The 115,343-nt window shown below is 70.1% G+C and carries 105 protein-coding genes, 1 tRNA gene and 1 riboswitch (1 of these 107 cut by a window edge); of the genes, 30 read left to right on the top strand and 76 right to left on the bottom strand.

Translation table 11 applies throughout. From position 1 onward, the window contains the following. From E1161_RS08050 to E1161_RS08025, 6 genes are all read right to left on the bottom strand, one after another. A protein-coding gene (locus E1161_RS08050) for a carboxymuconolactone decarboxylase family protein (protein WP_132621167.1) crosses the window boundary here: on the bottom strand, positions 1-383 show its 5' portion. Its footprint begins 184 nt before the window's first position; 383 of the gene's 567 nt are visible here — the first part of the coding sequence; it begins with the start codon at positions 381-383; the stop codon falls past the left edge of the window. A 79-nt stretch (positions 384-462) separates the two neighbouring features. Beyond that, positions 463-1,554: a serpin family protein gene (locus E1161_RS08045; RefSeq protein WP_132621165.1), complete on the bottom strand. Its 1,092-nt coding sequence runs from the start codon at positions 1,552-1,554 to the stop codon at positions 463-465. Between the two features lie 295 nt (positions 1,555-1,849). Beyond that, positions 1,850-2,035 (bottom strand): hypothetical protein, encoded by a 186-nt coding sequence (locus tag E1161_RS08040; RefSeq protein WP_093420954.1) that lies wholly within the window; start codon positions 2,033-2,035, stop codon positions 1,850-1,852. A gap of 181 nt (positions 2,036-2,216) precedes the next feature. Beyond that, a complete protein-coding gene (locus E1161_RS08035; protein WP_132621163.1) occupies positions 2,217-3,485 on the bottom strand; it encodes a deoxyguanosinetriphosphate triphosphohydrolase in 1,269 nt (422 codons plus the stop codon). 209 nt (positions 3,486-3,694) lie between these two features. Further along, complete coding sequence (locus E1161_RS08030) at positions 3,695-4,348, bottom strand: YdcF family protein (RefSeq protein ID WP_235874869.1); 654 nt, start codon at positions 4,346-4,348, stop codon at positions 3,695-3,697. Between the two features lie 88 nt (positions 4,349-4,436). Then, a complete protein-coding gene (locus E1161_RS08025) occupies positions 4,437-5,822 on the bottom strand; it encodes a glycine--tRNA ligase (protein WP_132621255.1) in 1,386 nt (461 codons plus the stop codon). A gap of 279 nt (positions 5,823-6,101) precedes the next feature. On the opposite strand from E1161_RS08025, the gene E1161_RS08020 reads away from it, so the two are divergent. Together E1161_RS08020 and E1161_RS08015 are read left to right on the top strand one after the other, a co-directional pair. Further along, positions 6,102-6,461: an ArsR/SmtB family transcription factor gene (locus tag E1161_RS08020; RefSeq protein WP_235874877.1), complete on the top strand. Its 360-nt coding sequence runs from the start codon at positions 6,102-6,104 to the stop codon at positions 6,459-6,461. Further along, positions 6,458-6,883, top strand: a complete 426-nt coding sequence (locus tag E1161_RS08015; RefSeq protein ID WP_132621159.1) for a Fur family transcriptional regulator — start codon at positions 6,458-6,460, stop codon at positions 6,881-6,883. Before E1161_RS08020 ends, E1161_RS08015 begins: the two co-directional genes overlap by 4 nt. 180 nt (positions 6,884-7,063) lie before the next feature. Here E1161_RS08015 and E1161_RS08010 read toward each other — a convergent pair whose 3' ends face one another. The 17 genes from E1161_RS08010 to hemW form a co-directional block, all read right to left on the bottom strand. Beyond that, complete coding sequence (locus E1161_RS08010) at positions 7,064-7,765, bottom strand: TIGR03943 family putative permease subunit (protein WP_132621157.1); 702 nt, start codon at positions 7,763-7,765, stop codon at positions 7,064-7,066. Further along, on the bottom strand, positions 7,765-8,709 hold the full coding sequence (locus E1161_RS08005) for a permease (RefSeq protein ID WP_132621253.1): 945 nt from the start codon (positions 8,707-8,709) through the stop codon (positions 7,765-7,767). Before E1161_RS08005 ends, E1161_RS08010 begins: the two co-directional genes overlap by 1 nt. Positions 8,710-8,917: 208 nt before the next feature. After that, complete coding sequence (locus tag E1161_RS08000) at positions 8,918-9,343, bottom strand: hypothetical protein (RefSeq protein ID WP_132621155.1); 426 nt, start codon at positions 9,341-9,343, stop codon at positions 8,918-8,920. A 4-nt stretch (positions 9,344-9,347) separates the two neighbouring features. Then, a complete protein-coding gene (locus E1161_RS07995) occupies positions 9,348-10,178 on the bottom strand; it encodes an isoprenyl transferase (protein WP_132621153.1) in 831 nt (276 codons plus the stop codon). A 58-nt stretch (positions 10,179-10,236) separates the two neighbouring features. Further along, positions 10,237-11,052 carry a DNA repair protein RecO gene (recO, locus tag E1161_RS07990; RefSeq protein WP_132621151.1) on the bottom strand — a complete coding sequence of 272 codons (816 nt, stop codon included), beginning with the start codon at positions 11,050-11,052 and terminating at the stop codon, positions 10,237-10,239. A 44-nt stretch (positions 11,053-11,096) separates the two neighbouring features. After that, entirely contained in the window at positions 11,097-11,537 is a 441-nt protein-coding gene (locus tag E1161_RS07985; RefSeq protein ID WP_235874868.1) for a DUF2752 domain-containing protein, read from the bottom strand. Between the two features lie 3 nt (positions 11,538-11,540). Beyond that, positions 11,541-12,266 (bottom strand): RDD family protein, encoded by a 726-nt coding sequence (locus E1161_RS07980; RefSeq protein WP_132621149.1) that lies wholly within the window; start codon positions 12,264-12,266, stop codon positions 11,541-11,543. A gap of 120 nt (positions 12,267-12,386) precedes the next feature. Further along, a complete protein-coding gene (era, locus tag E1161_RS07975; protein ID WP_132621147.1) occupies positions 12,387-13,292 on the bottom strand; it encodes a GTPase Era in 906 nt (301 codons plus the stop codon). A 224-nt stretch (positions 13,293-13,516) separates the two neighbouring features. Further along, a complete protein-coding gene (locus E1161_RS07970) occupies positions 13,517-13,882 on the bottom strand; it encodes a cytidine deaminase (protein ID WP_132621145.1) in 366 nt (121 codons plus the stop codon). Beyond that, on the bottom strand, positions 13,875-15,197 hold the full coding sequence (locus tag E1161_RS07965; RefSeq protein ID WP_132621143.1) for a hemolysin family protein: 1,323 nt from the start codon (positions 15,195-15,197) through the stop codon (positions 13,875-13,877). Before E1161_RS07965 ends, E1161_RS07970 begins: the two co-directional genes overlap by 8 nt. A 10-nt stretch (positions 15,198-15,207) precedes the next feature. Continuing rightward, entirely contained in the window at positions 15,208-15,768 is a 561-nt protein-coding gene (gene ybeY / locus E1161_RS07960) for an rRNA maturation RNase YbeY (protein ID WP_132621141.1), read from the bottom strand. Next, the gene (locus E1161_RS07955) at positions 15,765-16,826 is read right to left on the bottom strand and encodes a PhoH family protein (RefSeq protein WP_132621249.1); all 1,062 of its coding nucleotides are present in this window, start codon (positions 16,824-16,826) and stop codon (positions 15,765-15,767) included. The genes ybeY and E1161_RS07955 overlap by 4 nt, the downstream gene beginning before the upstream one ends. 118 nt (positions 16,827-16,944) lie before the next feature. Further along, positions 16,945-17,310, bottom strand: coding sequence for a histidine triad nucleotide-binding protein (locus tag E1161_RS07950; protein WP_132621139.1), 366 nt, complete (start codon positions 17,308-17,310; stop codon positions 16,945-16,947). 287 nt (positions 17,311-17,597) lie between these two features. Next, positions 17,598-18,332: a 16S rRNA (uracil(1498)-N(3))-methyltransferase gene (locus E1161_RS07945; protein ID WP_132621137.1), complete on the bottom strand. Its 735-nt coding sequence runs from the start codon at positions 18,330-18,332 to the stop codon at positions 17,598-17,600. An 8-nt stretch (positions 18,333-18,340) separates the two neighbouring features. Next, a complete protein-coding gene (dnaJ, locus tag E1161_RS07940) occupies positions 18,341-19,516 on the bottom strand; it encodes a molecular chaperone DnaJ (protein ID WP_132621135.1) in 1,176 nt (391 codons plus the stop codon). 61 nt (positions 19,517-19,577) lie between these two features. Beyond that, positions 19,578-20,600 (bottom strand): heat-inducible transcriptional repressor HrcA, encoded by a 1,023-nt coding sequence (gene hrcA / locus E1161_RS07935; protein ID WP_132621133.1) that lies wholly within the window; start codon positions 20,598-20,600, stop codon positions 19,578-19,580. 252 nt (positions 20,601-20,852) lie between these two features. Next, positions 20,853-22,076, bottom strand: coding sequence for a radical SAM family heme chaperone HemW (gene hemW / locus E1161_RS07930; protein WP_132621132.1), 1,224 nt, complete (start codon positions 22,074-22,076; stop codon positions 20,853-20,855). Between hemW and E1161_RS28645 the strand changes: the two genes are divergently transcribed. The 11 genes from E1161_RS28645 (at position 21,972) to E1161_RS07880 (ending at position 36,590) form a co-directional block, all read left to right on the top strand. Continuing rightward, positions 21,972-22,235 carry a putative leader peptide gene (locus E1161_RS28645; protein ID WP_408011963.1) on the top strand — a complete coding sequence of 88 codons (264 nt, stop codon included), beginning with the start codon at positions 21,972-21,974 and terminating at the stop codon, positions 22,233-22,235. The two genes, hemW and E1161_RS28645, sit on opposite strands and share 105 nt — an antisense overlap. A gap of 119 nt (positions 22,236-22,354) precedes the next feature. Next, entirely contained in the window at positions 22,355-24,052 is a 1,698-nt protein-coding gene (locus tag E1161_RS07925; protein ID WP_132621130.1) for a nitrite/sulfite reductase, read from the top strand. Next, a complete protein-coding gene (locus tag E1161_RS07920; RefSeq protein WP_132621128.1) occupies positions 24,049-24,204 on the top strand; it encodes an Insertion element protein in 156 nt (51 codons plus the stop codon). The genes E1161_RS07925 and E1161_RS07920 overlap by 4 nt, the downstream gene beginning before the upstream one ends. Next, positions 24,204-24,932 (top strand): phosphoadenylyl-sulfate reductase, encoded by a 729-nt coding sequence (locus E1161_RS07915; RefSeq protein WP_132621126.1) that lies wholly within the window; start codon positions 24,204-24,206, stop codon positions 24,930-24,932. Before E1161_RS07920 ends, E1161_RS07915 begins: the two co-directional genes overlap by 1 nt. Before the next feature lie 65 nt (positions 24,933-24,997). Continuing rightward, positions 24,998-25,924, top strand: coding sequence for a sulfate adenylyltransferase subunit CysD (gene cysD, locus E1161_RS07910; protein ID WP_132621124.1), 927 nt, complete (start codon positions 24,998-25,000; stop codon positions 25,922-25,924). A 163-nt stretch (positions 25,925-26,087) separates the two neighbouring features. After that, the gene (locus E1161_RS07905; protein ID WP_235874867.1) at positions 26,088-27,431 is read left to right on the top strand and encodes a sulfate adenylyltransferase subunit 1; all 1,344 of its coding nucleotides are present in this window, start codon (positions 26,088-26,090) and stop codon (positions 27,429-27,431) included. Continuing rightward, complete coding sequence (locus E1161_RS07900) at positions 27,428-28,183, top strand: sirohydrochlorin chelatase (RefSeq protein WP_132621122.1); 756 nt, start codon at positions 27,428-27,430, stop codon at positions 28,181-28,183. The genes E1161_RS07905 and E1161_RS07900 overlap by 4 nt, the downstream gene beginning before the upstream one ends. A 129-nt stretch (positions 28,184-28,312) precedes the next feature. Further along, positions 28,313-28,537: a hypothetical protein gene (locus E1161_RS07895; RefSeq protein ID WP_132621120.1), complete on the top strand. Its 225-nt coding sequence runs from the start codon at positions 28,313-28,315 to the stop codon at positions 28,535-28,537. A 263-nt stretch (positions 28,538-28,800) separates the two neighbouring features. After that, positions 28,801-33,390 (top strand): type VII secretion system-associated protein, encoded by a 4,590-nt coding sequence (locus E1161_RS07890; protein WP_132621118.1) that lies wholly within the window; start codon positions 28,801-28,803, stop codon positions 33,388-33,390. Between the two features lie 6 nt (positions 33,391-33,396). Continuing rightward, complete coding sequence (locus tag E1161_RS07885) at positions 33,397-35,739, top strand: ADP-ribosylglycohydrolase family protein (protein WP_132621116.1); 2,343 nt, start codon at positions 33,397-33,399, stop codon at positions 35,737-35,739. Positions 35,740-35,813: 74 nt separating this feature from the next. Further along, positions 35,814-36,590 (top strand): enoyl-CoA hydratase family protein, encoded by a 777-nt coding sequence (locus E1161_RS07880; RefSeq protein WP_132621114.1) that lies wholly within the window; start codon positions 35,814-35,816, stop codon positions 36,588-36,590. Positions 36,591-36,653: 63 nt separating this feature from the next. On the opposite strand, the gene E1161_RS07875 is transcribed toward E1161_RS07880, so the two are convergent. Genes E1161_RS07875 through E1161_RS07865 form a run of 3 tightly spaced genes read right to left on the bottom strand, consistent with a single transcriptional unit; the run spans position 36,654 to position 37,710 of the window. Further along, positions 36,654-37,061 (bottom strand): barstar family protein, encoded by a 408-nt coding sequence (locus E1161_RS07875; RefSeq protein ID WP_132621112.1) that lies wholly within the window; start codon positions 37,059-37,061, stop codon positions 36,654-36,656. 5 nt (positions 37,062-37,066) lie between these two features. Further along, entirely contained in the window at positions 37,067-37,480 is a 414-nt protein-coding gene (locus E1161_RS07870; protein WP_132621110.1) for a ribonuclease domain-containing protein, read from the bottom strand. Beyond that, on the bottom strand, positions 37,477-37,710 hold the full coding sequence (locus E1161_RS07865) for a hypothetical protein (protein ID WP_132621108.1): 234 nt from the start codon (positions 37,708-37,710) through the stop codon (positions 37,477-37,479). The genes E1161_RS07870 and E1161_RS07865 overlap by 4 nt, the downstream gene beginning before the upstream one ends. A gap of 116 nt (positions 37,711-37,826) precedes the next feature. Between E1161_RS07865 and E1161_RS07860 the strand changes: the two genes are divergently transcribed. The 3 genes from E1161_RS07860 to E1161_RS07850 all read left to right on the top strand — a co-directional run bounded on the left by E1161_RS07860 (position 37,827) and on the right by E1161_RS07850 (position 39,510). Continuing rightward, positions 37,827-38,321, top strand: coding sequence for a toxin-antitoxin system HicB family antitoxin (locus tag E1161_RS07860; RefSeq protein WP_132621106.1), 495 nt, complete (start codon positions 37,827-37,829; stop codon positions 38,319-38,321). 74 nt (positions 38,322-38,395) lie between these two features. Next, entirely contained in the window at positions 38,396-39,247 is an 852-nt protein-coding gene (locus E1161_RS07855; RefSeq protein ID WP_132621104.1) for a DUF4097 family beta strand repeat-containing protein, read from the top strand. Further along, on the top strand, positions 39,244-39,510 hold the full coding sequence (locus E1161_RS07850; protein ID WP_132621102.1) for a hypothetical protein: 267 nt from the start codon (positions 39,244-39,246) through the stop codon (positions 39,508-39,510). Before E1161_RS07855 ends, E1161_RS07850 begins: the two co-directional genes overlap by 4 nt. Positions 39,511-39,531: 21 nt before the next feature. Here the strand turns inward: E1161_RS07850 and mmsB are convergent, their stop codons facing one another. The 9 genes from mmsB to E1161_RS27065 all read right to left on the bottom strand — a co-directional run bounded on the left by mmsB (position 39,532) and on the right by E1161_RS27065 (position 48,820). Continuing rightward, positions 39,532-40,419: a 3-hydroxyisobutyrate dehydrogenase gene (gene mmsB, locus E1161_RS07845; protein ID WP_132621100.1), complete on the bottom strand. Its 888-nt coding sequence runs from the start codon at positions 40,417-40,419 to the stop codon at positions 39,532-39,534. Positions 40,420-40,469: 50 nt separating this feature from the next. Further along, on the bottom strand, positions 40,470-41,504 hold the full coding sequence (locus tag E1161_RS07840; RefSeq protein ID WP_132621098.1) for an enoyl-CoA hydratase/isomerase family protein: 1,035 nt from the start codon (positions 41,502-41,504) through the stop codon (positions 40,470-40,472). Between the two features lie 47 nt (positions 41,505-41,551). After that, positions 41,552-42,715 carry an acyl-CoA dehydrogenase family protein gene (locus E1161_RS07835; protein WP_132621096.1) on the bottom strand — a complete coding sequence of 388 codons (1,164 nt, stop codon included), beginning with the start codon at positions 42,713-42,715 and terminating at the stop codon, positions 41,552-41,554. A gap of 58 nt (positions 42,716-42,773) precedes the next feature. Further along, positions 42,774-44,273, bottom strand: coding sequence for a CoA-acylating methylmalonate-semialdehyde dehydrogenase (locus E1161_RS07830; RefSeq protein WP_132621094.1), 1,500 nt, complete (start codon positions 44,271-44,273; stop codon positions 42,774-42,776). A 224-nt stretch (positions 44,274-44,497) separates the two neighbouring features. Then, positions 44,498-45,019 carry an EF-hand domain-containing protein gene (locus E1161_RS07825; RefSeq protein WP_132621092.1) on the bottom strand — a complete coding sequence of 174 codons (522 nt, stop codon included), beginning with the start codon at positions 45,017-45,019 and terminating at the stop codon, positions 44,498-44,500. A gap of 122 nt (positions 45,020-45,141) precedes the next feature. Beyond that, positions 45,142-45,792: an MOSC domain-containing protein gene (locus E1161_RS07820; RefSeq protein WP_132621090.1), complete on the bottom strand. Its 651-nt coding sequence runs from the start codon at positions 45,790-45,792 to the stop codon at positions 45,142-45,144. Between the two features lie 58 nt (positions 45,793-45,850). Beyond that, on the bottom strand, positions 45,851-46,897 hold the full coding sequence (locus E1161_RS07815) for a nitronate monooxygenase (protein ID WP_132621088.1): 1,047 nt from the start codon (positions 46,895-46,897) through the stop codon (positions 45,851-45,853). A 410-nt stretch (positions 46,898-47,307) separates the two neighbouring features. Next, positions 47,308-48,621: an isocitrate lyase gene (gene aceA / locus E1161_RS07810; RefSeq protein WP_132621086.1), complete on the bottom strand. Its 1,314-nt coding sequence runs from the start codon at positions 48,619-48,621 to the stop codon at positions 47,308-47,310. After that, positions 48,587-48,820, bottom strand: a complete 234-nt coding sequence (locus E1161_RS27065; RefSeq protein WP_165939716.1) for a CreA family protein — start codon at positions 48,818-48,820, stop codon at positions 48,587-48,589. The genes aceA and E1161_RS27065 overlap by 35 nt, the downstream gene beginning before the upstream one ends. Here E1161_RS27065 and E1161_RS07805 point away from each other — a divergent pair. Continuing rightward, entirely contained in the window at positions 48,740-50,206 is a 1,467-nt protein-coding gene (locus E1161_RS07805) for a helix-turn-helix transcriptional regulator (protein WP_132621084.1), read from the top strand. The genes E1161_RS27065 and E1161_RS07805 overlap by 81 nt on opposite strands. A 137-nt stretch (positions 50,207-50,343) precedes the next feature. Here E1161_RS07805 and E1161_RS07800 read toward each other — a convergent pair whose 3' ends face one another. The 5 genes from E1161_RS07800 to E1161_RS07775 form a co-directional block, all read right to left on the bottom strand. After that, positions 50,344-51,228, bottom strand: coding sequence for a LysR family transcriptional regulator (locus E1161_RS07800; RefSeq protein ID WP_132621082.1), 885 nt, complete (start codon positions 51,226-51,228; stop codon positions 50,344-50,346). A 75-nt stretch (positions 51,229-51,303) separates the two neighbouring features. Further along, positions 51,304-53,649, bottom strand: coding sequence for an arylsulfatase (locus tag E1161_RS07795; protein WP_132621080.1), 2,346 nt, complete (start codon positions 53,647-53,649; stop codon positions 51,304-51,306). 601 nt (positions 53,650-54,250) lie between these two features. Further along, positions 54,251-56,104 (bottom strand): translation elongation factor 4, encoded by a 1,854-nt coding sequence (lepA, locus tag E1161_RS07785; RefSeq protein WP_132621078.1) that lies wholly within the window; start codon positions 56,102-56,104, stop codon positions 54,251-54,253. Positions 56,105-56,438: 334 nt separating this feature from the next. Beyond that, complete coding sequence (locus tag E1161_RS07780) at positions 56,439-56,819, bottom strand: VOC family protein (protein WP_132621076.1); 381 nt, start codon at positions 56,817-56,819, stop codon at positions 56,439-56,441. A gap of 205 nt (positions 56,820-57,024) precedes the next feature. Beyond that, a complete protein-coding gene (locus E1161_RS07775) occupies positions 57,025-57,738 on the bottom strand; it encodes a GntR family transcriptional regulator (RefSeq protein WP_132621074.1) in 714 nt (237 codons plus the stop codon). 185 nt (positions 57,739-57,923) lie between these two features. Between E1161_RS07775 and manD the strand changes: the two genes are divergently transcribed. Continuing rightward, positions 57,924-59,135 carry a D-mannonate dehydratase ManD gene (gene manD / locus E1161_RS07770; RefSeq protein WP_132621072.1) on the top strand — a complete coding sequence of 404 codons (1,212 nt, stop codon included), beginning with the start codon at positions 57,924-57,926 and terminating at the stop codon, positions 59,133-59,135. 59 nt (positions 59,136-59,194) lie between these two features. On the opposite strand, the gene rpsT is transcribed toward manD, so the two are convergent. Next, positions 59,195-59,455 (bottom strand): 30S ribosomal protein S20, encoded by a 261-nt coding sequence (rpsT, locus tag E1161_RS07765; protein ID WP_132621070.1) that lies wholly within the window; start codon positions 59,453-59,455, stop codon positions 59,195-59,197. 209 nt (positions 59,456-59,664) lie between these two features. Between rpsT and E1161_RS07760 the strand changes: the two genes are divergently transcribed. After that, positions 59,665-60,471, top strand: a complete 807-nt coding sequence (locus tag E1161_RS07760) for a TSUP family transporter (protein WP_132621068.1) — start codon at positions 59,665-59,667, stop codon at positions 60,469-60,471. A gap of 438 nt (positions 60,472-60,909) precedes the next feature. Continuing rightward, positions 60,910-61,077: a hypothetical protein gene (locus tag E1161_RS27960; protein ID WP_235874866.1), complete on the top strand. Its 168-nt coding sequence runs from the start codon at positions 60,910-60,912 to the stop codon at positions 61,075-61,077. On the opposite strand, the gene holA is transcribed toward E1161_RS27960, so the two are convergent. After that, positions 61,078-62,064 (bottom strand): DNA polymerase III subunit delta, encoded by a 987-nt coding sequence (gene holA, locus E1161_RS07750; protein ID WP_132621066.1) that lies wholly within the window; start codon positions 62,062-62,064, stop codon positions 61,078-61,080. A gap of 96 nt (positions 62,065-62,160) precedes the next feature. Next, a riboswitch (SAM riboswitch) is annotated at positions 62,161-62,297 on the top strand. A 14-nt stretch (positions 62,298-62,311) separates the two neighbouring features. On the opposite strand from holA, the gene thrC reads away from it, so the two are divergent. Next, a complete protein-coding gene (gene thrC, locus E1161_RS07745; RefSeq protein WP_132621064.1) occupies positions 62,312-63,580 on the top strand; it encodes a threonine synthase in 1,269 nt (422 codons plus the stop codon). Between the two features lie 85 nt (positions 63,581-63,665). Here thrC and E1161_RS27955 read toward each other — a convergent pair whose 3' ends face one another. From E1161_RS27955 to E1161_RS07690, 11 genes are all read right to left on the bottom strand, one after another. Then, the gene (locus E1161_RS27955; RefSeq protein ID WP_235874865.1) at positions 63,666-64,073 is read right to left on the bottom strand and encodes a ComEC/Rec2 family competence protein; all 408 of its coding nucleotides are present in this window, start codon (positions 64,071-64,073) and stop codon (positions 63,666-63,668) included. Then, positions 64,070-66,010: a ComEC/Rec2 family competence protein gene (locus E1161_RS27950; protein WP_268951374.1), complete on the bottom strand. Its 1,941-nt coding sequence runs from the start codon at positions 66,008-66,010 to the stop codon at positions 64,070-64,072. The genes E1161_RS27955 and E1161_RS27950 overlap by 4 nt, the downstream gene beginning before the upstream one ends. Then, positions 66,007-66,813, bottom strand: a complete 807-nt coding sequence (locus tag E1161_RS07735) for a ComEA family DNA-binding protein (RefSeq protein WP_235874864.1) — start codon at positions 66,811-66,813, stop codon at positions 66,007-66,009. Before E1161_RS07735 ends, E1161_RS27950 begins: the two co-directional genes overlap by 4 nt. A 123-nt stretch (positions 66,814-66,936) precedes the next feature. Beyond that, a complete protein-coding gene (locus tag E1161_RS07730) occupies positions 66,937-67,797 on the bottom strand; it encodes a DegV family protein (RefSeq protein WP_132621062.1) in 861 nt (286 codons plus the stop codon). Between the two features lie 35 nt (positions 67,798-67,832). Then, positions 67,833-68,453: a histidine phosphatase family protein gene (locus E1161_RS07725; protein ID WP_132621061.1), complete on the bottom strand. Its 621-nt coding sequence runs from the start codon at positions 68,451-68,453 to the stop codon at positions 67,833-67,835. After that, positions 68,450-68,833, bottom strand: a complete 384-nt coding sequence (gene rsfS / locus E1161_RS07720; RefSeq protein WP_132621059.1) for a ribosome silencing factor — start codon at positions 68,831-68,833, stop codon at positions 68,450-68,452. Before rsfS ends, E1161_RS07725 begins: the two co-directional genes overlap by 4 nt. 777 nt (positions 68,834-69,610) lie before the next feature. Further along, positions 69,611-70,219 (bottom strand): nicotinate-nucleotide adenylyltransferase, encoded by a 609-nt coding sequence (gene nadD / locus E1161_RS07710; RefSeq protein WP_132621055.1) that lies wholly within the window; start codon positions 70,217-70,219, stop codon positions 69,611-69,613. Between the two features lie 278 nt (positions 70,220-70,497). Next, a complete protein-coding gene (locus E1161_RS07705) occupies positions 70,498-70,719 on the bottom strand; it encodes a ferredoxin (RefSeq protein ID WP_132621053.1) in 222 nt (73 codons plus the stop codon). 31 nt (positions 70,720-70,750) lie between these two features. Further along, positions 70,751-71,959 (bottom strand): cytochrome P450, encoded by a 1,209-nt coding sequence (locus tag E1161_RS07700; protein ID WP_132621051.1) that lies wholly within the window; start codon positions 71,957-71,959, stop codon positions 70,751-70,753. Between the two features lie 84 nt (positions 71,960-72,043). Further along, positions 72,044-72,625 carry a TetR/AcrR family transcriptional regulator gene (locus tag E1161_RS07695; RefSeq protein WP_132621049.1) on the bottom strand — a complete coding sequence of 194 codons (582 nt, stop codon included), beginning with the start codon at positions 72,623-72,625 and terminating at the stop codon, positions 72,044-72,046. Positions 72,626-72,627: 2 nt separating this feature from the next. Beyond that, complete coding sequence (locus tag E1161_RS07690) at positions 72,628-73,956, bottom strand: glutamate-5-semialdehyde dehydrogenase (RefSeq protein WP_132621047.1); 1,329 nt, start codon at positions 73,954-73,956, stop codon at positions 72,628-72,630. A 501-nt stretch (positions 73,957-74,457) separates the two neighbouring features. Between E1161_RS07690 and E1161_RS07685 the strand changes: the two genes are divergently transcribed. Beyond that, on the top strand, positions 74,458-76,578 hold the full coding sequence (locus E1161_RS07685; RefSeq protein ID WP_132621045.1) for a RecQ family ATP-dependent DNA helicase: 2,121 nt from the start codon (positions 74,458-74,460) through the stop codon (positions 76,576-76,578). Positions 76,579-76,702: 124 nt separating this feature from the next. On the opposite strand, the gene E1161_RS07680 is transcribed toward E1161_RS07685, so the two are convergent. Further along, positions 76,703-78,391: a DUF885 domain-containing protein gene (locus E1161_RS07680; RefSeq protein WP_328591227.1), complete on the bottom strand. Its 1,689-nt coding sequence runs from the start codon at positions 78,389-78,391 to the stop codon at positions 76,703-76,705. Positions 78,392-78,491: 100 nt separating this feature from the next. Between E1161_RS07680 and E1161_RS07675 the strand changes: the two genes are divergently transcribed. Then, the gene (locus tag E1161_RS07675) at positions 78,492-79,763 is read left to right on the top strand and encodes an MFS transporter (RefSeq protein ID WP_132621043.1); all 1,272 of its coding nucleotides are present in this window, start codon (positions 78,492-78,494) and stop codon (positions 79,761-79,763) included. Between the two features lies 1 nt (position 79,764). Here E1161_RS07675 and proB read toward each other — a convergent pair whose 3' ends face one another. From proB to rplU, 4 genes are all read right to left on the bottom strand, one after another. After that, positions 79,765-80,880 carry a glutamate 5-kinase gene (proB, locus tag E1161_RS07670; RefSeq protein WP_132621041.1) on the bottom strand — a complete coding sequence of 372 codons (1,116 nt, stop codon included), beginning with the start codon at positions 80,878-80,880 and terminating at the stop codon, positions 79,765-79,767. After that, positions 80,877-82,373, bottom strand: a complete 1,497-nt coding sequence (gene obgE / locus E1161_RS07665; protein WP_132621241.1) for a GTPase ObgE — start codon at positions 82,371-82,373, stop codon at positions 80,877-80,879. Before obgE ends, proB begins: the two co-directional genes overlap by 4 nt. A 182-nt stretch (positions 82,374-82,555) precedes the next feature. Then, entirely contained in the window at positions 82,556-82,813 is a 258-nt protein-coding gene (gene rpmA / locus E1161_RS07660; RefSeq protein ID WP_093421130.1) for a 50S ribosomal protein L27, read from the bottom strand. Between the two features lie 14 nt (positions 82,814-82,827). Further along, positions 82,828-83,136 (bottom strand): 50S ribosomal protein L21, encoded by a 309-nt coding sequence (gene rplU, locus E1161_RS07655; protein WP_132621039.1) that lies wholly within the window; start codon positions 83,134-83,136, stop codon positions 82,828-82,830. 437 nt (positions 83,137-83,573) lie between these two features. On the opposite strand from rplU, the gene E1161_RS07650 reads away from it, so the two are divergent. From E1161_RS07650 to E1161_RS07635, 4 genes are all read left to right on the top strand, one after another. Beyond that, positions 83,574-85,274, top strand: coding sequence for a hypothetical protein (locus tag E1161_RS07650; RefSeq protein WP_207920141.1), 1,701 nt, complete (start codon positions 83,574-83,576; stop codon positions 85,272-85,274). Then, positions 85,271-86,242: a glycosyltransferase family 2 protein gene (locus tag E1161_RS07645; RefSeq protein WP_132621037.1), complete on the top strand. Its 972-nt coding sequence runs from the start codon at positions 85,271-85,273 to the stop codon at positions 86,240-86,242. Before E1161_RS07650 ends, E1161_RS07645 begins: the two co-directional genes overlap by 4 nt. A 132-nt stretch (positions 86,243-86,374) precedes the next feature. Continuing rightward, positions 86,375-89,602, top strand: coding sequence for an arabinosyltransferase domain-containing protein (locus E1161_RS07640; RefSeq protein ID WP_235874863.1), 3,228 nt, complete (start codon positions 86,375-86,377; stop codon positions 89,600-89,602). Positions 89,603-89,695: 93 nt separating this feature from the next. After that, entirely contained in the window at positions 89,696-90,532 is an 837-nt protein-coding gene (locus tag E1161_RS07635; RefSeq protein WP_235874862.1) for a helix-turn-helix transcriptional regulator, read from the top strand. Here the strand turns inward: E1161_RS07635 and E1161_RS07630 are convergent. The 6 genes from E1161_RS07630 to E1161_RS07605 form a co-directional block, all read right to left on the bottom strand. Beyond that, positions 90,517-91,422: a hypothetical protein gene (locus tag E1161_RS07630; RefSeq protein WP_132621033.1), complete on the bottom strand. Its 906-nt coding sequence runs from the start codon at positions 91,420-91,422 to the stop codon at positions 90,517-90,519. The two genes, E1161_RS07635 and E1161_RS07630, sit on opposite strands and share 16 nt — an antisense overlap. Before the next feature lie 69 nt (positions 91,423-91,491). Then, positions 91,492-94,473, bottom strand: a complete 2,982-nt coding sequence (locus E1161_RS07625) for a translation initiation factor IF-2 N-terminal domain-containing protein (RefSeq protein ID WP_132621031.1) — start codon at positions 94,471-94,473, stop codon at positions 91,492-91,494. 164 nt (positions 94,474-94,637) lie between these two features. Further along, the gene (locus tag E1161_RS07620) at positions 94,638-95,432 is read right to left on the bottom strand and encodes a TIGR03936 family radical SAM-associated protein (protein WP_132621029.1); all 795 of its coding nucleotides are present in this window, start codon (positions 95,430-95,432) and stop codon (positions 94,638-94,640) included. Positions 95,433-95,651: 219 nt separating this feature from the next. Next, entirely contained in the window at positions 95,652-97,616 is a 1,965-nt protein-coding gene (locus E1161_RS07615) for a TIGR03960 family B12-binding radical SAM protein (protein WP_132621027.1), read from the bottom strand. 129 nt (positions 97,617-97,745) lie between these two features. Continuing rightward, the gene (ndk, locus tag E1161_RS07610) at positions 97,746-98,156 is read right to left on the bottom strand and encodes a nucleoside-diphosphate kinase (protein ID WP_132621025.1); all 411 of its coding nucleotides are present in this window, start codon (positions 98,154-98,156) and stop codon (positions 97,746-97,748) included. 185 nt (positions 98,157-98,341) lie between these two features. After that, entirely contained in the window at positions 98,342-99,874 is a 1,533-nt protein-coding gene (locus E1161_RS07605) for an alkaline phosphatase D family protein (RefSeq protein ID WP_132621023.1), read from the bottom strand. A 165-nt stretch (positions 99,875-100,039) separates the two neighbouring features. On the opposite strand from E1161_RS07605, the gene E1161_RS07600 reads away from it, so the two are divergent. After that, positions 100,040-101,140: a zinc-binding dehydrogenase gene (locus E1161_RS07600; RefSeq protein WP_132621021.1), complete on the top strand. Its 1,101-nt coding sequence runs from the start codon at positions 100,040-100,042 to the stop codon at positions 101,138-101,140. Positions 101,141-101,218: 78 nt separating this feature from the next. Here the strand turns inward: E1161_RS07600 and E1161_RS07595 are convergent, their stop codons facing one another. The 5 genes from E1161_RS07595 to E1161_RS07580 all read right to left on the bottom strand — a co-directional run bounded on the left by E1161_RS07595 (position 101,219) and on the right by E1161_RS07580 (position 107,414). Then, a complete protein-coding gene (locus E1161_RS07595; RefSeq protein WP_235874861.1) occupies positions 101,219-101,683 on the bottom strand; it encodes a DUF4233 domain-containing protein in 465 nt (154 codons plus the stop codon). Next, entirely contained in the window at positions 101,680-103,038 is a 1,359-nt protein-coding gene (gene folC / locus E1161_RS07590; protein WP_132621233.1) for a bifunctional tetrahydrofolate synthase/dihydrofolate synthase, read from the bottom strand. The genes E1161_RS07595 and folC overlap by 4 nt, the downstream gene beginning before the upstream one ends. A 136-nt stretch (positions 103,039-103,174) precedes the next feature. Then, the gene (locus E1161_RS07585; protein WP_132621019.1) at positions 103,175-105,823 is read right to left on the bottom strand and encodes a valine--tRNA ligase; all 2,649 of its coding nucleotides are present in this window, start codon (positions 105,821-105,823) and stop codon (positions 103,175-103,177) included. Between the two features lie 140 nt (positions 105,824-105,963). Continuing rightward, complete coding sequence (locus E1161_RS28775; protein ID WP_456238829.1) at positions 105,964-106,080, bottom strand: MFS transporter small subunit; 117 nt, start codon at positions 106,078-106,080, stop codon at positions 105,964-105,966. Continuing rightward, positions 106,077-107,414 carry an L-lactate MFS transporter gene (locus E1161_RS07580; protein WP_132621017.1) on the bottom strand — a complete coding sequence of 446 codons (1,338 nt, stop codon included), beginning with the start codon at positions 107,412-107,414 and terminating at the stop codon, positions 106,077-106,079. The genes E1161_RS28775 and E1161_RS07580 overlap by 4 nt, the downstream gene beginning before the upstream one ends. 107 nt (positions 107,415-107,521) lie before the next feature. Between E1161_RS07580 and fdhD the strand changes: the two genes are divergently transcribed. Both fdhD and E1161_RS07570 read left to right on the top strand, forming a co-directional pair. Beyond that, positions 107,522-108,358, top strand: a complete 837-nt coding sequence (gene fdhD / locus E1161_RS07575; RefSeq protein ID WP_132621015.1) for a formate dehydrogenase accessory sulfurtransferase FdhD — start codon at positions 107,522-107,524, stop codon at positions 108,356-108,358. A 53-nt stretch (positions 108,359-108,411) separates the two neighbouring features. Beyond that, positions 108,412-109,266 carry an alpha/beta hydrolase gene (locus tag E1161_RS07570; RefSeq protein ID WP_132621013.1) on the top strand — a complete coding sequence of 285 codons (855 nt, stop codon included), beginning with the start codon at positions 108,412-108,414 and terminating at the stop codon, positions 109,264-109,266. A 155-nt stretch (positions 109,267-109,421) separates the two neighbouring features. Here E1161_RS07570 and E1161_RS07565 read toward each other — a convergent pair whose 3' ends face one another. The 7 genes from E1161_RS07565 to E1161_RS07535 all read right to left on the bottom strand — a co-directional run bounded on the left by E1161_RS07565 (position 109,422) and on the right by E1161_RS07535 (position 115,304). Further along, positions 109,422-110,060, bottom strand: a complete 639-nt coding sequence (locus E1161_RS07565; RefSeq protein WP_132621011.1) for an RBBP9/YdeN family alpha/beta hydrolase — start codon at positions 110,058-110,060, stop codon at positions 109,422-109,424. Between the two features lie 172 nt (positions 110,061-110,232). Then, positions 110,233-111,513: an ATP-dependent Clp protease ATP-binding subunit ClpX gene (clpX, locus tag E1161_RS07560; protein ID WP_132621009.1), complete on the bottom strand. Its 1,281-nt coding sequence runs from the start codon at positions 111,511-111,513 to the stop codon at positions 110,233-110,235. A gap of 262 nt (positions 111,514-111,775) precedes the next feature. Then, on the bottom strand, positions 111,776-112,408 hold the full coding sequence (locus E1161_RS07555; RefSeq protein WP_132621007.1) for an ATP-dependent Clp protease proteolytic subunit: 633 nt from the start codon (positions 112,406-112,408) through the stop codon (positions 111,776-111,778). 42 nt (positions 112,409-112,450) lie between these two features. After that, the gene (locus E1161_RS07550) at positions 112,451-113,077 is read right to left on the bottom strand and encodes an ATP-dependent Clp protease proteolytic subunit (protein WP_132621005.1); all 627 of its coding nucleotides are present in this window, start codon (positions 113,075-113,077) and stop codon (positions 112,451-112,453) included. A 251-nt stretch (positions 113,078-113,328) separates the two neighbouring features. Continuing rightward, complete coding sequence (gene tig / locus E1161_RS07545; RefSeq protein ID WP_132621003.1) at positions 113,329-114,735, bottom strand: trigger factor; 1,407 nt, start codon at positions 114,733-114,735, stop codon at positions 113,329-113,331. Positions 114,736-114,895: 160 nt separating this feature from the next. Further along, complete coding sequence (locus tag E1161_RS07540) at positions 114,896-115,096, bottom strand: hypothetical protein (protein WP_132621001.1); 201 nt, start codon at positions 115,094-115,096, stop codon at positions 114,896-114,898. 134 nt (positions 115,097-115,230) lie between these two features. Next, positions 115,231-115,304: transfer RNA gene (locus E1161_RS07535), tRNA-Pro, on the bottom strand. Between the last annotated feature and the right edge of the window lie 39 nt (positions 115,305-115,343).

The raw sequence follows: 115,343 nt of genomic DNA, 5'->3' as shown, positions 1-115,343 counted from the left end.
TCGGTCATGGCGTCCGCGTAAGCGATCACCAGCCGTTCCACCGCGGAGTACTTCCCCGAGGTTCGGTAGTCGTCGATCTCCTCGAGGCGGTCGATGTCCAGGCCCTCGTTGCGCTGCAGCATCGTGCCGAAGTCAACGCACCACGAGCAGCCGATCTTCGTGGCCACCCGGTAGACCGCCAGCTCGCGCAGGTTCGCCGGCAGCACCTTGGCCGCTTTCTCCACCGCCATCTCCGACACGCCGGTGGCCATCAGCAGGCCTTGGTGGTGCGCGACCACGGCCAGCGGGTCCAGCACCGCGCCGTAGCGGCGCCGGGAGAACCGGTAGGTGAGCCTGGTCAGCAGGTTGGCTTCGCTGGTGGGCACGCCCGGAATGCGCGGCATGTGCTCGCTCCCTCCTCGCCACCCCGGTTTTCGGGGTTCGTCACCGGAGTGACGAGACAAGTCGCGGAAGCGTGACAGCTCAGCTCGGATCGGTGATGCGGGCCAGGAAGTAGAGCGCGCCGCTGTCGCGGTGGCGCACCAGGAACAGGAACGGGCGGTCCACCTCGACCCGCACCGGCTCGGGTTCCCGCACGATGGCGGTCAGGCGCATCATCATCGCGGTCGCGGCCGCGCCTTCCAGGCCCGCTTCATCGACGTCGAGCACCGATTCGTGCAGCACCTCCGAGACGCGCAGCGACCGGTCGGTCAACGGGGTGAAGTCGGCGGCCGGGGTGAACAGGTCCCGCACGCCCAGCTCGCCGAGCGGATCGGTGAGCTCCGCGCCGCCTGAGACCTTGAAGCGCGGCAGGAACAGCTCGACCTTGCGCTGTTCCAAGGCGCCGAGCAGGCCGGCGAGGCGCTCAGTTGTGAGCTCGCCTTCGGCGGCGGCCAGGTCGCCGTCGGGCAGCAGGACGACCGCTTCCACTCCCCCGGCGGCCGGGAGCCCGATCGCCTGCCAGCCGTCGGTGGCGGCGTGGCCGAGGGTTCGCGCGGCCGTCATCGTGGGCACGTCGCGGTCGCCGTCGGGGGCGTGGAACGGGCGCTGGGTGGTCTTGGTCCTCTCGAACGCCTCGCGCCAGGAGACCTTCAGGTAGAGGGCGTTGACCAGGGCCGCGACGGTCTGCGGGTGGACCGCGCCGGTCGGCAGCAGCTCCGGGACGAGGTCCCGGGTGGTCTCGGCGACGTCGGCGTTGATCAGCTCGCGTGCCGCTTCAGGATCTTCCTGGAACGGGGCGTTGCGCACCGCGCTGCCGGGCCAGTCCTTGAGCGCCAGCCGGTAGGACTCCTCGATCGGCAGGTCCGCGTGCGCCCAGAGGGTGTTGGCGACCGCGAGCACCGGCTGCTCACCCGAAGCCGCGGAGAGCTCCGAGGCCGACCCCAGCAGCTCCAGCAGGTTCGCCGGTTCGTCGCGCAGCGCGGCGACGAGTTCTTCCCTGGTGTTGCCACCGGTCGCGGTGGCTGCGAGCCCGAGGGCGCTGCTCACCGAGTACGGCGACCAGCAGAACGTCTTGGTCGGAGGTGGAGCCAGCTTCTCGTGCAGTGCCAGGGCGAAGTCGAGGTGATCGTTCACGTCCGCAGGGCTCCGTTCCGCGTCGAGGAGACTCGGGCTTGATCCCGAGTCTGCCAGAGCACGGCGCACGGACCCGTCCGCGAGCACTCCCGGCTTCTAGCGGATCTGCCGTACCGCTGTCGGACGGCGCGCGATCGGCGGAGCCGCGAGCTGTGAGCATCACCCTCGCAGCTCGCATGGGGCGGGTTCTGACACGTCTTCTGGTGAGTGCGCCGTGTTGACATGCGTCAGGAGTGGCGCACAGATTCCAGGGGGCGTGTCAGCTCCCGCTACCCGACAGGCCGCTGAGCATAGGTCAGCGGAGGGATTCCTCGATGTCGCTCAGGCCCATGAGGCGGAGCTCCTGGGCGATGTACTCGGCGGCTCGCTGGCCCGCGGGGTCCTGCCAGCGAAGATCTTTGATCCAGTCGGCGAGGTTGTCCGCGTTGACGTACGGCTCGCCTCCGACGACGAGCTTCTGGATGTAGTGCCGATTGCGCATTCGGGGTCTCCTCGCGGCCCGGCGTCGGGGAACGACGGGCCGCCGCCGCTCGGCTCGGGATGCCGCGCGGTACGGGGATCAGGGCACATGCCGCCAGCAGAACCTGCCAGTCGACACTCTGAGTGAGGATTGTCCTGGACAACACGAGATCCATTCACCCCCATTCGGATTAACGTCACAGTTACTTGGCCACGCTGTGCACATGGCGTTCATGCCAGATCACAGCCTGCGCATCCGTCAACGACGCGACCTGGTCCAGTACCACCCGATATCGGGACGAATCGTCCGAAGCTCGTGTCCAAGCATCGTGCATCACCGGATCGAGTGAATCCGGTGCGCTCTCGCTCAGCGCCTCGACGAGCTCGGCCAGCCGCTCCCGCTGCCTGGCCTGCATCCGCCGCCGGTCGCCGTCGTGCAGCACGTAGCGCACCGCCATCGCCTTGAGCACCGTCACCTCGGCGACGGCCTCCTCCGGCAGCACCAGGTCCGCGCGGTAGCGGGTCAGCCCGGGCCCGAAGCGCGCCACCGTGCCACCGACCGCCGCGGCCACGAACCGGCCGACGAGCTCGCTGGTCAGCCGCTTCAACGCGACCTGCGCCGAGAGCGTCCCGTCGTAGTCGAGGACCGCGGCCACCACCGGCCAGCGCACCAGCTCCTCGGCCGCCTGCTCCAGCAGCGCGGTCTCGCCGCTGCGCAGGAACCGCTCGTCCGCCAGCTTCGCGATCTGCGCGCGCTCCTGCGGATCGGTCAGCGCCCGCAACGAGATCCGCCCGGAGATCACCGCGTCCTCGACGTCGTGCACCGAGTAGGCCACGTCATCGGCCCAGTCCATGATCTGCGCCTCCAGGCAGCGCCGGTGATCCGGCGAGCCGTCGCGCAGCCACTCGAAGACCTCCAGGTCGTCGTCGTAGACGCCGAACTTGATCTCACCCGGGCGCTTGCGCCACGGGTACTTCGTCGCAGCGTCCAGGCAGGCGCGGGTCAGGTTCAGGCCGCGCCCGATCTCGCCGGAATCGGTGACCTTCGGCTCCAACCTGGTGAGGATGCGCAACGTCTGCGCGTTGCCCTCGAACCCGCCGTGCCCGGCCGCCAGCTCGTCGAGCGCGCGCTCACCGTTGTGCCCGAAGGGCGGGTGCCCGATGTCGTGGGCGAGACCGGCGGTGTCCACCAGGTCGGGGTCGGCGCCGAGCGCGGTGGCGATGCCCCTCCCGATCTGCGCGACCTCCAGCGAGTGCGTCAACCGGGTTCGCGGGACCTCGGCGCCCTCGTTGGGCCCCATCACCTGCGTCTTGCCGGCCAGCCGGCGCAACGCGGCGGAGTGCAGCACGCGCGCGCGGTCGCGCGCGAACGGGGTGCGGTCGTCCGGGTGCGACGACGCTGCCTCCTTCGGCGCCTCGGGGTGCAGCCGTTGGAGGTCGTTCTCGCCGTACCCGGCCAGTTTCGAGCCCATCGCAGTGAGGCTAAGCCCCGAAGATGACATTTCCACGCCACGAACCCGAAAGCGGAGTCAACACCACTCCTCGATCGGCCCGATGGCCGTGGAGGGATGCGGCGTTGCCGCTGCCTCGGGTGTGGGACTCAGCAAGCACCGCCGCAGAGACTGCTGAGCTCCCACCACCCGCACACCGCCACGCAGAACGACCACGGGTACGACCCTCATCAACCGAGGCCGTCGCCGTTGAGTTCGGCTGGGGCGTGGGTGAGGCGGTAGAAGAGCAGGGCGCCGGTCTCGCGAACGATGTACTTCATCTGGATCTCGCGGGTCTGGACCACCGGGCCCGAGCGGGCCGGTGAGGCCCACGCTTCGAGGCCCATGTCGTTGGCCATGGTCCGAGCCCGCAGCGAGTGCCACGGGTCGCTGACGATCAGCGCGCTGTCCCAGCGGCGCCGCTCCGCCAGGTCCGACACCGCCTGCATGCTGCCGAGGGTGTCGCTGCCGACGTCGACGTCGACGATCTTGTCGCGCGGAACGCCGTTGTCCACCAGCCAGCTCTTGCCGGCCTGGGCCTCGGTGTAGGCGTCACCGGCCTTTCGGCCGCCGACGGTGACGATGTAGTCGGTGAGCCCGTCCTCGTAGAGGCCGAGTGCCTGCTCCAGCCTGGCTTCGAGGATGTCTGACGGCTTGCCGTGGTACTGCGCGGCACCCAGCACCACCACGATGTCCACCGGCTTCCGGTCGTCCGCGCGCGCCACCTGCCACACGCGGACCGCGGTACCGCCGACCACCAGGATCGCCACCAGCAACGCACCGGCCAAGGCGCGCGAGAGGATGCGACCGGTCCGCGACCGGTGGGCGGGATGATGTGCGCTCACCGGGGCATCTTCGCAGATCCACCACCGGCCGCGAGCGGGCCGGGCCCGCTGCGGAACCGGCCTGGTTCTCCGGACTTCCGCATCTGGCTCAGCAGCCGATCAGCCGGGCGCCCAGGTACCCCTCCAGCTCGTCGATGGCCACGCGCTCCTGGCTCATCGTGTCCCGCTCGCGCACCGTCACGGCATGATCGGACAGGGTGTCGAAGTCGACCGTCACGCAGAACGGCGTTCCGATCTCGTCCTGCCGGCGGTAGCGGCGGCCGATCGCACCGGCGTCGTCGAAATCGACGTTCCAGTTGCGCCGCAACGTCGCCGCCACGTCGCGGGCCTTCGGCGAGAGCTCGGCGTTGCGCGACAGCGGCAGCACCGCGGCCTTCACCGGGGCCAGGCGGCGGTCCAGCTTGAGCACGACGCGCTTGTCCACACCGCCCTTGGCGTTGGGCGCCTCGTCCTCGGTGTAGGCGTCGATCAGGAACGCCATCATCGGGCGTCCCACGCCCGCCGCCGGCTCGATCACGTACGGCCGGTACCGGGAGTTGCTGGCCTGGTCGAAGTAGGTCAGGTCGATGCCCGAGTGGTTGGAGTGCGTGGTGAGGTCGAAGTCGGTGCGGTTGGCGATGCCCTCCAGCTCGCCCCACTCCTGACCGCCGAAGCGGAACCGGTACTCGATGTCCACGGTCCGCTTGGCGTAGTGCGACAGCTTCTCCTTCGGGTGCTCGAACTCCCGGAGGTTGTTCGCGTCGATGCCCAGCTCGGTGTACCAGCGCATCCGCTGGTCGATCCAGTACTGGTGCCACTGCTCGTCCTCGCCCGGCTCGACGAAGAACTCCATCTCCATCTGCTCGAACTCGCGGGTGCGGAAGATGAAGTTGCCGGGCGTGATCTCGTTGCGGAAGCTCTTGCCGATCTGGCCGATGCCGAACGGCGGCTTCTTGCGCGCGGTGGTCATCACGTTGGCGAAGTTGATGAAGATGCCCTGCGCGGTCTCGGGCCGCAGGTAGTGCATGCCCTCCTCGGACTCCACCGGACCCAGGAAGGTCTTGAGCATCATGTTGAACTCGCGCGGCTCGGTGAACTGGCCGCGGTTCCCGCAGTTCGGGCACGGGACGTCCGTGAGGTCGTCCTCGGTGACCTCCTTGCCGGTGCGCTCGGAGTACTCCTCGGCGAGCTGATCGGCGCGGAAGCGGCGGTGGCAGGAGGTGCACTCCACCAGCGGGTCGTGGAAGGCGCCGACGTGTCCGGATGCCTCCCACACCTGGCGGGGCAGGATCACAGAGGAGTCCAGGCCGACGACGTCGTCGCGGCCCTGCACCATGTGCTTCCACCACTGGCGCTTGATGTTGTCCTTGAGCTCGACGCCGAGCGGTCCGTAGTCCCAGGCCGACCGGGTACCGCCGTAGATCTCGCCGGACGGGAAGACGAATCCGCGGCGCTTGCAGAGACTGACGATCGTGTCGATCTGGTCGGCGGGCAAGTTCAACTCCGGAAATTTCACTGGAAGCACGTAGAACCAGCAGGTCGAGCTGGAGTTTCCCAGCGTACCGATGGCGCGGGCTCCGGATTCCGGCCGGTCCGTGAGCGCTGCGGGACCGTCCGCTCGCGGCGGGTGACCGCACCCGGCATCGACCGATCGGGGCGATCACCTGCTACCCGTAGGATGGTGCGCGTGGAACGTCATGGCGTGGCCTCCGGCCAGAGCAGCGCTCCGCGTCCGGACCGGCCGGAGGACCACGTCCACTCGCCGGACCGCGACGTGCGGCCGGTGCCGGTGCGCGACCAGCGGGTCCTGCACGACGCGGGTGAGCTGCTGCGCGCGCTGGCCGCGCCGGTGCGCATCGCGATCGTGCTGCAGCTGCGCACGTCGGAGCGCTGCGTGCACGAGCTGGTCGACGCGCTGGGCGTGGCGCAGCCGCTGATCAGCCAGCACCTGCGGGTGCTGAAGTCGGCGGGCGTGGTCTTCGGCGAGCGGCACGGCCGGGAGGTCATGTACCGACTGGTAGACGAGCACTTGGCGCATATCGTGGTGGATGCGGCGACGCACGCCGAGGAGACCGCCCGCGCACGGACGGGCGAAGACGCAGACGACGGCGGACAGGAGACGGAGACAGCGTGACCACCGGCCAGGAGCCCACCGTAGGCGTACCGGGACTGCGCGCCACCAAGCAGCGGGCTGCGGTGTCGCAGTTGCTCGACCACGTCAACGACTTCCGCTCGGCCCAGGAGCTGCACGAGGAGCTGCGGCGACAGGGCGAGGGGATCGGCCTGACGACCGTGTACCGAACGCTGCAGACGCTCGCCGACGCCGGCGAGGTCGATGTGCTGCGCACCGCCTCCGGCGAGGCCGTCTACCGGCGCTGTTCGAGCCACCACCACCATCACCTGCTGTGCCGGCACTGCGGTCGCACCGTCGAGGTCGCCGACCCGCCGGTGGAGAACTGGGCCGAGCGCATCGGCCAGGAACACGGCTTCTCCGACGTCAGCCACACCGTCGAGATCGTCGGCACCTGCCCAGATTGCACTGCCAAGGGTTTCTGAGGACTGGTGGAGCATGCGGCGGAGCCGCATCACCCTCCACCGCCCTGGCAGCTTGCACCACCGCGGGTTCTCCAGCTGTTCCGTCGCAGTGCGTCGGCATGCACGAGGATCGGCGCACGGAGATCAGGGAACCGCTCAGGTTCCGCTACCCGCACGGCCGAGCAGAGCACTCACCACCTCCTAGTACTCGTAGGTGTCCGGCGGGGCTGGGATCTGCTGGAGGGTGTGGAGGTCGACCGTTGGGACGTAGCCGTTGGCCTCGGTGGCCGTGCCTGGGCGCAGCCGACCGGTGATCTCGATCCAGGTGTCGGCCGGGAGCTTCTCGGCCTGCGGACTGGGCAGGTCGATCTTGACCGCGGTGGCGTCGGCCGCGCAGCAGCTGATCCGCATCCTGGCCAGCTGTGTGGTCTCCGGCGTCGGGTGGACGACGAATCCCTGCAAGCGGACTGTTCGGTCGTTGAGCTCGCCGGTGTCGTCCCAGACCACGCGGGTCAGGAACTCCGACATGCTCAGCATCGGCGCCTGGCCGGGTGGCAGCGGGGGGAACCGGGCCTGGCTGGGGGCCGCCGGGGCGCCTGCGGCGCGGTCGCGGGTGACCGAGTCCGAGCCGAGCGCGGGCGGGGCGATCAGGAAGATCGCGAAGACCGGAAGCAGCAGCATCCAGGGACTGCGGGTGCCGTGCTCGTGCTGGTCGGCGACCTGTCCGGCGCGGATGTCGCGGACGATGGCGAATCCGGCGAGCCCGATCATCACCAGTCCGGCGACGATCAGCCACGGCTGCAACGAGGGTTTGACGTAGCGCAGGAAGTCGCCGGTCAACGAGATCTTCAGCAGCGCGCCGCCGAGCAGCACCAGCAGGATGTTCTGGCTCTCCCGCCGCATCACGCACCTCCCAGCAGCGCGGCGCCCACGACGCACGCGCATCCGATCGCGACCAGGAACGTCGCCGGTGCGAAGCGGGCGGCGAAGCGGCGGCCGAAGGCACCGGACTGCAGCGCGATCAGCTTCAGGTCCACCGCCGGACCGACCACCAGGAACACCAGCTTCGGCAGCAGCGGCAGGCCGGGCATGGAGGCGACCACGAACGCGTCGGCCTCGCTGCACAGCGCCAGCACGACGGCCAGCACCGCCATGACCAGCACACCGAGCACGATCTGGCCGCCCAGCGTCTCCAGCCACGCGGCGGGCACCAGCACGTTGAACACCGCCGACGTCAGGCCGCCCAGGACCAGGAAACCGGCGGCCTCCACCAGGTCGTGCCGCGCGGACTCGGCGAACACCGCCCACCTGCTGCCTTCGGCCTGGTGCGCCTCGACGCGGCGCAGCGCGCGCTCGGCCAGCCACTCGGCGCGGCCGAGCTTGGCCCACAGCCAGCCCATCACGCAGGCGGTCAGCAGCGAGCCGAGGAAGCGGGCGGGCACCATCCACGGGTCGGCGGGGAACGCCACCGCCGTGGAGACCAGGACGACCGGGTTCACCGCCGGTGCGGCCAGCAGGAACGCGAGCGCGGCGGCCGGGGCGACGCCCTGCTGCATGAGCCTCCGCGCCACCGGCACCGAGGCGCACTCGCAGCCGGGAAGCGCCACGCCGGCGAGCCCGGCGACCGGTACCGCGGCTCCGGTTCTCACCGGCAGGGCCCGGTGCAGCACGCGCGGTGGCACGAACGCCGCGATCAGGCCGCTGACCAGCACGCCGAACACCAGGAACGGCATCGCCTGCACGCACACGGCGACGAACACTGTCGATCCGGTGCGCAGCGCGGGCACATCCAGGACCGCCGTCAGCTGCGGCTGGAAGATCACGGCTAGGACCAGCAGCCCGCACATCACCTCCAACGAGGTGATCACGGGACGGCGCGTCCGCTGCTGCTCGGCGATCTCGGTCACGGGCGCAATCGTGCCAGTGCCGCGAGGGCACCGTTGCGGGGTCGGGCCCCGGTGTGACGAAACCCCAGTTCACGCCGGGGTTCCGACACACCACGGCATCACCCGCGCGGGTATTACCAGCTCGGGCGCGAAGACGATCTCCGCGAGGTCAGACCGTGCCCTCGGACTCCGCGAGGAGCTCCGAGCGCAGCTGCGACGCCGTGGCGACCACCAGCATCAGCAGGGTGCCCAGCGGCGACGGCTCCATGCCCTCCGCCGGGAACGCGTACCGCAGCGTCACGTCCACGCCCCGCTCGGTGCGCACCACGCCCAGCGTGCCGAACAACCCTTGACCCGCGCGTTCGGCGACCGACTGCGCCAGCTCGTCACCCGCGGGAAGGTCCCACGCGACCACGCAGGTCAGGCTCAGCACGGTCAAGCCCTCGGCCAGCTGCATCGCCTGAACCGCGCACGGCACCTCGGAGTGCCTGAACGTCAGCGCGCCGTCGTCGTCGACGTGCACGTCGTGGTAGTTCTCCAACGCTTCCTTGGCCGCGGTCATCAACCGCGCGGTGGTAGCGGCCTCTTGGGTCATCAAATTAGCCCTCCTGGGCCGACGTGGCTGTCGCCGACCGATCGATTGCACCGCCGAAGCGGCGGTCCCGGCGCGCGTACTGCTCGCACGCCTGCCAGAAGTGCGTGCGATCGACGTCGGGGAACAGCGTGTCCTGGAAGACCATCTCGGCGTAGGCGGACTGCCAGAGCAGGAAGTTCGACGTTCGCTGCTCACCCGACGGCCGGATGAACAGGTCCACGTCCGGCATCTCCGGCTGGTAGGTGTACTTCGCGATCGTGCGCTCGTCCACACGTTCCGGGTTGATCTTCCCGGCGGCCGCCAGTCGCGCGATCTCTCGCGCGGCGTCGCCGACCTCCGCCCGACCACCGTAGTTCACGCACATCGTCAGGTTGAGGACTTCGTTGCCAGCGGTGCGAACCTCAGCCGCCTGCAGGGTGTTGACCACGCTGCGCCACAGCTTCGGCTTGCGCCCCGCCCAGCGCACCCGCACGCCCATCTCGTCGAGCTCGTCGACGCGGCGAGCGATCACGTCCCGGTTGAAGCCCATCAGGAAGCGCACCTCGTCCGGACTGCGCTTCCAGTTCTCCGTGGAGAACGCGTACAGCGAAAGCCACTTCACGCCGAGCTCGATGGCGCCCTTGGCCAGCTCCAGCACCACCGCCTCGCCGCGCTTGTGGCCCTCGACGCGCGGAAGCCCGCGCTCGTTGGCCCAGCGACCGTTGCCGTCCATCACCACCGCGACGTGGTTGGGCACGAACTCCGGCGGCAACGCCGGCGGCTTGGCCCCCGAGGAGTGCGGCTCGGGTGCCCGAACGGTCGGGTCGTCCTTGCCTCGCCCACGGCGTCGCAACATATCCAGGTTCTCCTTCGGCGTGCTCGGCGTGCTCGACCATTGTCCCCGCCGAGCTCGATCACCAGTCCAGCGGCCGTCCGCTCTCCCCGTCCGCGGCTCCGACCAGCGCCGCTTCCGAAGCGCGTTCGCGGATCAGCTCGGGCACGGTCCGCTCCACCAACGGCAACGACCGCAACTGCCGCTCCATGTACCACTGCAGGTGCGCGGCGACCAAACCGCTGGCCTCCCGGCGAACCGGGCCGGTGGCGGTCTCGGCGGTGTCCCAGTCACCGCGCAGCAGCGCCTCCATCAGCGGCAAGGTCAGCGCCGAAGGCCGAACCGAACCGGCGGGCCTGCACGTCGCGCACACCGCGCCACCGGCCTGCACGTTGAACGCGGCGTGCGGACCGCCCTGGCCGCAGCGGGCGCACTCGGTCAGCGCTGGAGACCAGCCGGCGAAGGACATCGCGCGCAGCAGGAACGCGTCGAGCACCTGCGAGGAATCGCGGTCCCGCCCGGACAGGGCGCGCAGCGCCCCGACGGCCAGCAGGTACAGGCGCAGCACCGGCTCGCCCTCCTCGGCGGCCAGCCGGTCGACGGTCTCCAGCACCGCGCAGGCCGCGGTGTAGCGCTGGTAGTCCTCGACGATCTGCACGCCGAAGGCGTCGACGGTCTGCACCTGGGTGATGACGTCGAGCGTGCGACCGGTGTAGAGCTGCACGTCGACGTGGCAGAACGGCTCGACCCTGGCACCGAAGCGGGAGGTCGTCCGGCGCACGCCCTTGGCGACCGCGCGCACCTTGCCGTATCGACGGGTCAGCAGCGTGATGATCCGATCCGCCTCACCCAGCTTCTGCACCCGCAGCACGACCGCGGTATCCCGGTAGAGGCTCACCGGTCCATTTTCGCACTTCGAGGTGGCGAGCAGGCGAGTTGTCCCTAGAGGCGCAGCGCGGGGACGGCGTTGCGGACCACGACCCAGGCCACGACCACCGCCAGCAGGACCTGCGGTGACCAGCGCCAACGGGTCCACGTCGGCAGGCGGCGGCCGAGACGACCGGCGACCCACGCCGTCCAGGACCAGGCCAGCACCGGCAGGAGCAGCACGGCGAGTGCGTTGAACTGCAGGGCTGCGGGGAAGTCGCCGTGCAGGATGCTGAACAGCATCCGGGTGCCACCGCAGCCCGGGCAGTCGAAGCCGGTGAGGAGCTTGATCGGGCACGGCGGCAGCGGGAAACCGGCGTCCGAGGTGGGTCCGGCGGCCAGCACGAGCGCGGCGCCAGCGCAGCCTGCCAGCACCGTCGCGCCGGGCAAGCGCATCCGGTGGAGGAACGTCGATGCCGGTGCGGGTCGTCCCGCACCGGCATCGACGTCAATCAAGGGTCACCACTGCTGCGGCAGGCCGTAGCCCGGCTGCGGGGGCTGGCCGTAGCCAGGTGCCTGCGGGGCCTGCTGCCCCTCCGGGACGACGACCACGACGGTCTTGACGATCTTGTCGGCCCAGGTCTGCTTCTTCTCGTCCCACAGCGGGGAGAGCCAGCCGATGGGCAGACCGCAGATCGCCGAGTCCACGACGTGGCAGATCTGGCGCAGGAAGGCGTTGCCGAAGCCGATCGGCTGACCGGTGGCCTCGCCGACCGTCTTGATCTTGGCGACCTTCTGGCCGATCGTCTGACCGGTCGTCCCGCGCCGGTAGCAGGTGTTCCAGATGGTGAACACCAGCAGACCCAGGTAGAGCAGGCCCACGACGATCCCGACGATGATGAACGCCGTCATCGCCGCGTCCTCGTCGCCACCGCTGGCGACAGCGCCGACGACGAGACCGGAGATCATGTAGAGCAGGAAGAACACGGCTCCGGGAATCGCGCCGTCGATCAGGTAACCCAGCACTCGGGTGCCCCACTCGGCGAGCTGACCCGCCGGGTGCGCACCCGGCGCGCCGTACGGCTGTGGCGGGTACTGCTGCGGGTAGCCCTGCTGCGGCGGGTAAGGCTGCTGCGGCTGGGGACCCGACGGCGGACCGAAGGGCTGCTGCGGCTGCGGGCCCGAGGGCGGGCCGCCGTAGGGCTGCTGCGGACCGGGCGGCGGGCCGCCGTAGGGGTAGTTCACGACAGAAGTCTCTTTTCCAGGTTTTTCGGAGTTTCCGGCCCGCTGCGAGGCCGATCGGAAACGTAGCTCAGACGCGCGTGCGTCGTGGGCGGTTCCGACAAAACCAGTCGAGAGAAGTGATCAGAACCCCAGTCTGCGGAGCTGCTTGGGGTCGCGCTGCCAGTCCTTGGCGATCTTGACGTGCAGATCGAGGTAGATCTTGCTGCCCAGCAGCGCCTGGATCTGCCTGCGGGCCTGGGAGCCGACCGTGCGCAACCGCTCTCCGCCGCGGCCGATGACGATGGCCTTCTGGCTGGAGCGCTCGACGTAGATCAGCGCGTGCACGTCGATCAGGTCGTCGCGGCCCTCGCGCGGGTTCATCTCCTCGACGGTGACCGCCAGCGAGTGCGGCAGCTCGTCGCGCACGCCCTCCAGCGCGGCTTCGCGGATCAGCTCGGCGATCAGCGTCGTCTCCGGCTCGTCGGTCAGCTCGCCGTCCGGGTACAGCTGCGGGCCTTCCGGCATCTGCGAGACCAGCACGTCGGAGAGTTCGTCGACCTGGAAGGAGTCCTTCGCCGACACCGGGATGAGCTCGGCGAAGTCCATCACCTCCTGCAGCGCCAGCAGCTGCTCGGCGACCTGCTGCTTGGGCACCAGGTCGGTCTTGGTGACGACCCCGACGACGGGGGTGCGGCGGGAGACCTTCTTGAGCTGCTCGGCGATGAAGCGGTCGCCGGGACCGACCTTCTCGTCGGCGGGCACGCAGAACCCGACGACGTCCACTTCGGACCAAGTCTCGTAGACGAGGTCGTTGAGCCTGCGGCCGAGCAGGGTGCGCGGGCGGTGCAGACCGGGGGTGTCGACGATGATCAGCTGGGCGTCGGGGCGGTGCACGATGCCGCGGATCGCGTGCCGCGTCGTCTGGGGCTTGCTGGAGGTGATCGCCACCTTCGTTCCGACGAGGCGATTCGTGAGCGTCGACTTGCCGGCGTTGGGCCGACCGACGAAGCAGGCGAATCCGGAACGGTGGGCATCTTCGGAGGTCACCGCTCCATTGTGACGGTGCTCCGTCCCCACCTGCTCACCACCCACCGCACGACCCGGTCCACCACCCCGCAACACGGGTGACCGGATTCCAGTGGAAATCCGAGACCGGATTCCAGTGGAAATCCGAGACCGGACTTCAGTGGAACTCCGAGACCGGACTCCAGTGGGAACCGGGACCCGGAGTTCCACTGGGATCGCCGGCCCCGATCCCCACTGGGATCGGGTCAGTCGGCGATGAGGGCCTGGGCTTCGCCCTTGGCGTTCGCTCGGAAGATGGGGGTGTTCTCGGTGAGGTCGTGGGCGGCTGCGACCGAGGCGTGGTCGAGGGTGTCCGCGTCGGTGACGACCGCGGCGGCCTCGAGGCCTTCGGCGCCGCTGGAGACCGCTGCGGCCACAGCGGCCTGCAGCGCCGTGAGCTTCAGGGACGACAGGTCCACCGTGGTGGCCGCATAGGTGCGGCCGTCGGTGTCGCGGACCGCCGCGCCTTCGGCGGCGCCGTTGCGGGCGCGGGAGGAACGCGCGAGCGTGACGATCTTGGCGTCCTCCGGGTCGAGCTCCTGCGGTGCCGCCTTCTCGACGTGCTCAGCCACGGCTGTTGCTTCCCTCCTGGTCGGCACCGCGCAGCGGTGCTTGATCGGTGTTCACCCGGTGGACCAGCAGCGCGTTGATGCGGATCCGGCCCCGGTGGTCCTTGCCGCCCTCGGCGCGCAGCCGAAGACCGGCGATCTCGGTCTCGGCACCCGGCAACGGCACCCGGCCCAGCCGTTGCGCCAGCAGACCGCCCACGGTCTCCACGTCGGAGTCGTCGAGGTCGACGTCGAACAGCTCGCCCAGGTCCTCGACGGGGAGCCGAGAGCTCACCCGGACGGTGCCGTCCTCCAGGTGCTCGACCGGGCGGTGCTCCTCCCGGTCGGACTCGTCGGTGATCTCGCCGACGATCTCCTCCACGATGTCCTCGATGGTCAGCAGTCCGGCGGTGCCGCCGTACTCGTCGACCGCGATGGCGAGGTGACCGCGCGAGATCTGCATCTCGTGCAGCAGCTCGTCGAGCCGCTTGGTGTCGGGCACGAACGTCGCGGGCCGCATCAACCCACCCACCGCGGGCCCTGCGGCGTCGGTGGTCTCCAGCACGATGCGGGTGAGGTCCTTGAGCGTGACCAGGCCGACGATGTCGTCGACGCTGTCGCCGATCACCGGGATCCGGGAGAAACCCGAGCGCAGGCACAGCGCGAGCGCCTGGCGAGCGGACTTGGTCTGCTCAATCCAGATGATCTCCGTGCGCGGCACCATCACCTCGCGCGCGAGGGTGTCGCCGAGCTCGAAGACCGAGTGGATCATCTCCCGCTCGCCGGCGGCCACCACGCCGCGCTCCCCTGCCAGGTCGACCAGCTCGCGCAGCTCCACCTCGGTGGAGAACGGTCCCTCGCGGAAACCCTTGCCAGGCGTGATCATGTTGCCGATCAGGATCAGCAGCCGGGTCAGCGGGTTGAGCACTCGGGCCAGCACGCGGACCGGCACCGCGATCTTCAGGCCGATGCCGTACGGGTGCTGCCTGCCGATCGTGCGCGGACCGACGCCGACCAGCACGTACGAGGCGACCAGCATGATCAGCACCGCGACGACCAGCGCCCAGGCCTCCGACTCCGCGACGCGCAGCGCCACCACCGTGACCAGCACGGTCGCACCCATCTCGCAGGCGACTCGGAGCAGGAGCAGCAGGTTGACGTGCCTGGGCCGGTCGCCGAGCAGCAGGACGAGCTGCTTGGCGCCGGTGCGGCCCTGCCGGGCCAGGTCTTCCGCGCGCGCGTGGGAGGCCACGGTGATGGCCGCCTCGGAGGCGGCGAACACCCCGGCCGCGAGCACCAGCAGCACCGCGAGCACCAAGAACGCGGTGGAACCGGCCAACTCCACTCCCCTAGTTCACCGGAGCCGGACCTGCGCCCGGCTCGTCGTCCAGACCGACCGCGCCCAGGACCTTGTCGTCCGCGCTGCGCTGTGCCTGCGCCCGCTCGGCCTCGTCACGCGCCTCGCGGTACTCGGCCAGGATGCGGTTCTGCAGCGCGAACATCTCGCGCTCCTCCTCCGGCTCGGCGTGGTCGTAGCCGAGCAGGTGCAGGACGCCGTGCACGGTCAGCAGGTGCAGCTCGTCGAGCGTGCTGTGACCGGCCTTCTTCGCCTGGTCCTTGGCGAAGGCGGGGCACAGCACGATGTCGCCGAGCAGCGCCGGGCCGGAACCGGCCGAGTCGGGGCGACGGGCCGAGTCGTACTCGTCCATCGGGAAGGACATCACGTCGGTGGGACCGGGCAGGTCCATCCACCGCTCGTGCAGGTCGGCCATCACGTCGAGGTCCACCAGCACTATGGACAGCTCGGCGAGCTGGCTGACGCTCATCTTGTCGAGCGCGAAGCGAGCCACCGAGACGATCGTCTCCTCGGGTACCGCGACGCCGGATTCGTTGGCGATCTCGATGGTCATGCTCGTCCTCGTCGCTGGCCGTTGCGCCGTTCGTCGTGCTGGTCGGCGTCGTTGATCGCGTGCCAGCGGTCGTAGGCGTTGACGATGTCGGTGACCAGCCGGTGCCGCACCACGTCGTGGCTGTCCAGCTGGGAGAAGTGCACGTCGTCGACGTCGTCCAGGATGTTCTGCACCATCTTCAGGCCGCTGCGCTGGCCCCCGGGCAGGTCGATCTGGGTGACGTCGCCGGTGACCACGATCTTGGAGCCGAAGCCCAAGCGCGTCAGGAACATCTTCATCTGCTCGGGCGTGGTGTTCTGCGCCTCGTCCAGGATGATGAAGGAATCGTTGAGCGTACGTCCGCGCATGAAGGCCAGCGGGGCGATCTCGATCGTCCCCGCCTGGGTCAGGCGCGGCACGGATTCCGGATCGACCATGTCGTGCAGCGCGTCGTACAGCGGCCGCAGGTAGGGGTCGATCTTCTCGTAGAGGGTGCCGGGCAGGAAGCCCAGCCGTTCACCGGCCTCGATGGCCGGACGGGTCAGGATGATCCGGTTGACCCGCTTTGCCTGCAGCGCCTGGACCGCCTTGGCCATGGCCAGGTAGGTCTTGCCGGTACCGGCGGGGCCGATGCCGAACACCACGGTGTGGTGGTCGATGGCGTCGACGTAGCGCTTCTGGTTCAGCGTCTTGGGGCGGATGGTCCGGCCGCGCCGCGACACGATGTCCAAGCTGAGCACCTCGGCCGGCGACTCGCTGTGGTCGGCCGAGAGCATCCCCACGCTGCGGCGGACGATGTCGGGGTTGAGCTGGCTGCCCTTGCCGATGAGGGCGATGAGCTCGGCGAACACCCGTTCCGCGAACGCGACCTCCGCAGGCTCCCCGGAGAGAGTCGCCTCGTTGCCCCGGACATGGACGTCGGCGGTGAGCAGGTCCTCGACGACCCGCAGGTTCTCGTCCCGGCTACCCACCAGCGTCAGCACGACGTCGTCGGGGATGTTCACCTTGGACTGAGCCGTTGCGGTCTGCGGCTGCTCTCCGGACTGGGCGGCGGCGCCACCCGCTGCGATACCGGCCACGTAGTTCGGGCCTACCTTCTGCGCGTTGCGCGCGGGTCGTTCGGTCAGTTCTCCATGGCACCGATGGTAGTCCAAGGGAGCAACCGAGTTGCCGACCTGCTCCCCCGGAACGCGCCGGTCAACCCTTGAGCGGACCGCCGGTCATGCCACCGAGCCATTCCCCGCCGAGCAGGTGCAGGTGCACGTGGAAGATGGTCTGGCCCGCGTCGGCGTTGGTGTTGAACAACAACCGGTAACCGTGCTCGGAGATTCCCTCCGCCTCGGCGATCTCGTGCGCGGTGGTGATCAGCTCACCCAGCAGCGCCGGATCGGCGGCGGCCAGTTCCGCGGCGTTGCGGTACCGCTTCTTCGGGATGACCAGCACGTGCGTCGGTGCCTGCGGGTTGATGTCGCGGATCGCGATGACCCGCTCGTCCTCCCGCACGATGTCGGCCGGTATCTCCCGCGCGATGATGCGCAGGAACAGCTCCGTCTCCTCGCTCATGCCCCGAAGGCTAGCCGAAGTCGATGTTCGAGCCGCGGGCGGAAGTGACACGTCACGCCGTCCTCGAGGTGCTGCGCCGCAACCGGGGCTGGGGGGAGTGCTCCACTTGCGGCGCAGCTCTCGCCGGACCAAGGGGGGAGGTGTCCGGCGAGTGCGGAGAACCCGATGTCCGTGCGACAACGGTGACGACGGTGCCCGTCGCACTCTCGCAGCCACCGAGCGTATCCCCGCGTCAACCGATCGCGCTACACGAACGGCGAAGTTCTCGATCTTCGTCACCCGGGGTGTCAGGACCAGCGGGTGGTCACAGCACCCAGCGCGCCCAGCGCCACGGCTGCGGCGGTCGAAGCCCGCAGAACCGTGTGTCCCAGGCGGGTGACCTGCGCACCGGTGTCGCCCAAGGCGGTGAGCTCGTCGTCGGTGATGCCGCCCTCCGGACCCACCACCAGCAGGACCTCACCCGAGACCGGCAGGTCTGCGCAGGTCAGCGGGCCGGTCGCCGACTCGTGCAGGACGAGCGCGGCGTCGGCCTCGGCGACGAGCGCGGCGAGCTGCTTGGTGCTGACCGGCTCGGTGACCTCGGGCGTCCAGGCCCGGCGGGCTTGCTTGGCCGCAGCCGCTGCGGTGCTGCGCCAGCGGGCCAGGGCTTTGGCGCCGCGCGGGCCGTCGTCCCACTTGGCCACGCACCGGGACGCGCGCCACGGCACGACCGCGTCTACCCCGGCCTCGGTGGCCAGTTCGACGGCGAGCTCGCCTCGATCGCCCTTGACCAGCGCCTGGACCACCCGGACGCGCAGCTCCGGCTGCGGCTCGTGCCAGGTCTCCGACACCGCCAACCGCAGCGAATCGCGTTCGGCGGCTTCCACGACGCATCGCGCCATGCCGCCTTGCGCGTCGGAGAGCAGCAGCTCTTCGCCGACGCGCAAACGTCGCACGGCGGCGGCGTGCTTGCCCTCGGGACCGTCCAGCGTGGTGGATCCGACCGCGGGCAGCCGCTCCACCGAGAAGACCGGCAGCGACACGGGTTACCTCAGCGGTGCCCGAAGGAGCGGAACCGGGAGAACAGTCCTTGCCTGCCGTTGCCGTTGGCGGTCACCGTCGGCTCCGGCTGCTCCTCGCCGCGCAGCTTGGCCAGGTCGCGCAGCATCTCCGACTGGGTGTCGTCGAGGTTCGTCGGAACCACGACGTCCAGGTGGATGTGCAGGTCGCCGTGGCCGCTGACCTTGCCGTTGGAGCGAAGCTTGGGCAGTCCGCGTCCGGTGATCACGTGCTCGGTGCCGGGCTGGGTGCCCGCCTCGACCGCGATCTCCTCGTGCGAACCGTCCAGCGTCTCCAGCAGCAGCACGGTACCCAGCGCCGCCGCGGTCATCGGCAGCTCGACGTTGCAGTGCAGGTCGGCGCCATCGCGGGTGAACCGGTCGTGGGGCTGCTCCTCGACCTCGACGAACAGGTCGCCCGCCGGGCCACCGCCGGGGCCGACCTCGCCCTCACCGGCGAGCCGGACGCGCATGCCGTCGCCGACGCCCGCCGGGATCTTGACGGTGATCGTGCGCCGTGCGCGGACCCGGCCGTCACCGGAGCACTGCTGGCAGGGGTCGGTGATGACCTCCCCGAAGCCGCGGCAGACCGGGCAGGGGCGGGACGTCATGACCTGGCCCAGGAAGGACCGCTGCACGGACTGCACCTCGCCGCGACCACCGCAGGTGTCGCAGGTCGAGGGCGCGCTGCCGGCCTTCGAACCGCCACCGTCGCAGACGTCGCAGAGCACCGCGGTGTCCACGGTGATGTCGCGGTTGACGCCGCTGGCGCACTCCTCCAGCGTCAGCTCCAGGCGCAGCAAGGCGTCTGAACCGGGCTGCACGCGGCTGCGCGGGCCTCGGCCACCGCCGCCGCTCCCGCCGCCGCCGAAGAAGGCGTCCATGATGTCGCCGAGGCCGCCGAACCCGGCGAACGGATCGCCACCCATGCCGCCACCGGCGCCGCCGCCGTTGCCCAGCGGGTCCCCGCCGAGGTCCACGACCTGGCGCTTCTTCGGATCGGAGAGCACCTCGTAGGCAGTGGTCACCTCCGCGAACCGCTCCTGAGCCGCATCGTCCGGATTGACGTCGGGGTGCAGTTCCCGGGCGAGTTTGCGGTATGCGCGCTTGATCTGCTCGGGTGTCGCGTCCTGGGGAACCCCGAGGGTCGCGTAGTAGTCCCTGGCCACCTTCTCCGTACTTCCTCTGCTCGATTAAGTCGAGTGAATGCCGGTCATGCCGGTGCGAACCTCACCGGCCATCCAGGATCTCACCCACGTACGCGGCCACGGCACGGACCGCCGCCATCGTTCCGGGGTAGTCCATGCGGGTCGGGCCGACAACGCCCAAACCGCCCAAGACCATGTCATCCGAACCGTATCCGGTGGAGATCACCGAGGTCGTCTGCATCTCCAACGCCTCGTTCTCCGCCCCGATGCTGACCCGGACGGTACTCGAATCGCGGGCGGCGGCGAGCAGCTTGAGCACCACCACCTGCTCCTCCAGAGCTTCGAGGACTTGGCGCAGCGAGTTCGGGAAGTCCGCGACGTTGCGGGTGAGGTTGGGCGTGCCGCCGAGCACCATCCGCTCCTCCGGGTGCTCCACGAGGGACTCGATGAGCACGCCGCAGACCCGGATGAGCACGTCCCGCAGTTCCGGCGGGGCCTGGTCGGGCAGTTCGGCCACGGCGGCGGAGGCGTCGGCGAGCCGCTTCTCGGCCATCGCCGAGTTGAGCACGGTCCGCAGCCTGGCCACGTCGTCGTCGGTGATGACGTCGCCGAGGTCGACCATGCGCTGGTCGACGCGGCCGGTGTTGGTGATCAGCACCAGCATCAGCCTCGCCGGGGTGATCGTGACCACCTCGACGTGCCGGACGGTGGACCGGGTCAGCGTCGGGTACTGGACGACGGCGACCTGCTGGGTGAGCTGCGCGAGCAGCCGCACGCTGCGGCGCATCACGTCGTCGAGGTCCAAAGCGCCGTCCAGGAAGTTGCGGATGGCACGGCGTTCGGGACCGGTCAGCGGCTTGACCTCGTGCAACCGGTCGACGAACAACCGGTAGCCCTTGTCGGTGGGCACTCGTCCGGCGCTGGTGTGCGGCTGGACGATGAAGCCGTCCTCCTCCAGCGCGGCCATGTCGTTGCGCACGGTGGCGCTGGACACACCGAGGTCGTGGCGGTCGACCAACGCCTTCGAACCGACCGGCTCCTTGGACGACACGAAGTCGGCCACGATCGCCCGCAGGACCTCGAAGCGGCGTTCATCCGCGTTCACCCGCGCACCTCCTCAACAGCCTGCCCAGCGGATTTCGCGGCACCACTGGCCACACCAACCGCGCACCCGAAGTTCGGGCCCTGGGCGCCCCCATCGAGTTTACGGTGTTCGTCCCCCAGAACCGAGGCCGCAGCTCGCACCGCACGGCATGCGGCAGCTCGAGGTGCCGCGCCCCCCGACCGCGCCGCGGAGTCGTCCACGCGCGCAACGTCCAGGTCATCGATGGAGGGCACCTACTGGCCCAACCTCTCATCAGGCGAGGAGGTCTTGGACGACTGCGTCGGCGAGGAGGCGACCGCGGTCGGTGAGGACGCAGTGGCCGTCGGCGAGAGCTCCGTGCTCCAGCAGGCCGTCGGAGGCGGCTTGGTCGGCGGCTCGGCGGCCCGCGTCGTCGAGGGTCCGCACCGACAGCCCGCTGCGCACCCGGAGCTCGAGCATGACGCGCTCGATGCGCTGGTCCTCTGCGGTGAGCAGTTCGCGGGCCTGCGCCGGGGAGCCCCCTCCGGCGAGAGCTGCGGCGTAGCGAGCGGGGTGCTTGACGTTCCACCAGCGGACGCCGCCGACGTGGCTGTGCGCGCCCGGGCCCGCGCCCCACCAGTCGCCGCCCTGCCAGTAGCCGAGGTTGTGGCGGCACTCGGCGTCGGCGTCGCGCGCCCAGTTGGAGACCTCGTACCAGTGCAGACCAGCCTCGGCCAGCTTGGCGTCGATGAGCTCGTAGCGGTCGGCGAGGACGTCCTCGTCGGGCATCGGCAGGTCGCCGCGGCGGACCTTGCGGGCCATGGCGGTGCCGTCCTCCACGATCAGCGAGTACGCCGAGACGTGGTCCACGCCCGCTTCCAGCACCGCGTCCAGCGAATCGCGCAGGTCCTGCTCGCGCTCCCCCGGCGTGCCGTAGATCAGGTCCAGGTTGACGTGCTCGAACCCGGCGGCGCGAGCCTCGCGGGCGGCGGCCACGGCACGCCCCGGAGTGTGGGTGCGCTCCAGCACGCGCAGGACGTGCTCGGCAGCCGATTGCATGCCGAGCGACACGCGCGTGAAACCGGATCTCCGAATCCCTTCGAAGAACTCCGGGGAGGTCGATTCCGGGTTTGACTCGGTGGTCACCTCAGCACCGGCTGCCAGGCCGAATGTGTCCCGAATCGCATCGACGACCGCGCCGAGCCGTTCCGCCCCCAGCAGCGAGGGCGTTCCGCCTCCCACGAACACGGTCTCAGCGGCCGGCACGGGGCCCGCGGAGAGGACCTCCGCGCCCAGTTCCAGCTCGGCTCGCAGACCGTCCAGCCAGCTGCCGAAACTGGCCGAAGATCCCAGTTCATCGGCGGTGTAGGTGTTGAAGTCGCAGTACCCGCAGCGGGTGGCGCAGAACGGCACGTGGACGTAGACGCCGAAGGGGCGCGAACCCAGCCCGGCCAAGGCCGATGCGGGGAGGCCCCCGTCGGCCGGAGCCGGTTCGCCGGTAGGTGGTTGAGCAGGCACGCTTCCACTGTCCCACCATGCGGATGGGGTTGGTCCCGCCGGTTCACGCGTGGCACGCTGCGCGACGTGGGTGCGACTCTGCCAAAGCTTCTCCTGGTCGCCCGCAGGTACGTTGACCTGCGGCGGGTGGCCAGCGCGCTCTGCCCCGGCAAGGTCTGATCCCCCGCCGTCTTTTCGTCTTGTTCAGTCGGCGCCGGGCCTCCGAGGAGTGAGAGCCGTCACGCCGGCGGTACTTCCACGCGGAGGCTTCGCGCCTGGAAGTCCCGGAGGTCGCGGACATGGCTCCCCCCACGGAATCGCCTGCTCGTCCTGCCCGCAAGCGCAAGACCCGCGGCGAGGGCCAGTGGGCGCTCGGTTACCGCGAACCGCTCAACGCCAACGAGCGCTCCAAGAAGGACGACAACCCGCTCAACGTGCGCGAGCGGATCGAGAACATCTACGCCCACCGGGGCTTCGACGCCATCGACCCGGGTGACCTGCGTGGCCGCTTCCGCTGGTGGGGCCTGTACACCCAGCGCGCGCCCGGCATCCCCGGTGCGCGCACCGGCACGATCGAGCCCGAAGACCTCGACGACCGCTACTTCATGATGCGGGTGCGCGTCGACGGCGGTGCGCTGACCACAGAGCAGCTGCGCGTCATCGGCGAGGTGTCGCAGACCTACGCCCGCGACACCGCCGACATCACCGACCGGCAGAACATCCAGCTGCACTGGGTGCGAGTCGAGGACGTGCCGACGATCTGGGAGAAGCTGGAGGGCGTCGGGCTCTCCACCACCGAAGCGTGCGGTGACTGCCCGCGCGTGGTGCTCGGTTCACCGGTGGCCGGCGTCGCCGCTGATGAGATCATCGACGCCACCCCGGCGATCGCCGAGATCACCGAGCGCTACATCGGCGACCGGTCGCTGTCGAACCTGCCGCGCAAGTTCAAGACCGCCATCTCAGGTTCGCCGCGCTGGGACACCGTCCCGGAGATCAACGACATCTCGCTGGTCGGCGTGGTCCACCCCGAGCACGGTCCGGGCTACGACCTCTGGGTCGGCGGCGGCCTGTCGACCAACCCGAAGCTGGCCGTGCGGTTGGGTGCCTGGGTTTCGCAGGAGGACGCGGCCGAGGTCTGGCACGGGGTCGTGCAGATCTTCCGCGACTACGGCTACCGCCGGCTGCGCAACCGGGCCCGCCTCAAGTACCTGCTCGCCGACTGGGGCGCGGAGAAGTTCCGGCAGGTGCTGGAGGACGAGTACCTGGGCCGCAAGCTGATCGACGGGCCTGCGCCGGAGACCCCCTCAGGCCACCGCGACCACCTGGGCGTGCACCGGCAGGTCGACGGCAAGCACTACGTGGGCGTCAAGAGCGCCGCGGGCCGGGTGAGCGGCTCGACGCTGATGGAGGTCGCCAAGGCCGCCGAGCGTGTCGGTTCCAAGCGGGTGCGCACCACCGTGGAGCAGAACTTGCTGGTGCTCGACGTGACCGAGTCCGACGTGGACGGCCTGACCGCCGACCTGGCGGAGCTGGGCCTGCACGCCGATCCGTCGCCGTGGCGGCGCGGCGTGATGGCCTGCACCGGCATCGAGTTCTGCAAGCTCGCCATCGTCGAGACCAAGCAGCGGGCGATCGACCTGGTCTCCGAGCTGGAGAAGCGGCTCGCCGACGTGCAGGCCGGTGTCACCGACCCGGTGACGATCAACCTCAACGGCTGCCCGAACGCCTGCGCCCGGACCCAGGTCGCCGACATCGGGCTGAAGGGCCAGATGGTCCCGGACGGCAACGGCAACCAGGTCGAGGGCTTCCAGGTCCACCTGGGCGGTGGCCTGGCCATCGACACCGGGTTCGGCCGGAAGATCCGCGGCCACAAGGTCATCTCCTCCGAGGTCGGCCCCTACGTGGAACGGCTCGTGCGCAACTACCTGGACCAGCGCGAAGAAGGCGAGCGGTTCGCGCAGTGGGTGGCCCGCGCCGAAGAGGACGACCTCAAGTGAGCGAGCGGGCGGTACCGCAGTGCTGCCCGTACTGCGGCGATGAGGACCTCACCCCGGAGGAAGAGCCCGCCGGGGCCTGGAAGTGCCACGCCTGCCGACGGGTCTTCACCGTCCGGCTGGTCGGGTTGGCTCTGGGAGGGAACGGAGACTGATGACCGCCGAAACCACCACACAGATCGGATCGCGACGCGGCGACGAGGAGCTCAAGGCGCTGGTCGACGAGGCCGCGCCGGAGCTGGCCGACGCCACCGCCGAGGAGGCGCTGCGCTGGGCCGCGGAGAACTTCGGCGACGGCAGGCTGATCGTGGCCTCCAACATGCAGGACGCGGTGCTGGTCGACCTGGCAGCCAAGGCCATGCCCGGCGTGGAGGTCCTGTTCCTGGAGACCGGCTACCACTTCGCCGAGACCATCGGCACGCGCGACGCGGTCGAGCAGGTCTACGACGTGAAGATGGTCAACGCGCTTCCCGAGCAGACCGTCGCCGAGCAGGACCAGACCGAGGGGCCGCGCCTGCACGAGCGCGACCCTCAGCGCTGCTGCTTCCTGCGCAAGGTGGTCCCGCTGCGCAACACGCTGTCCCGCTACGAGGCGTGGGTGACCGGCGTGCGCCGGGTGGAGGCGCCGACCCGCGCCAACACCCCAGTGCTGACCTGGGACGACCGCAACGGGTTGGTGAAGATCAACCCGTTGGCGGCGTGGTCGGACGAGGAGTTGCAGCGCTACATCGACGACAACGGCGTGCTGGTCAACCCGCTGGTCCCTGCGGGGTATCCGTCCATCGGGTGCCAGCCCTGCACCGCCAAACCGCAGCCGGGCGCTGACCCGCGCAGCGGGCGCTGGGCGGGCAGCTCCAAGACCGAATGCGGATTGCACGGCTGAGTTCTCAGCGCACACGAGCACGACTTCGACCCGGGTGCGGGTGTCCGGGAGACGACGGAGGGGAAATGACCACAGCAGACACCGAGGTGTCCGCGCCGCCGCAGGTGGACAACCTGGCCGCGCTGGAGTCCGAGGCGATCCACATCTTCCGCGAGGTGGCCGGTGAGTTCGACCGGCCGGTGATCCTGTTCTCCGGTGGCAAGGACTCCACGGTGCTGGTGCACCTGGCGATCAAGGCGTTCTGGCCGGCTCCGGTGCCGTTCTCGCTGCTGCACGTCGACACCGGGCACAACTTCCCCGAGGTGCTGGACTTCCGCGACGACATCGTCGAGAAGCACCAGCTGCGCCTGGTGGTGGCCAAGGTGCAGGACTACATCGACGACGGTCGGCTGCAGGAGCGCGCCGACGGCACCCGCAACCCGCTGCAGACCCAGCCGCTGCTCGACGCCATCGGCGACAACAAGTTCGACGCCGTCTTCGGCGGCGGTCGCCGCGACGAGGAGCGCGCCCGCGCCAAGGAGCGCATCTTCAGCCTGCGCAACGCCTTCGGGCAGTGGGACCCGCGCCGGCAGCGCCCGGAGCTGTGGAACCTCTACAACGGGCGGCACCGCCCGGGTGAGCACGTGCGCGTGTTCCCGCTGTCGAACTGGACCGAGCTCGACATCTGGCGCTACATCCAGCGGGAGAAGATCGAGCTGCCGGAGATCTACTACGCGCACCGCCGCGAGGTCTACCTGCGCGACGGCATGTGGCTGACCTCCGGCCCGTGGGGAGGTCCGCGCGACGGGGAGGACCCGGAGTCCAAGACTGTGCGCTACCGCACGGTCGGCGACGGTTCCTGCACCGGTGCGGTCGAGTCCGAGGCGTACACGGTGGACGACGTCATCGCCGAGGTCGCGGCCAGCCGGCTCACCGAACGCGGCGCGACCCGGGCCGACGACCGGATCTCCGAAGCCGCCATGGAAGACCGCAAGCGCGAGGGCTACTTCTGACGAGGGTCCGCAGTCGACTTGCTCAGCGGTGCAAGTCGCTCAGGTCGAGGAGGCGGCTGACGCCGCTCGGCTCAACGCCGCTCGGCTCAACGCCCCTCCACCCCAACACCCTTCAACACCTTTCCCGACGGCAAAGCCTTGACCACCAGGAGTGGGTTTCCAGATGACCGAGACCACGACTCGCACCGCCCCGGACAGCGGCACCGAGGTGACGCTGCCGGTGCACACCGATCTGCTGCGACTGGCCACCGCGGGCTCCGTCGACGACGGCAAGTCCACGCTGGTGGGTCGGCTGCTGCACGACACCAAGTCGGTGCTGGCCGACCAGCTCGACGCGGTGCACCGTGCGAGCGCGGACCGCGGCCTGGCTACCCCTGACCTGTCGCTGCTGGTCGACGGCCTGCGCGCGGAGCGCGAGCAGGGCATCACCATCGACGTGGCCTACCGCTACTTCGCCACGCCGAAGCGCACCTTCGTGCTGGCCGACACGCCCGGCCACGTGCAGTACACCCGCAACACCGTGACCGGTGCCTCGACCGCCCAGCTGGCGGTGCTGCTGGTCGACGCCCGCAACGGCGTCGTCGAGCAGACCCGTCGGCACGCGGCGGTGCTGGCGCTGCTGGGCGTGCCGCAGCTGGTGCTGGCTGTGAACAAGATCGACATGGTGGACTTCGACGAGGCGACCTTCACCCGCATCGCCGAGGAGTTCGCCACCCACGCCAGGGCTCTCGGCTACGCCGACGACGCCGTGGTGACCATCCCGGTGTCGGCGCTGCTGGGCGACAACGTGGTGGAGAGCTCGGAGAACACGCCCTGGTACTCCGGCCCGTCGCTGCTGCAGCACCTGGAGAGCGTGCCGGTCGCGCCGGACCCGCACGACGTGCCGTTCCGGATGCCGGTGCAGTACGTGATCCGGCCGCGCACCGCCGAGCACCCCGACTACCGCGGCTACGCCGGCCAGGTCGGCGCCGGTGTGGTGCGGGCCGGGGACGACGTCGTCGTGCTGCCCGCCGGGGTGCGCACCAAGGTGTCCAAGGTGGACACCGCCGACGGCGAGCGGGCCGAGGCCGCGGCAGGCCACTCGGTGACGCTGCTGCTGGACGACGACGTCGACATCTCGCGCGGCGACCTGATCGCCGCGGCGGAGACCGCTCCCCGGCTGACCGACGAGCTCGACGCCACGGTGTGCTGGCTGGCGGAGAAGACGCTGAACCCGGGCGCGAAGGTGCTCGTCAAGCACGGTGCCCGCACCGTGCAGGCGATGGTTACCGAGCTGTCGGCGCGCTTCGACGAGCAGCAGCTGACCAGCGTCGCCGCGCCTGACTCGTTGCAGCTCAACGAGATCGGCCGGGTGCAGCTGCGCACCGCCGAGCCGCTGCCGGTGGACGACTACGCCGACAGCCGCCGCAACGGCTCCTTCCTGGTCATCGACCCGGCCGACGGCACCACCCTGGCCGCCGGCCTGATCGGTGTGCCGCTGGCCCCGTTCGCCGAAGCGTCGCGATGACCACCGCGCCGCTGGTCGCCGTCGCGCACGGCAGCCGGGATCCGCGCTCCGCCGCGACGATCCACCGGCTGCTGGACGTGGTGCGCGCGCTGCGGCCGGAGCTGGACGTGCGCGTGGCGTTCCTGGACCTGTCCCAGCCGCTGCTGGGCGACGTCCTGGACGCCGTGCGCGCCGACGGGCACCGGGAGGCCGTGGTCGTGCCGCTGCTGCTCGGCCACGCCTTCCACGCCCGCGTCGACGTGCCCGCCGCCGTCGCCGACGCGCAGCAGCGGCATCCGGACCTCCGGGTGCGCATCGGCGACGTGCTGGGTCCGGACCCGCGGTTGGACGCCGCCGCGTGGCGCCGTCTGCTGGCAGCGGGTGCCGATCCCGATGACCCGGAGCTCGGTGTCCTGCTGGCGGGTGCGGGCTCGTCGCACGCACCGGCCAACCGCCTGGTCGCCGACGTCGCGGCCCGCTGGCAGTCCCGCACCTCCTGGGCTGGAACGGTCGCGACCTTCGCGGCTGCGGCGGCCCCGGACGTCCCAGCGGCCGTCGAGCTCCTGCGCGCACGGGGGGCGCGGCGGTTCGCGATCGGATCCTGGTTCCTGGCACCGGGGCTGCTCCCGGACCGCATCGTGGAGCTGGCCCGAGCTCACTCGGACGCTCCGCTGATCGCGGGTCCGATGGCCGATGATCCGGGCGTGGCCGATCTCGTCCTGCACCGCTACGACCTGGTCGCGGTCGACGCGCCGCTGCCCGTCCTGGTGTGAGGGTGGGCGGCTCGTCCCGCGCAACGGTTTGGCGAGAATTCGCCAAGCGGCTTCGTTCTCGCACGCGCATCTGCATGATGTGATCTGTGCCGTTCACGCCAGGGCTGCGCGCGCAGGAGGTGCTCCGCGATGACGTCGATCCCGCACCTGATCGCGCGGGTGCGCCCTGAGTTCGCGCGCAGCGAGCAGGACAAGTCCTGCCACTTCTTCCCGCTCCCGAACGGTGGCCCGCTGCCTGAGACCTTGCACGCCTACTGCGGTTTCAGCATCGCCCCTGGCCAGGCCGAGGCTCTGGACGGGCCCGCCGGGATGCCGTGCTTGGGCTGTTTGATGGCCGCGGCGCTGTCCGACTGACCCCCGGCTCCGTCCGGTTGAACCATTGCCGTCCCGACCGACGTGTGATCCACCGGACCGCACCGCTGAGATTCACTCAGAGTTGTTCTCACGAAGACTACGATTCATCCCACGAGGCCATGAGAGAGTGCGTTACGGCGCTCGAACGGGAACCGGCAGCTCACCGTGCATCGTTGACCCGTCAGGCTCACGCGATCGAGTGACCGTCGCTGTGGGGGCGATCAATGCAAGGCTGGACAGGGAGTCAGGGACAACAGGGCGAGATGAACACGCAGCAGCCGAGTCGACCGGTCATCACACCGGCTATGCGGGAACAGGCCAAGAAGCAGCCCAACACCTGGCTGTACGTGGTCGACCCGATCTTCACCGACCCCAACGCCGAAGTGCCGCCGTGGGGTTTCATCGGCGGTTACCGCGTCGACGAAAAAGGCGAGATCACCGACGACTTCTCCCCCAACCCGAATTACCGGCCCTCGCCCGTGGCGCTGCGGCTGCCCGCGCCGACCAACGACGTCGAGCGCGCGCTGCAGCTGACCACCACCGGTTACGCGCAGGGCCACTCCCTGCTCGCCGCGATGCTCGACTCCGAGCTGATCCTGTTCGCCCAGCCGCAGGGCAGCGGGCTGTTCACGATGGAGCACGAGTCGGGCCGCCGTCAGCTGCAGGTGTTCACCTCCGACGGCTTCCTGCCGCCGAACTGGACGACCTGGCAGCGCATGACCGGACGGCAGCTGGCGACCAACCAGCTCTCCGGCATCGACCTGCAGATCAACCCCACGAGTCCGGTCAAGGCCCGGATGCCGGGTGAGGACCTGGTCAAGATCGCCGCGTCGGTACCGCCGAAGCCGGTGGGCGTCGCGATGTCGCCACCCGCGGGCACGCCGATGCCTCCGGTTCCCGCACCCGGACCGGTCGCGCCGCCCGCAGGCACGCCGATGGCACCGCCCGCGGGCGCACCGGTGTCGCCGCCCGCCGGAACGCCGGTGCCCACCGCGGCTCCCGCGATTCCGGTCGGTCCCGCGACTCCGATCGTCCCCCAGCCGCCGGCGGTTCCGGCGGACCCCGCCGAGACCGAGTTCGGCCGCCGGTTCCTGGGCTCGATGCTGGCCGGGGCGATCGGTGACGCGCTGGGCGCGCCGGTGGAGTTCTACCCGATCGACCAGATCCGCAGCCGCTTCGGCGAGGACGGCGTCACCGAGTACGACCGCAGCGGCGAGCACCCGGGCGAGTTCACCGACGACACCCAGCTGGCGCTGTTCACCCTGGAAGGGCTGATCCGCGCGCACTGCCTGGCCCGCAGCGGCGACTCGGCCGGTCCGCTGCCCGCAATCCAGCTGGCTTACCAGCGCTGGCTGCACACCCAGGGCCACGCGTGGATGCGGTCGGCCGGACCGTTCGCGGCCAAGCACCCCAAGGCCAACGGCTGGCTGATCGAGCAGTCCGACCTGTTCGCCGTGCGCTCGCCGAACAGCGGTTCCATCAGCGCGCTCCGCGAGTTCGCTTCGGTGGGAGCTCCCGGCACGTTCGAGCGGCCGATCAACGACTCCGACGACTGCGGCGGCGTGGTCCGCGCGGCCCCGGTCGCGCTGTGGTCGGACGACCCGCGCTCGGTCTTCGAGCTCGCCGCCGCCACCGCCGCGCTGACCCACTCCCAGCCCAACGCCTACCTGCCCGCCGGCGTGCTGGCGGTGCTGGTGCACCGGCTGCTGCGCGAGGAGTCGCTCCCTTCGGCGCTGAAGCAGGCCCGCGAACTGCTGGCCGCATACCGCGATCACGAGGACACCGACCGCGCGCTGCAGGCCGCCGAAGAGCTCGCCGAGAAGGGGGTACCCACTCCCGAGCAGCTCAAGGACGCCCTCGGCAGCGGCTGGGCCGGGCACGAGGCGCTGGCCATCGCGGTGTGCGCGGCGCTGTGCACCGACACCACCGCCGACGCGTTGATGCTCGCGATCAACCACTCCGGCGACAGCGACTCGACGGCCGCGATCTGCGGAAACATCGTCGGCGCCCGCAACGGGGCCGCCGCACTGCCCGGGGTGTGGCTGCGCGACCTGCGGCAGCGCGAAGTCGTGGAGTCGCTGGCCAAGGACGGGCTGCTGGAGTTCCGGGGCACACCGCCCGCCGGTGACGCGTGGGCCAAGCGCTACCCGGCTTCCGGTGACGTCTCCGACCTGGACTTCGCCTCGTCGCTGCCCCGCGCGGAAAGCCCTGCGGAGAGCCCGGGGACGTTAGCGGAGACCGACGAGGCGGAGGACACCGCGCCCGAGGTGGAGCCCGGGCCGGAGGTCGCCGCCCCGCAGGTCGAATCCGTCGTCTCCCCACCGGAATCGGCCGCACCGCCACCGCCGTCCTCCCCGGAAGACCTGCGCGCGCAGCGGATCCTCGGCATGCTGCTGGGCGCCGCCGCCGGTGACGCGCTCGGCCTCCCCATCGAGGCCGACTCGCTGGCCGAGATCCGCGCGAAGTACGGCGACTCCGGGCTCATCGACTACGTCGACGGGCACCACCCGGCCGGGTCGATCAGCGACGAGACCCAGCTGACCGCGTTCACCGCCGAAGGACTCATCCGCGCCTCGACAGCGCGCTGCGACAACGGGTACGCCGACCCGGCGACCTACGTGCAGCAGGCGTACCAGCGCTGGCTGCACACCCAGGGCGTCGAGTGGGCCGAGGCCGGGGCCAGCGCGCACGAGCCGGACGGCTGGCTGGTCGAGCAGCGCGAGCTGTTCGACCGCCGCGTCCGCGGCATGACCACGATGCAGGCGTTGCGCGGTTTCGCGGGCGGCAACGAGCCGGGTTCGCTGGACAAGCCGCCGAACGACGCCGCTGACTGGGGCGCGGTCATGCGCGCGGCTCCGGCGGCCCTGTGGTCGGACGACCCGTCCGAGGCGTTCCGCACCGGCGCCCGCACCGCTCTGCTCACCCACGGCCATGCCAGCGCCTACCTGCCCGCCGGTTCGCTCGCCCTGCTGGTGCACCAGCTGCTGGCCGACCGCACGCTGCCGCAGGCGGTGGACCGCACGCTCCTCGAACTGTCCGAATGGGACGGTCACGAGGAGACGATCACCGCGCTGCGCAAGGCCGTCGAGCTGGCCGCGACCGGGACGCCGACTCCGGAGCAGATCGAGGATGCCTTCGGCACCGCGCACTCCGGCGCCCAGGTGCTGGCGATCGCTGTGTGCGCGGCGCTGACCCACCCGGAGTCGTTCCCGGAGGCGTTGGTGCTGGCCGCCAACCACTCAGGCGCCAGCGACTCCACCGCGTCGATCTGCGGCTGCATCATGGGCGCGGCGCACACCGCCTCCGCGATCCCGCAGCACTGGCGAGACAAGCTGGAACTGCGCGAGGCGCTGGAGTGCCTGGCCGCCGACGCGGACCTGGCGTTCGGCCCCAACTCGCCATCCGGTCAGCTGTGGGCGGCGCGCTACCCGGTGCCCGAGGAGCATCCGGCGGAGCTCGGGGATGTGGCTCCGGCCGAGGAAGAGCCCGACGCGACCGAGCCGGAAGCCTCCAGGCCGGATCCCGGCGAGCCGGAAGCCTCCACGCAGGATGCGGCGGAGGCATCGGCCGCCGCGGCCGAGGAAGCCCCCGCCGACAAGGACGACTCCGACGACGGGTTGTCCGACGAGGAACTGCGGTTGCTGCTGGCGTGGCGCAAGTTCCGCGACAACGACGACGGCAACGGCAACGCCGACCTCACCCAGGGCCTGCACAAGCTCTTGGTGGAGGCGTTCGGCGAGGAGCGTGCGGCGCAGCTCACCGGCGAGTCCGCCGCCGAGGACGCCGAGGTCGAGGTCGAGGACGAGCCCGTTGAGGAGGAGCAGGTCCGGCCCAGCCGCCGCGACCGGCTCGCCGGCTGCGTGCTCGGCAGCGCCGCCGGTGACGCCCTCGGCGCGCCCTGGATGTTCAGCGACCTGCTCACCACGCTGCGCGAGAACCCCGACGGCGTGCGCGCGCACGCGGAGCTGTTCGGCCGCTTCGGTGCCGCCACCGCCTACACGCAGCAGACCGCGTTCGTGCTGGCCGCGCTGAGCCGGGAGAACCCGGACCGACCGTCGCTGGTGCGGGCCTCGCTGCGGGACTGGGTGCGCACCCAGGGCGGTCGGCCGACCCCGGACGGCGGCGGCAAGCTCAGCGACGTGGAACCCCTTCGCGCGCAGCGGTTCCCGGACGAGGCGACGCTGACCGCGGTGGCCCGCTGGGGCGACCGAGGTGAGAACCCGACCCCGGGCAACCCGCCGAACGACGCCCGCAACGCCGCCGCCACCGTGCGCGGTGCCGTGGTCGGTTTCGAAACCACCGATCTTGCCGATGCGATTGCGCTGGGCGCCGGTATCGCTGTGCTCACCCACGGCCACCCGGACGGTTACCTGCCCGCGGCCGCGCTGGCGGGCCTGGTGTGCGGGTTGGACGGCGGCCGGACGCTGATCGAGGCCGTGCAGTCGGTGCTGGCCGAACTCGACCGGATGGAGGGCGCCGAGAACACCGCGCGCGGCCTGCGCATCGCGGTGGAGATCGCCACGAGCGGTCCCGTGTCGCCGACGGTGCTGGAGTCGCTGGGCCTGGGCTGGCACGCACCGGAAGCACTGGCCATCGCGGTCGCCGCGGCGCTGTCGCACCCGAACTCGGTGGCCGACGCGGTCTCGCTAGCGGCAACTCACGCGGGCAACAGCGCGGCGACAGCGGCGATCTGCGGCGCCCTGATGGGCACCGCGCGCGGCGTCGAGGAGCTGCCCGAGGAGTGGGTCGACGGGCTGGAACTGCGGGATGTCCTGGATCGGCTGCTGGCCGAGGTGGGCGTCTCCGACGTCGAGGAGCCCGAGCCCCAGCCTGCCGCCAACAGCGCTGGATGAGCCGTAGTGGACGAACGCGGGTTGGACGAGGACGAACGCGTGCTGCTGGCCGCATGCCGGCGGGACCCGGTGGAGCGCCGCCTGCTGACGGTCTGGCGGCGCTGGGAGAGCCACCCCGCGACCCGTCCGCTGTGGGCCGCCGAACTGCAGCAGCGGATCGCGGCGGATGCGGAGTCCGCGGCCCAGGAGACCGGGCTGGTCGACCGCACCGGTGTCCTGCCCGGTTCCTCGGCCCGCGTGCTCGGCATGCTGCTGGGCGGCGCGGTCGGCGAGTTCGCCGCGCTCGGCCGCGTCGGCCAGCGCACCGGTGCTCTGCTGTTCGTGCTGGAAGGGCTGATCCGCGCGCACACGCGGCTGCGCTCGACGGGTTCCGGCGAACCGACCTCGGCGGCGCTGGCGGCGTTGCGCCGATGGCTGCACACCCGGGGTGTGCCGTGGCGGGACTGCGGCGACGACTCACCCCGGCCGAGCGGTTTCCTGGTCGCCGAGCGGGATCTGCACGACCCGGCGACCGATGAGCCGACATTGCTGACCTCGGCGGCGAAGGTCGTCGCCGGGCATCCGCAGGGCACCCGGCAGCAGCCGATCAACAGCTCGGACACGGCCACCGCCGTCCCGTTCGGGGCGCTGGCCGCGCTGTGGTCGAGCGACCCGGGCGCGGTGTTCGCGCTCGGCGGTGACCTGGCCGCGCTCACCCACGGGCATCCGCACGGGCACAGCCCGGCCAGCGTGCTGGGCACGACGACGCTGTGGCTGCTGCGCGGGCACGACCTGGAAACCGCGCTGCGCCAGGGCATTTCCGGGTGGCAGTCGGGCCGCACCGCGCTCGGCGACGCCCTGCGGCTGGGCGTGCTCAGCCCTGCGGGCCTCCGGCCAGGACCGGCGCACCTGGGCATGAACCGCAGCGGGCTCGGTGCGCTCGCGGTCGCCGCGCGCGTGGCGCTGGCCTGCGAGGACGACTTCGGAGCCGCCATCGCCTCAGCCGCCGAGCACGACGGGGACACCGCGAGCACCGCGATGCTGTGCGGGCAGCTGCTCGGCGCCCTGCGCGGACCCACCGCGATTCCCGCGGAACTGCTCGAGGCGTTGCCCATCCTCGACGTGATCGAGCGCCTGGGCCGGGACGCGGCGACCGAGTTCGGCCCCGAACCCGACGAGTCCGCCGCGTGGGAGGACCGCTACCCCGCTGACGATTCCACGTCGGCCGCGGACCCTGCCGGGACGTCGGACTACCGGACCGGGCTGACCGGGGTGCCGCGGCTGGCCGCCTCGCGGGACCGGTTCCTCGGCGCGGTGCTGGGCTGCGCGGTCGGCGAGGCGCTGGGAATGCCGATCGCCTCCGACAGCTGGGAGGAGATCCGGGCGCGTCACGGCGCCGACGGGCTCACCGAGTACGTGCCCGCCGGGCATCCGTCAGGACGGCTCGGCAGCGACACCCAGCTGCTGCTGTTCTCGGTCGAGGGCGTGCTGCGGGCCAACGTCGCCCGCCGCGCGGGCGAGACCGACGACCCGATCCGGCACCTGCAGCACGCCTACCAGCGCTGGCTGCACACCCAGCACCTCAGCTGGCCGCGCGCGGCGGGCGATTTCCTCCGCGAGGCGCCGGAACCGGACGGCTGGCTGGTCCAGCAGCGAGCGCTGTTCCAGACCCGCAACCCGGGGCGGACCATGATGCGCACGCTGATCGCCTTCGCCAAAGGCCAGCAGCCGATGGGCACCCCCGAGGAGCCGGCCAGCGACTCGGCGGGCAGCGGCGCGATCATGCGCGCGGTACCGGCGGCCCTGTGGTCCGACGACCCGTCGGAGGTGTTCGCGCTGGGCATGCGCAGCGCCGCGCTCACCCACGGCCACCCCACCGCCCTGCTCAGCGCGGGTGCGCTCGGATTCATGATCTCCAAGCTGCTGATCGGCGAGCCGCTCGCCGGAGCGGTCACCGGCGCCCTGGCGGAACTCGCCCCGCACAGCGGCCACGAGGAGGTCACCCGCCGGCTCACCGCCGCCAAGGACCTCGTCGGCGGCGCCCGCCTGACCCCGGACGAGCTGGAACGCGAACTCGGCACGGCGGGCACGGCTGCCGAAGCTCTCGCCATCGGCACCTACGCGGCGCTGGCAGCCGACGGCGACTTCGACACCGCTCTGCCGATCGCCGCCAACCACTCCGGCAACAGCTCCACCACGACAGCCGTCGCCGGCGCCCTCACCGCGGCCACCACCGGCGCCGCGAAGATCCCCCAGCGCTGGACCGCGGAGCTCGAACTCCACGACGTCATCAACCGGATCACCCGGGACGCAGCTCAGGAGTTCGGTCCCCGCCCACCCACCTGGGGCACCCGCTACCCACCCACCTGATCTCCGTTGAGATCCGCGGCCGGTGGGTCTCCGGGTGTGGCGTGAGAGGTGGCGGGCTGGTTAACGTCTCGGGCATGGATGAGCTCGTGCACTTCGAGGTGGCCGATGGGGTTGGAACGATCACCCTGGATTCGCCGCACAACCGCAACGCCCTGTCCGCCCAGCTCCGCCGGGAGCTGAAGGGACACCTGGACGCCGCGACGAACGACGACGCGGTGCGCGTGATCGTCCTGGCCCACACCGGCAAGGTCTTCTGCGCCGGAATGGACCTCAAGGAGTCCCGCTCGGCGGACTCCGATCAACAGGGCGTCAACGAGTTCCCGGCGCTGCTGGAGCAGATCTGGACCAACCCGAAGCCGGTCGTGGCCAAGGTCGCCGGACCCGCCCGCGCGGGTGGTGTGGGGCTCGTCGCGGCCTGCGACATCGCGATCGCGGCCCAGAGCGCCACGTTCGCCTTCACCGAGGTCCGCATCGGCGTGGTCCCTGCGGTGATCTCGGTGACCGTGCTCCCCCGGCTCGAAGCGCGCCCGGCGCACGAGCTGTTCCTCACCGGCGAGACCTTCGACGGCCAACGCGCCGCGGAAATCGGCCTGCTCAACTCCGCCGTCCCGGCCGACGACCTGGACGCGGAGGTCAAGCGCTACACCGACATGCTGGCGCTCGGCGGCCCCACCGCCTTGGCCGCCACCAAGTCCATGCTCACCAGCCAGCGGCCGGAGTCGATGAGCGACGACTTCGCCGAGATGCTGCAGCTGTCGGCCCGGCACTTCGCGGGCGAGGAGGGCCAGGAGGGCATCACGGCCTTCGCGGAGAAGCGCAAGCCCAGCTGGGTCCCGGAAGCTCTGAGGTGACCGATGGTCAGTGGCGCCGGGCGGCACTGACCACCTGCGTCCAGCACTACGAGCGGCTGCTGATCAAGACCGGGTCAGCACCGCGGTGAAGCGTCGGCCGCACATGGGACGTTCCGCCGCGTCGCGCAGGACCGAGTTGATGCCGTTGAACGCCTTGGGGTCGTGGTCGGCGAGGTCCTGGAACCCGGACCAGATCAGGACGTGCTCGCCTTCGGGCAGCCAGGACAGGTCGGTCAGGCAGTCGAAGAGGGAGTCCAGGTTCCGCCCGGCCCACTCGGGGAAGTCGAGGACGGCGGCGATGCCGTCGAGAGTGGTGCGCTTGCTGGTCAGGTCGGCACCGTCGAGGACGTGGGCGGTCGCGCCACGTTCCTCGGCTACCACGACGGCCTCGCCAGCCGTGATGTCGGCGCTCGGCTGATCACTCACCGGCTGCTCCTTCCGCAACCTGCTGGCCAGTTTCGTTCCGAACATGGCACTCAACCCGCCGCATCCACAACAACGAACGACTCGTAGTGATCACCTGTGTAGTACACCTCGTCCTGACCACCCGTGACCAGTCGGCGCGCGCCGCGATCCTGAGAGCCCGGGGTCGGCACGGTGTACTCGTGGTAGTAGCCGGACTCCTGCTCGGGCAGCTCACCTTCGCGGTTGCCGAACACCGAGCCGTCCTTGCCCGGGTACGGGAACGGCCCGCCCCTGACGATCAGCTGGTAGGTCTTGCCCGCCTCGGGCGGCAGCTTCGACAGCTGCTCGACCTGCAGTCCTGACTGGCTGGCACCGGGCACCTCTGTGCTCGGTGGATCGGCGACGACGTCCTCGCCGAACCACCCCAGCACGACCAGGGCGACCAGCCCGATCAACGCCGACGAAATGCGCTTGCGCGAGCTCACGCCGTCTTTCCCCTCCGCCCGGCCTCACCGTCGTGGCCGACCGGCAGTTCGGCGCCGCGCCCCCGGGTGACCTTGGCACCGAGGCCGTCCACCGCGCGGTCGACGACTCGCGCCACCCCCCAGCACAGCGGCACCAGGACTGCGAGCACCAGGGCGACCTGAAGCGGATAGACGAGCTGCACCAACCACAGCTCGACGCCGTCGTACCACTCGACCAGCAACTCCAACACAACGCGCAGCGTACGCGCGCCACCACGGCTCTGCGCGGACCCCCGGCGCGCACGTGTGGCACCTTGTTGAGCCACATTGGTTGTACTGTGTGCCACGATGGTGCCATCATGGCGTCATGGACCTCACGACGTACGTCGACAACCTGCGCCACGACCTGGCCGTTGCCGCCGCAGCCGGTGGTGACGAGGCGCGGGAGCTCGCCGATCGACTCACCGCACCACTGGAATCGGCCATCCGCCTGACGCTGTTCAACGCGCTGTCGGCCGCTGCCGACGAGATCACCAGCGACCTCGCCCCCGGCTCGGTCGAGGTGCGGCTGCGCGGCGGCGAGCCCGGCTTCGTCGTGACACCACCGGTCCACACCGAGGACACCGCGAGAGGAGCCACCCCGGCACCACCAGCGCCGGAGACCGACGACGGCGCGATGTCGCGGATCAACTTGCGGCTGCCGGAATCCCTCAAGAACCGCGTCGAAGAAGCCGCCGCCGCGCAGCACCTGTCGGTCAACGCCTGGCTGGTGCGCGCCGCCGCAGCAGCGCTCGACGGCGACCGACCACGCGCCCGGCCGCACGGCGTGGTCGGCCAGCGCTTCACCGGCTGGGTGCGCTGAGGCGCTTCCCGCCGGACTCACCACACGTCTCCGAGAAGCGGAGACGCTCATCCACCACCTTGGAGGGCACCGCCATGCCTGGATTCGACACTCCTGAGCCGATCGCAGCGACCATCGAACTCGCGTGGGGCACCGCGCGGATCCTCGCCACCGACGCGGCCCGCACCACCGTCGACGTCCGGCCCACGGACGCGGCGACCAAGGCCGACGTGACTACCGCGGAGAACACCGACGTCTCCTTCGCCGCCGGAACCCTGCAGGTCAAAGGTCCGAGATCACGCGGACTGCTCGCCAAGCCCGGGTCGGTCGAGATCACCGTCGAAGTGCCCGCGGGCTCCAGCCTGAACGGGCAGGCCGGTGCCGGCTCCTTCGCGACCCAAGGCCGGCTCGGCGACACCCGGATCAAGACGGCGATGGGCAGCATCGACGTCGACGAGACCGGGGCGCTGAAGGCCGACACCGCGGGTGGGCGCGTCACCGCCCGGCACATCGCGGGCAACGCGGAGGTGAGCACCGGGACCGGGGAGGTCGAGCTGCACCGCATCGACGGCACCGCCGCGGTGAAGAACTCCAACGGCGCGACGCGGATCGGTGAGGTCGGTGGCGCCCTGCGGCTCAAGGCCGCCAACGGCGACATCACCGTGCAGCGCTCGCTGTCCGACGTCGAGGCGCGGACCGCCAACGGCAGCGTCCGCATCGACGAGATCGTGCGCGGCTCGGTGCAGCTGGCGACCTCGCTCGGCGACCTTCGCATCGGCATCCGGCCAGGTACCACCGCGTGGCTGGACCTCGACGCCAAGCACGGGCGCGTCCACAACGACATGGACCACGCCGACGAACCCGATCCCGACACCGAGACCGCCGAGGTGCACGCCCGCACCGGCTTCGGCGACGTCACCGTTCGACGAACGGAGTTGGTGCGATGACCTGTCCGGTCGAGGAGTGGGGTATCGACCCCGGCAAGTCCTGGACGCGCTGTGCAGCACCCGGAGTTCCCGGTGCGCTTCGACGACGAGACCGGGTGTGCAACGCCTACGGCCACGCCGAGGCGCTGCAGGTGCTCAGCGATCCGGGCACGTTCTCCTCGAACATCGCCCGCGCGCTGCGGATGGAGAACGAGGCCGCGCGTTCACGCGAAGCGGCGCGCGCCCGCCGACGTTCATGCGGTCCTACGACATCAACGGCCTGAACGGAGTCCCGCTGAGCGGCGTCAGGAGCCGGAGTGCTCGCGGATGGACTTGATGATGGCGCCGAAGTCCTGGCCGCCGCCGCCCTCTTCGTTGAAGCGGCGGTAGAGGTCCGTGGCGAGGCGGCCGATGGACGCGTCGGTGCCCGACTGCTCCGCCGCCGAGAGCGCGAGGTTGAGGTCCTTGAGCATCAGGGCCGCCGCGAAGCCGGGTTCGTAGTCGTGGTTCGCGCGGCTGGTCTCCACCAGGTCCGGCACCGGGCAGTTGGTCGTCAGCGCCCAGCACTGGCCGGTGGAGACCGCCGCGACGTCGTAGAGCGCCTCGTGCGAGAGGCCGAGGCGCTCACCGAGCACGAACGCCTCGCTGACCGCGATCATCGAAGCGCCCAGGATGAGGTTGTTGCACATCTTGGTGACCTGGCCGTTGCCGGGCCCACCGCAGTGGATCACCTTGCGCGCCATCGGCTCCAAAACGCTCTCGGCGCGCTGGAAGTCGGCCTCGGACCCGCCGACCATGAACGTCAGCGTCCCCGCCTCGGCACCGGCCGTGCCACCGGAGACGGGCGCGTCGATGCTGCCCAGACCGGCTTCCTGCGCGCGCTGGTGCGCGGCGCGCGCGTCAGCGACGTCCACAGTGGAGGAATCGACCAGCAGCGCGCCGGAGGCCGCGTTGGGCAGCACCTCGTCGTAGGCGTCCAGCAGGTGCTTGCCGCTGGGCAGCATGGTGATCACCGCGTCGGCCCCGCGGACCGCCTCCGCGATCGAGGACACCGTGGTCACACCGTTGTCCGCGGCGGTGGCCAGGGCGGCCGGGACGAGGTCGTAGCCCTGCACGGCGTGGCCGGCCTTGACGAGGTTCGCCGACATCGGACGACCCATGTGGCCGAGTCCGATGAAACCGATGACAGCCATTGTCACTACCCTTCTGCTCGAACTTCCCGCCAAGGCCGGCGAATCCGCGCTCAGCCGAACAGCTCCGGCTCGTCGGAGGCCGGTTCGAAGAACTTCTGCACCCGCGATTCGTCCACTTCGGACAGCGTGGTGGGAGACCACTGCGGGTTGCGGTCCTTGTCGACCAGCGCGGCGCGCACGCCCTCGACGAAGTCGCCGATCCGCACGCACGCCATGGCCAGCCGGTACTCCAGGGTCAGCGCCTGCTCCAGCGAGTCGTAGCTGCTGCGCAGGGCGCGCAGGGTGACCTTGAGCGCCGTGGGCGACTTGGTCTCGATGGTCGTCGCGGCGTCCTTCGCGGCCTGCTCGGGACGTTCCCGCAGCCGGGCGAGGACGGTCTCGACGTCGGAGCTCGCGTAGGCCGCGTCGATCCACTCCCGGTGCTCGGCCAGGGTCGGCTCGGGCGCCGGCGCGGCGAAGGCTGCCAGCACCTCGTCCACGTCACCGCTGCTCAGTGCCTCGACGAGCTCGGGGAGCCGGGCGCTGTCGACGTAGTGGTCGGCCAGGTCGCAGTACAACGCGTCCGCGCCACCGACCGCCCCGCCGGTCAGCGCGAGGTGCGTGCCGAGCTCACCGGGGGTGCGCGACATCAGGTACGTGCCGCCGACGTCGGGGATGAAGCCGATGCCGGTCTCGGGCATCCCGACCTTGGAGCGCTCGGTGACCACCCGGTGCGATCCGTGCGCGGTGATGCCGACGCCACCGCCCATGCAGACGCCGTCCATGATCCCCACGACCGGCTTGGGGTAGTTGGCCAGCGCGGAGTTGAGCCGGTACTCCTCGGTCCAGAACGCCGCGGGCAGCGACTCGTCACCGGCCTTGGCCGCGTCGTGCAGGGCGCGCACGTCACCGCCGGCGCACAGACCGCGCTCGCCGGCGCCGTCGATCAGGACCGCCTCGATGTGCTCGGCGTCGCGCCACCGCTCGACCGCCTCGGTCATCTCCCGGACCATGCCGAGGGTCAGCGAGTTGAGGGCTTTCGGGCGGTTGAGCGTGATGCGCCCGAGCGAGCCGCTCTCGCTGACCAGGATCTCGGATTCCGTCATGGTGCGAAACTCCATCGTTGTGCGAGGCGCTGCCCCCGAGGCCGCGGTCAGGCCGCCAGCAGACCACGGGAGATGATCAGCCGCATGATTTCGTTGGTGCCTTCCAGGATCTGATGCACCCGCAGGTCGCGGACGATCTTCTCCAAGCCGTACTCGGCAAGGTATCCGTATCCACCGTGGATCTGAAGTGCCTCGTTGGCCACGGTGAACCCGACGTCGGTGGCCAGCCGCTTGGCCATCGCGCACAACCGGGTGGCCGCCGGGTCCTTGGTGTCCAGCGCCCACGCGGCCCGCCACAGCAGCAGGCGCGCGGCCTCCAACTCGGTGGCCATGTCGGCGAGCTTGAACTGCAGGGCCTCGAACTCGCTGAGCTTGGAGCCGAACGCGCTGCGCTCCCGCACGTATCCCAGCGACTTGTCCAGCGCGGCCTGCGCGCCGCCGAGCGAGCAGGCTCCGACGCTGAGCCGGCCGCCGTCGAGCCCGGCCATGGCGATGTGGAACCCGATGCCCTCGTCGCCGAGCCGCTGATCGGCGGGAACGCGGACGCCGTCGAAGATGACCTGGCGGGTGGGCTGGGCGTTCCAGCCCATCTTCTTCTCGTTCGCCCCGAAGGAAAGCCCCTCGGCTCCGGCGTCCACGACGAAGGTGGAGATGCCCTTGTGCCCGGGTTCGCCGGTGCGGGCCATCACCACGTAGACGTCGGAGCTGCCGCCGCCGGAGATGAACTGCTTGACCCCGGTGAGCAGGTAGTCGTCGCCGTCGCGGACCGCGCGGGTCTGCAGCGCGGCCGCGTCCGACCCGGCGCCGGGTTCGGTCAGGCAGTAGCTCGCGAGGTTTTCCATCGAGCACAACCCCGGCAGCCAGCGCGCCCGCTGGGCGTCGGTGCCGAAGCGGTCGATCATGCCCGCGCACATGTTGTGGATGGAGATGTAGGCGGCGATCGACGGATCTCCGCTGGCCAGCGCCTCGAAGATCAGCACCGAGTCGAACCTGCTCAGGCCGCTGCCACCGAAGGCCGCGTCGACGTAGACGCCGCCGATGCCGAGCTCCCCCGCTGCGCGCAGCGTCTCGACCGGGAAGTGCTTGTCCTGGTCCCACTCCACGGCGTGCGGGGCGAGCTGGTCTTGGGCGAAATCCAGCGCGGCGTCCCTGATGGCGCGCTGGTCGTCGGCGAGCTCGAAAGGCGAGCTCGCCACTGCTGCGACGGACACGTCGACTCCCTCCTCGCGTTCGGGCGGGGACCGGGATCGCCGGTCCCCGCCCGCGCGATCAGTGCATCGTCGGGATGGTGAAGCTGGCGCCTTCCTTGAGTCCGGAGGGCCAGCGAGAAGTGACCGTCTTGGTCTTGGTGTAGAAGCGGATCGAGTCCGGGCCGTGCTGGTTGAGGTCACCGAATCCGGACCGCTTCCAGCCGCCGAAGGTGTGGTAGGCGATCGGCACCGGGATCGGCACGTTCACGCCGACCATCCCGGTGTTGACCCGGTTGACGAACTCGCGCGCGGCGTCGCCGTCGCGGGTGAAGATCGCGACGCCGTTGCCGTACTCGTTCTCGCTGGGCAGCCGCAGCGCTTCCTCGTAGTCAGCAGCGCGCACGACCGACAGGACCGGGCCGAAGATCTCCTCGCGGTAGATGCGCATCTCCGGCGTGACGTGGTCGAACAGCGAAGCACCCATGAAGAAGCCGCCCTCGTTGCCGGCCAGCGAGAAGTCGCGCCCGTCGACCACCAGCTGCGCGCCTTCGTCGACGCCGACCCCGACGAGGTCGTGCACCTTCTGCCACGCCTGCTTGGTCACCAGCGGGCCGAAGTCGGCGTCGGCGTCGAAGCTGGTGCCGACCTTGAGCCGCTGGATCTTCTCGACGAGCTTGTCGACCAGCGCGTTCGCGGTGGCCTCGCCGACCGGCACGGCCACCGAGATAGCCATGCAGCGCTCCCCCGCCGAGCCGTAACCGGCGCCGATGAGCGCGTCGGCGACCTGGTCGAGGTCTGCGTCCGGCATGACGATCAGGTGGTTCTTGGCGCCGCCGAAGCATTGCGCGCGCTTGCCGTGGGCCGCGGCGGTGGAATAGATGTACTCGGCGATGTCGGAGGATCCGACGAAGCCGATGGCCTCGATGCGCGGTTCGGTCAGCAGCGCGTCGACGGCGGTCTTGTCTCCGTTGACGACGTTGAAGATCCCAGGCGGGCCCCCGGCCTGGACGAACAGCTCGGCCAGTCGCACCGGCACCGAGGGGTCGCGCTCGGAGGGCTTGAGCACGAAGGCGTTGCCGCAGGCGATCGCCGGTGCCGCCTTCCACAGCGGGATCATCGCCGGGAAGTTGAACGGCGTGATGCCGGCGACCACGCCCAGCGGCTGGCGCAGCGAGTAGACGTCGATGCCGGTGCCGACGCTGTCGCTGTACTCGCCCTTGAGGAGGTGCGGGACGCCGATCGCGAACTCCACGACCTCCAGGCCGCGCTGGATGTCGCCTTTGGCGTCGGCGACGGTCTTGCCGTGCTCGGAGGCCAGCACGCGTGCCAGGTCCTCCATCTCGTCGTTGATCAGCTGCACGAACCGCATGAGCACGCGAGCCCGCTTCTGCGGGTTCGTCGCAGCCCACGCCGGCTGCGCCGCGGCAGCGTTGTCGACAGCCGCCGTGACCTCGTCGGTCGAGGCCAGCGGCACCCTGGCCTGCACCAGGCCCGTGTTGGGGTCGAACACGTCACCGAAGGAACCGGAGGTTCCCGGCACCCGCTTCCCACCGATGAAGTGCTCCAGCTCGCGTGTCATCTCGCACCGCACCTCCGCCGAACCGGCCGTCGAATAATAGGAAGACAAACTGTTTGTAGCCCAATCTTTCCCACAAGGAACGCACCCACAACAGGGTGTGCCGTGTCACAGTATCGATTCTGCGCACTTCACGCCGTTTCATCCACCGGCGGAGGAGGAAGGATCGGACCCGGAGAACCCCGGGAGCGGGGAGGTGTGTTCGGACGTGGGAGTCCGCGACCCGGTCAGACCTCTCCGAAGAGGTGGGTTCCCGGTGTCTCGCCGTCGTCCCCGACCCAGAACTCCACCCAGTGGGTCACGAACTCCGACTTCCCGAGCTCCCCGTCACCGTTCAGGTCGAGCCGGGCGAACGCGACGTCGGTCGGCACGTCACGCCCCGTCCACGCCTGGATCACGCGGGCGTACTCGGACGCGGTCACCCGGCCGTCGCCGTCCTCGTCCACCGCCTCGAACATCGACTCGGCGGTCGCCGTCACCAGGTCGAGCATCGCGCCCAGGTTCTCGACCGCGGCCAGCATCTCCTCCCGCGTGATCCTCTGATCGCGGTTCTCGTCGGCGGTCGCGCTCAGCGCGTCCCACCATCGCATCATGATCTCGCGCAACCGGTTCGCGCCGTCCCCACCGCGGATGCGCGTCCACCGCTCGGTCAGCGCCTCGAAGTCCGCGCGCTCCAAGAACCCGTCGCCGTTGACGTCCATCGCGGTGAACACGACGGAGGTCTTCTTCCGCTGCAAGTCGCTCGCCATGGAATTAAACCTGGCAGGGGCTTCGCGATGGCGACAACAGCCCGGTCGGGCATTCCGCCGGGCGTGCGAGTGATCATCCTCGCGGCTGTTGGTAACGCACCGTGTGCCCCGCCGACCCCGGATCAGGCAGTGGCCCTGGAGCAATCGATCCTGGCGGCGGCGGTGGCGCGCCACTTCTCCGGGAGGTCCGGGAGGCAGCCCGCGACGTGCTCCGAGAGGTCGGCGCGGCCCTGCCTGGTCAGCGCGAAGACCTCCGCGACCTGGACGTCGTGATCGGGCCGGGACAGCTTGCGAACCTCGTCGCCCGCGCTGATCTCGCCCGGCTGCTCGACGGCCAGGTAGACGCCGGTGCGCCCGCGCTGGGTGAACCTCTTGACCAGGCCGGGGACGTCCCAGAAATCGGCGAAGACGCGGCAGGGCTGGCGCGGTCCGGTCACCCGCAGCACGGCACCGCCGATCGCCCAGCGCTCGCCGATCAGCGCCGTGGTGCTGTCCACGCCGGTCAGCGTCAGGTTCTCGCCCGCGTTGCCGGGCACCAGGTGCTTGCCGAGCTCGGCCGACCAGTGCGCCAGCTCCTCGCCGTCGAAGGCGTAGGCGGCCTGGTACCAGGCGCCGTGGTGCTTGGTGTCGCACACCGCATCGCCCTGGACACCGGTTTCGGTGAACATCACCGGCGCGGCGGCGGGACGCTTGTCGATGCCGCTCCTGCCGAGGCGCCCGGCCCACTCCCCGGACCGCACGACTGCCAGGTTCACCGACGACACGACGCTCATGGCGATCAACCTACGCGACCGCTCCGAGCTGCCCCAGCGAGTTTGACGACCGCGACGGTCACAGTCGTCCGGTGACCGCCTGCAGCGCTTCGCGCGCCTCGCGGCGCAGCAGCCCGACCAGGTCGGCGGCGGGCATCGGGCGGGCCTGGGCGTAGCTCTGGCCGGCCCACATCGAGATCGCCTCGGCGTCGCCCGCCTTGCCCGCAGCGCCGCGCATCGGCTTGGTCAGGTTGTTCACCTGCGGATACGCCGCCGGGGCGTCCTGGTTGTCGAGCATGAAGCCGTTCACCAAGCCGCGCGCGGGGCGACCGCTGAACGCACGCGTGATGTCGGTCAGCCGCTGGCCTTCGGCCATCTGGGCCCGCTGCGCCTGCGCGGTGCCCGCTTCGTCGCATACCAGGAACGCGGTTCCCAGTTGCGCGGCTGCCGCTCCAGCTGCCAGCACGGCAGCGACGTCCGCGCCGTGCACCAGTCCGCCGGCGGCGATGACGGGCAGGTCCACCGCCGCGCGCACCGAGCGGACCGCCGGCAGCAGACCGAGCAACGGCCCTCCGCCGGGCGTCTCGGGGTCGTCGTGGAACACGCCTCGGTGCCCACCGGCCTCCATGCCCTGCACGCACACCGCGTCGGCGCCCACGCGGGCCGCCTGCCGGGCCTCGTCGGCGGTGGTCACGGTGACCACGACCTCCGAGCCCACCGCGTGCAGCTGTTCCACGGTGGACGCTTCGGGAAGCCCGAAGGTGAACGACACCACCGGGATCCGCTCGTCTACGAGCCGCTGAACCTTGGTGGGGTAGGAATCGTCGTCCCAGTCGGCCGAGCCCGGCTTCGCCCCGTACCTCCCCGCGGCCTCCGCGACCCGCGACCGGTAGTCGTCGAGGTCGACGTCCCTGCGGTCGCTGGGCACGAAGAGGTTCACGCCGAACGGCTCATCGGTGAGCGAGCGGATTCGCGCGATCTGGCCGACGAGCTGGTCCTCGGTCAGCATGGCGCCCGCCACGAACCCCAGCGCCCCGGCCGCGCTCACCGCGGCGGCCAGTTCCGGCGTGCTGGGACCACCGGCCATCGGCGCGGCCACCAGCGGAATCCTCGACTCGACGATCATGTTAAAAACGCTACCTCCGAACTGTCCGCCACAACATCCGCGTTCGGCGATCCCGAACACCGCCCGCGCCCCGGCAGGCGAGCACCGAAGGTGCTCCCTCCTTCACCACCTGAGCAACTCGCACCGCCGGGGGTACTGGGCCGTGCCGTGGCGAGCACGCCGCGACACCGCGTATTCGACTCAAGGAGTGGCGCGCGGAGTCCACAGCGCAGCTCAGGCTCCCCCACCCGCACCGCCAAGCGGAACGACCCCGATCAGCTCGAAGAGCAAAAAAGTGAGCGGGAACCCGACGCCATGGGTTCCCGCTCACTCGCACCATTGCGATTTTTCCGACACCCCGCCACAGGGCCGCTGGTGCGTTCAGGGGGTGGCCGGCGCAGCAGGCGCGCCGACCACCATCAACCACACGATCAGTGGAACTGCGCGGTCTCGGTCGAACCGGCCAGCGCGGTGGTCGACGATTCCGGGTTGATCGCAGTGCTGATCGTGTCGAAGTAACCGGTACCGGCCTCGCGCTGGTGGCGAGTCGCGGTGTAGCCGCGGTCTTCCGAGCCGAACTCCTTCTCCTGCAGCTCGACGTAGGCGGTCATGCCGTCGGTGGCGTAGCCCTTGGCCAGGTCGAACATGCTGTAGTTCAGGGCGTGGAAGCCCGCCAGGGTGATGAACTGGAACTTGAAGCCCATGTGGCCGAGCTCGCGCTGGAACTTGGCGATGGTGGCGTCGTCCAGGTTCTTCTTCCAGTTGAACGACGGCGAGCAGTTGTAGGCCAGCATCTGGTCCGGGTACTCGGACTTGACGGCCTCGGCGAACTTGCGGGCCATCTCCAGGTCCGGCGTGCCGGTCTCCATCCAGATCAGGTCCGAGTACGGCGCGTAGGCCTTGGCGCGGGCGATGCAGGGCTCGATGCCGTTGTTGACCTTGTAGAAGCCCTCGGCAGTGCGCTCACCGGTGAGGAACGGCTTGTCGCGGTCGTCGATGTCGCTGGTCAGCAGCGTCGCGGCCTCGGCGTCGGTGCGGGCGATGACCAGGGACGGCACACCGGCGACGTCGGCGGCCAGACGGGCCGCGTTCAGCGTCTTGACGTGCTGGCTGGTGGGGATGAGCACCTTGCCACCCAGGTGACCGCACTTCTTCTCGGAAGCGAGCTGGTCCTCCCAGTGCACGCCCGCGGCGCCGGCGCCGATCATGCCGCGCATCAGTTCGTAGGCGTTGAGGACGCCACCGAAGCCGGCCTCGGCGTCCGCGACGATCGGGGCGAGCCAGTGGGTGTCCTCACCCTCGATGGCGCCACCCTCCGGGTCGAGCGCCTCGGCCCAGTTGATCTGGTCGGCGCGCTTGAGCGCGTTGTTGATGCGGCGGACGACCTGCGGGACCGAGTTGGCCGGGTACAGCGACTGGTCCGGGTAGGTCTCGCCCGCCAGGTTGGCGTCGGCGGCGACCTGCCAGCCGGACAGGTAGATGGCCTTGAGGCCCGCACGGACCTGCTGGACCGCCTGGTTACCGGTCAGCGCGCCCAGCGAGTTGACGTAGTCGAGCTCGTGCAGCAGCTTCCACAGCCGCTCCGAGCCCTGGCGGGCCAGGGTGTGCTCTTCCTGCACCGAGCCGCGGAGGCGGACGACGGTCTCAGCCGAGTGCGTACGCTCGATGCCCTTCCAGCGCGGGCTGGTGTCCCACTCGCGCTGCAGCTCCTCAGCGGCCTTCTTCGCCTGCTCGCGGATGCTCATGGTTTTTCCCCTTCCGGGATCGCTGGCGACCTGCTGCAATCAATATTGCGCGCTGCCAAGCGAAACCGGGCCAGATTTTCTGGGTAAATTTCAGAGTTTTTCTGTTAGCATCAACGCCATGACGGAGTTCGCCACCGAAGAAGACCGTAGTTTTTCTACGGAACACGACCTTCTGGTCTTTGGTCAGCGGCTCAGGCACTTGCGCCGAACCGCTGGATTGACTCTTGTTGAGCTCGGCGACCGCGTGGGGAGAGCGCCGTCACAGCTGTCGTTGCTGGAGAACGGCCACCGCGAGCCGAAGCTGTCGCTGCTGCGATCGCTGGCCGACGCGCTGGGCACCTCCGTCGACGAGCTGCTGTCGAAGAAGGCCCCGAACCGGCGTGCCGAGCTCGAGATCGCCGTGGAGAAGGCCCAGCTCGACCCGATCTACCAACGGCTCTCGCTGCCGCCGCTGAAGGTCGGGAAGCGACTGCCCACCGAAGCCCTCGAACACGTGCTGGCCCTCTACGAGGAGCTCAAGCGCCGCGAGACCCAGAAGGTCGCCACGCCGGAAGAGGCCCGCAAGGCCAACGCCGAGCTGCGCGGCGTGATGCGCAAGCACAACAACTACTTCCCGGAGATCGAGAAGGCCGCCAGCGACCTGCTCAAGCGCTCCGGGTACCACGGTGGGCCGCTGTCGGAGGGCCTGATCCAGTCCATCGCCACGCACATGGGCTTCGGGCTGAAGTTCGTCACCGACCTGCCGCGTTCGGTGCGGTCGGTGACCGACATGAAGAACCGCCGGATCTTCCTGCGCCGAGAGTCGCTGGGCATGCACAGCCCGCGCACGATCCTGCTGCAGACGCTGGGACACCTGACGCTCGGCCACAGCCAGCCCCGCGACTTCGCCGACTTCCTGCGGCAGCGCGTCGAGGCCAACTACTTCGCCGCCGCCGTGCTGGTGCCGGAGCAGTCCGCGGTGCCGTTCTTGCAGGACGCCAAGGCCGAACGCGACCTGGCGGTGGAGGACCTGCGCGACGTGTTCTCGGTGTCCTACGAGATGGCCGCGCACCGGTTCACCAACCTCGCCACCCAGTACCTCGACCTGGTGTGCCACTTCGTCCGCAACGACGAGACCGGCATCATCCACAAGGCATACGAGAACGACGGGCTGGTCTTCCCCACCGACCCGACGGGAGCGATCGAGGGCCAGCGGATGTGCCGGTACTGGTCGGGGCGCCAGGTCTTCTCCTCCCCGGACCGGTACTCGACGTACTACCAGTACACCGACAAGCCGGGAGCCACGCACTGGTGCGTCGCGCACGTCGACCCGAGCCGCGGCCGGGACTTCGCGATCACCCTCGGCGTGCCCTACGCCGAGTCGCGCTGGTTCCGCGGGCGGGACACCAACAACCACTCCAAGTCCGGCTGCCCGGCCGGCGAGTGCTGCCAGCGCCCGCCGGCCGAGCTCGCCAGCCGCTGGGAGGGCATGGTGTGGCCGTCGGCGCGAGCCCACTCCCACGTCCTGGCGGCGCTGCCGGCCGACACCTTCCCCGGTGTCGACGAAGCCGACGTCTACGCCTTCGTGGAGGCCCACCAGAGCTGAGAGCTGCTCCGGAAGGCGGCGTGGCCCGCCGTATCAGGGTGGGCTCAGCAGGCACCGCTGTGCCGTCCCTCCCAGCAGCTCTCAGCGGTCTCCGGTGAGGACGGCGAAGCGCCGCGCATTGGCGTGCACGAGCGATCTCAGCGGCGCAGTTCGGCGATGGTCTCGGCCATCGCGACGAACTGCGCCGCTGCTGGTGACAGGGGGCCTCGGCGCCAGAACAGGACGCCCCGGCGCACCACCTTGGGCCGCAGCGGCAGCACGACCGCGCCACGCGCGGCGGCGTCGCGGGCCATCGCGCGCGGCAGCAGCGTCGCGCCCGCTCCGGCCAGCACCAACGGCACGATCATCGCCTGGTGCGCGGTCTCCACCGCGAAAGTCGGTTCGCCACCGCGTGTTCCGACGGTGTCCTCGATGACGGCCCGCGTCGCGGTACCGGGAGGGGTGGCGATCCAGTCCAGGGTCGACAGCTCCGGCACGCTCAACCGCTTCTGGCCGGGCGCGACATCCGACGGCAGCACGGCGAAAATCTCCCGGCCGCGCAGCACCATGCTCTCCAGGTCCCCGATGGGATGTTCGGAGTCGACCAGGCCCAGCTCGCACTCACCGGCCCGCACCGCCGAGGTCACATCCGTCCCCAGCTCGGGGTCGGCGATGTTGACCGCGACCTTCGGGTTCTCGCGCAGGAAAGCACCGATGAGCTCGGCGAGCGGATCGACGGCCAGCGTCGTCTGCGCCACGACGTCCAGCCTGCCGCTGGACAGCCCGAGCACCTCGCGGACCGAGGCCGACGCAGTGCTCAGGTCGCGCATCACCTGCCGGGCGGGTTCGACCAGCGCGTCCCCGGCCGGGGTGAGCGACACGCCGTGCGGGAGCCGGTGGAAGACCTTGCCACCGAGCTCCTTCTCCAGGTTGCGGATGGCGTGCGACAGGGATGGCTGGGCGACGTGCATGGCCTGCGCGGCGGCGGTGAAGCTGCCGTGCTCGACGATCGCCAGGAAGTACTCCAACTCCCGCCGGTCCATGTCACCTCCCCACGCGAGAATTCCGCCTGCCCGGCATTACACCAGGCAGGCGGAACATCGCCAGACCAGTACCGCCTACTCGTGGGCGGTGCGGAACGCCGATGCGGCCTCCACGTCGGCCCACTGGTCGTCGTCGAGGTCGACGCGCAGCCGCCGCAGCACTCCGGTGAAGGCGTTGTCGACCGGTGCGTAGTCGTCGGTGACCGGGCTGGCCCGGTCCACGCCGATGTCGAAGGTCTCGTCGAAGGCGAAGTAGTAGGGGATCGTCGCGTCGACCCGGCCCGAGGCGACCTCGGTGCCGTCCACGCGCAGCGTCACCGCACCGCCCTTGCCGACACCGCCACCGTCGTAGTCGAACCGCAGGCTGACCTCGTGCTCGCCCGCGGGAACCGGCCCCGGAGCGCGGACGTGCTGAACGACCGAGCCGAAGTAGTTGTAGGCGTAGTTCAGCTTGCTGTCGTGGAAGTAGAACGACCAGCCACCGGTGTGCCCGCCCTGGGCGGCCAGAACGCCTTCGGCACCGCTCTCGGGCACCTCGACCACCGCGGTCAAGTTGTGCGAGCGGTTCTTGACGTTCGGCGCGGTCTCCTCGGTCAACCGCTTGGCACCGGCGTGGAAGGTGACCGAACGCCGATCGCCCATCAGGTCCAGCCGGCCGGCTTCGAGGGGGTTCTCCCGCTCGGTCATCCGGTCGTCCAGCGGCAGCACGTCGTGCTTGGCGGCCTCCACCAGGAACAGCTGCTGGAGCTCGCGCAGCTTCTCCGGGTGCTGCTCGGCGAGGTCGTGGGACTGAGTCCAGTCAACGTTGGTGTTGTACAGCTCCCACTCGTCGTCGTCGAAGGAGCGGCGGACACCGTCCTGGACCATCACCCACGGCGTGCCATGGCGGGTCACGGCCATCCAACCGTCCTGGTAGATGCCCCTGTTGCCAACCATCTCGAAGTACTGCACGCGGTGCCGGTCGGGCGCGTCTGCGTCGTTGAAGCTGTAGAGCATGCTGGTGCCCTCGATGGGCTGCTGCGCGATGCCGTTGACCTCGGTCGGGTGCGGTAGGCCTGCCGTTTCCAGGATCGTCGGCACCACGTCGATGACGTGGTGGAACTGGTCGCGCAGCCCGCCGCGCTCGGCGATGCCGTCGGGCCAGTGCACGATCATGCCGTCCCGGATGCCGCCGAAGTGCGAGGCGACCTGCTTGGTCCACTGGTAGGGCGTGTTCATCGCCAGTGCCCAGCCGACCGGGTAGTGGGCGTGCGTGGTCGCGTCGCCCAGCGCGGCGTCGTGGGCGTTGATGAACTCGGCGCTGTCGGGGATGCCGCTGGCGAAGCGGTGCTCGTTGAGCGTGCCGCCCAGTCCGCCTTCGGCGGAGGCGCCGTTGTCACCGAGGATGTAGACGAACAGCGTGTTGTCGAGCTCGCCCAGCTCGTCGAGGGCGTCGACGAGGCGTCCGACCTGGTCGTCGGTGTGCTCGGCGAAACCGGCGTAGAGCTCCATCAGGGACGCCGCGGCCCGCTGCTCGTCGGCGGAGAGCTCGTCCCAGTGCGGCACGCCTTCCGCCCACGGCGCCAGTTCCGCGTCCTGCGGGACGACGCCGAGCTCCTTCTGCCGCTCCAGGGTGATCTCGCGCTGCCGGTCCCAGCCGTGGTCGAACTTGCCCCGGTAGCGCTCCCGGTACTCCTGGGGAACGTGGTAGGGCGCGTGGGTGGCGCCGAAGGGCAGGTAGGCGAAGAACGGGTTGTCGGGCTTGAGCGAGGTCTGGTCGCGCACCCAGTCGATCGCGTTGTCCACCAGGTCTTCGGACAGGTGGTAGCCGTCCTCGGGTTTGCGGGTTGGCTCAACGGGTTTCGTGCCGTCGAACAGCACCGGGTACCAGTGGTTCATCTCCGCGCACATGAACCCGTAGAACTTCTCGAAGCCCTCGCCGGTGGGCCACCGGTCGAACGGCCCGGCGGCGCTGACGTCGCGGGCCGGGGTCTGGTGCCACTTGCCGAAAGCCGCGGTGTTGTAGCCGTTGCCCTGCAACATCTGGCCGATCGTGGCGGCGCTGAGCGGGCGGATGCCGCAGTAACCGGGCGCGGCGCTGGCCATCTCGGTGGTGACGCCCATGCCGACGGAGTGGTGGTTGCGACCGGTCAGCAGCGCCTGCCGGGTCGGCGAGCAGATCGCGGTGACGTGGAACCGGTTGTAGCGCAGGCCACCATCGGCCAGGCGCTCAGCGGTGGGCATGTTGCAAGGCCCGCCGAACGCGCTCGGGGCGCCGAAGCCCATGTCGTCGATGAGCACCACGACGACGTTCGGCGCGCCCTGCGGCGGGCGCAGCGGCTGGCGGGGCTGGAAGGCCGGGTTCTGGTCACGGGCGTCGAGGGATGTGGCGGCGGGGGGCTGAGGGTCGGGGATCGGTAAGCGTTCGCGGGAGAAGTCCACCAGCAACCTCCAGGCAGCGTCGAGCCCGCCACTTTTGGTGGCGCACCAGGGAGAACATCGATGTGCTCGGCGGAAACCGAAACACCGCAAGACCTTTGCGATCGAATGCTAACCACAGGTCCGAACCGCACAACCCCGTTCCACCAGCCAAGACCGTGACCCGAGTCATGATTCACCCGGGTTTCCCCTGATCACCAGCAGAGCAGACCAATGCTCGATACATCCCATAGAGGACTTCTATGAGATTGGGCCGAGTCGATCCGACGACACCTGGCGATCGGCGACGTGAAGCCCTCATGACTACCGACGGCCGAGCTCCAGCCCGACTCGCTGGTCGCTCGGGACGAGGACCTCACCGAGGCGAAGGGGCAGAACCACTTCCCGAAGCCAGGCGCGGGGGTCACGAGGAGTGCCCGTCGAGGAGCTCGTACCGATGGCCGTCATCGGGCATCGTCTCCATGTCGTGCACCGTGAACGGGCGAGGGGGACGATGCCGTGCGGACCAGTCGTCTCCGCCATGGCTGACACGGCCCCCTCCTTCCCGATTGGCGGAAAGTCAACGAGGGGGCACCGGCAGTCAGTCACGGCATTGCACTGAGAGTTACTTCTTGCCGCCCTTGGACTTGTCGTCCTTGCCCTCTTCCGTGGACAGGGCTGCGACGAAGGCTTCCTGCGGGACCTCGACACGGCCGATGGTCTTCATCCGCTTCTTGCCTTCCTTCTGCTTCTCCAGCAGCTTGCGCTTCCGGCTGATGTCACCGCCGTAGCACTTGGCGAGCACGTCCTTGCGGATCGCGCGGATCGTTTCGCGAGCGATGATGCGCGAGCCGATTGCTGCCTGGATCGGCACCTCGAACTGCTGGCGCGGGATGAGTTCGCGCAGCTTGGTGGCCATCTTGGTGCCGTAGGCGTAGGCGCCGTCGCGGTGCACGATCGCGCTGAAGGCGTCGACCGGCTCGCCCTGCAGCAGGATGTCGACCTTGACCAGGTTCGAGGCCTGCATCCCGGATTCCTCGTAGTCCATCGAGGCGTAGCCGCGGGTGCGGGACTTGAGCTGGTCGAAGAAGTCGAAGACGATCTCGCCCAGCGGCAACGTGTAGCGCAGCTCGACCCGGCTCTCCGACAGGTAGTCCATGCCCTCGAGCTGGCCGCGGCGGCTCTGGCACAGCTCCATGATCGTGCCCACGAACTCGGACGGGGCGATCACCGTGCACTTGGCGACGGGCTCGGAGACCTCCTTGATCTTGCCCTCGGGCCAGTCGGAGGGGTTGGTCACCACGAGCTCGGTGTCGTCCTCCATCTCGACCTCGTAGACCACGTTGGGGGCGGTGGAGATCAGGTTCAGGTTGAACTCGCGCTCCAGGCGGTCCCTGGTGATCTCCAGGTGCAGCAGACCGAGGAAACCGCAGCGGAAGCCGAAGCCCAGCGCTCCCGAGGTCTCCGGCTCGTAGGTCAGAGCAGCGTCGTTGAGCTGCAGCTTCTCCAGCGCTTCGCGCAGGATCGGGTAGTCGGAGCCGTCGATCGGGTACAACCCGGAGTAGACCATCGGCTTGGGCTCGCGGTAGCCGGCCAACGGCTCGGTCGCCCCCTTGCGCTCGGCGGTGATGGTGTCGCCGACCTTGGACTGGCGGACGTCCTTCACACCGGTGATCAGGTAGCCGACCTCGCCGACGCTCAGGCCCTTCGACGGCTTGGGATCCGGCGAGATGATGCCGACTTCCAGCAGCTCGTGGGTGGCGTTGGTGGACATCATCTTGATCCGCTGGCGCGGGGTGATCTTGCCGTCGACGACCCGGATGTAGGTGACCACGCCCCGGTAGGTGTCGTAGACCGAGTCGAAGATCATCGCGCGCGGCGGGGAGTCGGCCTCGCCCTGAGGCGCCGGGACCTGCTTCACGACCTCGTCGAGGACCGCGTCCACGCCCTCACCGGTCTTGGCCGACACGCGCAGCACGTCCTCGGGCTCGCAGCCGATGATGTGCGCGAGCTCCGCGGCGTACTTGTCCGGCTCGGCGGCCGGCAGGTCGATCTTGTTGAGCACCGGGATGATCTGCAGCTCGTGCTCCATGGCGAGGTAGAGGTTCGCCAGGGTCTGCGCCTCGATGCCCTGCGCGGCGTCGACCAGCAGGATCGCGCCTTCGCAGGCGGCCAGCGAACGGCTGACCTCGTAGGTGAAGTCGACGTGACCGGGGGTGTCGATCATGTGCAGCACGTGCTCGTCGCCGTCGAGGACCCACGGCAGGCGCACGTTCTGCGCCTTGATCGTGATGCCGCGCTCGCGCTCGATGTCCATCCGGTCGAGGTACTGGGCCCGGTAGGCGCGTTCCCCCAGCACACCGGTCAGCTGCAACATGCGGTCGGCCAGCGTCGACTTGCCGTGGTCGATGTGCGCGATGATGCAGAAGTTCCGGATCCGCTCCGGCGGCGTGAACGTGGTGTCGGCGAAACTGCTCACTCAGGTTCCTCGGATGTCGGCGGCGTTCCTACGGCTGTCGGCGTTCGTCGGCAGACGTCGGCCCGGTCTCCCCCGGGCGGATGCCGCGCACGGGGTCACCCCATAGTCCCACGCCACGCCCACTACCCGACGCCCAACTCCCGGTCGCCCCGCACGAGACCTGGTTGCCCGGGCGTGCTCAGCTCGGTGATGCTGATCGACCCCGCAGAGCACAGCCCCGTCATCCACCTGGAGACGCGGACGCTCTTCTTCGAAGACCGCCCTGATGTCGGTGCCACGCGGAGGCGCTGCGGGCCGACCCCGTGTCACCCGTTCTCCTCCCCGGGCAATACAGCTAGTCGCCGCGGGTGTCGCGGCGGATGGGGTGGTCGGCGGGGACCTCGACGAGGACGATGCGCAAGCCGTCGGGATCGGCGATCCAGCCTTCGTGCAGGCCCCAGGGCTTGTGCTCGGGCTCGGCGAGGACCGTGACGGCCTGCTCGCGGAGCTCGTCGAAGGTGGCGCGGAGGTCCCGGACCTGCAGCCACAGCACCTGGTCCGGGCTCGGACCCTGATCACCCTGACCTGAGACCTCCAGATACCCCTGCCCCAGGAAGAACACCGTGCCACCGGGGAACTCGCGGCAGACCGCCAACCCCAGCACGTCGCGGTAGAACCGCACCGACCGATCGTGGTCACCGGGGCGAAGGATCATCCGGCTGTTCAAGACCTCCATGCCGCATTTCTACCGGCTAACCCCCGAGCCCACCGAACGCCAGGCGGATCGATTGCCTGCACGACTCCGATGCGGCCCACCGCCGGCACGCTCATCGTCCGGTACCGGGCAGTTCTGGTCAGAACTTCCGGACATGGGCGACATCGATCATGGACGGTGGCACCAGGACTACCGCATTTCCGGCGGCGAGGAACCACATCCAGCGTCACCGCAGGACGGTGACGCTCCGCCTGACCGGGCGTTCGTCGGTGCTGTCGACGAAGAGCCCGGGGGACTCCGCTCGGATCCTCTCGACGTCCTCGAACACAGCGCGCAGGTGGCCGCGGAGTGCCGCGAGGGCTGCTTCGAGGTCGCGGGATTCGATGCCGTCAACGATCGAGGTGTGCTGGTCGATCAGGGCCGACACGGGGCTGACCGTGCGCAGGCCGAGGCGACGGGCGCGGTCGAGGTGGGCCTTGGCCTGCTCGACCGTGCGCCAGGCGTTGATGTGACCGCCTGCGGTGAGCAGGCGCTGGTGGAAGGCCTCATCGAGCTCGAAGAACCTGCCCACGTCATCGGCGGCCGCGCGCTGCTGCTCCAGCAGGTCGCGCAGGGCTTCGACGTCCTCGTCGGTGCGGTGCTCGACGGCGTCGGTCAGCGAGGCGACCTCGACGGCTTCGCGGACGAACTGGGCGTCGGCGATGCGCTGCGGGTCCACCCTGGCGACGAACGAACCGAGCTTCGGGAAGACCCGGACCAGGTCTTCCTCGACGAGCAGCAGCAGGCTCTCGCGCACCGGTGTCCGGGAGACCTCCAGCTCGCCGGCCAGCTCGTTCTCCGACAGCGGATGTCCCGGCGGCAGCTGCAGGGTGATGATGCGCTGCCGGATCTCGCGGTGCACCGTCACCCGAGCCGAGGCCTTGCCCGCCGTTGTCGCCATGGTCACCACCCTATCGACCACCCTTGACCCGTGGCATTCCAGCGCTTGTATGGTAGCGCTGGTATTCATGATCGCCGGCCCGTTCACGTGCTGAGCCTGATCGGCCTGCGCCGCGCCGAGCCGCCGAGGAATGCGCCGACTGGCCCCGCACCGAACAGAACTAGCCGATCGCAGAGAGGACCGAGTTGTCCAAGATCGTTGATGCCAAGGTCATCGTCACCGCTCCCGGCCGCAACTACGTGACGCTCAAGCTCACCACCGCCGACGGCGTGGTCGGCTGGGGCGACGCCACGCTCAACGGGCGTGAGCTCGCCGTGGCGTCCTACTTGCGCGACCACGTCTGCCCGCTGCTGATCGGCCGCGACCCCCAGCGCATCGAGGACACCTGGCAGTACCTGTACAAGGGCGCCTACTGGCGGCGCGGCCCGGTGACGATGACCGCGATCGCCGCGGTCGACATCGCGCTGTGGGACATCAAGGGCAAGGTAGCCGGGATGCCCGTCTACCAGCTGCTCGGCGGCGCGGCCCGGGACGGCGTGCTGACCTACTGCCACGCCACCGGCGAGGACGTCCCCGCGCTGCTCGACGACGTCGCCGCGCACCTGGACCAGGGGTTCCTGGCGGTCAGGGCGCAGGCGTCGGTGCCCGGCGTGGACAAGGCCTACGGGGTTCCGGCCAAGGGCGAGTTCTACGAGCCCGCGTCCTCAGCGGTTCCGGAGGAAGGCCACTGGGACACCGAGGCCTACCTGCGGCACGCGCCGCAGGTGCTCGGCGCGGTGCGGGAGCGGTTCGGCTTCGACTTCCACCTGCTGCACGACGTGCACCACCGGCTCACCCCCATCGAGGCCGGGCGGCTCGGCAAGGACCTCGAAGAGCACCGCATGTTCTGGATCGAAGACCCGACCCCGGCTGAGGACCAGAGCGCGTTCCGGCTGATCCGGGAGCACACCACGACCCCGATCGCGGTCGGCGAGGTGTTCAACTCGATCTGGGACTGCCAGCAGCTGATCACCGAGCGGTTGATCGACTACATCCGCACCTCGGTCTCGCACGCGGGCGGCATCACGCACCTGCGGCGGATCTTCTCGCTCGCCGAGCTCTACGGCGTGCGCACCGGCTGCCACGGCGCCGGCGACCTGTCACCGATCTCGCTGTCGGCCGCGCTCAACGTCGACCTGGCCGTGCCGAACTTCGGCATCCAGGAGTACATGGGCCACACCGAGCAGACCGCGGAGGTGTTCCACTCCGGGTACACCTTCGCCAACGGCTACCTGCACCCCAGCGACGAGCCCGGACTCGGCGTGTGGGTCGACGAGGAGGCCGCGGAGCGATTCCCGTACGAGCCCCGGTACCTGCCGGTGAACCGGCGCCGCGACGGCTCGATGCACGACTGGTGAGACGCGGAACGGCCCCTTCCCCGCTGCGGGGAAGGGGCCGTTCCGTCGACTGAGGAAACTCAGATCTTGTTCACGCGGGCGGCCATCGCCGACTTCTTGTTGGCGGCCTGGTTCTTGTGGATGACGCCCTTGCTCGCAGCCTTGTCCAGCAGACGACCGGCGGTCTGCTGCAGCTCGACGGCCTTGTCCTTCTCGCCGGCGTCAGCGGCCGCGCGGAACTTGCGGATGGCGGACTTCAGCGTGGTCTTCACGGCCTTGTTGCGCTGGCGGTTCGCCTCGTTGGTCTTGATCCGCTTCATCTGGGACTTGATGTTGGCCACTGGTGCGCCTCTTCCTCGTCAGTCGAATCGCGTGCCGCACTCGAATCGGCCCGGCCCGAAGACCGGTTTTCCTCCACGGCGGAATGCCGTACGACACGGTCGTCCATGTTAACAAGGCTCACCTGCGCGTTCGCCGGGTGGTCCGAGTGCCGCGAGGACGCTCACAACCGCTCGGAATCCGCTGTGCGCAGGCCATACGGTGATGCCTCGTGCTGACCGCGTTGAACTGGCCCGGGTTCGCCGATCTCACCCTCGCGGGACTGCTGTTCCTCTGCGCGGCGGCGTTCCTCGCCGGAGCCGTGGACGCGATCGTCGGCGGCGGTGGCCTCATCCAGCTGCCCGCGATGCTCGTGCTGCTGCCGGGCGGCGAGGCCATCTACTCGCTGGCCACCAGCAAGGTCGCCGCGATCGCCGGGACCTCGGCCGCGGCCCGCACCTACGCCAAGCGCACCCCGATGGACTGGCGGGCCGCGCTGCCGATGGCGCTGGTGGCGCTGGTCGGATCGCTGGGCGGGGCGGCGTTGGCCGATGCGCTGCCCTCCTCGGTGCTCAACGTCGTGGTGCTGGTCGCGCTGGTCGTGGTCGGCATCTACACGTGGCGCAAGCCCGATCTCGGCTCGGTGCACGCTCCCCGGTTCGCGCGCCGGCTCCAGCTGGGGCTGATGCTGCTCGGCGGAGCGGTGATCGGGTTCTGGGACGGCATCGCCGGGCCGGGAACCGGCTCGTTCCTGGTGTTCTGGCTGGTCAGCCTGGTCGGCTTCGCCTTCGTCACAGCATCGGCGACGGCGAAGGTCGTCAACGTGGCCACCAACCTGGGCGCGCTGTTCTTCTTCATCCCGGCCGGCAAGGTCCTGTGGGGTCTGGGGCTGGTGATGGCCGCAGGCAACATCGCGGGCAGCGTGCTGGGCGCGACGCTCGCCGCCGGTCGCGGATCAGCGTTCGTGAGACGGGTGTTCCTGACGGTCGTGGTCGGACTCGTGGTCAGCCTCGGCTGGAAGATCGCGCTCAGCGGTTGACCGGAGCTGAGCTCCCCGGGCCCACGGGGGCTCCGCAGTCGTTTCCGTCGTCCTGGCCGCTTCCGCGCACGCCGACTGGCACTTCTTCGCCGCGCCCGGCTCGTCCGGGGCGGTTCGTGCTCGGGGTGTGCGGCGGTCTGCTGGTGGTCGCCGGAATCTTCCTGATCGGCCCGTCCGACGGGATGCCGCACGCCGGGGCGAACCTTCCGGGGTCGGGTTCGGACTGCTCACCGCAGCGCTGATCGCGACCTGCACGGTGTGGGACGCGCACACCGTGACCGGGCTGGCGTCACCGCTGTTGTTCGACTGGGCCAACACCTCTCCCGCAGCGCCATGCTCGCGCCCTACGCCGCACGACGGCGCGGTGCGCTCGCGCGGACCTGGGTCGAGCACCGGCGGTAGCTCCTCGCCGTCGGGCTGCTGTCTCCCCTCGCCTACATGCTGGTGCTGTTCGCGATGCAGGTGGCGCCGGTGGGCCTGGTGGCCCCGCTGAGCATCGTCATCGCCGGGCTGCTGGCCTGGCGGCTGCTCGGCGAAGCGCAGCCGGTGCGGCGGATGACCGGTGCGGTCGTGGTGCTCACCGGAGTCGTGCTCGGCGTGGCGTGATCAGTTGCGCTGGTTGCGCAGCGAGACCAGGCGCAGGACCGTCTTCTCCAGGGCGTAGTCGGCGTCGGCGGCCATGCCCTTCACCCCCGCGTTGACCTCGGCGACGACCTGCAGCGCCGCAGCCAGACTCGTCGGCGTCCAGCCGCGCGATTGCGACTGGGCCTTCTTGACCTTCCAAGCGGGCATGCCGAGATCGCCCGCCAGGCGGTAGGGATCCTTGCGCCCGCCCGCCGCCGCGACGCGGCCGATGGTGCGGACCGAGTCGGCGAGGGCGTCGGCGATGAGCACGTGCGGCACGCCCAGCTGGATCGCCCAGCGGAGCGCTTCGAGAGCGCCAGCCCGGTCACCGACCACGGCCTTCTCCGCGACGGCGAACCCCGTCACCTCGGCGCGGCCCCGGTAGTAACGACCAACGGCGTCCGCGTCGATCTTGCCGCCCGTGTCGGCCACCAGCTGCGAGGCCGCAGCCGACAATTCCCGCAGGTCCGAGCCGACCGCCTCGATCAGCGCGCTAACTCCGCCGGGGTCGGACTTGCCACCTGCTCGGCGGATCTCGTCGCGGACGAACGCCTCGCGGTCGGCGGGCTTAGTGAGCTTCTTGCACTCGGTGACCCGGGCGCCGACCTTCTTCAGCGCGTTGGGAAGTTCCTTGGCGTGCTTGGCCCGCCCGCCACCGTTGTGCAGGACGATCAGGGTCACGCCCTCGACCGGCTGCTTGGCGTGCAGCAGCAAGGCCTCAGCGATCTCCTTCCCGGCGTCCTGCGCCGATTCGATCGCCAGCACTCGAGCCTCTGCGAACAGCGAGGGACTCAGCATTTCAGCCAGCTCCGGAGGGGTGAGCTCACTCACCTTCACCCTGCTGAAATCGGCCTCCGGATCGGCCGCGCGAGCTGCCCCGACCGCAGCCCACATCGCGCGCTCCACCAGCAGCTCTTCGTCTCCGAGAACCAAGTGCAGCGGGTCCGCGACAACGGTCGGTGAGCTCATGGACGAATGGTCCCACGGGCCCGCGACAGTCTCGCCATCTGGATGCGACTGGCCAGGAACGCATTTGTTCAACTAACGTTGCCCTCACAACCGAATAGCTCATCCAGAGGGGCAGAGGGAACGGCCCGTTGAAGCCCCGGCAACCGCTCGTCCGCTGCATCGTGCAAAAAACCGGCGCGAGGTCACGGACGGAACAGGTGCCAATTCCGACCCGTCCGCGGGACAGATGAGGAGAGGACCTCGCGCGATGACTGCTGCTGCCCCCGCCAACACGACCGCTGGCAAGAAGTTCGATCTCGGCAACGCCGTCGAACTGGTGTCCAAGGAAGAGGGGCACCGGCAGCCGCTGGCCCCCGAATTCGTCTCCCTCGAAGACTTCTCGCCGCTCGAGGTCGCCTACGAATTCGGCAAGATCCGCCGCGAGGACATCGAGTCCGGCCCGCGTTCGATCTGGCGCTACAAGCAGTTCCTGCCGGTTCCCAGCAACGTCGACCAGATCCCGAACACCGAGCCCGGCTGTACCCGCTTGATCCAGGCGGACAACCTCGCCAAGGCCCTCGGCGTGAAGAAGATCTGGATCAAGGACGACACCGGCAACCCCACGCACTCCTTCAAGGACCGCGTCGTCGCCGTCGCGCTGGCCGCCGCCCGCGAGTTCGGGTTCAAGGTGCTGGCCTGCCCGTCGACCGGCAACCTCGCCAACGCGGTGGCCGCCGCCGCTGCCCGCGCCGGCTGGGACTCGGTCGTGCTGGTGCCCAAGACCCTCGAACGCGCCAAGATCCTGATGAGCGCGGTATACGACGGCTCGCTGCTGGCCGTGGACGGGAACTACGACGACGTCAACCGGCTCGCCACCGAGCTCGCCGGTGAGCACGAGGACTGGGCGTTCGTCAACGTCAACGTCCGGCCCTACTACTCCGAGGGCTCCAAAACCCTGGCCTTCGAGGTCGCCGAGCAGCTCGGATGGCGCATCCCCGAGCAGATCGTGGTGCCGATCGCATCCGGCTCGCAGCTGACCAAGGTCTACAAGGGCTTCAACGAGTTCGCCCAGGTCGGCCTGGTCGACGAGAGCCCGGTGAAGATCTTCGGCGCGCAGGCCTCCGGCTGCTCCCCGGTCTCCACCGCCTTCCGCAACGGCCACGACGTGGTGCAGCCGGTCAAGCCGGACACCATCGCCCGCTCGCTGGCCATCGGCGCCCCCGCCGACGGTCCGTACGTGCTCGACATCGTCCGCAAGACCGGTGGTGCCATCGAGGACGTCACCGACGACGAGGTCCGCGCCGGCATCCGCCTGCTGGCCCGCACCGAGGGAATCTTCGCCGAGACCGCCGGCGGTGTGACCGTGGCGACCGCCAAGAAGCTCATCGAAGCCGGCAAGATCGACCCGGACGCCGAGACGGTCCTGTTGATCACCGGCGACGGCCTCAAGACCCTGGACGCCGTCGAAGGCCAGCTCGGCCCGAAGGCCACCGTCGCCCCGAACACCGAGTCGGTGAACCAGGCGCTCGGCCTCTGATCCAGTTGTAGGCGAACACTCCTCTCCCACAGGTGGGTGGCCGTTCCGACGGGACGCCACCCACCTCCTCGTCGGCTTCGGACGCTCAGTCGTCGGTGGCGCGCAGCGGGTCTCCACGTCCGACGAACCGAGGTCCCCGCGGCCCGGGTAGGACCGCGATGTCTCCTTCCTCGTCGGTGCGCAACACACGGGTGCCCGCTCGGGCCAATGTGTCGATCACGAACGGGTTCGGGTGTCCGTAGTCGTTGCCCGCGCCGACGCTGATCAGCGCGAGCCTCGGCCGCACCGCGCTCAGGAAGCGCGGTGTGGTGTAACGGGATCCGTGGTGCGGAACCTTGAGCACGTCCGCTCGCAGATCCGCACCGGAGGACACCAGACGCCCCTGCCCGGGCAGCTCCACGTCACCGGTGAGCAGCACGCGCCCGGCCGGGGTGGTCGCGCGGATCACCAGCGACGCATCGTTGGCGTCGTCGGCGGTCTGCGTGCGGGTCACGCCCGGTTCCGGCGCGCGAGGACGTCGAGAACGAGACCCGGCCACGCCAGCCGTTGCCCGGCCTGCAGCGTGACGATCGGCGTGCGGTGCGCGCGGGTGTCGCGCACCAGGTCGTCGAAGGCCCACTTCGGTTCGCGCAGCGGCCCGATCGCCACCGCGCCGACCGAGATCTCACCCAGCACCGTGCGCAGCCCGCTGACGTGGTCGGCGTGCAGGTGCGTGAGAACCGCCATCGACAGCCGGCGAATCCCGAGGCGCCGCAGGCAGTTCGCCGCACGGCGCGGGTCCGGGCCGGTGTCGACCACGACGGCCTCCTCCGCCCTCCCGGTCGCCAGCACCAGTCCGTCGCCCTGCCCGACGTCGCAGGCCACCACGCTCCAGCCCTGCGCGGGCCAGCCCGGCAGCATGGTGCGCACCGGCAGCACGACCAGCGCGCTGAGCAGCACCGCGACCACCGCGAGCAGCCGAATCCTCCTTCCTCGCAACGCGATCAACCCCACCAGCAGCAGAACCGCCAGCAGCAGTCCACCGCCGGCGCCCGTCGGCCAGTCGAACACCGCGCCCGGTACCGCCGAGGCGCGATCGGCGACCAGCAGCACCCACTCCAACTCCGGTCCGGCCAGCACGACGCCGACCGCCGCCGCCCACCTCGACACCGGCGCGATGACGGTGGCCAGCACGCCGAACACCGTTGCCGGGGCGATCACCGGCGCCGCCAGCAGGTTGGCCGGCACCGCCACCAGGCTCACGCCGCCGGAGATCGCGGCGATCAGCGGCGCGGTGACCACGTGCGCGGCCACCGGGACCGCAATCGCCTCGGCCAGTCCGACCGGCACGCCGCGCGCCCGCAACGCCGCCGCCCACACCGGCGCCAGCAGCACCAGGCCCGCCGTCGCCACGACCGACAGGGCGAACCCAGCGCTGACCGCCAGCTCCGGCAGCAGGAGCAGCAGCCCGATCACGCTCGCCGCCAACGCCGGCAGCGCCGATCGGCGACGGCCCAGCACCAGCGCGAGCAGCGTGATGGCTCCCATCACCGCGGCGCGCAGCACGCTCGGTTCGGGCCCGGTCAAAGCGACGAACCCGACCAGTGCCGCACCAGCACCCAGCGCGCAGACCAACGGCCCCATGCCCAGCAGCCGCAGCAGCACCAGGACCGCGCCGCACACGATCGCCAAGTTCGCACCCGAGACGGCGGTGAGGTGGCTCAGGCCCGCCGTCTCGAACTCCTGCGACACCTCCGGGTTCAGCCCGCTCGTGTCGCCGACGACCAGTCCCGGGAGCAGGCCAGCCGCTTCGGGCCCCAGGTGCCGCTCGGCGATCTCGCGCAGTCCCGCGCGCATGTCCGCTGCCACGCGCTGCCACTCCGGTGGTGCCGCGACCTCGCTCGGCGCCCGGTAGACCGGCAGCACCGCCACGTCGAGCTGTCCGTCGCGCGGCGATGCCGCCTTGCCGCGGACGGTGAGCCGCTGCCCGGCGATCAGTCCGCGCCACGACTCGGTCGGCACCAGCAGCACCACCGAACCGCCTGCCGCATACCGGCGGCCGGCGATCTCGGCGGTCACCAGCTCCGCTCTGGCGAGCGAGCGGTCCTGCGCCCGGCTGGCGCCGAACGCCGCCCCTCGCAGCGGAGTGGGCTCGCTCGTCAGCTGCACCCGCAGCATCACTCGCTCACCGGCACCCGCCGCGCGGCGGAGCGGATGTACCTCGACGTCGTGGGCCCGGATCGCGATGCCGGTCGCCGACACCGCGGCGAGCAGCAGAACCACCAGCACGGCCTTGGACCCCGACCGCCGCGAGATCACCAAGACCACCGGGAACGCCGCCGCCAGCGCTGTCACCGCGGCCGGCACCCAGCCCGCCAGCAGACCGAGCAGCGTCACCGCCCAGACCGCCGCTGCCGCCGGGACCAGCCGCAGGTCCAGCCGCCGGATCACACCCGCACCAGATCGCGCAGCTTGGACAGCCGAGCGTCACCGATCCCCCCGACCTCCCGCAGCTGGTCCACCGAGCCGAAGCGGCCGTGCTCGGTGCGCCACTGCAGGATTCGCTCGGCGGTGACCTCGCCGACCCCTGGTAGGCCATCGAGCTGCTCCTTCGTCGCGGTGTTGAGGTCGACCCTGCTGTCGCCGCCGCCACCCGCACCGGTCTGCCCCGGCTGGGCCTCCGGTGGCACCGGGATGGCGACGTAGAGCTGCTCGCCGTCGGCCAGACGGCGAGCGAGGTTGAGTGCGGTCAAGTCGGTGTCGGGAAGTGGCCCGCCCGCCGCTGACACGGCGTCGGCGACCCGCGCACCGGCTGAGACCGTGACCAGGCCGGGGCGCTGGACTCGGCCGACGACGCTGACCACCAGCTCCGCGGGAGCGGCGGCGCTCGTCGACACCGGTGGTGGCGGAGCGGGAAGTGGTGGCGGAGCGGAATCGGCCGTCGGGCGGCCGGACCAGGCGAGGACGAGCACTCCGACCAGCACGACGGCCGCGACCAACGACACCGCGAGCACCCCGGTGCGACCGGGGTCCATTCTCGACCTCAGCAGTGATTCGGGCAGCCAGCGCTCGGCGAACCGCGACAACGGCGAACTTCGGCCACCGCCGGGCGGTTTCACCGAGTAGTTGGGCTGGAGTCGTCGCGTCGGCTCGTCGTGCTCGGCCTCGTGGCGCAGCGTCTGCAACCGGGACCGGGTGTCGAGCTGCTCGTAGGAGTCGTCGTCAGTGGCGCGGAAGAGCTTGGTGTCGAACATGCCGACGACGTTAGCGCGCCCGAAACACGTTGCCCACCTTCATTTTTCGTGCATCTGCCTACTGTGGATAGAACATCGCCGGAATTCAGCTCGATGGTGTGGAATCCGCGCCCTGAAGGTTTTTCACGCGCCGAAACGCCACCCGTTCGGGAGAACCACCACGCCCACAGATCCGGGCCCGATGTGCGCCCCGATGACCGCGCCGACCTCCGAGACGACGCACTCCACCGACTCCCCCAGCTCGGCGGTGAGCCGCGCCGCCAGCTCCTCGGCGTGCTCGGCGGCGGCGAGGTGGTGCACCGCGATCGCCGCCGAACCGGAACCGGCCGCGTCCAGCGAGATGTCGCGAAGCCGGGCCATCGCGCGAGTCGTGGTGCGCACCTTCTCCAGCGCTTCGATGCGCCCGTCGTCGACGTGCAGCAACGGCTTGATCGACAGCGCCGTACCCAGCACTGCCGCTGCGGTGCCGATGCGCCCGCCGCGTCGCAGGTACTCCAGGGTCTGCACGGAGAACACGGTGGTCGTGCGCGCGGCCGTCACCGCAGCGGTGTGCTCCACCTCGTCCAGGTCGGCGCCCGCCTGAGCGGCGTCGGCGGCGCCGAGAACCGAGAACCCCAGCCCCATCGCCGCCGAACGCGAGTCCACGACCCGGACCCGGTCCGGGTCGGTCTCGCGCGCGGCCAGCCGAGCGGCGTCCCACGTCCCCGACAGCTGCCGGGACAGGTGCACCGCCACGACTCCCTCGGCGCCGTCGTCCAGCGCCTGCCGGTAAGCGCGGGACAGCTCTCCCGAGGTGGCGCTCGCGGTGGTCACCCGATGCTTGTTCGCCAACGCGTCGGCGAGGTCGCGAGGCGAGAACCCGGTCTCGTAGACGTGCTTGCCACCGTTCACGCTGACGTGCAGCGGAACGACCCGAACCCCGTACCGCGCGGCGTACCCGGACGGCAGGTACGCCGTGGAATCGGTGACGACGGCAATGGACACGGACGCAACCCTACGACGGCAGACGGCAGATGCGATCACACGTGGGCTTGCGCCCCGGCGTTGTAGACCATCAGGCGCCAACGGTGATCGCTGGGGCTGCGGCGGTTGAGGACCACCCAGTGGCAGTTGCGCACGCCGGCCAGACCCGGCCACAGCTCGACCGGCAGTGCCAGCAGCTTCGCGGTGAGCGCGGTGATCAGCCCGCCGTGCGCGCACAGCAGCGCGGTGCCCTCGTACTGGTCGTCGAGCTCGGTGACGACCTCGACGGCGCGGGTGGCGACCTCGATGCGGGACTCCCCGCCGGGCGGCGCCCAGGTCGGGTTCGCCCGCCAGGTGTTCAGCGCACCGGGCCAGCCGTGCTCGACCTCGGCTCCGCTGAGCCCCTGCCACTCCCCGACGTGGGTCTCCCGCAGCCGCTTGTCCAGCTTCACCGGCTCACCGCTGACCTTGGCGTAGGCGGCGGCGGTGGTGCGCGCGCGGTTCAGGTCGGAGCTGATGGCCACAGAAGGCTCGAAGGCCGCGATGGAGGGAGCGGCCTGCTCGGCCTGCTCGACCCCGTTGACGGTCAGCGAGCTGTCGAGGTGACCCTGGATGCGGCCGACGAGGTTGTAGTCGGTCTCGCCGTGCCGCCACAGCACGAGCCGGTCGAGACTCACTCGTCTTCCTCGGCGGGCACGCCCTGATCGACGAACTCGATCCGCGGGCAGTCCTTCCACAGCTTCTCCAGCTGGTAGAAGGAGCGCTCCTCGGCGTGCTGGACGTGCACCACGACGTCGACGAAGTCCAGCAAGACCCACCGGCCCTCGCGGGCTCCCTCGCGCCGGACCGGCTTGACGCCCGCCGCGCGCAGCTTCTCCTCGACCGAGTCGACGATCGCTTCGACCTGCCGCTCGTTCGAGGCCGAAGCGATCATGAAGCAGTCTGTGATGACCAGCTGCTCGGAGACATCCAGCAGGACCACGTCGGTGGCCTTCTTGTCGGCCGCGGCTTGGGCGGCGATCAGGGCCAGCTCGCGGGCGTTCTCGGTGGCTGCCACGTCACTCCTCTCGGCCGGGCTCGGTGTGCCCACGCCGGGTAGCAGGATAGGCCGCCGGTCCCGGCCAGGAGCCGCCCGGCCTTCGCATACATGTCCTTTATGCCCGAGCGGTGCGCTCGAGTTCAATCGCCCCTGCGGGCCCCACCCGCCGGAGCTTCGCGGTGAAGGCCGCGCTCGGTGAGGAGAGTGCACCACGAAAGCCCGCCGACCAGCGACGACACCCCTGATGAGCGTCTTCGGGGAGCGAAGTGGTATTACCGCTCCCCGCCGTCGGACCAGTCCGCCGTGGTGGCGCTGCCGGGCTGGTGCCAGGGCTCTGCACCCCGGGCGCCAGCTCGTAGCGCTGATCTTGGAATCCGAGGATGCGGACGTTGGTCATCACTTCCTCGACTGCCCGCAGGAGAGGCGCGGACTCGTAGTGCTCTTCGAGGGCCAGCTGGTCCTGCCAGCCCTCGCTGAGGTGGAACGACTTCGGATCCGCCAGGTCCCGCGCGAAGTTGCAGTAGACGCATCCGGGAATCGCCGCCTCGGTCTCGAGGCGCGGCAACGGCGTGGTCTGCCGATCTCGGGCGAACGCGGTAGGAGGCGCTGAACACGATCGTGGTGGGCGTTTTCTCGCCCTGTGGGATCACTGGAGCTCCGTCAACATCAGGTTCGTGAGACATGAGCGCCAACCGCGTCGACCCCGCTCGATTCGGCACAGCGCCATTTCCTGCCGACGACGAGGACCCCCTCATCAGGAAACGCCGAGTGCGAGACCGCCGAGCGTTTCCCCTGCTACGGGCCCCACTCGGCTGGAGTTTCGCGGTAGAGGCCGCGCTTGGTGATGTACTGCACGATGCCGTCGGGCACGAGGTACCAGACCGGCAGGCCCGCCCGGACCCGGTCGCGGCAGCCGGTAGAGGAGATCGCCATCGCCGGGATCTCGACCAACGACACCGACCCGTCGGGCAGGTGCGCGCTGTTGAGCGAGTAGCCGGGCCTGGTCACGCCGATGAAGTGGGCGAGCTCGAACATCTCCTCGACCCGGTGCCAGGACAGGATCTGCTCCAGGGCGTCGGCCCCGGTGATGAAGTACAGATCCGCGTCAGGGAACTGCTCGTGGAGATCGGTGAGCGTGTCGGCGGTGTAGGTCGGCCCCTTGCGGTCGACGTCCACCCGGCTGACCAGGAACCGCGGGTTGGAGGCGGTGGCGATCACGGTCATCAGGTAGCGGTCCTCGGCCGGCGAGACGACCTCGTGGCTCTTCTGCCACGGCTGTCCGGTGGGCACGAAGATCACCTGTTCGAGGCCGAACTGCGCCTGCACTTCGCTGGCGGCCACGAGGTGTCCGTGATGAATGGGATCGAAGGTGCCACCCATGACCCCGATCCGGCGACGAGACATAGCTGACAACCCTAGATAAGCGCCACGACCAGGCACGTCAGCGGGGCTCCCCGGGGTGTCGGACGCCACGGTCCCAGCGCAGGCCCCTCGATCCCACGCTGGGAACGCAGCCGGCTGCGAGGTCCGGTCCAGGCTCCCCCCTCGACCGGACCTCGCCGCCCTGCACGATCCTCCGCGGCTGGGGGCGCACTTCGGATCGCGGGCGCTGCCTCCGGGGCGCGCACGGGTGAGACCCGCGCGCACCGGGATTCATGACGGCATCCTTACTGTGATTCAGATCACTCTCCGGGCGCGACGACCTTGCCGGTCGCGACCTCCTTGACCACGATCGCCTCCACCGGGCAGGACTCGGCGGCGTCCACGACCTCCTCGGAGGGCTCGGACTGGTCCTGCAATGTCTTCGAGTAGCCCTCGACCAGCTCGAAGTGGTCCGGGGCGACCCCGGCGCACATCCCCGACCCGATGCAGGTGTTCGTGTCGATCTCGATCGACCAACTCATCAGCTCACCTCTTCTGTCCGCATGAGCGAGATCACTCGACACCTTGCCACGACACCACCATCCGCTGGGGACCCCGAACCAGAAGCCCCGTCTTCCACGTCACGTCCTGCTCGGGTGAGTTCGGGAAGCCCAGTCCCGGCAGCCGGGTGAGCAAGGTGCGCAGCGCCACCTGCAACTCCATCCGGGCCAGCTGGGCGCCGAGGCAGTGGTGCGGGCCGTGGCCGAAGCCGACGTGCGATGCCTCCGCGCGCGCCAGGTCCAACGTCTCCGGGTCACCGAACACCGCTTCGTCCCGGTTGGCCGAGCCGATGCTCGACAGCACCGGTTCGCCGGCGCGCACCACCACACCGCCGAGCTCGACGTCCTCGGTGGCGTACCGCGCGAAACCGGCGCCGACGCCCAGCGGCACGTAGCGCAGCAGCTCCTCGACGGCGGACGGGATCAGGTCCAGCTCCGCGCGCAACCGCTGCAACTGCCCGGGGTGGGTCAGCAGCACGTGGAGGAAGTTGGGGATCTGCGAGGCGGTCGTCTCGTGCCCGGCGACGAGGATTCCGGCGGCCAGCCGCACCATCTCGTCCTCGCTGAGCTCGTCGTGCTCGTCGCGGGCGGTGATGAGGCCGGTGATCAGGTCGTCGGCGGGCTCAACCCGGCGCTGCGCGATCAGACCGGCGATGTAGTCCATCATCCGGTCCGCGTAGTCGGTGACCTGCGCGGCGGTGAGCTTGTTGGTCGACAGGAACGCGTCCGACCAAACCCGGAAGTCCGCGCGATCCTCGAAGGGCACGCCCAGCAGCTCGCAGATCACCGTGATCGGCAGCGGCAGCGCGAAGTCCTCGACCAGGTCGACCGGGCCACCGCGCTCGACCATCGAGCTCACCAGGTCATCGGCGATGTCCTGGGTGCGCGGGCGCAGCTCCTCGACGCGGCGCTGGGTGAACGCCTTGGCCACCAGTCGGCGCAGCCGGGTGTGGTCGGGCGGGTCCATGCTCAGGATCCCGCCGACCTGCTGGCGCGGTCGCAGTCGCGGTTCGTCGCGCTCCACCGTCGCGGCGCGGCTGAACCTCGGATCGCCGAGGACGACCTTGACGTCCTCGTAGCGGGTGGCCAGCCATGCCTCTTCGCCGTAGGGCAGCTTGACGCGGCTCAGCGGCTCCTGCTCGCGCAACTGGGCGTAGGTGGGGTCGAGGTCGAGCGCCTCGGCGACGTTGAACGGATACGTCCTCGGCTCCGTGGTGGTCATGCGCAGCTCCCCGGGGGACATCGTTTGTAAGCAGTCGCTTACAAAGCCACGTTACGCCTGGGGAAGACGCTGCGCACGCCGTGATCACCGATCGTCCGAAAGGTCCGTTCGCTCGAGCAGGACGGATGCCGCGCGGGTGACGTAACCGACGATGACCTCGGGGTCGGCCTCCGCCAACGGGCTCTTCCCGAGCACCGAGCGCACCATCCCGATGCCGAACACCCACGCCAGCACGAGATCGGCGCGCAGCTGCGCGTCCTCGGCATCCGAGAGCTCCGAGAGCCGCTCGGTGTAGCGGGCGCCCAACTCGCCGCGCAACATCTCCGCCGCCCGTTCATCGCTCCACGAGCGCAGCATCGCCACCAGCGGGTGCTCCCCGTTGGGTTCGGCGCTGTCGAGCAGGTTCATCAGCAGCTGCCGGGGCAGCTCCTCAGCGGAGAGCTCCGCGACCACCTGCTCGCTGTTGCGGGTCAGGACCGCCGCGAACAGCTCCTGCTTCGAACCGAAGTAGCGGAACAGCAGGGCCTGGTTGGCACCGGCGCGCGCCGCGACGTCGCGCACCGTCGTCGCGCTGAAACCGCGCTCGGTGAACAGCTCCGATGCGGCCTGCAGCAGGGCTTCCTTGGTGGCGGCGGAGTCGCGCTTGCGTCGCGGCGCCTGCGTCAAGTTCAGCTCCCCGGCTTGGCCGGGGCCGAACCCGGCCGCACGTGGCCGTCGCCGAACGCGACCCACTTGGTGGAGGTCAGCTCCGGCAACCCCATCGGGCCCCGCGAGTGCAGCTTCTGGGTCGAGATGCCGATCTCGGCGCCCATCCCGAACTCACCGCCATCGGTGAAGGCGGTGCTGGCGTTGACCATCACCGCGGCCGCGTCGACCTGCGAGGTGAACCGCTGAGAGGCGCGGAAATCACTGGTCACGATCGCTTCGGTGTGCCCGGAGCCGTGCTCGCGGATGTGCTCGACGGCGGCGGGCAGCGACTCGACGACGGCAGCGGCGATGTCCAGCGACAGGTACTCGGTGTCCCAGTCCTCGTCGGTGGCAGGCACGACGTTCGGGCCGCCGACGGCGACCACCTGCTCATCGCCGTGCACAGCCACGCCGGCTTCGCCCAGCGCGGCGATCGCGCGGGGCAGGAACTCCTCGGCGATGTCGGCGTGCACCAGGAAGGTCTCCGCGGAGTTGCAGACGCTCGGTCGGCGCGCCTTGGAGTTCAGCAGGATCCGCAGCGCCATGTCGAGGTCGGCGCTGGAGTCGACGTAGACGTGGCAGTTGCCCACACCGGTCTCGATGGCCGGAACCGTGGCCTGCTCGACGACCGCCGAGATCAAGCCCGCGCCACCGCGCGGGATGACCACGTCGACCAGTCCGCGAGCGGTGATCAGGTGGTGCACCGAGGCCCGGTCGTGGCAGGGCAGCAACTGGACGGCGTCCGTCGGCAGACCGTGCCGGGCGACGACGTCGCGCAGGACCCGCACCAAGGCGGTGTTGGAGCTCTCCGCCGACGACGAGCCGCGCAGCAGCACCGCGTTGCCCGACTTCAAGGTCAGCCCGGCGGCGTCGACCGTCACGTTCGGGCGTCCCTCGTAGACGATGCCGACCACGCCGAGCGGCACCCGCACCTGGCGCAGCTGGACGCCGTTGGGCAACACCTGGCCGCGCTGCACCTCCCCCACCGGGTCCGGCAGTCCGGCGACCGTGCGCAGGCCGTCGGCCATCGCCTCGACGCGGCCGGTGCTCAGGACCAACCGGTCGATCAGCGCCTCGGTCATCCCGGACTCGCGGGCGGCGGCCACGTCGCGCTCGTTGGCCTCCAAGATCTCCGGCGCGCGCTTGACCAGCTCGTCAGCCACGTCCTGCAGCAGCGCGTCCTTGGCACCGCGTGTGGTCTGCGCCAGCTCGGCGGAGGCCTCGCGGGCGCGGCGGGCAGCGCCGCGCACCTGGTCGCGCAGGTCGTCGCCGGTCGCCTTGTCAGAGGTGGGGAACTCGATGGCGGTCACCCCACCAGCCTAATCCGTGACCGCGCACGCCCGGCAACGCATTTCCCGCTCCTCAGGACAGCGCCACCGGCAACGACGCCAGCGGGGCTCCGAGGCAGTGGTGGATGCCGTGCACGAAGGCGATGTCCGCTCGACTCCGCGCTCGGTTCGAACAGCTCCGGTGGCGTGAAGCGCTGGGGGTCGCGGTTGGCGGCGTCGATCACGTCGACGAAGTGGCGTGCGGGCGATCGGCGTGCCCGCGAGCCCCATCGGCTTCGCCGCCTCACCCATCCCGCTCGGCCGTCCGCGCATCCGGACCCGCATGACCGGCCCGTGCTCCGCCCACCGGCGGTAGCAGTCCTGCGGAGCGACGTCGAAGCCCTCAGCGAACAGTTCCTCCATCGGCAACCGCCTCGTCGTGTCTCAAGCTCCTGAGATCAGCGACTCCGCGGCAAGGGTTCCCGACACGCCCGCGCCGCCCCGGACACGAGGCGTCAGCGGCGTCCGGTAGGAATTCGGGACGTGGACGAAGAAGCGCTGCGGGAACTCGCCGAAGAACGACTCCGAGCACTGGCCGGCCCCGAGGCCGCGCTGCGCGAGGACCAGTGGGCGGCGATCCGCGCGCTGGTGCTCGAACGCCGCCGCGCGCTGGTCGTGCAGCGCACCGGCTGGGGCAAGTCAGCGGTCTACTTCATCGCCACCGCGCTGCTGCGCGAGCTCGGCGAGGGACCGACCGTGATCGTCTCGCCGCTGCTGGCGCTGATGCGCAACCAGGTCGCCGCCGCGGCCAACGCCGAGGTCCACGCCGCCACCATCAACTCGGCCAACCCCGAGGAGTGGACCGACATCGAGGAGCGCGTCGCCGCGGGCGAGATCGACGTGCTGCTGGTCAGCCCCGAGCGGCTCAACAACCCCGACTTCCGGGACACGATCCTGCCCGAGCTCACCCAGAACGCCGGGCTGCTGGTGGTCGACGAGGCGCACTGCATCTCCGACTGGGGCCACGACTTCCGCCCCGACTACCGGCGGCTGCGCACGCTGCTGACCGAACTGCCCGAGGGCGTTCCGGTGCTGGCCACCACCGCCACCGCCAACGACCGCGTGGTCGCCGACGTCTCCGATCAGCTCGGCGTCGGCGGCGAGTTCACCGATCCGCAGGAGACGCTGGTGCTGCGCGGCACGCTGGACCGCGAGAGCCTGCGGCTCGGCGTGGTGCGGTTGCCCACCGCGCAGGCCCGGTTGGGCTGGCTGGCCGGGCAGCTCGGGGAACTGCCCGGCTCGGGCATCATCTACACCCTCACCGTCGCCGCGGCCCACGAGATCACCTCCTACCTGCGCGAGCAGGGTTACGAGGTCGCGGCCTACTCGGGCCGCACCGATCCGACCGAGCGGGAGCAGGCCGAAGCCGACCTGCTGGAGAACAGGGTCAAGGCGCTGGTGGCCACCTCTGCCCTCGGCATGGGTTTCGACAAGCCCGACCTCGGTTTCGTGGTGCACGTGGGCGCGCCGTCCTCGCCGATCGCCTACTACCAGCAGATCGGTCGCGCCGGTCGTGGTGTCCAGCGCGCCGAGGTGTTGCTGCTGCCCGGTCCGGAGGACCGCGAGATCTGGAGCTACTTCGCCTCGCTGGCGTTCCCGCCGGAGCACACCGTGCGCGCCGTCCTCGACACCCTGGCCGAGCAGGGCAAGCTCTCCACCGCAGCCTTGGAACCGCACGTTGAGCTGAGCCGCAACCGGTTGGAGATGGTCCTCAAGGTCCTCGACGTCGACGGCGCGGTCCAGCGGGTCAAGGGCGGATGGGAGGCCACCGGCGAACCGTGGCACTACGACGCCGAGCGCTACCGGCGCATCGAGGCCGAGCGCCAGGCCGAGCAGCAGGCGATGATCGACTACCAGATCACGTCGTCCTGCCGGATGGAGTTCCTGCGCCGCCAGCTCGACGACCCGCACGCCGAACCCTGCGGGCGCTGCGACAACTGCACCGGGTCGGGCTACTCCGCCGAGGTCGACGAGCGAGCCGTGCAGCAGGCGCAGGAGCGGTTGCAGCGGCCGGGCGTGGACATCGCTCCGCGCAAGATGTGGCCGAGCGGCATGTCCGCGCTGGGCGTGGACGCCTCTGGCAAGCTGCCCGCCGATGAACAGGCCACCACTGGTCGCGCGATCGGCAGGCTCACCGACATCGGCTGGGGCAACCGGCTGCGGGAACTGCTGGCCACCGGGACTCCCGACCAGGAGCTGCCGGACGACCTGTTCCAGGCCGCGATCAAGGTGCTGGCCGCGTGGGAGTGGGAGCAGCGTCCGGTCGGTGTCGTGGCCCTGGGCTCGCGGACGCGGCCGAAGCTGGTGCGCAGCCTGGCCGAGCGCATCGCCGGGATCGGCCGGTTGCCGCTGCTCGGCGAGGTCCTGACCAACCCGAACACGACGCCGAACCGCGCCACCAACAGCGCGCAGCGGGTGGCTTCGCTGTGGCGCCAGTTCAAGATCGAGGAGGAACTGGCGGGCGAGTTGGCGGCCTTGGACGGTCCCGTGCTGCTGATGGACGACTACGCCGACACCGGTTGGACCGCAACGGTCGTCGGCCGCATAATCCGCCGAGCCGGTGCGCCCGCCGTGCTGCCGTTCACCCTCGCCTCGACCAGTTAGGACGTGGTCGGGGTCGCCGCGCGCGGCCGTGCGGGTAGGGGAACCTGAGCGGCTCCGCGGACTCCGCGCGCCGCTCCTCATGCATGCCGATGCACATCGTCGCGGCGTGCTCGCCGTGAAGCGCTCAGAACCCGCGGCGGTGCGAGCTGCGAAGGTGCTCACCAGGAGGAGGAAGTGGCTCCGCCACTTCTTCGCAGAGCCCGGCCAGCACCGACATCGGCAGCGGTCCGTGGGCCAGCAGCAGGTCGTGGAAGGCGTGCAGGTCGAACCCCGGGTGGCGTTCGACCTGCGAACGCAGCCGTTGGACCTCCAGCCGTCCGACCATGTAGGACAGCGCCTGGCCGGGAGCTTCGATGTAGCGGTCGGTCTCGCTCTGGACCTCCACCTCGGGCATGAGGGTGTGGGCGCGGAGGAAGTCCACGACCTGCGACCGGGGCCAGCCGAAGGCGTGCAGACCGGTGTCGACGACCAGCCGAGCGGCGCGCGTGGAGTCCATCGCGAGCATCCCCAGGCGGCTGAGATCGTCGCTGTAGAGCTCCATCTCGTCAGCCAACCGCTCGGCGTACAGTGCCCAACCCTCGATGTGGGCGTTGAAGCCGGCGATCCGCCGGATCGTCGGGACGTCGGTGAGCTCCTGGGTGAGGCTGATCTGGAAGTGGTGACCGGGTACGGCCTCGTGGAACGCGAGCGCCTCGGCGAGGAATCGCGGCCGCTGCTCGGCGGCGTGGGTGTTGGCGAAGTAGGTGCCGGGCCGGGACCCGTCGACCGGCCCGGGCAGGTACGCGGCGCCCACGGCGTCCGGGGCCTGGTCGTCCGGGAACGGCTCGACGCGGCAGCGGTGCGAGGGCGTCCGCCCGAACCACCGGGGCGCGGCGGCCTCCGCCCGGGAAACGGCCGTTCTCGCGGCGGCCAGCAGTTCCTCACCGCTCGACCAGCACGGGGCGCTGCGCATCCGGTCCCGGATCTCGGCCGCGTCGCGCAGGCCGAAGACGCGGGACCCGATCTCGGCGTACTCCTCGTCGAGGTCCGCCAACAGTTCGCGACCGGTCCGGTGCAGCTCCTCGGGCGTGCGGTCGGTCGTGGTGTGCATCCGGGCGAGGGCGGTGTAGGTGCCGGCGCCGTCCGGGAGGAAGCAGAGCCCGGGCTCGTCGTCCGACCTGCCGGGCAGGTCGCTCAGGACCTGGCGGTAGGCGGCGAGCGCGGGCCGGACCTCCTCCGCCAGCAAGCGGTCTCGATCCTCGTCCGAGCTCAGCTTCGGCCTGCGCAGCGGATCGTCGTGCGGCGCGGCGAGGTGGGCGTCCAGGTGCTCGATCGCGACCCGGACCCGGCGGGCGACCGGCAGTCTTCCCGCGCTCGCCCCGGCGCGATGCCGCACACCGCTCCTGGCCAGGAACTCCGGTATCGCCGCGAGCATGCTCAGGTAGTCACGCTCCTGGTCCGCGCCTTCAGGATGCTGCTGCGGGATCAGCTCCAGTACCTTGGCGAGCGGTGAGACGACCGAGTCGTGCATCGTGTGCTCCACCAGGCGCGACGCGATGCGGGTGGCCACGCCCTCCGCTTCGGCGATCACCACGTCGCGGGTGAGGTCGTCGCCGTCGAGACCGCGTGCGGTCGAGGCGATGCGCAGGGCGCGATCGCGCAAGCATGATTCGGCCCGCTCGTCCGGATCGTTGAGCCGATCCGCGGTTCCGGGCAACCCCAGCAGCAACTCGTTCAGCGGGTTCTCCTCGACGAGCACCTCGACGAGCTCGTCAGCCGCTTCGCGCACCGTGACCATCCCGGCAGTCTGCACCAGCGCGCGCGTCCGCCTCACCTGGATTTCCGATTCCCGTGAGGACTCGGGGCTTTCGCGCTCCCGGCCGAGCGCATAGCTTGTCGGCACCCCGTTCCGGGGTGTCGACGCGGAGGTTGCGATGTCGCAGGACGAAGCCGTGGCCCACGAGCTCCCGGTTCGAACGCTGGTCGCGGCGAGCATCGGGAACGCCATCGAGTGGTACGACTGGACCATCTACACCGCGTTCAGCGTGTACTTCGCCTCCGCGTTCTTCCCCGGCGAATGGGCGCTCATCAACACGCTGGCGACCTTCGCGCTCGCGTTCTTCTTCCGCCCGCTCGGCGGCTGGATGCTCGGCCGCTTCGCCGACCTCCGTGGCCGCAAGACCGCGATGCTGGTGACGATCTCGCTGATGGCCGGCGGTTCGCTGATCATCGGCATCCTGCCGAGCTTCGAGTCCATCGGGTGGCTGGCGTCGATCCTGCTCATCCTCGCCCGCATCGGGCAGGGCCTCTCGCTCGGCGGCGAGGTCTCCAACGCCTCGGCCTACCTCGCCGAGATCGCGCCTCCGTCGCGGCGCGGCCGGTACTCGTCGTTCTTCTACATCTCCACGGGTGCCGCACTGCTCATCGCCTCGCTGCTGGGATTCCTGCTGACCTCCGCGCTCAGCGAGGACCAGCTCACCTCCTACGGCTGGCGGATCCCGTTCATCGTCGGCGGCGTGCTCGGGCTCGTCGGCATGTGGTTGCGGCGCACGCTGACCGAGACCGAGCAGTACGAGGAGAACAAGACCAAGGCCAAGGCCCTGAAGAACCCGCTGATGCTGACGCTGCGGGAGCACCCCAAGGCCGTTGGCCAGCTCATCGGGTTCTCGATGCTCTCGACGCTGTGCTACTACACGTTCTTCAGCGCGCTCACGCCGTTCGCGGTGAAGAACCGCGACGCCGACGCCACCGACGTGTTCCTCGCGCTGTCCATCGCGACGGCGCTGTTCATCGCGCTGCAGTACCCGATGGGCGCGGTGTCCGACCGCTACGGCCGCAAACCGCAGCTGCTGGTGTGGTCGGCGGCCATCGCGATCCTCATCGTGCCGCTGTCCAGCCTGGTGCGGCCGGGCCTGGGCAGCCTGCTCGTCGTGTTCTGCGTCGGTGTCGGGCTCTACACCGCGATGACCTCGATCGCACCGGCGATCATGTCGGAGCTGTTCCCCACCGAGCTGCGCGGGCTGGGCATCGGCGCCTGGTACAACCTCACCGTCGCCGTCTTCGGCGGCACGGCACCGCTGGTCATCCAGGCCTTCGCCGAGTTCGGCATCGCCACGGGCTTCTTCTGGTACATCGCGGTGGGCGCGGCGATCGCGTTCTTCGTCATCCGCACCTTGCCCGAAACCCGAGCCACCGAACTGCGCTGAATCAGCGCAGCGGCACGAGGTCGTCGGCGTGGACGACCTCTCGGCGCTGCTCGGGCGGGAGGTCGTGGGTGGAGCGTCCGATCAGGGTCGGGAGCTCCTCGGCGTCGTAGGCGACGACACCGCGGGCCACGACCTTGCCGGTCGGGTTGAGGAGTTCGACGACGTCGCCGCCGTCGAAAGCGCCCTCGACCGCGGTGATCCCGGCGGCCAGCAGCGACCGGCGGCGCTTGGCGACCGCGGCGACCGCACCGTCGTCCAGCCAGAGGCGGCCGTTGGCCCCGGCGGCGTGGGCGAGCCAGAAGCGCCGGGCCGACAGGCGGTTGCCGGTCGCGGCGAAGGCCGTTCCCACGTCCGCCGGGCCCAACGCGCTCTCGGCGTTGGCCGAAGACGTGAGCAGTACCGGAATGCCGGAGGTGCAGGCGACTTTCGCCGCCGCGACCTTCGACGCCATACCGCCGGTGCCCAGCCCCGAGGCACCCGAGCTTCCCGCGTCGACACCGACCATGTCGGCGGCACCTGTGACCTCGCGGATCACCTTCGAGCCGCCCTTGCGCGGATCGCCGTCGTAGAGCGCGTCCACATCGGACAGCAGGACCAGCGCGTCGGCGCCGACCAGGTGCGAGACCAACGCGGCCAGCCGGTCGTTGTCGCCGAAGCGGATCTCGGTGGTGGCCACCGTGTCGTTCTCGTTGACCACCGGCACCACGCCCAGCCCGAGCAGCCGGTTCAGGGTCCGCTGCGCGTTGCGGTAGTTGCTGCGGCGCACCACGTCATCGGCGGTGAGCAGCACCTGGCCGACGGTGAGGCCGAAGCGGGCGAACGACTCGGCGTAGGCGTGCGCGAGCGCCAGCTGCCCAACCGACGCCGCAGCCTGCTGCGTCGCCAGGTCCTTCGGCCTGCGACGCAGGCCCATCGGCGCGATCCCGGCGGCGATGGCGCCCGAGGAGACCAGCACGACCTGTCCCCCGGCGGCGACCCGCTTCGCGACCGTGTCCACCAGGACCGACAGCCGCTCGGAGTCCAAGCCGCCCTCGGTGGTCGTCAACGAGGACGAACCGACCTTCACCACGATCCGCTGCGCGGCCGCGACCGCCTGCCGAGTCGCCGAGAGGCTCACTCGTCGTCCTCCTCGCCCCCGACGTAACGGCCGAACTCGTCCAGCCCGCTACCGCGGCGCGCCTGCTTGGCGATCTTGCGCTCGTGCGCCGAAACCCGGTCGTCAGACTCCAGCCGCAGGTCGTGACCGCGTCGACCGAGCAGGTTGGCCATCCCGGCCGGGGTGGAGGGCTCCCAGTCGAAGGTCATGGTGCCGATGGTGACCTGGCTGCCTGGTTCGGCGCCCTGCTTGGCCAGCGCGTCCTCCACGCCCAGCTTCGCCAGCCGGTCCGCCAGGAAGCCCACGGCCTCGCTGTTGTTGAAGTCGGTCTGCCGGATCCAGCGCTCCGGCTTCTCACCGCGAACGATGAAGGCGTCCTCTTCCTCCGGGTCGGGTTCGACGGTGAAACCACCGTCGTCGACCGCGGTCGGCCGGACCACCACGCGCGCCGGTTCCGGTTCGGGCAGCGTCTCGCGGTAGCGCTCGACCTCGGCGCCCATCGCGAAGCTCAGCTCGCGCAGGCCCTCGCGGGAGGCGGTGGAGATCTCGAAGACCGGCCAGCCCCGCTCCTCGACCTCCGCACGCACGAAGTCGGCGAGCTCGCGGGCCTCCGGCACGTCGATCTTGTTCAGCACCACCATGCGCGGGCGGTCGGCCAGGTCGGCGCCGCCCTGCTCGGCGGCCAGCGCCGGGGTGTACTCGGCGAGTTCGTTCTCCAGCGCGTCGATGTCCGAAATCGGGTCGCGGCCCGGCTCCAGCGTCGCGCAGTCGACCACGTGGACCAGCACCGCGCAGCGCTCGATGTGCCGCAGGAAGTCCAGGCCCAGACCGCGCCCCTGGCTGGCGCCGGGGATCAAGCCGGGCACGTCGGCGACGGTGAACACCGTCTCGCCCGCGGTCACCACGCCCAAGTTGGGGACCAAGGTGGTGAACGGGTAGTCGGCGATCTTCGGCTTCGCGGCCGAGACCACCGAGATCAGCGAGGACTTGCCCGCCGACGGGAAGCCGAGCAGGCCGACGTCGGCGACCGACTTCAGCTCCAGCACCAGCTCCAGCTCTTCGCCGGGCTCGCCCAGCAGCGCGAAGCCCGGCGCCTTGCGGGCCTTGGAGGCCAGCGCGGCGTTGCCGAGGCCACCGCGACCGCCGGCCGCCGCGATGAACGTGGTGCCCTTGCCGACCAGGTCGGCCAGGACCTCACCGTCGGGAGTCAGCACGACGGTGCCGTCCGGGACCGGCAGCACCAGGTCCTCGCCCTGGGCGCCGTTGCGGTGGCCGCCCTTGCCGGGCTGACCCTTCACCGCGCGGGCGTTCGGCCGGTAGTGGAAGTCGAGCAGCGTGTGCACGCCGGAGTCGACGACGAGCCGGACGTCGCCGCCCTTGCCGCCGTTACCGCCGTCCGGACCGCCCAGCGGCTTGAACTTCTCCCTGTGCACCGAGGCGCAGCCATTTCCACCGTCGCCCGCGGCGACGCTGATGGTCACGCGGTCAACGAACCGCGACACGAATGCCTCCAGGAAGATCAAGCCGAGCGGCTGCCCGGCGGGTGGAGCTCTTGGTCTCGATTGCAACAGCGGCGCGACCGGCGCGCTTCCCAGCCGCGATGCAGGTCACCCCGGACAACACAAAGCGAGGGGCGGCCCGGTCATGCCGGTTCCGCCCCTCGCCGGGAAGTTGCTGGCCTGCGTCGAGAGCCGGATCAAGCCTCGACGGGCTGCACGCTGACGGCCTTGCGGCCGCGGTAACGTCCGAACTCGACGGTACCGGCGGACAGCGCGAACAGGGTGTCGTCGTTGCCCCGACCCACGTTCAGACCCGGGTGGAACTTGGTCCCACGCTGACGGATCAGGATCTCACCGGCCTTGACGACCTGGCCGCCGTAGCGCTTCACCCCGAGGTACTTGGGGTTCGAGTCGCGGCCGTTCCGAGAGCTGGATGCGCCCTTCTTGTGTGCCATGACTACTCAGGTCCTCACTTGTTGATGCCGGTGACCTTCACCCGGGTCAGCTTCTGACGGTGACCCTGGCGCTTGTGGTAGCCGGTCTTGTTCTTGAACTTGTGGATGCGGATCTTGGGGCCCTTGGTCTGCTCGACCAGCTCGCCGGTCACCGACACCTTGGTCAGCGCGTCGACGTCGGTCGTGACATCGGAGCCATCGACGACCAGAACCGCCGGGAGCGCGACCTCGGAGCCCAGCTCGCCATCGAGCTTCTCGACCTCGACGACGTCCCCGACAGCCACCTTGTACTGCTTGCCGCCGGTCTTGACGATCGCGTACATGAGTCGGAAGTCTCCTGCTGCTCGGTTTCGCTAATTCACCAGTTGCGGCGGACGTCCGCCACGATCACGAGGATCGGGGCTTCCTACCACGCCGCTGGTGCAGCGTCTCGGTGGGTTCCTGCCTCGGCAGCGAGGACCGCGCGAGCGACCGCACTCGAAACAGGCGTTTAATCTCTCCGCCCGTCCGGCGGCGAGAAGTTCTCACCCATCATACAGACCAGGTTTCCGTCCCCGATCGACCGGGGCGGTACCACCAGTGCGGATCCGCGGATCTCGCGCTGACGGGCGAGCCGGAACAGCATAAGCGAACTCACCGCGCACCGGCGAACCGCCCCGCCGCCGTGGCGCAAACCGGCCAGATCTTCCCGTTCCGCAACCATCGTGACCTGCCCTTGCTACCGTCAGTGGCCGCTCGTGATGATCTGGGGAAACGCAGAGTGACTGACACCGCTTCGGAGACCTGCCGCCAGGCCGCCGCACCGACGACACCAGCCGCCCTCGGTCCGGTGCTCCGCTTCGGTCCGCTGCTGCTGGGGCTGTCGGCCGTCGTGCCGCCGCTGATGATGCTGCGCGAGATCCTGCGCTACCCGCAGATGCACTTCTACGACTACTGGTGGGTCCTGCTCGACATCACCGACGTCGACGGCTCGCTGCGCCCCGAAGCGCTGCTGGGATTCCGCAACGAGCACCCGTTCGTGCTGCCGAGCCTGCTGTTCTGGCTCAGCGCCCGCTTCGGGCACGGGCTCAACCAGCCGCTGGGCCTGGCCGTGCTGGCGATGGGCGTGGGCTGCGTCCTGCTCGTGCTGGCGATGCTGCCCAAGCACCTCGACCCCTGGCAGCGGGCGGGCCTCCTCGCGGCGACCTCGACGCTGGTGTTCAACCCGCACGGCATCCACAACTACGTGCGCTCGATGAGCGGCGCCTCCTGGATCCTGGCGATGCTGCTCGTCCTGGGCGCGCTGCTGGCGATGCACCGGGAGCACCGCGTGATCGCCGTCGTGCTGGGCCTGCTCGCCTCGATCAGCTACGGCACCTCCTTCGCGGTGTGGCCGGCGCTGGCGCTGGTGGCGTGGCTGCGCGGCGACCGGCGGACGTGGGTCGCGACCCCGCTGGTGGTCGGGCTCGTGGTGGTCGCGTCCTGGCTGTTGCTGCGCGGCCCGCAGGGCGGCGGCGGGAGCTCGCCGACCGATGATCCGGCGCAGGCGATGCTGGCCGGGTTGAGCATGCTCGGCATGGTGTGGACCGGCACCGAACCCGCAGTCGCGCTGCTGGCGGGCGTGGCCGGACTCGGCGTGCTGGTGCTCCACGCGAACCAGACCACCGCCGAGCGACGGGTCGCCGCTCCGTGGTGGGGGCTGGCGGTGCACGCGCTGGGCTGCGCGGTGATGATCTCCGGCTCGCGCGCCGCGTTCGGCGAGTCGGCCGGGCTGCAGAGCCGCTACAACAGCATGACCGCAGCGCTGTGGATCGCGGTGCTGGTCATCGTGGTCGCCTGGGCGCGCTGGGCGCAGTTCCGCGCGGTCGCGGTGGGCGTCGCGGTGCTGGCAACGGTTGCGCTCGGGGCTCCGATGGCGCAAGGCGTGCGGGCCGACGCGCCCAACCAGCAGCTGCTGGCGGTCGCCGCGCGGATCGGGCACCCCGACGCCTTCACCGACCGGTTCCCCTCGCCCGGTCAGCTGCTGCCCCGCCTCCAGGCGCTCGGGCACTACCCCTTCTCGCCCGAGTTCTCGCTCGGATGCCCGGACGGGCTCAACGTGGGCGACCGGGTCAGCACCGCGACCTGGCGCACGCCCAGCGTCGACTCGCTGCGCGAACCGCGACCGGACGGCCGCGACGTCGTGCTCAACGCCGAGACCGACCAGGTCCAGGGCGGCGCGCGGATGCTCGAGGGCTGGGCGATCTCCGGCATCGAACGCGCGCGCTGCGTGGCCGTGCTCGACCAGACCGGGACGGTCGTCGGCGGCGGCGTGGTCGACATCCCGCGCTCGGACGCCGAGGCCGCGACACCCGGCATCGAGAGCGGGCTCGGATTCCAGGCGGTCGCCCCCGCCCAGCCGGGTTCGCTGCGCGTGGCGTTCCAGTTCCCCGACGGCTGGTGGATCCGGCCGCTCACCGAGGAACCGCAGGTGGCGCGATGAACGTCCCGGTAGTCTCGCTGCTGGCTCCCGCCAAGGACGAGCGCGACAGCCTGCCGGAGCTCTTCGCCGAGATCAGCGAGGCCATGGCACGCCAGCACCGCGAGTGGGAGCTGGTGGTCGTCGACGACGGCAGCACCGACGACAGCTGGCAGGTCATCGCCGAGCACGCCGCGCTGAACCCCCGCATCCGGGGCATCCGGCTGCGCCGCAACTTCGGCAAGGCCGCTGCGCTGGCCGCCGGGGTCTCCGAGCTGCGCGGTGAGCTCATGGTCACCCTCGACGCCGACCTGCAGGACGATCCCTCCGAGATCCCCCGGCTGCTGGCCGATTTGGACTCCGGGGCGGACCTGGTCAGCGGCCACAAGGCGCAGCGCAAGGACCCGCTGCGCAAGCGGCTGCCGTCCAAGGTGTTCAACTGGTTCACCGGCCTGATCACCGGGCTGCGGCTGTCGGACCACAACTGCGGGCTGAAGGCGGCGCGCACCGAGGTGTACCGGCGAGTTCCGCTGTACGGGGAGCTGCACCGCTACATACCGGCGCTGGCGCACCAGCTCGGCTACCGGGTCGTGGAGCGAACGGTCAACCACCGGGCGCGCCAGCACGGGGTGTCCAAGTACGGGTTGGAGCGCTACGCGCGCGGCGCGCTGGACCTGCTCACGGTGATGGCGCTGACCCGCTACGGACGCCGTCCGGCGCACCTGTTCGGCGGGCTCGGGATGCTGGCGGGAACTCTGGGAACTCTGGTGCTGCTGCACTTGACCGGGGTGTGGTTGTTCACCGAAGAACCGATTGGAACTCGTCCACTTCTGACACTCGGGATCCTGCTGGAGATCTTCGGAGTTCAGATGATCTCGCTGGGGCTCCTGGCCGAACTTGTGCTGCACCGAACCGAACGCGAGCACGACGTGACGGTGCTGGTCGCGGACCAGACCACGCGAACCGCGAATTCCGAACAACACGCTTCGTGACCGAACATTTCATCTCTGAGCACAGCGCGGTAACGAGCTCCTGACAAAGCGATTGCGCATTACCTGACGCAAATGCGAAATAGGCCAGGGGGCGGCAGAACACACCCTGTCATCGCCCGTATGGTCTCCACCGTGCAGCAAGAGTCGGCGAAGAAATTGCGATTGCTCGCCACGCTTCTCGGGCTGGTGGGCACCGTCCTGGCGCTACTTGTCCCGTTCCTCCCCGTCAACCACAAGGTGGGGACGTTGCGGTGGCCGACAGCGGAGGGGACCAAGTCGGTTTCCGCCCCACTGGTGACCTACGCACCGGTGTGGCTGGACGCGAAGGTCCCGTGCGCCTCGGCGCGGAGCCTGGACGCGAGAACCGAAGGCCCGGGGTTGTTGCTGAGCACCAACTCGCCCGATTCGGATTCCGGTAAGCTCACCGGTCTCGTCCTGCAGGTCGACAACGGGCAGGCGCTGCTCTACTCCAAGGGTCAGCAGATCGGCACCACCCCGCTGCCCGCCGGTGACTGCACCCTGAAGGTGCACGCCGACGCCGGGGGCACCACCGCCACCATCGGCAAGGAGCGCTGGGTCAACCAGACCGGCGACCAGCGTCCCCAGCTGACCGGCATCTACTCCACTTTGGACAACACCCGCGACGACGTGCGCGGGCTGGACTTCCAGGCCAGGGTGGACAACCGGTTCAGCTCGTGGGCGACACCGCTGAAGACGATCGTCATCGTGCTGACCCTGGCCTCGTTCATCGGCTCGGTGCTGTGCCTGCGACGCCTGGACGCCCTCGCCGGTCGGCGCGCTCCACGTCTGGCGCCGAAGCGCTGGTGGAAGCCGACGCTGCGCGACATCTCGGTGTTCGTCGCGCTGGGGATCTGGTGGCTGATCGGGGCGATGACATCCGATGACGGCTACGTGCTGAGCATGGTGCGCTCGGAGCAGAGCGCCGGCTACGTCAGCAACTACTACCGCTGGTTCGCCAACCCGGAATCGCCGTTCGGCTGGTTCTACGAGGTCTACTCGTTGTGGGTGAGGGTGTCGACCGCGACCCCGTGGGTCAGGTTGCCCGCGCTGCTGATGGGCATCATCAGCTGGCTGCTGATCTCCCGCGAGGTGCTCCCCCGGCTGGGTCAGCAGGTGCGGCGCAGCAACGCCGCGGGCTGGGCCGCGGCCGCGGTCTTCCTCGCCTTCTGGCTGCCCTACAACAACGGTCTGCGCGCCGAGCCGGTCGTGGTGCTGTTCTCGCTGCTCGCGCTGTGCGCCGTCGAGCGCGCGGTGAGCACCGAGCGGCTGACGCCCGCCGCGCTGGGCCTGGTCGCCGCCGCGCTGTCGGTGGGCGTCAACCCGCACGGTCTGATCGCCGTGCTCCCCTACATCGCTGGGTTCAAGCCGCTGCACCGGATGGTGCGCAAGCGGGCCCAGGAGTTCGGCTGGCTTCCGGTGCTGGCGCCGCTCATGGCGTCCGGGTTCGTGATCCTCACGCTGGTGTTCTACGACCAGACGTGGCGGTCGGTGATGGACTCGATGGAGCTCAAGACGACCTTCGGCCCCAACGGCCGCTGGTACGAGGAGCTCAGCCGCTACCTGCTGCTGTTCAGCGAGAGCGCGGACGGTTCGCTCAGCCGCCGCTTGCCGGTGCTGCTGGTCATCCTGTGCGTGGCGACCTGCGGCGTGGTGCTGCTGCGGCGGGGCCGAATCCGTGGTGCGGCGTTGGGCCCGAGCCGCCGACTGCTGGCGGTGGCCGCGATGTCCTTCGCGGTGCTGGCGCTCACGCCTACCAAGCACACCCACCACTTCGGCATCTTCGCCGCGGTCGGTGGCGCCCTCGCGGCGCTCACCGCGCTGGCCACCAGCACCACCGTGCTGCGCTCGCGGCGCAACCGGATGGCGTTCGTGACCGGCCTGCTGGTGATCCTGGCCTTCGCCGCCACCGGGCCGAACGCCTGGTGGTACGTCTCCGGCTGGGGCGTCCCGTGGTTCGACAAGCCTCCGTCGGTCAAGGGCTACAGGGCGAGCACGATGATCCTGGTGCTCGCGGCGATCACCGGCATCATCGCCGTGGTCGAGCACCTGCGGATCGACGAGAACAACCCGGAGGTCGTCGACGAGAGCTGGGAGAGCAAGGAGAAGCGCAACCTCGCGTTGCGCTGGGGCACCGCGCCGCTGTCGGTGCTGTGCGCGCTGATGGTGCTCGGTGAGCTCGCCGCGTTCGGGAAGGGCATCGTCGAGCAGGGGCCGAGCTACACGCTGGCCACCGACAACATCAAGCAGCTCACCCAGCAGAGCTGCGGCCTGTCCGACTCGGTCGGGGTGGAGACCAACCCGCGCGAGGGCGTGCTGAAGGCGTCCCCGCAGCAGCCGACGGTCCCGGCCCCGGCCAAGCAGCCCGATCTAAAGATGCCGCCGCAGCGATTGGCCAACCAGGAGGACGCCCAGCAGTACCTGCAGCCCAAGCAAGTCGGTTTCAACGACCCAGGCGTGCCGCCGACAGACGAGTCCTCACCGGACGCGCCGAGCTGGCGCCCACCGAACCAGTTCGGCGGGCCCGAGGCCCCGGTCTGGGGCAGCTACGACGAAGAGGGCCAGGGCACCGGTGAGCTGCGCACGCCGTGGCTCGACATCCCGGAGGAGGCCCGGTCCGGCAAGCTGCCGGTGGCGATCAGCATCGCGGGTTCGGAGACGGGTGCGAACCAGGTCTACTTCGAACTGGGCAAGGACACCCCGCAGGGCTTCCAGCTGACCAACCGGTACCCGGTCGAGCAGGGACCGCCGCCCGGATGGCGCGAGCACCGCTACATGCTCGGCGGCGAGGCCGAGGGCGCGACCAAGCTGCGGATGGTGCTGGTCGACCAGTCCCTGGGTCAGAGCGGCTGGCTGGCGGTGTCGGCACCGCGCGTGCCGAAGCTGACCCAGCTCACGCAGTTCGTCGGCGACGACCCGACGTTCGTGGAGTGGCCGGCCGGGCTCGTTCACCCGTGCCTGGAAATCTCGGGGCTGTACAACGGCATCGCGGAGATGCCGAAGTTCCGGGTCAGCGGCGGCGAGCAGGTCCGTGGCACCGGTGAGGGCTGGTCCTCGCCGGACGCGGGCGGGCCGTTCGGCTGGATGACGGTGGCGTCGAGCGTGCGCAACCTGCCGACCTACCTCACCAACGACCCGCAGAAGGACTGGGGCTCGCTGTACCAGGTGCACCCCTACACACCGGACGCGTTGCCCGCCTCGGCGGCGTTGGAGATGCACACCGAGACGCACTCCGGCCTGTGGTCTCCGGGGCCACCCGCGCAGGGCCTGAACCTGCCGGGCGACATGCCCAGCTCCGACGACAGGACCGACATCCCGGCCTTCGACACGGACGAGAACTGATCCACCCAGGCGAAGCCCCGGTCCCGAGGGACCGGGGCTTCGCGCGTTTCCGGGCCTCGGCGGTCTCTGGTCCGGACTGACCGGGTGGAACCGGTGTTGATCACGGACGGTTCGGGCCGAACCGTCCGCTGGCGACGTGACGCTCCCCTCGCCCCGCAGGACGTGCGGTGGCGGGTGGTCCTGTCCGGGTGGCGTCGCATACTGCTGGGTGTGCGGTACTGGGAGTCATCGCCTCCGGCGGAGCTGCGGGGGTTCGTGTCCTGCCTGTGGGGGCACGGCACCGCTCCGGTCGAAGGCTCTCAGCTGGTCGTGCCCGACGGCTGCGTCGACCTGATCTGGCGAGCGGGACGGGTCGAGGCCGCCGGTCCCGACACCGGCGCGTGGGTCTCCGGCCTGGACGCCGGCGCACCGATCTTCGGCATCCGGGCCCGACCGGGGATGGCCCGGCTGCTGCTCGGCGTCCCCGCAGCTGAGCTGCAGGACCTGCGGGTCGACGCCACGGAGATCTGGGGTTCCCGAGGACGCGACCTCGCCGACGCCGTCGACGAGCATCCCGAGCTGGCTCCTGCGCTGCTGGAGCGCTTCGCGCGGGAGCGACTGGCCGAGTGGGAGCCCGACCCCGCCGTGGCGGTCGCGGTCGCCGCCCTGGACGATCGACGACCGCCGTCGGTGCGCGCGCTGGCCGGGCGGATCGGGGTGTCCGAGCGGCAGCTGCGACGCCGGATCGGCGACGCCGTCGGGTACGGGCCGCAGACGCTGGTGAGCGTGCTGCGGTTCCAACGGGCCGTGCGCAGCGGCGGCGAGCACCAGCTCGCCGACCTCTCCCACCGCTGCGGCTACGCCGACCAAGCCCACCTGAGCAGGGAGTTCCGCCGGCTTTCCGGTCTGACTCCGAAGCGGTACTTCGCGCGGGATCAGGCCGCGTCGTAGGCGCTCAGGACGCGCAGCGCGTCGAGCGTGACCCGGGGTCTGCCTTCCAGCGCGGTGCTCGGCGACCACTCCAGCCAGTGGATCGGCCAGCCGCCGTCCTCGCGCTGCTGCGAGGCCAGGTGATCCAGCCCCCGCTCGATCTCGGCATCGCTGAACCACCGCCGAGCCAGGCTCGCCGGGCTCGTCGCGTAGTCGCAGACCACCGGGACCTCACCGGAGGCGTAGCCGGGAGCCACCCGCGCCAGCTCCGGGCGTTCGGGATCGAGCAGCACGTGACCGGCCTCGCGGATCAACCCGCCGATGCGCTCGGCCGCTCGCTCGGCCCGCTCGCGGTCGGGCACGTGGTCGAGGAACGCGACCGCGGCGATCGCCTCGTAGGGGTGGGTCTCGGTGAGCGCGTCGACGCGCTTCCAGCAGAACTCCGTCGCGCCCGACAGCCACGGGTGCTCGACGGAGTTCTTGTGCAGCACACCCGCCAGCAGCGCGGTCGTCAGCAGCGCCCCCTCGGGTTCCTCGGCCACCGGGATCCACGGGGCGTGCGGGTAGTCGCCGAGCCGCACGTCGCCGCCGGGCACCCCGCCGTCCGGGCGGGTGATGGCGGCGAGGTGGGCGCAGATGGCCGGAGCGGCCTCGGCGCAGCGGGCGATCTCGTCCAGGATCGTCAGCGCCGTCCAGGTCTGCAGCGGCTGGCTGATGGGGCCGCGCGCGTCCGGTTCCAGGCCGTAGCCGTACCCGCCGTCGGAGCAGCGGTAGGCCTCCAGCGCGGTGTGGACCGCCGCTGCCGAGCCCTCGGCGTGGAGGTGTTCGAAGCGGCGTTGTTCCAGCACGCGAGCCGTGAGCCAGATGAAGCGCTCGGCGTCCGCCAGGCGCTGCGGTGTGCAACGAGTCATGCCACCGACGTTAAGCGGAAGTGGCCGACCCGTTCTTGAACGGATCGGCCACTTCAGGTGTTGATCGGATCAGCCCTCGACCGGCGGACCGGACGGGCGCGAGACCGCGCGGCGGCGGGTCCTGCGGACCGGGGCGGCGGGCTCGACGTTGGCCAGGCCGTCGTCGTCGCTCGACTGCTTCGGCTCCGGCTTGGACACCACCAGAGGCTGGACCGGGGCGCCCGCGCTACCGGCGGACCGGACGGCCTTGCGGCGCGGACGGGCCCCGTTGGACTCCGCCTGCGGCTCGGCCGGCTCCGGCTGCTTCTGCTCGACCGGAGCCGCCGGGGCGGGCGGGGCAGCCGAGGGCTCGGCGACCGGCTCGACGGGCTTGGCGGCTTCGACCGGCTCGGGCTCCGGCTTCGGCTCCGCGGCCTTCGGCTCGACCGGGGCAGGTTCGGGCTTGCGCTCCTCGGCCTTCGGCTCGACCGGCTTCGGCTCCGCGGCCTTCGACTCGACCGGGGCAGGTTCGGGCTTGCGCTCCTCGGCCTTCGGCTCCGGCTTGGTGTCCGGCTTGACCTCGGCCTTCGGCTCCGGCTTGGACTCGGTCTTCTGCTCGGCCTTCTGCTCGGCCTTGGGCTCGGGGGCCTGCTGGTCGGAATCCTGCTGCTTGCCGCGGTTGCGGTTGCGGCGGCCACCGCTGCCGCCACCGCTCTGGGCGTTGCCGCCACCGCCGCCGCCACCGCCGTTGCCGTGCTGGTGGTTGATCGGCTCGGTGGACACCATCAGCCCGCGCCCGCGGCAGTGCTCGCAGGTGCTGCTGTACGCCTCGAGCAGACCGGTGCCGACCCGCTTGCGGGTCATCTGCACCAGGCCCAGCGAGGTCACCTCGGCGACCTGGTGGCGGGTGCGGTCCCGGCCCAGGCACTCGGTGAGGCGGCGCAGCACCAAGTCTCGGTTGGACTCCAGCACCATGTCGATGAAGTCGATGACGATGATGCCGCCGATGTCGCGCAACCGGAGCTGGCGGACGATCTCCTCCGCGGCCTCCAGGTTGTTGCGGGTCACCGTCTCCTCCAGGTTGCCACCGGAGCCGGTGAACTTCCCGGTGTTGACGTCGATCACCGTCATGGCCTCGGTGCGGTCGATGACCAGGTAACCACCGGAGGGCAGCCAGACCTTGCGGTCCAGCGCCTTGGCGATCTGCTCGTTGATCCGCTTCTCGTGGAACACGTCGTTCTTGCCGACGTGCTTGTCCAGCCGGGGGGCCAGGTCGGGCGCCACGTGCTGGACGTAGGACTCGATGGTCTCCCACGCGTCGTTGCCCTGGACGGTCATCGACGAGAAGTCCTCGGTGAACAGGTCGCGGACGACCTTGATCAGCAGGTCGGGCTCCTCGTAGAGCAGCTGCGGGGCGTTCGCGCCGGGGGTCTCGGCCTTCTCCTTGATGACCTCCCACTGCGCCTGCAGCCGCCGCACGTCGCGGTCCAGCGCTTCTTCGCTGGTGCCCTCGGAGGCGGTGCGGATGATCACGCCGGCGTTGTCCGGCACGATCCGCTTGAGGATCTCCTTGAGCCGCTTGCGCTCGGTGTCGGGCAACTTGCGGCTGATGCCTGTGGCGCCGCCACCCGGCACGTAGACCAGGAACCGGCCCGGCAGGCTGATCTGGGTGGTCAGCCGAGCGCCCTTGTGACCGACCGGGTCCTTGGTGACCTGCACCAGGACGCTGTCGCCGGTCTGCAGGGCCTGCTCGATGCGGCGGGCCTTGCCCGCCAGCCCAGCGGCGTCCCAGTCGACCTCACCGGCGTAGAGGACCGCGTTGCGGCCCCGGCCGATGTCGACGAAGGCGGCCTCCATGCTGGGCAGCACGTTCTGCACGCGGCCCAGGTAGACGTTGCCGACCAGTGAGCCGCTGCCCGAGGAGGTCACGAAGTTCTCGACGAGGACGTTGTCCTCCAGCACCGCGATCTGCGTCTGGTCACCGTTCTGGCGGACCACCATCTTGCGGTCGACCGACTCGCGGCGGGCCAAGAACTCCGACTCCGACAGCACGGGCGCGCGACGCCGACCGGCTTCGCGGCCGTCCCGACGACGCTGGCGCTTGGCCTCCAGGCGGGTCGAGCCCTTGACCGCGCGCACCTCGTCGTCGCTGGAGTCCTGCCGCGAGGACTCGGCGGCGGGCTCGCGCACGTGCACCACGGTGTTCGGCGGGTCGTCCTCGCGGGTGCCGCTCTCGTCGTCCGACGTGCCCTTGCGGCGACGACGGCGACGACGGCGGCGGGAACCCTCGGACTGGCCTTCGGACTCGCCGGCCTGCTCGTCGGAGGACTCCTCGGAGCCCTCACCGGTCTCGGTCTGGGCGGCCTCGGACTGGTTGTCCTCGGAACCGTCCTCGCCACCGGACTCGTTGTCGGAGTCGGCGCCGCGTCCCCGGCCACGGCCCCGGCGACCACGACGGCGACGGCGGCGGCTGCCGGAGTCACCCGAGTCGTCATCGCCGTCGGAGGCGGAGTCGGACTCCCCCTCGTCGGAAGTGGCCTCAGCGGCCGGCTCCGCGACCGGCGCGGCGGGTGCGGCCTCGGCGGGCTCCGGCTCGGCGGCCGGGCGCTGCGCCGGCGGCTGCGGGGCCAGGAACATGGCCTCCGGAGCCGCGAACAGCGGCGTCAGGCCGACCGAGGACTCCTCCGTCTCGGACGGAGGGGACGCGAAGTCCGCAGCGGGCACCGAAGCGCTCTGCTCGTCCTCAGCGGCCTCGCTCGACCCGGCGGCAGGCTCCTCGGAAGCCGGGGCGGCCTCGGCCGCGTCCTCACCTTCCTCGGCGACCAGCTCCGGGTTGAGCGTCTGCACGACGCGCAGGGCCAAGTCCCGGTTGATGTTCGACTGGGCGCTGCGGACGGGCTCGCCGAGCTCGTCGAGCGCCTTGATGATCTCCCGGCTGCTGGCTCCCAACAGCTTGGCGAGCGCGTGCACCCTGAGCTTCGCGGGCAACTCGATGGTGCCCTGCGCATCCTGGGTGGGTGTGGGCGATTGCCCGCTGGCGTTGTTCCCAGCGGGCGTGTCCATGTTCAACATCCAGCTCCTCCGCCCCCGGGCGCGTCCGGGTGGACGCGGCCGCACAGAGGCATGTGCGATCTTTTAGTTTCCGCCGCCCGCGGGCGACGGCAATTCTTCGTGGTCCCTCCGCCCCGGACCTGCAGGCCGGGAAGCCGTACGGCGGGTCGACGACGTCACGTCCGTCACCCGGCCGCGGGCTCACCCGCCGGAGTCCGGTCGCCGTCTGAGTCCTGGGCCAACGGGTCGGCAATGCCTCCCCCGTCATCGAGCCGACCCTGTTCCAGCCGGGTCGCGCTCGCGGCGGCCGACGGTTCCAGACCGGCGACGACACGCAGGGCGCTCAGTACGTCGTCGGGCCGCACGACGGGTGTTGTCTGCCGCACGACCGTTACGAGTATCCCATACGGTGCGGACGCCTCGGGCCAATCGTCCACCTGGGCGGTCGCGCGGCGTTTTTGATCACGCTGCGCAATCGGCCGAGGACCCTCCCAGACCTCCGCGCTGAGCAGCGCGGCACGCGCATCGATGGTGCGACGACCGTCCTTGGTCATCCGCTCGACCAGGGCGCTGTCGGCGGCCATCAGCTGCTCAGTCGCCTGGCGCAGTTCACCCACTCCGGTGCCGGGCATGTCGATGCGCCACTCGCTGACCACCAGCCGGTCCGCGAGCGGCCCTGAACGCGCCTCCACCGCCGTGAGCAGGTCGATGCCGTCAGGCAGGGCGGCGTCCAGCTCGGCGCGCAGCGACTCGGGCTCGACGCGTTCGACTAACTGCAGCTCGAGGTACTCGGCCTCGCTGGACACACCGGTGGGCACGGCTCCCGCCCAGGACACCTTGGGGTGCGGGCTGAAGCCCTGGGAGTAGGCCATCGGTACGCCGGCCCGGCGCAGCGCGCGCTCGAAGGTGCGCGCCACGTCGCGGTGCGAGGTGAACCGCAGCCTGCCCCTCTTCGCGTAGCGCAGGCGCACCTTCTGCACCGGTGGCGCCGAAGGATTGGGGTGATCTCGCCGACTCAGAATGCCTCCCCGACCATGATCGTCACCGCCGGTCCCCCCGGACCGCTGTCGCTGACGATGCTTGCTTGCTCAACCGCGAGGTGACAACACCCAGCGGGAAGTTTTCGATCCAGACCGTACCTGGCCGACGGCTTCACGCACGTTCGTGCGCGATCGCACTACCGCGCACGAACATGCAGGTCAGCCGTCCGCGAGCGCCGAATTCCGCACCGGCGACCCCTGTCCGACCGGCGAGATCGGGAGCAGTTTTCGCCCGGTCGGGCCGACCTCGATGTCGGTGCCCATGGTCGGGCACACACCGCAGTCGAAGCATGGGGTCCACCGGCAGTCGTCCTGCTCGCGGGCTTCCAGGGCGTCCTGCCAGTCCGCCCAGAGCCACTCCTTGTCCAGGCCGGAGTCCAGGTGGTCCCACGGCAGGATTTCGTCCTCGGTGCGCTCGCGGGTGGTGAACCAGGCCAGGTCCACGCCCAGCTCGGCGAGCTCGTTCTCGGCGCAGTCCACCCAGCGCTCGTAGGAGAAGTGCTCGTTCCAACCGTCGAACCGGCCGCCCTCGCGCCACACCCGCTCGATGACCCGGCCGAGCCTGCGGTCACCGCGCGAGAGGAGTCCTTCGATCAGCGAGGGCTTGCCGTCGTGGTAGCGCATGCCGATGTTGCGGCCCAGCGAGCGGTCGGTGTTGATCGCCTCGCGGAGCTTGCGCAGCCGGTCGTCGACGGTCTCCGGATCGGTCTGCGATGCCCACTGGAACGGTGTGTGCGGCTTGGGCACGAACCCGCCGATGGAGATGGTGCACCGGATGTCCTTGCGCCCGGAAGCCGCACGACCTGCGCGGATGACCTCCTTGGCCATCTCGGCGATCTGCAGGACGTCGGAGTCCTCCTCGGTGGGGAGACCGCACATGAAGTACAGCTTGACCTGCCGCCAACCGTTGGCGAAGGCCGCCGAGACGGTGCGGATGAGGTCTTCCTCGGAGACCATCTTGTTGATCACCCGGCGGATCCGCTCGCTGCCGCCCTCAGGCGCGAACGTGAGCCCGGAGCGGCGGCCGTTGCGGGAAAGCTCGTTGGCCAGGTCGATGTTGAACGCGTCGACGCGGGTCGACGGCAGCGAAAGACCGGTGTTGGTGCCCTCGTAGCGGTCGGCCAGGCCCTTGGTGATCTCGGCGATCTCGGAGTGGTCGGCGGAGGACAGCGACAGCAGGCCGACCTCCTCGAACCCGGTGTTCTCGAGACCGCGCTGCACCATTTCGCCGATGCCCTCGATGGAGCGCTCGCGCACCGGACGGGTGATCATCCCGGCCTGGCAGAAGCGGCAGCCCCGGGTGCAGCCGCGGAAGATCTCCACGCTCATCCGCTCGTGCACGCTCTCCGCGAGCGGGACCAGCGGCTGCTTCGGGTACGGCCAGTCGTCGAGCTCCATCGTGGTGCGCTTGAACACCCGGTAGGGGGCGCGCTCCCGGTTGGGCACGACCTCGGCGATCGCGCCGTCGTCGCCGTAGGAGACGTCGTAGAACTTGGGGACGTAGACGCCGCCGGACTCGGCCAGCCGCAGCAGCAGCTCGTCGCGGCCACCCGGGCAGCCCTCGCCCTTCCAGCGGCGGACGGCCTCGGTGATCTCCAGGACGGCTTCCTCGCCGTCACCCAGCACCGCCGCGTCGACGAAGTCGGCGATCGGCTCTGGGTTGAACGCGGCGTGACCACCGGCCAGCACGATGGGGTGATCGTCGGTGCGGTCCACCGCGTGCAGCGGGATTCCGGCCAGGTCGAGCGCGCCGAGGAGGTTCGTGTAGCCGAGCTCGGTGGCGAAGCTGACGCCGAAGACGTCGAACTCGCCCACCGGGCGGTGCGCGTCCACGGTGAACTGCGGGATCTCGTGCTCGCGCATCAGCTCTTCGAGGTCCGGCCACACCGCGTAGGTGCGCTCGGCGAGCACGTCAGGCTGCTCGTTGAGGACCTCGTAGAGGATCTGAACACCCTGGTTGGGAACCCCGACCTCGTAGGCGTCGGGATACATCAGGCACCACCGAACGGTGGCGTCCTCCCACGCCTTCACGGTCGAGTTGAGCTCGCCGCCCACGTACTGCACGGGCTTGGAAACCCGCGGCAGCAAGGGTTCCAACCTGTCGAAAACGGACTCCACAGCCACGCGACCAGGGTAGAGGTCCCTCGACCGGGCGCCGACCGGGGGCGTTCAGCCGGGCGGGACCCGGCTGAACGACCTCGCAGTCATCTCACGTCGTCGGTCGAAGCGCCGACGCGCAACGACCACCGATGATCAGAGCTCGGGGAACCAGAGCTTGAGCTCGCGGGCCGCGGATTCCGTGGAGTCCGAGCCGTGGACCAGGTTGTACTGGACCTCCAGACCGAAGTCGCCGCGGATGGATCCCGGGGCCGCCTTGTCGACCGGGTCGGTGCCGCCGGCCAGCTGGCGGAACGCCGCGATGGCCTTCGGGCCCTCGACGCAAGCCGCCACGACCGGGCCACCGGTGATGAACTCGATCAAGCTCTCGAAGAACGGCTTGCCGTCGTGCTCGGCGTAGTGCTGCTCGGCGAGCTGGCGGTCGACGTTCTTGAGCTCCAGCGCGACCAGCTTCAGGCCCTTGCGCTCGATCCGACTGATCACCTCGCCGACGAGGCCCCGCTCGACGCCGTCGGGCTTGACCAGCACCAGAGTGCGCTCGCTCACGTTCTCTCTCCTCACGTCCCCGTTGCGCCAGGCGCGACATCCCAGCGCCCGATGTGACCGCCAGCGTATCGGCGCAGGTGAACCCACCTCTCCTGGGGCCCGGAAGGATCACGCCTCCGGAGGTGGGCCCACGACCTCAGTGGAAATCAGATCCCCGACTTCCACTGGAATCGGGATAGTGGACCTCAGTGCTGGGGGTCGAGGGTTTTGGTCCAGAGGGCTTTGCCCTGTTGGTCGCGGAGATCGACCGTGAGCTGACCGGTCGCGCCGTCGATGTTGACTTCGCCGAAGTGCTGGAAGCCCTCCATCGGGGACGCGCCCTGGCGGGTGGGGGCGCTGACGAAGGCGACCTCCGGGCCGAAGGTGGGGTCCATGTCGCTGGGGCCGAAGGCTCCTGCGTGGAGCGGTCCGGAGACGAACTCCCAGAACTCGTCGAAGCCGGTGAACGCCGCGCGCTGTGGCGAGTAGTTGATCGCCGCCGAGTAGTGCACGTCGGCGGTCAGCCAAACGACGTTGCGCACCTCGCGACGGCTGATCTCCTGCAGCACCCGCGCCAGCTCGGACTCGCGGCCGTTGGGGGCTCCAGGCAGTCCGTTGGCGACGGCCTCGATCTTGTCGCCGTCGGGGACGATGATGCCGATCGGCATGTCCGAGGCGATGACCTTCCAGGTGGCGCGGGACTTCGTCAGCTCGCGGACCAGCCAGTGGGCCTGCTCCTCGCCGAGGATGCTCTCCGGCTCGGTTCCCGTGGAGTTCGCGTCGCGATAGGTGCGCATGTCCAGCACGAACACGTCCAGCAGCGGGCCGTGCGAGACCTTCCGGTAGACGCGGCCGTCGACGGCGTCCTGCCGACGGATCGGCTGCCACTCGTGGAACGCCTGGAACGCGCGCTGTGCCAGCACGTCCACGCGCTTCTCGGTGTAGGCGTCGTTGTCCAGGATCTCGCCCGGGTACCAGTTGTTGGTGACCTCGTGGTCGTCCCACTGGATCAGCTGCGGGACGTCGGCGGCGAACGCGCGCACGTTCTCGTCGAGCAGGTTGTAGGCGAACTGGCCGCGGTACTCGGCGAGGGTTTCGGCGACCTTCGACTTCTCCGGGGTGACGACGTTGCGCCAGACCCGGCCGTCGGGCAGCGTCACCGACTCCTCCACCGGCCCGTCGGAGTAGACCGAGTCGCCGCTGTGCAGGAAGAAGTCGGGGCGGCGATCGGCCATCGCGCGGTAGATCGTCATGCCGCCGATGTCGGGGTTGATGCCCCAGCCCTGGCCCACCACGTCACCCGACCACAGGAACCGCACGTCGCTGCGGTCCTGCGGCACCGTGCGGAAGGTGCCGGTCAGGCCCTCGCTGGCGACCCTGCCGTCGAGGTCCTCGGCGGTGACCCGGTAGTGCACCTCGCGGCCCGCCGGGATTCCGGTGAGCCGCAGCTCACCGGTGCCATCGGTGTCGGGCGTCAGGTCCGGGCCGGGGATGCGCAGCGCGTCGCGGAAGTCCTCGCGCGCGGAGATCTCGACGAACATGCGGGACGGGCGGTCGGCCCGGGTCCACACCACGGCGCCGTCCGGGCGCGGGTCGCCGAGCTGCACGCCGTGGGTCAGCACGGGGCGGCCGGAACGCGCGAAGGCGGTGCCGGGGAGCAGCGCGCCGGCCGCGAGCAGACCGGCGCCGGTGGCACCGCGACGCAGCAGCTCGCGGCGAGTCAGCTTCTCGGGAGTCATGTTCCCGGTTCTAATCCGGCGAGGCCGCGCCACGATCACCACAGGTGAACGGGCAGGTGAAACTTCGGTGTTCAATCGCCGCACCACGCAGACCCTGGTGCGAGACCGGTCGGACCGCTAGCTTCACGGCCGAACCGACTGGCCGATGGAGACGAGGAGGTCCCGATGCGCGCCGCCGTTCACACCGCCGCCAACGAGCCGCTGCGGATCGAGCAGCTGGACGATCCGACGCCGAGGGCCGGTGAGGTCGCCATCGACGTGCGCTCCTGCGGTGCCTGCCACAGCGACCTGCACGTGATCAAGGGCGAGCTGCCGTTCCCCACCCCCGCCGTGCTCGGCCACGAGGTGGCCGGTGTGGTCTCCGAACTCGGTTCCGGCGTCAGCGGGCTGTCGGTGGGCGACCCGGTCGTGACCAGCTTCATCATGCCGTGCGGGCAGTGCGTGCAGTGCTCGCGCGGCAACGAGGAGATCTGCGAGCGGTTCTTCCGGTTCAACCGGGGGCAGGGCAAGCTCTACGACGACGACACCCGGTTGCACCGGCCCGGCGGCGAACCCGTCTGGATGTACTCCCAAGGCGGGATGGCCGAGCGGTGCGTGACCCCGGCGACCTCCGTGTACCGGGTCCCGGACGGGGTCGAGCTGTCGGACGTGGCCTCGGTCGGGTGTTCGACGATGACGGCCTACGGTGCGCTGCGGCACGCGGCGAACGTGCAGGTCGGCGACACCGTGGCGGTGGTCGCGGCGGGTGGAGTCGGCTCGGCGCTGATCCAGCTGGCCTCGATCTTCGGCGCCTCGACGATCATCGCGGTCGACCTCAGCGAGGACAAGCTCGAAGGCGCCCGGCGGCTCGGCGCCACGCACACGGTGAACTCGTCCGAAGTGGACGCTCCCGCGGTGATCCGCGAGCTGACCGGAGGGCGAGGCGTGGACGTCGCCTTCGAGGCGCTGGGCGCGGTCCCGACGTTCAACGTGGCCAGGGACTCGGTCGTCGAAGGCGGCCAGGTCGTGGTCGTCGGCATCGCCGCCCGCGGCACCACCGGCGAGTTCGACCTCGCCACGATCGCCCGGCGCAAGCTCCAGATCAAGGGCTCCTACGGAGCCAAGCCCCGCCGGGACATGCCGGTCCTGCTCGACCTGGTGGCCGGAGGTCAGCTCCGCCCTCAGGACGCCATCAGCCGCCGCTACCCCTTCGAAGAGGTCCAGGACGCCTTCGACGCCCTCAACCGCGGCGAGATCCTGGGCCGAGCGGTCGTCGACCTCACCTGACCGTGGGGGACAGCGTAGTTCGAGACCCGCGTGGTGTTTTCGAACTTCGCGCGGATCCGACGGTTCTCGCAGGTGAGACTAGTCGGTGCCCTCGGGGTACCCCGGCGGGTGACCGAGCTGGTCGTAGAGCTGGCCCTCGCGCATGCGCTTGGCGATGTCCTTGCGCAGGTGCAGGACGTAGGCCCAGATCAACGCGAAGATCGCACCCATGATGCCGATCGACGGGTGGATGAAGGCGCACAGGATCATCGCGGCCTGAAGCGCCAGCGCGAATCCCAGGCCCCACGGGCGGCGCTGCACGAAGGCCGCCACCAGCATCAGCACCGACAGCACGATGACGATCACGAAGCCGGCGCTGGTAACCCCGCCGCCGAACTTCCACACCACCGGCAGCGCCAGCAGGAACGTGATGAACTCCAGCGCCAGCGTGGCCGCCATGATGCCGCGCAGACCCTTCCACGGGTCGCGCACGCCCTCCGGCGGCTCCGGCAAGCCCTTCTCGGGCTGGGACTCCTCGGCCACGACCGCTCCCGTCTCGCTCACGCGGGCTCCTTGCCGAACAGGGCGCGGGCCTCTCCCGCGGTCACCACGGACCCGGTGATCACCACACCGCCGCCGGACACCGATTCACCGGGATCGTCGGTCTCCTCGGCCAGCTGGATCGCCTGCTCGACCGCGTTGTCCAACCGGGGCTCGACCATGATCCGGTCCTGCCCGAAGATGTCCAGCGCGATCCCGGCCAGCTCGTCAGGGTCCAGCGAGCGCGGCGAGGAGTTGCGGGTCAGCACCAGCTCCTCCACCACCGGCTCCAGCTCGGCCAAGATGCCGCGCGCGTCCTTGTCGCCCAGCACGCCCACCACCGCGACCAGCTTGCGGAAGGAGAACTCCGAGCTCAGCGCGTCGGCCAGAGCGCGGGTGCCGTGCGGGTTGTGGGCGGCGTCGACCAGCACCGTCGGTGCCGCGCGCACGCGTTCCAGCCTGCCGGGCACGATGACGGAGGCGAACGCGGAGCGGATGCGCTCCGCGTCCAGCTGACGTTCCGCACCCGCGCCGAAGAACGCCTCGACGGCCGCCAGCGCGACCGCCGCGTTGCGGGCCTGGTGCTCGCCGTGCAGCGGCAGGAAGATCTCGTCGTAGACGCCGCCGAGGCCCTGCAGCTTCAGCAGCTGACCGCCGACCGCGACGGTCCGCTCCAGCACGCCGAACTCCTGGCCCTCGCGCGCCACGGTCGCGTCCACCTCGGCGATCCGGTCCATGATCACTTGCTGCGCCTCGGCGGGCTGGGAAGCCATGACCACGATGGACTCGGGCTTGATGATCCCGGCCTTCTCGCGGGCGATCCCCGCGAGGTCGGTGCCGAGGTATTCGGCGTGGTCCAGCGCGACAGGGCAGATCACCGCGACCTTGGCATCGACGACGTTGGTGGCGTCCCAGCTGCCGCCGAGCCCGACCTCGACGACCCCGGCGTCGACCGGGGCGTCGGCGAACGCGGCGAACGCCATGCCGGTGAGCACCTCGAACTTGCTCATCCTGACGTCGCTTTGGGAGTCCACGATGGACACGTACGGCGCCACGTCGCGGTACGCCTCGACGTAGCCGGCCGGGCTGATCGGAGCGCCGTCGACGCCGATGCGCTCGGTGGCCAGCTGCAGGTGCGGGCTGGTGTAGCGGCCGGTGCGCAGTTCGAGCCCGGTCAGCAGGGCGTCGATGATGCGCGTCGTGGACGACTTGCCGTTGGTGCCCGCGATGTGCACGACCGGATAGGTGCGCTGCGGTTCGGCGAGCAGGTCGGTGAGCGCGCGGATGCGGTCCAGCGACGGCTCGATCTTGGTCTCCGGCCAGCGTTCGTTGAGCTCGGCCTCCACCACGCGCAGCTCGTGCAACGCGGCGGGATCCATGCCGGTCAAGTGCCCACTCCCCTACCAACGACGAAAATGCCGAGGTTGAAGTCTACGTCTTGCCTGGTGGACGACCGCCCAGGCCCGCTGGAGGCGGAAAGGGGTCCTCGCCAGGAGGGCCCCTTCCCGTTGCGCGTCAGCCCTGCGGGAGGGCTTCCAGGCGAGCGGTGATGCGGGCGATGTCTCCTTCGGCGACCTCGCGGCGGGCCTTGATCTTGTCGACCACCTCGGCCGGGGCCTTGTCCAGGAACGCCTGGTTGCCGAGCTTCTTGTCGGCTCCGGACAGCTCCTTCTCGGCGGCGGCGAGGTCCTTGGCCAGGCGCTTGCGCTCGGCCTCGACGTCGATCGCCCCGGAGAGGTCCAGCTCGACGTCGACGTTGCCGCCGGCCAGGCCGACCTCGATGGAGGCCGACGAGGTGAAGCCGTCCTCCGGCTCGGTGACCTTGGCCAGCGAGCGCACCGCGGCCACGTGCTCGGCCAGCCCCAGCTCCTCGACCCCGCTGAGCCGCGCCGCGACCTTCTGACCGGGTTTGAGGCCCTGGTCGGAGCGGAACCGGCGGATCTCGGTGATCAGCTTCTGGGTCGCCGCGATCCGGTCGGCCGCACCGGTGTCGGCCTCGGCGCCGGTGGCCTCCGGCCAGTCGGCGATCACCACGGACTCGCGGCCGGTCAGCACCGTCCACAGGGTCTCGGTGAGGAACGGGATAGTCGGGTGCAGCAGGCGCAGCAGCACGTCGAGGACGTGGCCGAGGACCTCGCGGGTGCGCTCGGCGCGCTCTTCGGAGCCGTCCATCTGGACCTTGGACAGCTCCAGGTACCAGTCGCAGAACTCGTCCCACGTGAAGTGGTAGAGGGCCTCGGTGGCCTTGGCGAACTGGAAGTCCTCCATCATGTCGTCCACGTAGGACACGAGCGCGTCGGCGCGGTCGAGGATCCAGCGGTCGGCGTCGGTCAGCGACTCCCGCTGCAACGGCGACTCCGGCACGCGGGCGCCGTTCATCAGCGCGAACTTGGTGGCGTTGAACAGCTTCGTGCCGAAGCTGCGCGACGCCGAGACCCACTCCTCGCTGATCGGCGAGTCGGTGCCCGGGTTGGCGCCGCGCGCCAGGGTGAACCGCAGCGCGTCGGTGCCGTAGGTGTCCATCCACTCCAGCGGATCGACGGTGTTCCCCGCGGACTTCGACATCTTCTTGCCGTGCGCGTCTCGGACCATGCCGTGCAGCGCGATGGTCTTGAACGGGACTGCCTCGGCCGGGTCCCGGTCCTTCATGGCGTACAGGCCCATCATCATCATCCGGACGACCCAGAAGAAGAGGATGTCGTAGCCGGTGACCAGCACGGACGTCGGGTAGAACTTCTCCAGGTCCGGCGTCTGGTCCGGCCATCCCATGGTCGAGAACGGCCAGAGGCCGGAGGAGAACCAGGTGTCGAGGACGTCCTCGTCCTGGTGCCAGCCGTCGCCCGACGGCGGTTCCTCGTCCGGTCCGACGCACACGACCTCGCCGTTGGGGCCGTACCAGATCGGGATCCGGTGGCCCCACCACAGCTGCCGCGAGATGGCCCAGTCGTGCAGGTTGTCGACCCAGTCGAAGTAGCGCTTGGCCATCTCAGGCGGGTGCACGTCGACGCGGCCGTCGCGGACGGCGTCACCCGCGGCCTGCGCCAGCGGGCCCACCTTGACGAACCACTGCAGGGACAGCCGGGGCTCGATCGGCTCCTTGGAGCGCGAGCTGTGCCCGACGCTGTGCGCGTACGGGCGCTTCTCGGCGACGATGCGGTCCTGTTCGCGCAGCGCCTCGCGCACCGCGACCCGGGCCTCGAAGCGGTCCATGCCGTCGAAGCGGGTTCCGGTGTGGGCGATGCGGCCCTGCTCGTCCATGATCGTGAGCATCGGCAGGTCGTGCCGCTTGCCGATCTCGAAGTCGTTCGGGTCGTGCGCCGGGGTCACCTTGACCGCACCGGTGCCGAACTCGGGATCGACGTGCTCGTCAGGGACGATCGGGATCTTGCGGCCGGTCAGCGGCAGTTCGACCTCGGTGCCGACCATGTGCCGGTAGCGCTCGTCGTCCGGGTGCACCGCGATGGCGGTGTCGCCGAGCATCGTCTCGACCCGCGTGGTGGCCACCACGATCGCGTCGTCACCGTCGCCGTAGCGCATGGAGACGAGCTCGCCCTCGACCTCCTTGTGCTCCACCTCGATGTCGGAGATCGCGGTGCGCATCTCCGGCGACCAGTTGACCAGCCGCTCGGCGCGGTAGATCAGGCCGTCGTCGTAGAGGTCCTTGAAGATCGTCTGGACGGCGCGGGACAGGCCGTCGTCCATGGTGAAGCGCTCGCGGGACCAGTCGACGCTGTCGCCGAGGCGACGCATCTGCGACAGGATCGCCCCGCCGTGCTTCTCCTTCCAGCTCCAGACGCGCTCCAGGAACTTCTCGCGGCCGAGCTCGCGGTGGTCGATGCCCTCCTCCCGCAGCTGCTTCTCGACCAGCGCCTGCACCGCGATGCTCGCGTGATCCATGCCCGGCAGCCACAGCGCCTCGTAGCCCTGCATCCGGCGACGCCGGGTGAGGATGTCCATCAGCGTGTGCTCGAAGGCGTGGCCGATGTGCAGGCTGCCGGTGACGTTCGGCGGCGGGATGACGATCGAGAACGGCGGCTTGCCGCTGTTGGGGTCGGCGGTGAAGTACTCGGCGGCTACCCAGCGCTCGTACAGCTCGGCCTCTACGTCGGCCGGATTCCAGGTCGACGGGAGTTCACGGGTTGCGGCTGCATGGGTCTGTGTCACACGTCGGATTCTACGAGTGCCCGAACGGCGGTTCCCCCGGGCATACCCCGGCCGCGACCAGCGGGCGTGTGACACCTGGCACGCGCACGCGAGAGGGGCGCGACTCGTCGAGCCGCGCCCCTCTCGCGATGGCCACCAGGTCAGCCGGTGAACAGCTTGGTGACCTTGGTGATGAGTTCGTAGAGGCCGTAGAGGAATGGGACGCCCACCCAGAGCCAGGCGATGACCAGGAGAAATCGGCGGTTCGCGGTCGTCACTTGTCTCCTCCCTTCGCCGGTTCGTGGAACTTCGGGGCGACCGGGCGGATCAGCTCGTTGGCGATGAAGCCGACGACCAGCAGCCCGATCATGATGTAGAGCGAAACCGCGTACAGCTCGGGCCCCTTCGCGCCGCTCGCTTCCTGCGCGTCGGCGACGGCGTTGACGATCAGCGGTCCGAGCACACCGGCCACCGACCACGCGGTGAGCAGCCGGCCGTGGATCGCGCCGACCTGCAGGTTGCCGAAGAGGTCCTTCAAGTACGCCGGCGCGGTGGAGAAACCCCCGCCGTAGAACGACAGGATCAGGATCGCGCACAGCACGAACACCGGGACGCCGGTCGCGCCGAACAGCAGGATTCCCAGGTACAGCAGCGTTCCGCCGCCCAGGTAGAGACGGTAGATGTTCTTGCGCCCCACCACGTCCGACGCCGACGACCAGACGAACCGACCGGCCATGTTGGTCAGCGACAGCAGCGCCACGAACCCGGCCGCCGCGCCGGTGGCCACCGGAGTCGCGCTGTTGGAGAAGAAGCCCACGATCATCGGCGACGCCTTCTCCAGGATGCCGATGCCCGCGGTGACGTTGCAGCACAGGATCACCCACAGCAGCCAGAACTGCGGGGTGCGCAAGGCGGTGTTGGCCGTCACGTCGGCCGTGGTGATCATCGGCTTGACGACCTGCTGCGGCATCGACTTGGGACGCCAGCCCGGAGCGGGAACCCGCACCAGCAGCGCGCCCAGCGACATGAACACCGCGTAGACCAGGCCGTGCACCAGGAAGGTCTGCGCGATGCCGGAGCGGTCCTCGCCGAAGGTGTCCAGCATCTGCGTCGACCACGGCGAGGCGATCAGCGCACCACCGCCGAAACCCATGATGGCGATGCCGGTCGCCATGCCCGGCCGGTCCGGGAACCACTTCATCAGCGTGGACACCGGCGAGATGTAGCCGATGCCCAGCCCGATGCCGCCCACGAAGCCATATCCCAGCACCACCAGCCAGTACTGGCCCAGCGCGACGCCCAGCGACGAGATCAGGAACCCGAGCGAGAAGCAGACCGCCGAGACGGTCATGGCCCAGCGCGGGCCGCGCTTCTCCACCAGGGTTCCGCCCACCGCGGCCGACAGCCCGAGCATGACGATGCCCAGCTGGAACGGCAGCGCGCTCAGGGTGCCCGACAGACCCAGGGCCTCCTCCAGCGGCGGCTTGAACACGCTCCACGCGTAGACCTGCCCGATCGACAGGTGCACCGCCAGCGCTGCCGGTGGGATCAGCCAGCGGCTCCAATCCGGTGGAGCGACCATTCGACTGGGTGACAGCAGCCCTGAAACCATTGGGCCTCCCGGCTTCGCGACGTTGATCAGCGCGCCGAGCATACTGTTGGCAACGGCCAGAACGAGTCGTCCAACCTCAAACCGAAACAAAGTTCCGAGGAGGCGCAATGGGACGGGTCACGGTGCGGCGTCCGGTGCTCCGGATCGCCGAGAACGGCAATCGGACCAGGCCGGACACCCTCGCCGCCGAGGAACCTCTGGAAATCCGGGTCAACGGCAAGCCGCTGTCGGTGACGATGCGCACACCCGGCCACGACGTGGAGCTGGCGCACGGCTTCCTCCTGACGGAAGGCGTCATCGCCGACCGCGACGAGCTGGCCACCGCCCGTTACTGCGACAGCCCCGGACCCGACGGGCGCAACACCTACAACGTGCTCGACATCGCGCTCGCCCCCGGCGTCGCGATGCCGGAGGCCTCCGTGGAGCGCAACTTCTACACCACCTCCTCGTGCGGGGTGTGCGGGAAGGCGGCGCTGGACGCGGTGAAGCTGCGCACCCGCCACTCCCCCGCCACCGACCCGCTGAGCATCGCCCCCGAAACCCTCATCGGACTGCCCGACGCGCTGCGCGCGGCCCAGCGCGTCTTCGACTCCACCGGCGGCCTGCACGCGGCAGGCCTGTTCGACGCGCGCGGTGAGCTGCTCGTGGTGCGCGAAGACGTCGGCAGGCACAACGCGGTCGACAAGGTGATGGGCTGGGCGCTGATGCAACGTCGCGTGCCGCTCACCAGCTGCGTGCTGATGGTGTCGGGCCGGGCGTCGTTCGAGCTGGTGCAGAAGGCCGCGATGGCGGGCGTGCCGATGCTCTCAGCGGTCTCGGCGCCGTCCTCGCTGGCCGTGGACCTGGCCGAGGAGCAGGGCATGACGCTCATCGGCTTCCTCCGCGGCTCCTCGATGAACGTCTACACCGGAGCGGAGCGCGTGGCGATCACCGAATCCGCGTGACGGACACCTGGTGCGGTTGGGAGGATGCCCGGAGGTGTTCGAGGAGGACTGGTTTGCCCCACCGACGATTGATCGGCGCCCCGCTGCCCCGGCGCACGCTTCTGACCTCGGGTGTCGCCGGTTTGGCGGCAGTCGGGCTCGGGTTGAGCACCGACAGCGCGGGCCATCCGGTCGAGCAGCGCGTGTCGCTCGCCAAGAACGTCTCCGTGGAGCGGCTCTACTCCCAGGCGCGCGAGCAGAACGTGGACGTGGTGGCGATCCGCCCCAGGGATGTTCCAGCCGAGGGGCTTCCGGTTTGCCTGATGCTGCACGGGCGGTTCGGCGACGCGATGGACTCGGTCAGCGGTCTGCCGGTGTGGCTGTCGAACTCCGTTGCGGCGGGACGGGTTCCGCCGTTCATGCTGCTCGCGGTGGACGGTGGTCCGAACAACTACTGGCACCGCCGTTCCGATGACGACGCGATGAGCATGCTGCTCGACGAGGTCCCGCAGTGGCTGAACGAGCGCGGGCTCAGCGCCCCGGTCGCGGCCGCGGGCATCTCGATGGGCGGCTTCGGCGCGCTGGTGTACGCGCGGCGACGCCGCGAGCTCGGCGACCCGTTGCAGGCGGCGGGCGCGATCGCCCCGGCACTGCACACCAACTGGCGCGAGATGCGCAAGCGACGGGCGTTCACCAACGAGGCGGAGTGGAAGGCGATCGACCCGCTGCGCCACATCGACAGCCTCGGTGACCTGCCGATCGGCGTCTGGTGCGGCAACGGCGACCGCTTCATCGAGGGCACCCGCCGCTTCATCCGCCTCGCCAGGCCCACCTACGCCTCCACGACTCCGGGCCGCCACAACAAGACCTACTTCCGCAAGGCCCTCCCCAACCTGGTCGACTTCATAGGCGACCACCTCCACACCTGAGCCACCCCGACCCCGGCTGCGGCAATCGGCATCACCAGACACCGATGACCCCGGACACCGCCGTGATCGGGTCCACCCGGCACCGTGGTGGTGGTGACCCTGATCAACGCCGTGATCGGTCGCTGAGTACGGCGGTGGTCGGTGGGGCGGTGGAGTCAGACGAGCCGGAGTTGTTCTTGGGAGCGGCCTGCGGTGTAGGCGTCGGTGTTGAAGCGGTCGTGGAGGGGGACTGTCCCGTAGAGGGTCCAGCGCAGGATCGCGGGCCAGGGGCCGTAGCCGGCGTCGGTGTTGAGGTGACCTCCGTCGAGGATGATGTCCATCTCGACCTGCAGGTCCTCGGCCAGGGCGTGGGCGCGGTGCATCGGCAGGTAGACGTCTCCGGTGCCGACCACCAGGCGGGTCATGCCTGCCGCGCGGCGCAAGGACGTCGCATCAGCCGGGTACGGGGTGATGTCGCGGGAGTCCGGGTGGTCCCACTCGGTGTCCGGCGGGGCCACCAGCAGGACCCGGTCCGCGCTGCGGTGCTCCGTACCCGCGCTGGCAGCGTGGTGCAGCCACAGCGCCGCTCCGGACGAGTGCGCGGCCACCACCAGCTCCGCTTCCGGCGGCACCGCCGCGAGCTCCTCCCGCAGCGCGGGCAGCCATCGCCGCAGATCCGGCCGGTCGGGGTCCGGCAGCAGCGGTGCGTGGACCTCGACGTCGTGGTCACGGAGCTGCCCGGCCAGCCACTGCTGCCAGTGCCACGGACCTGCACCGGTCATCCCGTGGACCAGCAGAACGTGCATCTCGCTCATGGCAGGCACTCCCGGACTCGTCGTCGCCACCCCATCCAACATCAACTATTCACCGCGGCGCCGCAGGACATGGCACCGGGTGCCCGCGACCTGACCGGCATGACCGGTTGGGTGACGGGCCACGAAAACGCCCCGTGCCGAGACCGGCACGGGGCGTTCGCGAAATGACAGCTCAGGCGGACTTCTCGCGGCGCTCCCGGCGCGATGCCTGACGGGCCACGATCGTCGGGTTGACGTTCTCCCGCACGGTCTGCTCGGTGATCACGACCTTCGCCACGTCCGAGCGGCTCGGGATGTCGTACATGACCGGCAGCAGGACCTCCTCCAGGATCGCGCGCAGACCGCGCGCCCCGGTGCCCCGCAGGATCGCCTGGTCGGCGATGGCCTCCAGCGCGGTCTTGGTGAACTCCAGCTCCACGTTGTCCATCTCGAACAACCGCTTGTACTGCTTCACCAGCGCGTTGCGCGGTTCGGTGAGGATCTGCACCAGAGACGCCTTGTCGAGGTTCGTCACGCTGGCCACCGTGGGCAGCCGGCCGATGAACTCCGGGATCAAGCCGTACTTGATCAGGTCCTCGGGCATCACGTCGGAGAAGTGGTCCGCGGTGTCGATCTCGGACTTGGAACGCAGCTCCGCACCGAACCCGACGCTGTGCTTGCCGACCCGCTCCTCGACGATCTTCTCCAGCCCGGCGAACGCGCCGGCCACGATGAACAGCACGTTCGTCGTGTCGATCTGGATGAACTCCTGGTGGGGGTGCTTGCGACCGCCCTGCGGCGGCACGCTCGCCGTGGTGCCCTCCAGGATCTTCAGCAGCGCCTGCTGCACGCCCTCACCGGAGACGTCGCGCGTGATCGACGGGTTCTCGCTCTTGCGAGCGATCTTGTCGACCTCGTCGATGTAGATGATGCCGGTCTCGGCGCGCTTGACGTCGTAGTCGGCGGCCTGGATCAGCTTGAGCAGGATGTTCTCGACATCCTCGCCCACGTACCCGGCTTCGGTCAGCGCCGTGGCGTCGGCGATCGCGAAGGGCACGTTGAGCATCTTGGCCAGCGTCTGCGCCAGGTAGGTCTTGCCGCAGCCGGTCGGACCGAGCATCAGAATGTTGGACTTGGCCAGCTCGACGGCCTCTTCACCACGCGCCTCACGCCGCTCACCGGCCTGGATGCGCTTGTAGTGGTTGTAGACCGCGACCGAGAGGTTGCGCTTCGCCGGGTCCTGCCCGATGACGTACTGGTCGAGGAACTCGTGGATCTCCGCCGGCTTGGGCAGCTCGTCGAGCTTGACCTCCCCGGCCTCGGCCAGCTCCTCTTCGATGATCTCGTTGCAGAGATCGATGCACTCATCGCAGATGTACACGCCGGGGCCGGCGATGAGCTTCTTCACCTGCTTTTGGCTCTTCCCGCAGAAGGAGCACTTCAGCAGGTCGCCGCCGTCACCGATACGTGCCATGACCGCTGACCCCGTCCCCTCCGGCGCGCCTCCCGAGTAGCGCGCCTGACCGTATGTGCCTCCGACGGTACCTGTCGTTCCCCGAGTTCGGGGAGACTCACAGTGTCCGCCATCGCCGAGCGTGCTGTGACCAGCCTCGCGTTCGGCGTGTCGCGTCCCGGTGACCGGGCGTGGCGCCCGGTCCGCCTCAGGACCACCGACCAGAACTCACCCAGAGCCGGGACGTTTCCCGGGGGCCCGGACGCCCCCGGGGAACGCCACCTCAGGACTGCTGCGCCGAGAGCTTCCGGTACGGCACGACCTCATCGATGATGCCGTACTCCTTGGCCTGCTCGGCGGTGAGGATCTTGTCGCGGTCGACGTCCTCGTGCACCTGCTCCTTGGAGCGCTTGGTGTGCTTGGCCAGCGAGGATTCCATCAGGTCACGCATCCGCTGGACCTCGGCGGCCTGGATCTCGAGGTCGGAGACCTGACCGTAGATGCCCTCCACGGACGGCTGGTGGATGAGCACGCGGGAGTTGGGCAGCGCCTGGCGCTTGCCCTCGGTGCCCGCAGCCAGCAGCACCGCCGCCGCCGAGGCCGCCTGGCCCAGGCAGATGGTGCGCACGTCGGGACGCACGTACTGGATGGTGTCGTAGATGGCCATCATCGCGGTGAACGAGCCACCGGGGGAGTTGATGTACATCTGGATCTCTCGGTCCGGGTCGTCGGACTCCAGGAAGAGCAGTTGCGCCATCACGTCGTTGGCCGACGCGTCGTCGACCTGGACGCCGAGGAACACGATGCGCTCCTCGAACAGCTTGTTGTACGGGTTGGACTCCTTGACCCCGTACGCGGTGCGCTCGACGAACGACGGCAGCACGTACCGGGACTGAAGAGACTGGTAAGGGTTCACGACGGGTGACTCCTCGTAACTAGGTCCGGGTGCGGGGGGTGATCAGCTGGTCGGCAGGTTCGCCGCGCTCGCCACGTAGTCCACGAGCCCGTAGTCGCGAGCCTCGTCGGCGGTGAACCACCGGTCCCGGTCGAAGTCGGTCATGATCGTCTCGATGGACTTGCCCGTCTGCCCGGCGATCAGGGCCGCCATCTCTTCCTTGTGCTTGGTGAACATCTTCGCCTGGATGGCGATGTCCGCCGCGGTGCCACCGAGGCCCGCCGAAGGCTGGTGCATCATGATCCGCGCGTGCGGCAGCGCGAAGCGCTTGCCCTTGGCGCCCGCGGACAGCAGGAACTGCCCCATCGAGGCCGCCATGCCCATCGCGACCGTGGCCACGTCCGGCTTGACCAGTTCCATGGTGTCGTAGATCGCCATGCCGGCGGTGACCGAGCCGCCCGGCGAGTTGATGTACAGCGAAATGTCGCGGTCCGGGTCCTCGGCCGCCAGCAGCAGCAGCTGCGAGCAGATCTGGTTCGAGATGTTCTCCTCGACCTGGGAGCCGAGGACGATGATCCGCTCCCGCAGCAGCCGCTCGTAAACCGAGTCGTTGAGCGAGAGTCCGTTCGTGCCCGTCCGCATGGACGGCGCCTGCGCGTTGGACGCCGGAACAGTCAGGTGCTGCGTCACGTCTCCCCTGCCTTCTCCCACAATGGGCCCTTGTCCACCCTGGTCAGTCGGGTCTTGCCGGAGCTCTTCGCAGTCCTCCAAAGTGGACCGGACGAGCCACCGGGTGTCCTCGGTGACCGCAGGTGATGTCCTGCTTCCCTACTCGGGTGATCCGCTACAACCGACCCTAACGAACGTGGACGGCACCAGCTTCCCAGTACCGCCCACGTTCGCTTAGAGCTTGCGTATCAAGTTGTTCGGCGAGAGCCGGGTCACTCCTTGGCGGACTCCGCCTTCTCGTCGGTGGCCTCGGCCTCGGTGGCCTCGCCCTCGACGACCTCGGGGGTCTCCTCGCCCTCCTGCGGGCCGAACAGCTCGTCCATGTCCATCTCGTTGCCGGCCGAGTCGGTCACGGTGGCCTGGCGGACCACCGAGAACAGCGCCTTGCTGCGGCGGACGTCGGCGAACAGCGCGCCGATCTGGCCGGACTCCTGGGCCTGCTGGACGAACTGGTCCGGGCTCATGCCGAAGCGCTGCGCCTGGTAGATGATCCGCTGGGTCAGCTCCTCGTCGGAAACCGACACGCCCTCTTCATCGGCGATGGTGTCCAGCACCAGCTGGGTGCGGACGGCCTTCTCAGCCTCTTCGCGGGTCTCGGTGTCGAACTGCTCGCGGTTCTTGTCCTGCGTCTCGAGCCAAGCCTCGAAGGCCTTCTCGTCGTGGTCGAACGGGTGCACCGCGTCGTGCTGGCGCGCCTCGACCTCCTGCTCCACGACCTTCTCCGGCAGCGGGACCTCGATGGTCTCCAGCAGCACGTCCAGGACCTTGTCCCGGGCCTGCATGCCCTGCTCCATCTTCTTGACCCGGGCCAGGCGCTCGCGCAGGTCGGCGATCAGCTCGTCGATCGAGTCGAACTCGCTGGCCATCTGCGCGAACTCGTCGTCGGCCTCCGGCAGCTGGCGCTCCTTGATGGAGTTCACCTTCACCGAGACCTCGGCGTCCTTGCCCGCGTGCTCGCCCGCCACCAGCTTCGTGGTGAAGGTCTTGGTCTCGCCCTCGGTCGCGCCGATCACCGCGTCGTCGATGCCCTCGACGAGCTGACCCGAGCCGATCTCGTAGGACAAGCCGGAGGTTTGAGCGTCCTCGACCTCTTCACCGTCGACCGTGGCCGACAGGTCGATGCTGAGGAAGTCGCCCTCCTGCGCCGGGCGCTCGACGCCGGCCAGGGTGCCGAAACGAGCGCGCAGCGAGTCCAGCTGCTCGTTGACGTCCTCTTCCGCGACCTCGACGTCGTCAACGGTCACCGACAGCTCGCCGAAAGCGGGCACGGTGATCTCGGGGCGGACGTCGACCTCGGCGGTGAACGCGATCTCCGCGCCGTCCTCGATCTTGGTCACCTCGATGTCCGGGCGACCGAGGGTGCGCAGCTCGTCGCTGTTGACGGCCTCCAGGTACTTGGCCGGAACCGCCTCGTTGACGACCTCGTCGAGCACGGGTCCACGACCGATGCGGCTCTCCAGCACCCGCGCCGGGACCTTGCCCGGCCGGAAACCGGGGATGCGGACCTGCTGGGCGAGTGCCTTGTACGCGCGGTCGAAGTTCGGCTTGAGCTCGTCGAACGGCACCTCGACGTTGATCCGGACGCGCGTCGGGCTCAGGTGCTCGACGGTGCTCTTCACGTGGTCTCCTAGTGCGAACGTGCTTGATTCCCCGGCGCTGGTCTCAGGGCGCGGCCAAACACCACGTCCAATGCCGGGCTGACCACCGAGTCTATTGCTTCCCACCCGGGCACACGGTCCGGGGTTGCGACAGGGGGGTCGGGCTTGGTCACCGAGCCGCTCAGCGAACCGGCGGACCACCGAGATCCGTCGGTGTCGACGCCGTCACGATGCCCGCCGCCGGAGACGACGCGGGAGCGGAGGGCGGGCCGGGAACCCACAGGGAGATGGCGATCAGCGCCACCACGGCGGCGCACAGCACCGCGCACACCACGGCTGCCGACCGCTGAACGCCGGGCCCGGCCAGAATCGCATCACGCACGCAGGGGAAATCGGCCCGGTTCACCAGGTCGTTACCGGACCCGGTCACCCGTTGCGGTGCGAATCACTCCCGCGCGGGCTCTGCTGAGGAGCGAAACCGGCCACTCGCGAACCTGCGAGCGGCCGGCCGACACGTCGGGGTGGCGGGATTTGAACCCACGACCCCTCGCACCCAAAGCGAGTGCGCTACCAACCTGCGCCACACCCCGTCCGACGTGCGACGCACCCGGGACGACCGGGTGCGTTGC

Origin of the sequence: Saccharopolyspora aridisoli (assembly GCF_004348445.1) — a bacterium.
GTDB lineage: Bacteria > Actinomycetota > Actinomycetes > Mycobacteriales > Pseudonocardiaceae > Saccharopolyspora > Saccharopolyspora aridisoli.
The sequence above is the reverse complement of the archived record's forward strand: the minus strand, read 5'-3'. Positions and strand labels throughout refer to the sequence as shown.

Bases quoted from the DNA above. Each gene is read 5' to 3' on its own strand.
- E1161_RS08040 (WP_093420954.1), bottom strand. From the start codon at position 2,035: ATGCGCAATCGGCACTACATCCAGAAGCTCGTCGTCGGAGGCGAGCCG.
- E1161_RS08035 (WP_132621163.1), bottom strand. From the start codon at position 3,485: ATGGGCTCGAAACTGGCCGGGTACGGCGAGAACGACCTCCAACGGCTG.
- E1161_RS08010 (WP_132621157.1), bottom strand. From the start codon at position 7,765: ATGCGGCGGGAGAGCCAGAACATCCTGCTGGTGCTGCTCGGCGGCGCG.
- E1161_RS08005 (WP_132621253.1), bottom strand. From the start codon at position 8,709: ATGTGCGGGCTGCTGGTCCTAGCCGTGATCTTCCAGCCGCAGCTGACG.
- E1161_RS08000 (WP_132621155.1), bottom strand. From the start codon at position 9,343: ATGACCCAAGAGGCCGCTACCACCGCGCGGTTGATGACCGCGGCCAAG.
- E1161_RS07995 (WP_132621153.1), bottom strand. From the start codon at position 10,178: ATGTTGCGACGCCGTGGGCGAGGCAAGGACGACCCGACCGTTCGGGCA.
- ybeY (WP_132621141.1), bottom strand. From the start codon at position 15,768: ATGACCATCGAGATCGCCAACGAATCCGGCGTCGCGGTACCCGAGGAG.
- E1161_RS07950 (WP_132621139.1), bottom strand. From the start codon at position 17,310: ATGAGCGAGGAGACGGAGCTGTTCCTGCGCATCATCGCGCGGGAGATA.
- E1161_RS07925 (WP_132621130.1), top strand. From the start codon at position 22,355: ATGGCTCCCCCCACGGAATCGCCTGCTCGTCCTGCCCGCAAGCGCAAG.
- E1161_RS07915 (WP_132621126.1), top strand. From the start codon at position 24,204: ATGACCGCCGAAACCACCACACAGATCGGATCGCGACGCGGCGACGAG.
- cysD (WP_132621124.1), top strand. From the start codon at position 24,998: ATGACCACAGCAGACACCGAGGTGTCCGCGCCGCCGCAGGTGGACAAC.
- E1161_RS07905 (WP_235874867.1), top strand. From the start codon at position 26,088: ATGACCGAGACCACGACTCGCACCGCCCCGGACAGCGGCACCGAGGTG.
- E1161_RS07900 (WP_132621122.1), top strand. From the start codon at position 27,428: ATGACCACCGCGCCGCTGGTCGCCGTCGCGCACGGCAGCCGGGATCCG.
- E1161_RS07895 (WP_132621120.1), top strand. From the start codon at position 28,313: ATGACGTCGATCCCGCACCTGATCGCGCGGGTGCGCCCTGAGTTCGCG.
- E1161_RS07890 (WP_132621118.1), top strand. From the start codon at position 28,801: ATGAACACGCAGCAGCCGAGTCGACCGGTCATCACACCGGCTATGCGG.
- E1161_RS07880 (WP_132621114.1), top strand. From the start codon at position 35,814: ATGGATGAGCTCGTGCACTTCGAGGTGGCCGATGGGGTTGGAACGATC.
- E1161_RS07875 (WP_132621112.1), bottom strand. From the start codon at position 37,061: ATGTTCGGAACGAAACTGGCCAGCAGGTTGCGGAAGGAGCAGCCGGTG.
- E1161_RS07860 (WP_132621106.1), top strand. From the start codon at position 37,827: ATGGACCTCACGACGTACGTCGACAACCTGCGCCACGACCTGGCCGTT.
- E1161_RS07855 (WP_132621104.1), top strand. From the start codon at position 38,396: ATGCCTGGATTCGACACTCCTGAGCCGATCGCAGCGACCATCGAACTC.
- E1161_RS07850 (WP_132621102.1), top strand. From the start codon at position 39,244: ATGACCTGTCCGGTCGAGGAGTGGGGTATCGACCCCGGCAAGTCCTGG.
- mmsB (WP_132621100.1), bottom strand. From the start codon at position 40,419: ATGGCTGTCATCGGTTTCATCGGACTCGGCCACATGGGTCGTCCGATG.
- E1161_RS07840 (WP_132621098.1), bottom strand. From the start codon at position 41,504: ATGACGGAATCCGAGATCCTGGTCAGCGAGAGCGGCTCGCTCGGGCGC.
- E1161_RS07830 (WP_132621094.1), bottom strand. From the start codon at position 44,273: ATGACACGCGAGCTGGAGCACTTCATCGGTGGGAAGCGGGTGCCGGGA.
- E1161_RS07825 (WP_132621092.1), bottom strand. From the start codon at position 45,019: ATGGCGAGCGACTTGCAGCGGAAGAAGACCTCCGTCGTGTTCACCGCG.
- E1161_RS07820 (WP_132621090.1), bottom strand. From the start codon at position 45,792: ATGAGCGTCGTGTCGTCGGTGAACCTGGCAGTCGTGCGGTCCGGGGAG.
- E1161_RS07815 (WP_132621088.1), bottom strand. From the start codon at position 46,897: ATGATCGTCGAGTCGAGGATTCCGCTGGTGGCCGCGCCGATGGCCGGT.
- aceA (WP_132621086.1), bottom strand. From the start codon at position 48,621: ATGAGCATCCGCGAGCAGGCGAAGAAGGCCGCTGAGGAGCTGCAGCGC.
- E1161_RS07805 (WP_132621084.1), top strand. From the start codon at position 48,740: ATGACGGAGTTCGCCACCGAAGAAGACCGTAGTTTTTCTACGGAACAC.
- E1161_RS07800 (WP_132621082.1), bottom strand. From the start codon at position 51,228: ATGGACCGGCGGGAGTTGGAGTACTTCCTGGCGATCGTCGAGCACGGC.
- E1161_RS07780 (WP_132621076.1), bottom strand. From the start codon at position 56,819: ATGGAGGTCTTGAACAGCCGGATGATCCTTCGCCCCGGTGACCACGAT.
- E1161_RS07775 (WP_132621074.1), bottom strand. From the start codon at position 57,738: ATGGCGACAACGGCGGGCAAGGCCTCGGCTCGGGTGACGGTGCACCGC.
- E1161_RS27960 (WP_235874866.1), top strand. From the start codon at position 60,910: ATGCTGGTGCTGTTCGCGATGCAGGTGGCGCCGGTGGGCCTGGTGGCC.
- holA (WP_132621066.1), bottom strand. From the start codon at position 62,064: ATGAGCTCACCGACCGTTGTCGCGGACCCGCTGCACTTGGTTCTCGGA.
- thrC (WP_132621064.1), top strand. From the start codon at position 62,312: ATGACTGCTGCTGCCCCCGCCAACACGACCGCTGGCAAGAAGTTCGAT.
- E1161_RS07735 (WP_235874864.1), bottom strand. From the start codon at position 66,813: ATGTTCGACACCAAGCTCTTCCGCGCCACTGACGACGACTCCTACGAG.
- nadD (WP_132621055.1), bottom strand. From the start codon at position 70,219: ATGTCTCGTCGCCGGATCGGGGTCATGGGTGGCACCTTCGATCCCATT.
- E1161_RS07705 (WP_132621053.1), bottom strand. From the start codon at position 70,719: ATGAGTTGGTCGATCGAGATCGACACGAACACCTGCATCGGGTCGGGG.
- E1161_RS07700 (WP_132621051.1), bottom strand. From the start codon at position 71,959: ATGACCACCACGGAGCCGAGGACGTATCCGTTCAACGTCGCCGAGGCG.
- E1161_RS07675 (WP_132621043.1), top strand. From the start codon at position 78,492: ATGTCGCAGGACGAAGCCGTGGCCCACGAGCTCCCGGTTCGAACGCTG.
- rpmA (WP_093421130.1), bottom strand. From the start codon at position 82,813: ATGGCACACAAGAAGGGCGCATCCAGCTCTCGGAACGGCCGCGACTCG.
- rplU (WP_132621039.1), bottom strand. From the start codon at position 83,136: ATGTACGCGATCGTCAAGACCGGCGGCAAGCAGTACAAGGTGGCTGTC.
- E1161_RS07645 (WP_132621037.1), top strand. From the start codon at position 85,271: ATGAACGTCCCGGTAGTCTCGCTGCTGGCTCCCGCCAAGGACGAGCGC.
- E1161_RS07630 (WP_132621033.1), bottom strand. From the start codon at position 91,422: ATGACTCGTTGCACACCGCAGCGCCTGGCGGACGCCGAGCGCTTCATC.
- E1161_RS07625 (WP_132621031.1), bottom strand. From the start codon at position 94,473: ATGTTGAACATGGACACGCCCGCTGGGAACAACGCCAGCGGGCAATCG.
- E1161_RS07605 (WP_132621023.1), bottom strand. From the start codon at position 99,874: ATGACTCCCGAGAAGCTGACTCGCCGCGAGCTGCTGCGTCGCGGTGCC.
- E1161_RS07600 (WP_132621021.1), top strand. From the start codon at position 100,040: ATGCGCGCCGCCGTTCACACCGCCGCCAACGAGCCGCTGCGGATCGAG.
- folC (WP_132621233.1), bottom strand. From the start codon at position 103,038: ATGGATCCCGCCGCGTTGCACGAGCTGCGCGTGGTGGAGGCCGAGCTC.
- E1161_RS07580 (WP_132621017.1), bottom strand. From the start codon at position 107,414: ATGGTTTCAGGGCTGCTGTCACCCAGTCGAATGGTCGCTCCACCGGAT.
- fdhD (WP_132621015.1), top strand. From the start codon at position 107,522: ATGGGACGGGTCACGGTGCGGCGTCCGGTGCTCCGGATCGCCGAGAAC.
- E1161_RS07565 (WP_132621011.1), bottom strand. From the start codon at position 110,060: ATGAGCGAGATGCACGTTCTGCTGGTCCACGGGATGACCGGTGCAGGT.
- clpX (WP_132621009.1), bottom strand. From the start codon at position 111,513: ATGGCACGTATCGGTGACGGCGGCGACCTGCTGAAGTGCTCCTTCTGC.